The organism is Rhizobium sp. BK312 (assembly GCF_014193605.1).
GTDB lineage: Bacteria > Pseudomonadota > Alphaproteobacteria > Rhizobiales > Rhizobiaceae > Rhizobium.
The window spans coordinates 793,503-906,366 of record NZ_JACHZP010000001.1 but is presented as its reverse complement, the minus strand read 5'-3'; the positions used below and the strand labels follow the sequence as shown (position 1 = coordinate 906,366).

Annotated in this window: 111 protein-coding genes and 1 riboswitch (2 of these 112 only partly in view); of the genes, 71 read left to right on the top strand and 40 right to left on the bottom strand. The window is 59.8% G+C overall.

The features are described 5' to 3' along the window. Positions 1 to 179, top strand: partial view of a carboxymuconolactone decarboxylase family protein gene (locus tag FHT85_RS04370; RefSeq protein WP_112411473.1) — the end only. Its footprint begins 280 nt before the window's first position; 179 of the gene's 459 nt are visible here — the last part of the coding sequence; its start codon lies off the left edge, out of view; the stop codon is at positions 177 to 179. Positions 180 to 240: 61 nt separating this feature from the next. On the opposite strand, the gene FHT85_RS04365 is transcribed toward FHT85_RS04370, so the two are convergent. After that, positions 241 to 1,152, bottom strand: a complete 912-nt coding sequence (locus FHT85_RS04365; protein WP_112399208.1) for a LysR family transcriptional regulator — start codon at positions 1,150 to 1,152, stop codon at positions 241 to 243. Positions 1,153 to 1,385: 233 nt separating this feature from the next. Here FHT85_RS04365 and FHT85_RS04360 point away from each other — a divergent pair, with 233 nt between their 5' ends. The 6 genes from FHT85_RS04360 (at position 1,386) to FHT85_RS04335 (ending at position 11,795) form a co-directional block, all read left to right on the top strand. Next, entirely contained in the window at positions 1,386 to 2,198 is an 813-nt protein-coding gene (locus tag FHT85_RS04360; RefSeq protein WP_112399207.1) for an alpha/beta hydrolase fold domain-containing protein, read from the top strand. 170 nt (positions 2,199 to 2,368) lie between these two features. After that, positions 2,369 to 3,559 carry an efflux RND transporter periplasmic adaptor subunit gene (locus tag FHT85_RS04355; RefSeq protein ID WP_112411474.1) on the top strand — a complete coding sequence of 397 codons (1,191 nt, stop codon included), beginning with the start codon at positions 2,369 to 2,371 and terminating at the stop codon, positions 3,557 to 3,559. Between the two features lie 120 nt (positions 3,560 to 3,679). After that, positions 3,680 to 6,877: an efflux RND transporter permease subunit gene (locus tag FHT85_RS04350; protein ID WP_112399206.1), complete on the top strand. Its 3,198-nt coding sequence runs from the start codon at positions 3,680 to 3,682 to the stop codon at positions 6,875 to 6,877. A 326-nt stretch (positions 6,878 to 7,203) separates the two neighbouring features. Next, the gene (locus FHT85_RS04345) at positions 7,204 to 8,088 is read left to right on the top strand and encodes an NAD(P)-dependent oxidoreductase (RefSeq protein ID WP_112411475.1); all 885 of its coding nucleotides are present in this window, start codon (positions 7,204 to 7,206) and stop codon (positions 8,086 to 8,088) included. Between the two features lie 7 nt (positions 8,089 to 8,095). After that, on the top strand, positions 8,096 to 9,880 hold the full coding sequence (locus FHT85_RS04340; protein ID WP_112411729.1) for an IlvD/Edd family dehydratase: 1,785 nt from the start codon (positions 8,096 to 8,098) through the stop codon (positions 9,878 to 9,880). A 145-nt stretch (positions 9,881 to 10,025) separates the two neighbouring features. Then, on the top strand, positions 10,026 to 11,795 hold the full coding sequence (locus FHT85_RS04335) for a GGDEF domain-containing phosphodiesterase (protein ID WP_112411476.1): 1,770 nt from the start codon (positions 10,026 to 10,028) through the stop codon (positions 11,793 to 11,795). Positions 11,796 to 11,820: 25 nt separating this feature from the next. Here the strand turns inward: FHT85_RS04335 and FHT85_RS04330 are convergent, their stop codons facing one another. Beyond that, positions 11,821 to 12,840: a YeiH family protein gene (locus tag FHT85_RS04330; protein ID WP_112411477.1), complete on the bottom strand. Its 1,020-nt coding sequence runs from the start codon at positions 12,838 to 12,840 to the stop codon at positions 11,821 to 11,823. Between the two features lie 115 nt (positions 12,841 to 12,955). On the opposite strand from FHT85_RS04330, the gene FHT85_RS04325 reads away from it, so the two are divergent. Beyond that, positions 12,956 to 13,837: a LysR substrate-binding domain-containing protein gene (locus FHT85_RS04325; protein ID WP_112411478.1), complete on the top strand. Its 882-nt coding sequence runs from the start codon at positions 12,956 to 12,958 to the stop codon at positions 13,835 to 13,837. A 15-nt stretch (positions 13,838 to 13,852) separates the two neighbouring features. Here FHT85_RS04325 and FHT85_RS04320 read toward each other — a convergent pair whose 3' ends face one another. Continuing rightward, positions 13,853 to 14,662, bottom strand: coding sequence for a DeoR/GlpR family DNA-binding transcription regulator (locus FHT85_RS04320; protein WP_112411479.1), 810 nt, complete (start codon positions 14,660 to 14,662; stop codon positions 13,853 to 13,855). Positions 14,663 to 14,972: 310 nt separating this feature from the next. Here FHT85_RS04320 and FHT85_RS04315 point away from each other — a divergent pair, with 310 nt between their 5' ends. Continuing rightward, positions 14,973 to 15,851 carry a choline/ethanolamine kinase family protein gene (locus FHT85_RS04315; RefSeq protein WP_112334950.1) on the top strand — a complete coding sequence of 293 codons (879 nt, stop codon included), beginning with the start codon at positions 14,973 to 14,975 and terminating at the stop codon, positions 15,849 to 15,851. A gap of 9 nt (positions 15,852 to 15,860) precedes the next feature. Continuing rightward, on the top strand, positions 15,861 to 18,308 hold the full coding sequence (locus FHT85_RS04310) for an FAD-dependent oxidoreductase (RefSeq protein WP_112411480.1): 2,448 nt from the start codon (positions 15,861 to 15,863) through the stop codon (positions 18,306 to 18,308). Between the two features lie 47 nt (positions 18,309 to 18,355). Here FHT85_RS04310 and FHT85_RS04305 read toward each other — a convergent pair whose 3' ends face one another. Beyond that, a complete protein-coding gene (locus FHT85_RS04305) occupies positions 18,356 to 19,069 on the bottom strand; it encodes an AAA family ATPase (protein WP_246779870.1) in 714 nt (237 codons plus the stop codon). 54 nt (positions 19,070 to 19,123) lie between these two features. Between FHT85_RS04305 and ung the strand changes: the two genes are divergently transcribed. The 3 genes from ung (at position 19,124) to FHT85_RS04290 (ending at position 21,552) form a co-directional block, all read left to right on the top strand. Continuing rightward, positions 19,124 to 19,825, top strand: coding sequence for a uracil-DNA glycosylase (gene ung, locus FHT85_RS04300; RefSeq protein WP_112411482.1), 702 nt, complete (start codon positions 19,124 to 19,126; stop codon positions 19,823 to 19,825). A gap of 167 nt (positions 19,826 to 19,992) precedes the next feature. Further along, positions 19,993 to 20,925 carry a VOC family protein gene (locus FHT85_RS04295; RefSeq protein ID WP_112411483.1) on the top strand — a complete coding sequence of 311 codons (933 nt, stop codon included), beginning with the start codon at positions 19,993 to 19,995 and terminating at the stop codon, positions 20,923 to 20,925. Between the two features lie 15 nt (positions 20,926 to 20,940). Continuing rightward, positions 20,941 to 21,552 (top strand): alpha/beta hydrolase, encoded by a 612-nt coding sequence (locus tag FHT85_RS04290; protein WP_112334945.1) that lies wholly within the window; start codon positions 20,941 to 20,943, stop codon positions 21,550 to 21,552. Between the two features lie 51 nt (positions 21,553 to 21,603). Here the strand turns inward: FHT85_RS04290 and FHT85_RS04285 are convergent, their stop codons facing one another. After that, complete coding sequence (locus tag FHT85_RS04285) at positions 21,604 to 22,029, bottom strand: hypothetical protein (protein ID WP_112334944.1); 426 nt, start codon at positions 22,027 to 22,029, stop codon at positions 21,604 to 21,606. A gap of 248 nt (positions 22,030 to 22,277) precedes the next feature. Between FHT85_RS04285 and FHT85_RS04280 the strand changes: the two genes are divergently transcribed. From FHT85_RS04280 to rutF, 5 genes are all read left to right on the top strand, one after another. Continuing rightward, positions 22,278 to 23,174 carry a DMT family transporter gene (locus FHT85_RS04280; protein WP_112411484.1) on the top strand — a complete coding sequence of 299 codons (897 nt, stop codon included), beginning with the start codon at positions 22,278 to 22,280 and terminating at the stop codon, positions 23,172 to 23,174. 61 nt (positions 23,175 to 23,235) lie between these two features. Then, on the top strand, positions 23,236 to 23,625 hold the full coding sequence (locus tag FHT85_RS04275) for a RidA family protein (protein ID WP_112411485.1): 390 nt from the start codon (positions 23,236 to 23,238) through the stop codon (positions 23,623 to 23,625). After that, the gene (locus tag FHT85_RS04270; RefSeq protein ID WP_183773978.1) at positions 23,625 to 24,131 is read left to right on the top strand and encodes a VOC family protein; all 507 of its coding nucleotides are present in this window, start codon (positions 23,625 to 23,627) and stop codon (positions 24,129 to 24,131) included. Before FHT85_RS04275 ends, FHT85_RS04270 begins: the two co-directional genes overlap by 1 nt. A gap of 126 nt (positions 24,132 to 24,257) precedes the next feature. Next, positions 24,258 to 24,986, top strand: coding sequence for a class I SAM-dependent methyltransferase (locus tag FHT85_RS04265; protein WP_112411486.1), 729 nt, complete (start codon positions 24,258 to 24,260; stop codon positions 24,984 to 24,986). A gap of 180 nt (positions 24,987 to 25,166) precedes the next feature. After that, the gene (rutF, locus tag FHT85_RS04260; protein WP_112334940.1) at positions 25,167 to 25,706 is read left to right on the top strand and encodes an NADH-dependent FMN reductase RutF; all 540 of its coding nucleotides are present in this window, start codon (positions 25,167 to 25,169) and stop codon (positions 25,704 to 25,706) included. An 18-nt stretch (positions 25,707 to 25,724) separates the two neighbouring features. Here the strand turns inward: rutF and FHT85_RS04255 are convergent, their stop codons facing one another. The 3 genes from FHT85_RS04255 to FHT85_RS04245 all read right to left on the bottom strand — a co-directional run bounded on the left by FHT85_RS04255 (position 25,725) and on the right by FHT85_RS04245 (position 28,902). Next, the gene (locus FHT85_RS04255) at positions 25,725 to 26,498 is read right to left on the bottom strand and encodes an alpha/beta fold hydrolase (protein WP_183773996.1); all 774 of its coding nucleotides are present in this window, start codon (positions 26,496 to 26,498) and stop codon (positions 25,725 to 25,727) included. A gap of 5 nt (positions 26,499 to 26,503) precedes the next feature. Then, positions 26,504 to 27,508: an NAD-dependent epimerase gene (locus FHT85_RS04250; protein WP_112334938.1), complete on the bottom strand. Its 1,005-nt coding sequence runs from the start codon at positions 27,506 to 27,508 to the stop codon at positions 26,504 to 26,506. A gap of 71 nt (positions 27,509 to 27,579) precedes the next feature. Beyond that, positions 27,580 to 28,902 carry a UDP-glucose dehydrogenase family protein gene (locus FHT85_RS04245; RefSeq protein ID WP_112334937.1) on the bottom strand — a complete coding sequence of 441 codons (1,323 nt, stop codon included), beginning with the start codon at positions 28,900 to 28,902 and terminating at the stop codon, positions 27,580 to 27,582. A 321-nt stretch (positions 28,903 to 29,223) separates the two neighbouring features. On the opposite strand from FHT85_RS04245, the gene FHT85_RS04240 reads away from it, so the two are divergent. From FHT85_RS04240 to FHT85_RS04230, 3 genes are all read left to right on the top strand, one after another. Beyond that, a complete protein-coding gene (locus FHT85_RS04240; RefSeq protein ID WP_112335283.1) occupies positions 29,224 to 30,081 on the top strand; it encodes a GNAT family N-acetyltransferase in 858 nt (285 codons plus the stop codon). 271 nt (positions 30,082 to 30,352) lie between these two features. After that, positions 30,353 to 31,648 carry an adenylosuccinate synthase gene (locus FHT85_RS04235; protein WP_112334936.1) on the top strand — a complete coding sequence of 432 codons (1,296 nt, stop codon included), beginning with the start codon at positions 30,353 to 30,355 and terminating at the stop codon, positions 31,646 to 31,648. A 61-nt stretch (positions 31,649 to 31,709) separates the two neighbouring features. Further along, positions 31,710 to 34,109, top strand: a complete 2,400-nt coding sequence (locus FHT85_RS04230) for a hypothetical protein (RefSeq protein WP_112411487.1) — start codon at positions 31,710 to 31,712, stop codon at positions 34,107 to 34,109. 84 nt (positions 34,110 to 34,193) lie between these two features. Here FHT85_RS04230 and rpoH read toward each other — a convergent pair whose 3' ends face one another. Both rpoH and FHT85_RS04220 read right to left on the bottom strand, forming a co-directional pair. Further along, the gene (rpoH, locus tag FHT85_RS04225) at positions 34,194 to 35,102 is read right to left on the bottom strand and encodes an RNA polymerase sigma factor RpoH (RefSeq protein WP_015340865.1); all 909 of its coding nucleotides are present in this window, start codon (positions 35,100 to 35,102) and stop codon (positions 34,194 to 34,196) included. 366 nt (positions 35,103 to 35,468) lie between these two features. Beyond that, entirely contained in the window at positions 35,469 to 36,494 is a 1,026-nt protein-coding gene (locus tag FHT85_RS04220) for an RluA family pseudouridine synthase (protein ID WP_112411488.1), read from the bottom strand. A 49-nt stretch (positions 36,495 to 36,543) separates the two neighbouring features. Here FHT85_RS04220 and FHT85_RS04215 point away from each other — a divergent pair, with 49 nt between their 5' ends. Both FHT85_RS04215 and FHT85_RS04210 read left to right on the top strand, forming a co-directional pair. Then, the gene (locus FHT85_RS04215; protein ID WP_112334933.1) at positions 36,544 to 36,921 is read left to right on the top strand and encodes a hypothetical protein; all 378 of its coding nucleotides are present in this window, start codon (positions 36,544 to 36,546) and stop codon (positions 36,919 to 36,921) included. A gap of 10 nt (positions 36,922 to 36,931) precedes the next feature. Next, positions 36,932 to 37,762, top strand: a complete 831-nt coding sequence (locus tag FHT85_RS04210; RefSeq protein ID WP_112411731.1) for a TrmH family RNA methyltransferase — start codon at positions 36,932 to 36,934, stop codon at positions 37,760 to 37,762. 19 nt (positions 37,763 to 37,781) lie between these two features. Here FHT85_RS04210 and FHT85_RS04205 read toward each other — a convergent pair whose 3' ends face one another. Both FHT85_RS04205 and FHT85_RS04200 read right to left on the bottom strand, forming a co-directional pair. Next, positions 37,782 to 38,993 (bottom strand): hypothetical protein, encoded by a 1,212-nt coding sequence (locus FHT85_RS04205; RefSeq protein WP_112334932.1) that lies wholly within the window; start codon positions 38,991 to 38,993, stop codon positions 37,782 to 37,784. 186 nt (positions 38,994 to 39,179) lie between these two features. After that, positions 39,180 to 39,791 carry a DUF1134 domain-containing protein gene (locus FHT85_RS04200; RefSeq protein ID WP_112334931.1) on the bottom strand — a complete coding sequence of 204 codons (612 nt, stop codon included), beginning with the start codon at positions 39,789 to 39,791 and terminating at the stop codon, positions 39,180 to 39,182. 300 nt (positions 39,792 to 40,091) lie between these two features. Here FHT85_RS04200 and chpT point away from each other — a divergent pair, with 300 nt between their 5' ends. Further along, a complete protein-coding gene (gene chpT, locus FHT85_RS04195; RefSeq protein WP_015340859.1) occupies positions 40,092 to 40,748 on the top strand; it encodes a histidine phosphotransferase ChpT in 657 nt (218 codons plus the stop codon). Positions 40,749 to 40,949: 201 nt separating this feature from the next. After that, a complete protein-coding gene (locus FHT85_RS04190; RefSeq protein ID WP_112334930.1) occupies positions 40,950 to 41,312 on the top strand; it encodes a PleD family two-component system response regulator in 363 nt (120 codons plus the stop codon). Positions 41,313 to 41,447: 135 nt separating this feature from the next. Here the strand turns inward: FHT85_RS04190 and ctrA are convergent, their stop codons facing one another. Beyond that, complete coding sequence (gene ctrA / locus FHT85_RS04185) at positions 41,448 to 42,149, bottom strand: response regulator transcription factor CtrA (protein ID WP_069611718.1); 702 nt, start codon at positions 42,147 to 42,149, stop codon at positions 41,448 to 41,450. Between the two features lie 441 nt (positions 42,150 to 42,590). On the opposite strand from ctrA, the gene FHT85_RS04180 reads away from it, so the two are divergent. After that, positions 42,591 to 42,947: a flagellar export protein FliJ gene (locus FHT85_RS04180; RefSeq protein ID WP_075851407.1), complete on the top strand. Its 357-nt coding sequence runs from the start codon at positions 42,591 to 42,593 to the stop codon at positions 42,945 to 42,947. Positions 42,948 to 43,135: 188 nt separating this feature from the next. On the opposite strand, the gene FHT85_RS04175 is transcribed toward FHT85_RS04180, so the two are convergent. The 3 genes from FHT85_RS04175 to cysQ form a co-directional block, all read right to left on the bottom strand. Continuing rightward, positions 43,136 to 43,417, bottom strand: coding sequence for a GNAT family N-acetyltransferase (locus tag FHT85_RS04175; RefSeq protein WP_112334929.1), 282 nt, complete (start codon positions 43,415 to 43,417; stop codon positions 43,136 to 43,138). 240 nt (positions 43,418 to 43,657) lie between these two features. Then, the gene (locus FHT85_RS04170; RefSeq protein ID WP_004107124.1) at positions 43,658 to 43,933 is read right to left on the bottom strand and encodes a DUF1153 domain-containing protein; all 276 of its coding nucleotides are present in this window, start codon (positions 43,931 to 43,933) and stop codon (positions 43,658 to 43,660) included. Between the two features lie 301 nt (positions 43,934 to 44,234). Then, positions 44,235 to 45,029 (bottom strand): 3'(2'),5'-bisphosphate nucleotidase CysQ, encoded by a 795-nt coding sequence (gene cysQ, locus FHT85_RS04165; RefSeq protein WP_112334928.1) that lies wholly within the window; start codon positions 45,027 to 45,029, stop codon positions 44,235 to 44,237. Between the two features lie 327 nt (positions 45,030 to 45,356). Between cysQ and FHT85_RS04160 the strand changes: the two genes are divergently transcribed. The 23 genes from FHT85_RS04160 (at position 45,357) to ureG (ending at position 68,171) form a co-directional block, all read left to right on the top strand. Then, on the top strand, positions 45,357 to 46,607 hold the full coding sequence (locus tag FHT85_RS04160) for a sarcosine oxidase subunit beta family protein (protein WP_015340853.1): 1,251 nt from the start codon (positions 45,357 to 45,359) through the stop codon (positions 46,605 to 46,607). A 13-nt stretch (positions 46,608 to 46,620) separates the two neighbouring features. Next, entirely contained in the window at positions 46,621 to 46,896 is a 276-nt protein-coding gene (locus tag FHT85_RS04155; RefSeq protein ID WP_112334927.1) for a sarcosine oxidase subunit delta, read from the top strand. Continuing rightward, on the top strand, positions 46,893 to 49,850 hold the full coding sequence (locus FHT85_RS04150; protein ID WP_112411489.1) for a sarcosine oxidase subunit alpha family protein: 2,958 nt from the start codon (positions 46,893 to 46,895) through the stop codon (positions 49,848 to 49,850). Before FHT85_RS04155 ends, FHT85_RS04150 begins: the two co-directional genes overlap by 4 nt. Before the next feature lie 7 nt (positions 49,851 to 49,857). Continuing rightward, a complete protein-coding gene (locus FHT85_RS04145) occupies positions 49,858 to 50,412 on the top strand; it encodes a sarcosine oxidase subunit gamma (RefSeq protein WP_112411490.1) in 555 nt (184 codons plus the stop codon). A gap of 216 nt (positions 50,413 to 50,628) precedes the next feature. Further along, positions 50,629 to 53,055, top strand: a complete 2,427-nt coding sequence (locus FHT85_RS04140) for an FAD-dependent oxidoreductase (RefSeq protein WP_112411491.1) — start codon at positions 50,629 to 50,631, stop codon at positions 53,053 to 53,055. A gap of 304 nt (positions 53,056 to 53,359) precedes the next feature. Further along, on the top strand, positions 53,360 to 54,262 hold the full coding sequence (locus FHT85_RS04135) for a branched-chain amino acid ABC transporter permease (protein ID WP_112334922.1): 903 nt from the start codon (positions 53,360 to 53,362) through the stop codon (positions 54,260 to 54,262). Between the two features lie 4 nt (positions 54,263 to 54,266). Next, positions 54,267 to 55,691, top strand: a complete 1,425-nt coding sequence (gene livM, locus FHT85_RS04130) for a high-affinity branched-chain amino acid ABC transporter permease LivM (RefSeq protein ID WP_112399200.1) — start codon at positions 54,267 to 54,269, stop codon at positions 55,689 to 55,691. Then, positions 55,691 to 56,563, top strand: coding sequence for an ABC transporter ATP-binding protein (locus tag FHT85_RS04125; RefSeq protein WP_112334920.1), 873 nt, complete (start codon positions 55,691 to 55,693; stop codon positions 56,561 to 56,563). Before livM ends, FHT85_RS04125 begins: the two co-directional genes overlap by 1 nt. Further along, entirely contained in the window at positions 56,563 to 57,291 is a 729-nt protein-coding gene (locus FHT85_RS04120) for an ABC transporter ATP-binding protein (protein ID WP_112334919.1), read from the top strand. Before FHT85_RS04125 ends, FHT85_RS04120 begins: the two co-directional genes overlap by 1 nt. 24 nt (positions 57,292 to 57,315) lie before the next feature. Next, complete coding sequence (locus FHT85_RS04115) at positions 57,316 to 57,669, top strand: DUF6867 family protein (protein WP_112334918.1); 354 nt, start codon at positions 57,316 to 57,318, stop codon at positions 57,667 to 57,669. Between the two features lie 185 nt (positions 57,670 to 57,854). Then, positions 57,855 to 58,976 (top strand): branched-chain amino acid ABC transporter substrate-binding protein, encoded by a 1,122-nt coding sequence (locus FHT85_RS04110; protein ID WP_015340842.1) that lies wholly within the window; start codon positions 57,855 to 57,857, stop codon positions 58,974 to 58,976. A 147-nt stretch (positions 58,977 to 59,123) separates the two neighbouring features. After that, on the top strand, positions 59,124 to 60,095 hold the full coding sequence (locus FHT85_RS04105; RefSeq protein ID WP_112411492.1) for a 2-hydroxyacid dehydrogenase: 972 nt from the start codon (positions 59,124 to 59,126) through the stop codon (positions 60,093 to 60,095). Positions 60,096 to 60,405: 310 nt separating this feature from the next. Then, positions 60,406 to 61,227 (top strand): urease accessory protein UreD, encoded by an 822-nt coding sequence (locus FHT85_RS04100; RefSeq protein ID WP_112411493.1) that lies wholly within the window; start codon positions 60,406 to 60,408, stop codon positions 61,225 to 61,227. A gap of 31 nt (positions 61,228 to 61,258) precedes the next feature. Next, complete coding sequence (locus FHT85_RS04095; protein WP_015340839.1) at positions 61,259 to 61,561, top strand: urease subunit gamma; 303 nt, start codon at positions 61,259 to 61,261, stop codon at positions 61,559 to 61,561. A gap of 7 nt (positions 61,562 to 61,568) precedes the next feature. Next, complete coding sequence (locus tag FHT85_RS04090) at positions 61,569 to 61,823, top strand: DUF1272 domain-containing protein (protein WP_112334915.1); 255 nt, start codon at positions 61,569 to 61,571, stop codon at positions 61,821 to 61,823. A gap of 10 nt (positions 61,824 to 61,833) precedes the next feature. Then, positions 61,834 to 62,139, top strand: a complete 306-nt coding sequence (locus tag FHT85_RS04085) for an urease subunit beta (RefSeq protein WP_112334914.1) — start codon at positions 61,834 to 61,836, stop codon at positions 62,137 to 62,139. Positions 62,140 to 62,154: 15 nt separating this feature from the next. After that, entirely contained in the window at positions 62,155 to 62,589 is a 435-nt protein-coding gene (locus tag FHT85_RS04080; protein WP_112411494.1) for a lysozyme inhibitor LprI family protein, read from the top strand. 17 nt (positions 62,590 to 62,606) lie between these two features. After that, the gene (locus tag FHT85_RS04075; RefSeq protein WP_112335281.1) at positions 62,607 to 63,230 is read left to right on the top strand and encodes a Urease operon accessory protein; all 624 of its coding nucleotides are present in this window, start codon (positions 62,607 to 62,609) and stop codon (positions 63,228 to 63,230) included. A gap of 3 nt (positions 63,231 to 63,233) precedes the next feature. Next, positions 63,234 to 64,946 (top strand): urease subunit alpha, encoded by a 1,713-nt coding sequence (gene ureC / locus FHT85_RS04070; RefSeq protein WP_112411495.1) that lies wholly within the window; start codon positions 63,234 to 63,236, stop codon positions 64,944 to 64,946. Positions 64,947 to 65,219: 273 nt separating this feature from the next. Then, positions 65,220 to 66,080 (top strand): GGDEF domain-containing protein, encoded by an 861-nt coding sequence (locus tag FHT85_RS04065; RefSeq protein WP_112399198.1) that lies wholly within the window; start codon positions 65,220 to 65,222, stop codon positions 66,078 to 66,080. Positions 66,081 to 66,157: 77 nt separating this feature from the next. Next, the gene (ureE, locus tag FHT85_RS04060; protein WP_112411496.1) at positions 66,158 to 66,658 is read left to right on the top strand and encodes an urease accessory protein UreE; all 501 of its coding nucleotides are present in this window, start codon (positions 66,158 to 66,160) and stop codon (positions 66,656 to 66,658) included. A gap of 6 nt (positions 66,659 to 66,664) precedes the next feature. Next, entirely contained in the window at positions 66,665 to 67,351 is a 687-nt protein-coding gene (locus FHT85_RS04055; protein ID WP_210293591.1) for an urease accessory protein UreF, read from the top strand. A 208-nt stretch (positions 67,352 to 67,559) separates the two neighbouring features. Beyond that, positions 67,560 to 68,171, top strand: coding sequence for an urease accessory protein UreG (ureG, locus tag FHT85_RS04050; RefSeq protein ID WP_112411497.1), 612 nt, complete (start codon positions 67,560 to 67,562; stop codon positions 68,169 to 68,171). 38 nt (positions 68,172 to 68,209) lie between these two features. Here ureG and FHT85_RS04045 read toward each other — a convergent pair whose 3' ends face one another. From FHT85_RS04045 to FHT85_RS04020, 6 genes are all read right to left on the bottom strand, one after another. Further along, positions 68,210 to 71,530 (bottom strand): efflux RND transporter permease subunit, encoded by a 3,321-nt coding sequence (locus FHT85_RS04045; RefSeq protein ID WP_112399195.1) that lies wholly within the window; start codon positions 71,528 to 71,530, stop codon positions 68,210 to 68,212. A 14-nt stretch (positions 71,531 to 71,544) separates the two neighbouring features. Next, on the bottom strand, positions 71,545 to 72,735 hold the full coding sequence (locus tag FHT85_RS04040) for an efflux RND transporter periplasmic adaptor subunit (protein WP_112411498.1): 1,191 nt from the start codon (positions 72,733 to 72,735) through the stop codon (positions 71,545 to 71,547). 493 nt (positions 72,736 to 73,228) lie between these two features. Continuing rightward, a complete protein-coding gene (locus FHT85_RS04035) occupies positions 73,229 to 74,197 on the bottom strand; it encodes an ABC transporter substrate-binding protein (RefSeq protein ID WP_041677634.1) in 969 nt (322 codons plus the stop codon). A 55-nt stretch (positions 74,198 to 74,252) separates the two neighbouring features. Beyond that, positions 74,253 to 75,386 carry an ABC transporter permease gene (locus FHT85_RS04030; protein WP_112411499.1) on the bottom strand — a complete coding sequence of 378 codons (1,134 nt, stop codon included), beginning with the start codon at positions 75,384 to 75,386 and terminating at the stop codon, positions 74,253 to 74,255. Further along, positions 75,383 to 76,270 (bottom strand): ABC transporter permease, encoded by an 888-nt coding sequence (locus tag FHT85_RS04025; protein WP_112411500.1) that lies wholly within the window; start codon positions 76,268 to 76,270, stop codon positions 75,383 to 75,385. Before FHT85_RS04025 ends, FHT85_RS04030 begins: the two co-directional genes overlap by 4 nt. 72 nt (positions 76,271 to 76,342) lie before the next feature. Beyond that, positions 76,343 to 77,134, bottom strand: coding sequence for an ABC transporter ATP-binding protein (locus FHT85_RS04020; RefSeq protein WP_112411501.1), 792 nt, complete (start codon positions 77,132 to 77,134; stop codon positions 76,343 to 76,345). 124 nt (positions 77,135 to 77,258) lie between these two features. Between FHT85_RS04020 and FHT85_RS04015 the strand changes: the two genes are divergently transcribed. After that, a complete protein-coding gene (locus tag FHT85_RS04015; protein WP_112334900.1) occupies positions 77,259 to 77,672 on the top strand; it encodes a cupin domain-containing protein in 414 nt (137 codons plus the stop codon). Between the two features lie 135 nt (positions 77,673 to 77,807). Here FHT85_RS04015 and hydA read toward each other — a convergent pair whose 3' ends face one another. The 3 genes from hydA to FHT85_RS04000 form a co-directional block, all read right to left on the bottom strand. Beyond that, positions 77,808 to 79,262, bottom strand: coding sequence for a dihydropyrimidinase (gene hydA / locus FHT85_RS04010; protein ID WP_112411502.1), 1,455 nt, complete (start codon positions 79,260 to 79,262; stop codon positions 77,808 to 77,810). Positions 79,263 to 79,377: 115 nt separating this feature from the next. Then, the gene (locus FHT85_RS04005; protein WP_246779869.1) at positions 79,378 to 80,019 is read right to left on the bottom strand and encodes an endonuclease domain-containing protein; all 642 of its coding nucleotides are present in this window, start codon (positions 80,017 to 80,019) and stop codon (positions 79,378 to 79,380) included. Further along, positions 80,016 to 81,269, bottom strand: a complete 1,254-nt coding sequence (locus FHT85_RS04000) for a Zn-dependent hydrolase (protein WP_112334898.1) — start codon at positions 81,267 to 81,269, stop codon at positions 80,016 to 80,018. The genes FHT85_RS04005 and FHT85_RS04000 overlap by 4 nt, the downstream gene beginning before the upstream one ends. Before the next feature lie 308 nt (positions 81,270 to 81,577). On the opposite strand from FHT85_RS04000, the gene FHT85_RS03995 reads away from it, so the two are divergent. Further along, positions 81,578 to 82,222: a TetR family transcriptional regulator C-terminal domain-containing protein gene (locus tag FHT85_RS03995; protein ID WP_112411504.1), complete on the top strand. Its 645-nt coding sequence runs from the start codon at positions 81,578 to 81,580 to the stop codon at positions 82,220 to 82,222. Positions 82,223 to 82,370: 148 nt separating this feature from the next. Here FHT85_RS03995 and preA read toward each other — a convergent pair whose 3' ends face one another. From preA to FHT85_RS03975, 4 genes are all read right to left on the bottom strand, one after another. Next, positions 82,371 to 83,684, bottom strand: coding sequence for an NAD-dependent dihydropyrimidine dehydrogenase subunit PreA (gene preA / locus FHT85_RS03990; RefSeq protein ID WP_112411505.1), 1,314 nt, complete (start codon positions 83,682 to 83,684; stop codon positions 82,371 to 82,373). A gap of 13 nt (positions 83,685 to 83,697) precedes the next feature. Further along, entirely contained in the window at positions 83,698 to 85,056 is a 1,359-nt protein-coding gene (locus FHT85_RS03985; protein ID WP_112411506.1) for an NAD(P)-dependent oxidoreductase, read from the bottom strand. 481 nt (positions 85,057 to 85,537) lie between these two features. Beyond that, on the bottom strand, positions 85,538 to 86,569 hold the full coding sequence (locus FHT85_RS03980; protein ID WP_112411507.1) for a sensor histidine kinase: 1,032 nt from the start codon (positions 86,567 to 86,569) through the stop codon (positions 85,538 to 85,540). A 147-nt stretch (positions 86,570 to 86,716) separates the two neighbouring features. Beyond that, positions 86,717 to 87,511: a response regulator gene (locus FHT85_RS03975; RefSeq protein WP_183773975.1), complete on the bottom strand. Its 795-nt coding sequence runs from the start codon at positions 87,509 to 87,511 to the stop codon at positions 86,717 to 86,719. Between the two features lie 259 nt (positions 87,512 to 87,770). On the opposite strand from FHT85_RS03975, the gene FHT85_RS03970 reads away from it, so the two are divergent. Then, entirely contained in the window at positions 87,771 to 87,977 is a 207-nt protein-coding gene (locus FHT85_RS03970) for a NepR family anti-sigma factor (protein WP_112334893.1), read from the top strand. An 11-nt stretch (positions 87,978 to 87,988) separates the two neighbouring features. Then, complete coding sequence (locus FHT85_RS03965; protein ID WP_112334892.1) at positions 87,989 to 88,540, top strand: RNA polymerase sigma factor; 552 nt, start codon at positions 87,989 to 87,991, stop codon at positions 88,538 to 88,540. A 199-nt stretch (positions 88,541 to 88,739) separates the two neighbouring features. Here the strand turns inward: FHT85_RS03965 and FHT85_RS03960 are convergent, their stop codons facing one another. The 7 genes from FHT85_RS03960 to hemP form a co-directional block, all read right to left on the bottom strand. After that, positions 88,740 to 89,144: a hypothetical protein gene (locus tag FHT85_RS03960; protein WP_112411509.1), complete on the bottom strand. Its 405-nt coding sequence runs from the start codon at positions 89,142 to 89,144 to the stop codon at positions 88,740 to 88,742. Positions 89,145 to 89,153: 9 nt separating this feature from the next. Continuing rightward, the gene (locus FHT85_RS03955) at positions 89,154 to 89,504 is read right to left on the bottom strand and encodes a glycine zipper domain-containing protein (RefSeq protein ID WP_015340813.1); all 351 of its coding nucleotides are present in this window, start codon (positions 89,502 to 89,504) and stop codon (positions 89,154 to 89,156) included. Between the two features lie 164 nt (positions 89,505 to 89,668). After that, positions 89,669 to 90,460 (bottom strand): heme ABC transporter ATP-binding protein, encoded by a 792-nt coding sequence (locus FHT85_RS03950; RefSeq protein ID WP_112411510.1) that lies wholly within the window; start codon positions 90,458 to 90,460, stop codon positions 89,669 to 89,671. A 7-nt stretch (positions 90,461 to 90,467) separates the two neighbouring features. After that, positions 90,468 to 91,559 (bottom strand): FecCD family ABC transporter permease, encoded by a 1,092-nt coding sequence (locus FHT85_RS03945; protein WP_409527320.1) that lies wholly within the window; start codon positions 91,557 to 91,559, stop codon positions 90,468 to 90,470. 19 nt (positions 91,560 to 91,578) lie between these two features. Continuing rightward, entirely contained in the window at positions 91,579 to 92,514 is a 936-nt protein-coding gene (locus FHT85_RS03940) for a hemin ABC transporter substrate-binding protein (RefSeq protein ID WP_112411512.1), read from the bottom strand. A gap of 10 nt (positions 92,515 to 92,524) precedes the next feature. Next, entirely contained in the window at positions 92,525 to 93,580 is a 1,056-nt protein-coding gene (locus FHT85_RS03935; RefSeq protein ID WP_112411513.1) for a hemin-degrading factor, read from the bottom strand. Positions 93,581 to 93,589: 9 nt separating this feature from the next. Continuing rightward, positions 93,590 to 93,763 carry a hemin uptake protein HemP gene (hemP, locus tag FHT85_RS03930; protein ID WP_047629363.1) on the bottom strand — a complete coding sequence of 58 codons (174 nt, stop codon included), beginning with the start codon at positions 93,761 to 93,763 and terminating at the stop codon, positions 93,590 to 93,592. 191 nt (positions 93,764 to 93,954) lie between these two features. Here hemP and FHT85_RS03925 point away from each other — a divergent pair, with 191 nt between their 5' ends. The 5 genes from FHT85_RS03925 to FHT85_RS03905 all read left to right on the top strand — a co-directional run bounded on the left by FHT85_RS03925 (position 93,955) and on the right by FHT85_RS03905 (position 96,786). Next, complete coding sequence (locus tag FHT85_RS03925; RefSeq protein WP_112411514.1) at positions 93,955 to 94,407, top strand: hypothetical protein; 453 nt, start codon at positions 93,955 to 93,957, stop codon at positions 94,405 to 94,407. Positions 94,408 to 94,411: 4 nt separating this feature from the next. Beyond that, the gene (locus FHT85_RS03920) at positions 94,412 to 95,647 is read left to right on the top strand and encodes an energy transducer TonB (RefSeq protein WP_183773972.1); all 1,236 of its coding nucleotides are present in this window, start codon (positions 94,412 to 94,414) and stop codon (positions 95,645 to 95,647) included. 132 nt (positions 95,648 to 95,779) lie between these two features. Beyond that, positions 95,780 to 96,172, top strand: coding sequence for a DUF2325 domain-containing protein (locus FHT85_RS03915; RefSeq protein ID WP_112334885.1), 393 nt, complete (start codon positions 95,780 to 95,782; stop codon positions 96,170 to 96,172). 2 nt (positions 96,173 to 96,174) lie between these two features. Further along, entirely contained in the window at positions 96,175 to 96,453 is a 279-nt protein-coding gene (locus FHT85_RS03910) for a hypothetical protein (protein WP_112411515.1), read from the top strand. Between the two features lie 18 nt (positions 96,454 to 96,471). Further along, a complete protein-coding gene (locus FHT85_RS03905) occupies positions 96,472 to 96,786 on the top strand; it encodes an antibiotic biosynthesis monooxygenase family protein (RefSeq protein ID WP_112411516.1) in 315 nt (104 codons plus the stop codon). Between the two features lie 35 nt (positions 96,787 to 96,821). Here FHT85_RS03905 and FHT85_RS03900 read toward each other — a convergent pair whose 3' ends face one another. The 3 genes from FHT85_RS03900 to FHT85_RS03890 form a co-directional block, all read right to left on the bottom strand. Next, positions 96,822 to 97,199, bottom strand: coding sequence for a DUF423 domain-containing protein (locus FHT85_RS03900; RefSeq protein ID WP_112411517.1), 378 nt, complete (start codon positions 97,197 to 97,199; stop codon positions 96,822 to 96,824). A 7-nt stretch (positions 97,200 to 97,206) separates the two neighbouring features. Beyond that, positions 97,207 to 97,596: a group II truncated hemoglobin gene (locus tag FHT85_RS03895; protein WP_112411518.1), complete on the bottom strand. Its 390-nt coding sequence runs from the start codon at positions 97,594 to 97,596 to the stop codon at positions 97,207 to 97,209. 88 nt (positions 97,597 to 97,684) lie between these two features. Beyond that, positions 97,685 to 98,728 carry a substrate-binding domain-containing protein gene (locus FHT85_RS03890; protein ID WP_112411519.1) on the bottom strand — a complete coding sequence of 348 codons (1,044 nt, stop codon included), beginning with the start codon at positions 98,726 to 98,728 and terminating at the stop codon, positions 97,685 to 97,687. A gap of 135 nt (positions 98,729 to 98,863) precedes the next feature. Between FHT85_RS03890 and FHT85_RS03885 the strand changes: the two genes are divergently transcribed. From FHT85_RS03885 to FHT85_RS03825, 13 genes are all read left to right on the top strand, one after another. Then, positions 98,864 to 99,907, top strand: a complete 1,044-nt coding sequence (locus FHT85_RS03885) for a Gfo/Idh/MocA family protein (protein WP_112411734.1) — start codon at positions 98,864 to 98,866, stop codon at positions 99,905 to 99,907. A gap of 4 nt (positions 99,908 to 99,911) precedes the next feature. Next, complete coding sequence (locus FHT85_RS03880) at positions 99,912 to 100,805, top strand: sugar phosphate isomerase/epimerase family protein (protein WP_112334879.1); 894 nt, start codon at positions 99,912 to 99,914, stop codon at positions 100,803 to 100,805. 234 nt (positions 100,806 to 101,039) lie between these two features. Next, the gene (locus FHT85_RS03875) at positions 101,040 to 102,308 is read left to right on the top strand and encodes an ABC transporter substrate-binding protein (RefSeq protein ID WP_112334878.1); all 1,269 of its coding nucleotides are present in this window, start codon (positions 101,040 to 101,042) and stop codon (positions 102,306 to 102,308) included. Between the two features lie 71 nt (positions 102,309 to 102,379). After that, complete coding sequence (locus FHT85_RS03870) at positions 102,380 to 103,285, top strand: carbohydrate ABC transporter permease (RefSeq protein ID WP_015340796.1); 906 nt, start codon at positions 102,380 to 102,382, stop codon at positions 103,283 to 103,285. 1 nt (position 103,286) lies between these two features. Continuing rightward, positions 103,287 to 104,162 (top strand): carbohydrate ABC transporter permease, encoded by an 876-nt coding sequence (locus FHT85_RS03865; protein WP_112411520.1) that lies wholly within the window; start codon positions 103,287 to 103,289, stop codon positions 104,160 to 104,162. Between the two features lie 91 nt (positions 104,163 to 104,253). After that, entirely contained in the window at positions 104,254 to 105,342 is a 1,089-nt protein-coding gene (locus FHT85_RS03860; protein WP_112399191.1) for an ABC transporter ATP-binding protein, read from the top strand. Between the two features lie 95 nt (positions 105,343 to 105,437). Then, a complete protein-coding gene (locus FHT85_RS03855; protein WP_112411521.1) occupies positions 105,438 to 106,001 on the top strand; it encodes a TetR/AcrR family transcriptional regulator in 564 nt (187 codons plus the stop codon). Positions 106,002 to 106,020: 19 nt separating this feature from the next. Next, complete coding sequence (locus FHT85_RS03850) at positions 106,021 to 106,362, top strand: SMR family transporter (RefSeq protein ID WP_112334874.1); 342 nt, start codon at positions 106,021 to 106,023, stop codon at positions 106,360 to 106,362. Between the two features lie 164 nt (positions 106,363 to 106,526). Further along, complete coding sequence (locus FHT85_RS03845) at positions 106,527 to 107,312, top strand: ThuA domain-containing protein (RefSeq protein WP_112399189.1); 786 nt, start codon at positions 106,527 to 106,529, stop codon at positions 107,310 to 107,312. 8 nt (positions 107,313 to 107,320) lie between these two features. Next, complete coding sequence (locus FHT85_RS03840) at positions 107,321 to 108,364, top strand: Gfo/Idh/MocA family protein (protein WP_112334872.1); 1,044 nt, start codon at positions 107,321 to 107,323, stop codon at positions 108,362 to 108,364. A 41-nt stretch (positions 108,365 to 108,405) separates the two neighbouring features. Next, the gene (locus FHT85_RS03835) at positions 108,406 to 109,236 is read left to right on the top strand and encodes a class I SAM-dependent methyltransferase (RefSeq protein ID WP_112411522.1); all 831 of its coding nucleotides are present in this window, start codon (positions 108,406 to 108,408) and stop codon (positions 109,234 to 109,236) included. A gap of 43 nt (positions 109,237 to 109,279) precedes the next feature. Further along, a riboswitch (Fluoride riboswitch) is annotated at positions 109,280 to 109,368 on the top strand. A 112-nt stretch (positions 109,369 to 109,480) separates the two neighbouring features. After that, complete coding sequence (locus FHT85_RS03830; protein ID WP_112411523.1) at positions 109,481 to 110,848, top strand: voltage-gated chloride channel family protein; 1,368 nt, start codon at positions 109,481 to 109,483, stop codon at positions 110,846 to 110,848. Positions 110,849 to 111,302: 454 nt separating this feature from the next. After that, entirely contained in the window at positions 111,303 to 112,148 is an 846-nt protein-coding gene (locus FHT85_RS03825) for an aspartyl/asparaginyl beta-hydroxylase domain-containing protein (protein ID WP_112334869.1), read from the top strand. Between the two features lie 111 nt (positions 112,149 to 112,259). Here the strand turns inward: FHT85_RS03825 and FHT85_RS03820 are convergent, their stop codons facing one another. Next, positions 112,260 to 112,864, bottom strand: the end of a protein-coding gene (locus tag FHT85_RS03820) for a thiamine pyrophosphate-dependent enzyme (RefSeq protein WP_112411524.1). The gene runs 2,719 nt beyond the window's last position; only the last 605 of its 3,324 coding nucleotides appear in the window; the start codon falls outside the window, past its right edge; the stop codon is at positions 112,260 to 112,262.

The following is a 112,864-nucleotide window of genomic DNA, read 5'->3' as shown; positions in this document are numbered from 1 at the left end:
AAGCGGCAACCCGGCTTGCCGACCGGTCCGATGCCGTCAGCGACGAGATCTGGAACGAAGCAGCAAAGCATTTCGACGAAAAGGCTCTGTCGGCTCTGATCGTTTCGATCGCGATCGACAATGTCTGGAACCGGCTGAACGCCACGGTCCGGCAGCAGGCAGGCGCATCCTGGAACTGATCGTCCGCAATGAGCGCCACCGTCTTCCCACTGCATGGTCAGAAGACGGTGGTCCGCATTTTCAAGCCTCGCCCACTCGCGAGGTCACCAGCAATTTGGCCATCCAGTCCACGAAGACACGCACCTTGTTGCTCAGGTGCCGGTTGGGCGGATAGACGATATGCAAGGGCAGCGATGGCCGGGTCCAGCCGGAAAGAATGGGGACGAGCTCGCCGCGTGCAAGCGCATCGCGAGCCATGAAGCTCGGAACTTGCGCGATGCCGAGCCCCATCAAGGCCGCCTGGAGATAGCTGCGGCTGTCATTTACCGAAAGAATATAGCGCGGGCTGATTTCCAATGCCTCGTTGCCGTGTTCGAACAGAAACGGAATCGTACGGCCGGTTTGCGCGCGGAAATAGCTGACCGCATAGTGGTTGGTCTCAAGATCTTCCGGCCGTTCCGGCGTCCCATGCTTCTCAATATAAAGAGGGGCTGCGCAGGTGATGAGGTGGATCTCGCCGACGCGGCGGGCGATCAGCGACTGGTCGCTCGGCATGCCGGCGCGCAGCGCACAATCGACATTTTCGGCGAGATAATCGACAAGCCGGTCGCCGACACCGAGATCGATATGGATGTCGGGATAGCGCTGATGGAAATCGCAAAGCGCTGGCATGACGATTTTTTCGGCAAAGGCGCCGGCCATTTCCACGCGCAGGCGGCCGCTTGGCAGGCTCTGCGAATTGCTGATGCTGCCGTCCAGCTCCTCGATCTCCGAGAGGATCTGAATGGCGCGCTCGTAATAGAGCGCGCCATCGGTCGTCACCATGACGCGCCGTGTGGTACGATTGAGAAGCTTGGCGTGCAGATGCGCCTCAAGCGACTGGATGAGCGTCGTCACCGTCGCTTTCGGCATGGAAAGGGCTGCCGCGGCGCGGGTAAAGTTACCCGTCTCCACCACACGCGCGAATGCCCGCATTGCTGACAACTGGTCCATTCCATGATGCCCCTCGGCCGAAAATGAAGAGGCCGATTGTTTGTTATTCTGAATAGTCTGATCGAATGTAGGCTACTTATTCTCAGAGCGGAATAACAATATGTTGTTTCGTAAGTTGTTGCAATGCGGCATGGGGGCGCCAAAGACCGCATTTCGAGAATATGGTCACAAAGCGTGGTAAACCGCTTTTTGGATTGGGACATATTCGCTCGAGCAGACAGGGATTTGGGTTGATGAGTGCGCCGTGGAAAGATGTTGTGCTGGAAAACGTGCCTACGGGCCCGGTGGCAGCTCGGATCTACAACGGTGATGGTTTGAAGAAGGCGGCGCCGCTGGTGCTTTACCTGCACGGGGGAGCCTTTCTCGATACCGACCACGCGACCAACAGACCGGTGGCGGCAAGCCTCGCTGAGGCAGGCGCCATCGTGGTTGCAGCGGATTATACGAGCTGCAATCAGAATGCTTTTCCGAAGGTGCTGGAATGCGCTTACGGACTTCTCGCCTACCTCAGCAACAAGCGGAACATGCTTGCGCTGGGCGGGGCGAAAAAATCGCTGCTGTTTGTCGCCGGTGAGGAATCGGGTGGCAATGTCGCAGCGGGCGTCGCTTTAAAGGCGCGCGATCAGATGCCCGGTTCGTTGGACGGACAGGTTTTGATATCGCCTTTGCTTGATCCCTTCATGGGATCGAAATCTTTCCTCCAGGCGGAGGAAAGCGGCATGCGCGAGCGCTGGACGGAGGGTTGGAACCGTTACCTGGGTTTCCTGGGCGGTGTCTGTCACCCCTATGCAGCGCCTCGATACTGTTCGCGGCTTTCGGGCCTCGCGCCGGCATTGGTGCTCACGGCCGAGGACGACCCGCTCCGCGACGAGAGCATGGAATACGGCAGTCGGCTGAAAGCGGCTGGCGTCCGTGTTCGCCAGCAAGTCCTTCCCGCCGGGACAGGCTGGCCCACCCTCTATGGCGGGCAGTCGAAGGACAAGCCTTCGTGGCAGCAGGATATCTGCTGTTGTTTCAAGGGTTTTGTCGAAGACGTGCAGGCTTGATCGACTAGGAGATCCCGTTCGCGAGGGATGAGCGCGGACTAGATCTATGTCGAAGGCATGAGACCGGAGCGATGGTCACGCGGATGCGCGGTGCTTCGGCCCCTGATTTTATTGAGACGATAGGAATTTGCGGTCCCGTATCCCAAGACGGGGCCAAAGGAGAGACTGACATGAAGTCCAACGATAAGCGCTGGGCCCTGTGGGGTGCTGGCATGGGTGTTGCTGCGGCTGTTGCAGGCGCGGCCTTCTATCTGGATCTGCCGCGCGGCGCCCAGGCAACCGAGGCGGCAAGCCAGGCTGCGAAGCCGGCGATCCCCGTTACGGTTGCCGCTGTCGAGCAGCGCGACGTAACCTCCTGGCAGGAATTTTCCGGCCGTCTGGAGGCTATCGACCGTGTCGAGATCCGTCCGCGTGTCGCCGGGGCGATTCAATCAGTGCATTTCCGCGAAGGCGCGCTGGTCAAGCAAGGCGATCTGCTTGTGACGATCGATCCGGCGCCCTATGAAGCGGTGGTTGCCCAAGCTCAGGCGCAGGTCGGGGCGGCAAAAGCCAAGCTCGATCTCGCCAAAGTCGAAATCGATCGCGGCCGGAAGCTCTTCGACAACAAGACGATTTCGCAGAGCGACATGGATACCCGCACCAGCAACTCTGCCGAGGCAGAAGCCAATCTGAAGGCAGCGCAAGCGGCCCTTCAGACTGCGCAGCTGAACCTCGACTATACGCAGGTCCGTGCCCCGATCGCCGGTCGGGTCGGCAAGATCGCCGTTACCGTCGGCAATCTCGTGGCGGCCGGCTCGACGTCGCCGGCATTGACGACGCTGGTTTCGGTCGATCCGATCTATGCGAGCTTCAGCGCCAACGAGCAGACCGTCACCCAGGCTCTGGCCGAACTGCCGACAACCGGAGGCGCTTTTCCGCCGGTCGAGCAGATCCCGGTTCAGATCGGTACGGCAAGCGACAATGGCACGCCGATCAAGGGCAAGTTGCAGTTGATCGACAACGAGGTCGATGCGGCGAGCGGCACCGTCAGCGTTCGCGCCGTCTTTGATAATCCGGGCGGCCGTCTTATCCCCGGTCAGTTCGTGCGGGTCCGTATGGGTCAGCCGAAGGCCGAGAATAAGATCGTCATTGACGATCGTGCAGTCGGCACCGACCAGGATAAGAAGTTCGTCTTCGTCGTGGATGGCGAGAACAAGGTCAATTACCGGCAGGTCCAGCTCGGATCGCTGGTCGACGGCCAGAGGGTGATCGAGAACGGCCTGAAAGCCGGCGAAAAGATCGTCGTCAACGGGTTGCAGCGAATCCGTCCCGGCGCAGTCGTCGTACCGCAGTTGGCCGAGAAGGTTGCGACCGCTCAGTAAGACTTCGCCTTCTGCCCGTGGGCAGAAGGCCGATATTCCGAAATCACATGATCCGCCGGCGGCTCTCAAATCGTCGGATAGGGATTTTGCATCCGTTCTCACCCCAGAGGGGGCTTTGATATGAACATCTCCAGATTCTTTGTCGACCGTCCGGTCTTTGCCGGTGTTCTTTCGGTCCTCATCGTGGTCGCCGGCCTGATCGGCCTCAGAGCGCTGCCGATCTCCGAATATCCAGAGGTCGTGCCTCCCTCGATTGTCGTGCACGCCACCTATCCCGGCGCCAATCCCACCGTCATCGCCGAAACGGTGGCGACGCCGCTCGAAGAGCAGATCAACGGCGTCGAGGGCATGCTCTATATGTCCAGCCAGGCGACATCGGACGGCGCTCTCAACGTGACGGTCACCTTCAAGCTCGGCACCGATCCGGACAAGGCGCAGCAGCTCGTGCAGAACCGCGTTTCGCAGGCCGAGCCGCGCCTGCCCGCGGAAGTCCGTGCTCTGGGCATCACGACCATCAAAAGCTCGCCCAACTTCATCGTGGTCGTCAACCTCGTCTCGGACGGAGCCGACCACGACATCACCTATCTGCGAAACTATGCGACCCTGAACATCAAGGATCGACTTGCCCGGATCGAAGGCGTCGGGCAGGTGCAGGTCTTCGGCGCCGGCGACTATTCCATGCGCGTGTGGATCGATCCGCAGAAGGCGGCCGAGCATAATCTTGCCGCCAGCGACATCAGCAATGCGATCAGCTCCCAGAACGTCCAGGCCGCGGCCGGCATCATCGGTGCCTCACCCAGCCGGCCGGGCGTGGACCTGCAGCTCAACGTCAATGCCCAGGGCCGCCTGCGCACGCCCGAGGAGTTCGGCAACATCATCGTCAAGACGGGCGCCAATGGCGAAATCACCCGCCTTCGCGACGTTGCCCGCGTCGAGCTCGGCGCGGAAGACTATACGCTGCGTTCGCTGCTCGACGGCAAGCCGGCCGTCGCCGTCGCCGTTCTCCAGGCGCCTGGTTCGAACGCGATCGAGATCGCGAACAACGTGCGCTCGACCATGGACATGCTGCAGCAGGCCATGCCTGCGGGCGTTAAGTACGAGATCGTTTACGACACGACGAAATTCGTCCGCGCCTCGATCGAGAAGGTGATCGACACACTGCTCGAAGCCATCGCGCTCGTCGTCCTCGTCGTCATCCTGTTCCTGCAGACATGGCGTGCCTCGATCATCCCGCTGATCGCCGTTCCGGTGTCGATCATCGGCACCTTTGCGGTGATGTATGTCTTCGGCTTCTCGATCAACGCGCTTAGTCTGTTCGGCCTGGTGCTGGCGATCGGCATCGTCGTGGACGACGCGATCGTGGTGGTCGAGAACGTCGAACGCAATATCGAGAACGGGCTCAGTCCGCGAGACGCCACCTACAAGGCCATGAAGGAAGTCTCCGGTCCGATCATCGCGATCGCGCTGGTCCTCGTCGCGGTATTTGTGCCGCTCGCCTTCATCTCCGGCCTGTCCGGCCAGTTCTACCGCCAGTTCGCGCTGACGATCGCCATCTCGACCGTCATCTCGGCGTTCAACTCGCTCACTCTGTCTCCGGCACTGGCATCCCTGCTCCTGAAGGGTCATCATGCGCCGAAGGATCGGTTGACGCGGATCATGGACGCGGTCTTCGGCTGGTTCTTCCGCGGCTTCAACCGGGCGTTCGGAGCCGGTTCGAAATACTACGGTAAGGGCGTCGGCGGCCTGCTGTCGCGCAAGAGCATCGTCATGGTGGTCTATCTCGCGCTGGTAGGAGCGACCTATAGCCTGTTCACAACGGTTCCAGGCGGTTTCGTGCCGTCGCAGGACAAGCAGTATCTGATCGGCTTCGCACAGTTGCCGGATGCCGCAAGCCTCGACCGTACGGAAGACGTGATTAAGCGCATGACGGACATTGCGCTGAAGCAGCCAGGCGTCGCCAATGCGATCGCCTTTCCGGGCCTATCGATCAACGGCTTCACCAATTCCTCGAATGCCGGCATTGTTTTCGTGACGCTGAAGGACTTCGAAGAGCGCAAGACGCCCGACCTTTCGGGCGGGGCGATCGCCATGGCACTGAACCAGAAGTTCGGCGCCATCCAGGATGCCTTCATCGCCATGTTCCCGCCGCCGCCGGTCAACGGTCTCGGTACGACAGGCGGCTTCAAGCTGCAGATCGAGGATCGCGCCGGCCTCGGCAACCATGCGCTCGACCAGGCGGCCAAGGCGGTGATCGGCAAGGCCTACCAGACACCGGAACTCACCGGCATCTTCTCGAGCTTCCAGATCAACGTGCCGCAGCTCTTTGCTGATCTCGACCGCGCCAAGGCCGAGCAGCTCGGAGTCTCCGTCACCGACGTCTTCCAGACGCTGCAGATCTATCTCGGTTCGCTCTATGTGAACGACTTCAACGCCTTCGGCCGCACCTACAGCGTCCGCGTGCAGGCCGATGCCAAGTTCCGCGCTCAGCCGGAAGATATCGGCCAGTTGAAGGTTCGTTCGGCATCGGGTCAGATGATCCCGCTTTCAGCCCTGCTGAAGGTGGATGCCACGACCGGTCCGGAACGCACGAACCGCTATAACGGCTTCCTGGCGGCTGACATCAATGGCGGCCCGGCGCCCGGTTTCTCGTCCGGCCAGGCACAGGCGGCGATCGAGAAGATTCTGCATGAGACGTTGCCCCCCGGTATAGACTTCGAATGGACTGATTTGACCTATCAGCAGATCCTGGCCGGCAATTCCAGCGTCGTCGTCTTCCCGCTGGCGCTACTCCTGGTCTTCCTTGTGCTGGCCGCCCAATACGAGAGCCTGACCTTGCCGCTCGCCATTGTCATGATCGTGCCGATGGGTGTCTTGGCGGCGCTGACCGGCGTCTGGCTCACGGGTGGAGACAACAACATCTTCACTCAGATCGGTCTAGTGGTGCTCGTCGGTCTATCAGCCAAGAACGCGATCCTGATCGTGGAATTCGCCCGCGAGCTGGAATTCGAGGGTCGCACGCCGGTTCAGGCTGCGATCGAAGCCAGCCGCCTGCGTCTGCGCCCGATCCTGATGACCTCCATGGCCTTCATCATGGGTGTCGTGCCGCTGGTCACCTCGACCGGTGCCGGTTCCGAAATGCGTGCTGCCATGGGTGTTGCGGTGTTCTCTGGCATGATTGGTGTCACCTTCTTCGGCATCTTCATGACGCCGGTCTTCTACGTGCTGATTCGCAGGCTGACAGGCAACCGCCCGCTCAAGCAGCATCACCACAACGACAACGAACATTCGGCGGAGGTACTCCCGATCGCCGCCGAATAGGGGCCGTGCCGAGACTTAACTCCAGTACTCGACATGCCAGGGCGGGGCCGAAAGGTCCCGCCTTTTCTATGTTCATATTTTCGTTTTAGCTAATTTACCCTTATTTCGAAGAATTTGCTGGTGGTCGCTGATTTCCTTTGCATGATGGCACCAGAGGTTTATCAAGCTTTGGGAAGAGTTGATTGACGTACATCGGGCGTGGAGGCGCCCGTGGAATTTGGGAGTTGAGGCCACCGCAGCCGGAAGACCGTCGCCGCATTCGCACGGCGAAAAGGCTCCCGTTATTCTGTTTCGGTGTCCGATGCGTTCCATTCGGAGGATAGTTTATGCACGGCAGGAAGATCGCTTTTCTCGGAACGGGATTGATGGGCGCACCGATGGCACGGCGGCTGCTTGCTGCTGGTTTTGCGGTTACGGTCTGGAATCGCGACCGGAGCAAGGCCGAGCCTCTGGCTGCCGATGGTGCGACGGTCGCCGATACTGCCGTAGAGGCTGCTCGAGGAGCGTCCGTTCTTTTCACCATGCTGACCAACGGCGGCGCCGTTGGTGAAGTCCTGTTCGGCAGCGGTGTCGCCGATGTGCTGGAGGCCGGTACGATCGTAATCGACCATAGCTCGATATCGCCGGCCGTTGCCCGCGAACACGCCTTCAAACTCGCCGAGCGCGGCGTCAGGCACATCGATGCGCCGGTCTCCGGCGGTGTGGTCGGGGCGGCTGCCGGGACGCTTGCGATCATGGCCGGCGGCGATGCTGCGGTCATCGACAGCGTCCGCGATATAATGGCGCCCCTCGGGCGTGTAACCCGCGTTGGTCCGAGCGGAACAGGCCAGCTCGCAAAGCTCGGCAATCAGCAGATCGTTGCAGTCACCATCGGGGCCGTTGCGGAAGCGATGCTGCTGGTCGAGGCCGGCGGCGGTTCGCGTGAGGCGTTTCGGGATGCCATTCGCGGCGGCTTTGCGGAAAGCCGGATTCTGGAGTTGCATGGGCAGCGCATGATCGAACGCAACTTCGAGCCAGGCGGCACTGCTCGCAACCAATTGAAAGATCTCGATACGGTCCTGGCGGCGGCACAGAACCTGTCGCTTCATCTGCCGCTGACCGAAGCCGTCCGTGCCGAGTTTGCCGAATTCGTCGAGAATGGCGGCGGCGAGCAGGATCACAGCGGTTTGCTGCAGCATCTGGAAGACAAGAATGCCCGAGGAAAGGCTTGAGGAAGAGATGAGCGATAAGGGTGCATCCAAGCGTTGTCTGCGTTCGCAGGACTGGTTCAACAATCCCGATCATATCGATATGACGGCGCTTTATCTCGAACGCTTCATGAATTACGGGATTACGCCGGAGGAGCTGCGGTCGGGCAAGCCGATCATCGGCATTGCCCAGAGCGGTAGCGATCTTACGCCCTGTAACCGTCATCACCTCGATCTTGCCAAGCGCGTGCGCGACGGCATCCGCGATGCGGGCGGCATTCCGATTGAATTTCCAACCCATCCGATCTTCGAGAACTGCAAGCGACCGACGGCGGCACTCGACCGCAACCTCGCCTATCTCGGCCTGGTGGAGGTGCTCTATGGCTATCCGCTCGATGGCGTCGTGCTGACGACCGGCTGCGACAAGACCACTCCCTCGGCGCTGATGGCGGCTTCGACCGTCAATATTCCGGCGATCGTTCTGTCCGGCGGCCCGATGCTCGATGGCTGGCATGAGGGCGAGCTTGCCGGCTCCGGCACGGTGATCTGGCGTTCGCGCCGTAAGCTGGCGGCAGGCGAGATCGATGAGGAAGAGTTCATGGAGGCTTCGCTTGCCTCTGCGCCCTCCATCGGCCATTGCAACACGATGGGAACAGCCTCGACCATGAACGCCATGGCCGAGGCGCTCGGCATGTCGCTCACCGGCTGTGCCGCCATTCCCGGCGCCTATCGTGAGCGCGGCCAGATGGCCTACCGCACCGGACGGCGGGCCGTGGAACTGGTGCTGGAGGATATCAAGCCTTCGGATGTGCTGACGCGCGAGGCCTTCCTCAATGCCATCAGAGTCAATTCCGCCATCGGCGGCTCGACCAATGCACAGCCGCATCTGGCCGCCATGGCCAAGCATGCCGGCGTCGAGCTTTATCCCGACGACTGGCAGGTGCACGGCTTCGACATTCCGCTGCTCGCCAATGTGCAGCCGGCAGGCGCCTATCTCGGCGAGCGTTTCCATCGCGCCGGCGGCGTTCCGGCTATCATGTGGGAGCTGCTGCAGGCCGGCAAGCTCGCTGGCAGTTGTCCGACGGTTACGGGTCGGACGATGGCGGAGAACCTGAAGGGCCGGGAGGCGACAGATCGCGAGGTCATCCGTCCCTTCGCCGAGCCGCTGAAGGAGCGCGCCGGTTTCCTGGTTCTTAAGGGCAATCTCTTTGACTTCGCCATCATGAAGATGAGCGTCGTCTCGGAAGAGTTCCGCGGCCGCTACCTGCAGGAGCCGGGGCACGAGGGCGTGTTCGAGGGCAGGGCGGTCGTCTTCGATGGCTCTGAGGATTATCACAAGCGCATCAACGATCCCGATCTCGATATCGACGAAAGGACTATTCTCGTCATTCGTGGTGCGGGGCCGATCGGCTGGCCGGGATCGGCGGAAGTCGTGAACATGCAGCCACCCGATGCGCTTCTGAAGCGCGGCATCCGTAGCCTGCCGACGATCGGCGACGGACGTCAATCGGGCACGGCCGACAGCCCTTCGATCCTCAACGCCTCGCCGGAAAGTGCGGCCGGTGGCGGCCTTGCCTGGCTCAGGACCGGCGACATCATCCGCATCGATTTCAATCAAGGGCGCTGCGACATGCTGGTGGAAGAGGCAGAGATTGCGCGTCGCAAGGGCGATGGAATTCCGCCGGTGCCGCCGGATGCGACGCCGTGGCAGCGCCTCTATCGTCGTTCGGTCACGCAGCTTTCCGATGGAGCGGTGCTCGATGGGGCCGCCGATTTCCGCGACATCGCCGCCAATCCGCCGCGGCATAATCATTGACGGGGCATGGCCGGCGGCAGGGATTGCGGCGTTGCTGTTAATTTGGGTAGCTTGCGCAGCCATTAAAGTTCGCGAAAGGGAGTAGTGCAACTATCATTGGCTGCGGTTAGCTAGTCTCTTCAGTTTCCGAAGGGGGTGGAGCTCTTTGGCAGAGACGATATCAGGGCGAAGCGAAGAAGAGTTCCAGGACCTTTTGAGGAGGCTGGAGCTGGCGCTGGAGGCGTCTCAAATCGGCGTATGGCAGCATAACGTCAATGAGCAGCAACTGCTCTGGGACCAGCAGATGCATAAGCTCTACGAAACCGGGCTCCAAGAGCGCAAGGTTTCCTCCGACGTCTGGATGAATGCGTTGCATCCGGAGGATGTCGAAAGGGCCATCCAAGACTTCGATGCCGCGCTGGCCACGAAGGGTTTCTATAACTCCCAATTCCGCATCATTCTGCCAGGAGGCGAGGTGCGCCATCTGCGTTCGCGCGCGCATTACTATGAGGACGCCGAGGGGGCGCCTTCCTTCATCGGCGCGGAATGGGACGTCACTGCCGACGTCCTGCTCAATCGCGAATTGTCCGGCCAAAAGGCTATCGCCGAAGCACGCGCCGTCGCCTTGGAGCACAGCCGTGCGCGAATAGAGCATGCCGCCGATCACGATTATCTTACGGGTCTTCCGAACCGCCGCTATTTCGACCGGCGTCTGGCCGAGCTGCGCAAAGACGCCTCTATCGAAACTTTGGCGATACTCCATATCGATCTCGATGGATTCAAGGAGATCAACGACAAATGGGGCCATGCGGCCGGTGATGCTACGCTGCAAAGCGCTGCCGCCCGCATTTCCGGAGCGATCACCGCTAACGATGTCGTTGCCCGCATCGGGGGCGACGAGTTCGTCGCCGTGCTGGGCAATATCGGCAGTATCGAACGGATCCAGGTGATCGCTGACGATATTTTATCGCGCTTACGCCGGGAAGTGCGTTTCGGCAATGAGATGCTGCGAATTCGTGCATCCATTGGCGTGGCGGTAGGCAAGACGAGCGGCACCGGCAATCTTTTGGCAGAATCCGATGTCGCTCTTTTCCAGGCCAAGAAACTCGGCCGCAACCGGGTGGAGTTTTTCACGCCGCAGCTCCAGTCCGATCTGCATGCGGAACGCCGTCTGGCCGACGAGCTGCGATTGGCACCTATGCTGCGGCAGATCGAACCTTTCTATCAGATCCAAGTGAATGCGCAGACTCGGCACATCGTCGGGCTGGAGGCGCTGGCACGCTGGCGCCACCCGGTGAGGGGATTGCTCAGTCCCGTCGCCTTCCTCAAGGTCGCAGACGAATATGGGATTACAGCAGAAATCGATGCGGCCGTGTTGAAACGGGCGCTGGCGGATCGGGCAGCTTGGGTTTCGCGGGGGCTTTCGCCGCCGCGCATTGCCGTCAATATCTCCGGCCGTCGCCTTGCCGATCCCGATCTGATCGATGGATTGCGTGCGCTCAGAATACCGCGCGGCGCCATAGCCTTCGAGCTGGTGGAGACCATCTTCCTGGATGAGCCGGACGAGGTTGTGCTTGCCAATATCGCTGGTATCAAGGCGATGGGGATCGATATCGAGATCGACGACTTCGGCTCGGGTCACGCGTCGTTGATCGGGCTCGTCAAGCTGAAGCCGAAGCGGTTGAAGATAGACCGGCAACTGGTGACCGCCGTAACGGTATCCGAAGAGCAGCGGCGTCTTGTCGGCTCCATCGTTGAAATTGCACGCGCATTGAATGTCGAGGTGGTTGCCGAGGGGGTCGAGACCGAGGACCACGCCCGCGTTCTGGCCGAGGTCGGATGCGATGAACTTCAGGGCTATGCCATCGGCTATCCTTCTTGCGAAAGCGAGACCGCTACTTTGCTGAAATCAGCCGAAGCATTGAGCCCGAGCTGATCCTCTGCCAGTAATGCGTCCTATGCTACTGGATCTGCAGGGCGGCGATCAGACCGTAGCCGATGGCGCCGAGAGCCAAAAGCGATAGCGTCGCCGCACCGATCACCTTGCCACCGGCATGGGCGACCGAGCGAATGTTCACCGACAGGCCTAGAGCCGCCATCGCAACGACAGTGAGAATGCCGGAAGCCGTTTGCATCGGGGCCACCAGCGCATCGGGAATAAGCCCGAAGGAGCGAAATGCCATCAGCCCGAGAAAGCCGCAGATGAACCAGGGAACCAGCGAATGATGGCCGCTGCGTCCATCCGGCACTGTCATCTCGGTCTTGGTGAGGATGCCGAGCAGAAAGATGACCGGGCCTAGCATCAGAACGCGGACGAGTTTGACGAGCGTGCCGGTCTGGACGGCGAGCATCCCGACAGGGGCTGTCGCCGCTAGCACCTGCGGCACGGCATAGACCGTCAGTCCGGCGAGGGTCCCATATTGCGGTACGCTCATGCCGAAGTGGAAATAGAAAAGCGGCAGGAGAAATACGGCGGCAATGCCAAGCACGGCGGTGAAGGCCAGTGCGGCGGCGATCTCCTGCGAGTCTGCCTCGATCACCGGCGCAACGGCGACGATGGCGGAATTGCCACAGATCGAGTTACCGCAGGCGATCAAGGTCGCGAGCTTCGGCGGCAGGCCGAGTGCCCGGCCGATGAGATAGGTGGCGGCGATCGACAGCACGACGACAATGGCAATGCCGGCGATCAGCCAGACGCCGGCGCCGCGGATGGCCGAAAGGCTGATGGAGGCGCCGAGAAGGACGATAGCGATTTCCAGAAGGAACTTGGCGCTGAAATCGATGCCCGGCTTCATGGCCGGTTTTAGCGGCTTGATCGTGCAAACCGCAATGCCGAGGGCGATGGCAAGCACCAAGCTTTCGATCCACCGCCCACCGAGAAGACCGGTTTCCACATGCTCTGCAACAAAGGCCAGAAGAGCAACGGCCGAGCTAAGCGCGAGGCCGGGGAGAATTCTATTTGCGCGTTGAGCGAGAGACATCGCGTGCCGTCATTCTTTTCTGATGATTGCTGACGGCTGGAAAGTCTCATCTGTCGATATCGACATCCATCGAATATTATCCTATGTTTCGTTCGATAAATTAGAATGATTTCCCATGACTTTCGAACAGCTCGCAATCTTCGTCGCCGTCGCCGAGCGAGAGCATCTGACCAATGCTGCCGAAGCCATCAACCTGACGCCTTCCGCCGTCAGCTCGGCGATCAAGAACCTGGAAGCCTATTATGGCGTGGAGCTGTTTCATCGCGTCGGCCGGCGGATCGAGCTGACGGAGACGGGACGATCCTTCCTCGGAGAAGCCAGGGCGACCCTCGCACGCGTACGTGCGGCGGAACTCATACTTTCGGAATTGGGCGGGCTGCAGCGCGGCCGCCTTGGCCTCTATGCCAGCCAGACCATCGCCAGCTACTGGCTACCGCCCTTGCTGATGCGGTTTCGTCGCGAATATCCCGGCATCGAGCTGGACCTTACGATCGGCAATACCAGAACCGTCACCGAGGCGGTTATCGACGGTGCGGCCGAGCTGGGTTTCATCGAGGGCGAGGTGGATGCGCCGGCATTGTCGATGAAGATCGTTGCGGAGGATGCGCTTGTCATCGTCGTGCCGCCACACCATCCCTGGGCGGACGGGCGACAGCTCACCGCCGCCGACCTCGTAAGCAGGACATCCTGGGTAATGCGGGAAGAGGGTTCGGGTACGCGTTCCGAATTCGAAAATGCCGTCGCAAGGCTTGGTGCTTCACCGCGTGACCTCGACGTGACGCTGGTCCTTCCCTCGAATGAGGCAGTGCTCTCCGCAGTCTGCGCGGGGCAAAGTGCTGCGGCCATTTCGAGTGCTGCGGCCAAAGCCTATCTCGGGCAGGGTCTGCTGGTTCAGACAAACTTCGATCTGCCCGCCCGGAGCTTCTGGCTGCTTCGCCACAAGGAGCGCCATGCCAGCAAGGCCGCGCAGACGCTTGAGACGATGTGCAAGGGCTGAGTATCGGCGAACCCGCTATCGCCGTTCGTCCCGTTGCCGGTTGGCGATGATGAGCTCGATCTCGTTGCGCTCCAGCATGGCGCGAATGTCTGCCGGCGGTTGTTCGTCCGTAACCAGAACGTTGAAGTTTTCCGGCTCGTTCAAAACGATCGGCGCGCTGCGGCCGAACTTGGCGCTATCGGCGACGATGATGCAGTTTTCGGCGCGGCTGGCCGCTTCCCGCGAATATTCCGCTTCTTCGAGATCGTGCAGCATGAAGCCCGACGCGGCGTTGATGGCGCCGACCGAAAGGATCGCGTGGCGTACATTGAATCGGCGCAGGAAATTGGCCGCTTCCATGCCGAAGGTGCCGCCATCATGACCCCGCAGTTCGCCGCCCGCAAAGAAGACGCGATTGCCGTTGCGGGTGGCAAGCGCATGGGCGACCGCGACGGCGTTGGTGACGACGAAGAGGTTCTGATGCTTCTGCAGCGCGACGGCGATGAAGGCAGTCGTCGAGCCGACATCGAGGAACAGTGCATCGCCATCCTCGATCATGGCGGCGACCGAGGCGGCTATCATCCGCTTGGCCTCTGCATTTTCGTTCATCCGCAGATGCAGCGGCGGCTCGATCATCGAGCCCTTGATATGGACCCCGCCATGCACCTTGGTCACGAGGCCGTTGGCCTCAAGGCTGCGGATGTTGCGGCGGATGGTTTCTTCGGAAACGCCGAGCCGTTCGGCCAGGAATTGTATGCGGCTCGCGCCGCCGGCTAACCGCAATTCCTCGAGAATCTCGCGCTCGCGATGGTTGGAGTGCTGCGGTGGCTGGGATGTGCCCGGCATGGTTCCTGATCCTGTTGTGGGTATTGATCCCAAACTTCTGTGGCTCCAACTGGCTGTCCTACCGCCGCCGGGGCCATAATGCGCGCAGCCTTTATCCGGCTGCTTCGCGCCTGAGTTTTTAAGACAAATCTCACCTACGGTGAAGCGCAGTCTTCAGAATATCCATAGCTCATCCTATTGGGGATGGCTGACCAATTCCAACAAAAAACCAAATATTCGTTTCATTTTGTGGATCGATTCTTGACAGCCTTGCGTTTGTGGGGAAACTTTCACATCCGAAGGATGCTCAGCAGCAGGACCGGAGGGGGGAATGACTGCGACAGCGGAAGACAGGATACATTCTCTCAGCCTCTGGCGCGGACCGATCGATATCGAACCGCTTGTCGGCGGCATTACCAATCGCAATTATCTGGTCGGCAATGACGGTCGCCGCTTCGTCGTGCGGCTTGGATCGGACATTCCCGTTCATCACATCAGCCGCGCAAACGAGGTGGCTGCGAGCAGGGCTGCGCATGCCGCCGGTCTTTCGCCTGCCGTCATATATCACGAGCCCGGCATATTGGTGCTCGACTATATCGATGCAAAACCGCTATCGGCCGATGATATAAGAAAGCCGGCAATGATGAGCCGCGTCGTGCCGCTCGTCCGGTCCTGTCATCGGGACGTCGCCCGGCATTTTCGCGGACCGGCAGCCATCTTCTGGGTCTTCCATGTGGTCAGGGATTATGCGGCCGTTCTCGAGGCTGGTGGTAGCCGGCACAAGTCGCGGCTGATTTCCTTCCTGGAAATTGCCGAGCGGCTCGAGCGTGAAGCCGGTCCTTTCGAGATTGCCTTCGGTCACAACGATCTGCTGGCGGCGAATTTCCTCGACGACGGCAAGCGGCTCTGGCTGATCGATTGGGATTATGCCGGGTTCAACACGCCGCTCTTCGATCTCGGCGGCCTTGCCTCCAACAATGAATTCTCCGAGGCGCAGGAAGAGGCGATGCTGGAGACCTATTTCGAAGCTTCCATCAGCGACGATCTGCGCCGGCGCTATCAGGCGATGAAATGTGCTTCGCTCCTGCGCGAGACGATGTGGAGCATGGTTTCGGAAATCCATTCCGACATCGATTTCGATTATTCTTCCTATACCGCTGAAAATCTGCGGCGCTTCGAAAGCGCTTGGCAGGATTTTCGCAATTCTTGAGGTGACACAATGAAAGAACTGCCTGCTACCGCAAAGACCGTCGTCATCGGCGGCGGCATCATCGGTTGCTCGACGGCCTACCATCTCGGCAAGCTCGGCTTCACCGACACCGTGCTGCTGGAACGTAAGAAGCTGACCTCAGGCACGACGTTTCATGCCGCCGGCCTCGTCGGCCAGCTGCGCACCAGCGCCAACATCACGCAGATGCTCGGCTATTCCGTCGATCTCTACAAGAAGCTCGAGGCGGAGACGGGGCTTGCTACCGGCTGGAAGATGAATGGCGGTTTGCGTCTCGCCTGCAATGAGGAGCGCTGGACGGAGGTGAAGCGCCAGGCGACGACGGCACAATCCTTCGGCCTGCAGATGCATCTCTTGACGCCCAAGGAGGCTTTCGATCTCTGGCCGCTGATGGATATCGACGACCTCGTGGGCGCCGCCTTCTTACCGACCGATGGCCAGGCCAATCCTTCCGACATCACGCAGGCGTTGGCAAAGGGCGCCCGCATGAGCGGTGTGTCGATCTTCGAGGATACGGAAGTTCTCGATCTGGAGATCGACAAGGGGCGAATCCGCGCCGTCATCACCGAGAAGGGACGCATCGAATGCGAGCGCGTCGTCGTCTGCGCCGGGCAATGGACGCGGACCTTTGCCGGCCGCTTCGGCGTCAACGTGCCGCTTGTCTCCGTCGAGCATCAATATCTCATCACCGAATCCTTCGGCGTACCCTCCAACCTGCCGACGCTGCGCGATCCCGACCGGCTGACCTATTACAAGGAGGAGGTCGGCGGGCTTGTCATGGGCGGCTATGAGCCCAATCCCATTCCCTGGGCGCTCGATGGTATTCCGAAAGATTTTCATTACACGCTGCTCGACAGTAATTTCGATCATTTCGAGCAGATCATGGAACAGGCGCTGGTGCGCGTGCCGGCGTTGCAAACGGCCGGTGTCAAGCAGCTGCTGTGCGGCCCGGAGAGTTTCACGCCGGACGGCAATTTCATTCTCGGCGAAGCGCCGGAACTGCGGAATTTCTTCGTCGGCGCCGGCTTCAACGCCTTCGGCATCGCGTCGGCCGGCGGGGCGGGCATGGCGCTTGCCGAATGGGTCGCCAAGGGCGAGCCGCCTTACGATCTCTGGCCCGTCGATATCAGGCGCTTCGGCCGTCCGCATTTCGACACCGACTGGGTGCGCACCCGGACGCTGGAAGCCTATGGCAAGCACTACACCATGGCATGGCCTTTCGAAGAACATTCCAGTGGCAGGCCCTGCCGCAAGTCGCCGCTTTACGACCGGCTGAAGGCGCAGGGTGCCTGCTTCGGTGAAAAGCTCGGGTGGGAGCGGCCGAACTGGTTTGCCGATCTCTTTGCCGGCGAGGAGCCGAAGGACGAGTACACTTATGGGCGGCAGAACTGGTTCGACGCTGTCGGCCGGGAGCATAAGGCTGTGCGCGAAGCGGCCGTCATCTTCGACCAGACCTCCTTTGCCAAATTCGTGCTGAAAGGCAGGGACGCGGAGGCGGCGATCTCCTGGATCGCTGCCAACGACGTCGCCAAGCCTGTCGGTTCTTTGACCTATACCCAGATGCTGAACGACCGCGGCGGCATCGAATGCGATGCCACCGTTGCCCGCATCACCGAGAACGAGTTCTACATCACCACGGGCACCGGTTTCGCCACACATGATTTCGACTGGATTGCCCGCAACATTCCGCCCGAAATGCATGCGGAGCTGGTGGATGTCACCTCGGCCTATTCCGTGCTGTCGCTGATGGGGCCGAAGTCGCGCGAGATATTGCAGGCCGTGACCTCGGCCGACGTTTCGAACGCCGCATTCCCCTTCGGCAAGGTGAGGACCGTCGGCATCGCCGGTTGCCCTGTACGGGCGCTACGCATCACCTATGTCGGCGAACTCGGCTATGAGCTGCATGTGCCGGTGGAATATGCCGCTACCGTCTATGACGTGCTGATGGCGGCCGGGCGCGAGCACGGCCTCATCAATGCCGGCTATCGCGCCATCGAGAGCTGCCGGCTGGAAAAGGGCTATCGCGCCTGGGGCTCCGATATCGGGCCGGATCATACGCCGGTCGAGGCAGGGCTTGCCTGGGCGGTGAAGACGAGGAAGGATGTCGCGTTCCGCGGCAGGGAGGCGATCGAGCGGCAGCTGGCTTCCGGTGTGAAGAAGGTGCTCGCCTGCTTCGTGCCGGACGATCCTGAAACCGTGCTTCTCGGCCGCGAGACGATCTATCGCGACGGGCGACGCGTCGGCTGGCTGTCGAGCGGCGGCTACGGCTACACGATCGGCAAGGCCATCGGCTACGGTTATGTCCGCAATCCCGACGGCGTCACGGAGGATTTCGTGCTATCCGGACGCTATGAGCTCGATGTCGCGCAGAGCCGCGTGCCATGCCAGGTGTCGCTGAAGCCGCTTTATGACCCGCAGATGGTGCGGATCAAGGGGTGATCGGGAGCCGCGTGCGTTAACTCAACGCGAGCATTTCGGTATGAAACCTATCGTCTGCTTGGCAAATCCCAGGCCCGATAAAGGTTATTGAGAGCCTCGGCTGTGCGGCACTCCACCATCGGCAACTCGGAGTCCTGAAGAATCTTCGCGTATTTGACGCCGCTTTTGCGGGTCTTCACGAGGATCCAGTGAATCATCTCCCATTTGATGCTGTCCTTGGCGCCTTCGAGATGGCCCGCTCGATCTGAGCGGTTGATCAGGGTCCGCTTGAGATAGCGGGAAAAGCGCAGCCAATGATTGGAGGTGATGAGGATGGCGCCGGTAGCGCGAGCCAAACGTTGCGGCATCAGGCGCGTATAATTGCCTTCCATGATCCACTGGTCGCGAAGAATGGCCGCGTCGTGAAGGGCAGCGAATTCCGCTTCAGGGCGCTGTTGCCAATCGGTATGGGGCAGATGATGAAGCTGATCGAGATGGATTGTTGGAAAGCCAAGTTTTTTGGAAAGTGCAACCGCCAGGGTTGACTTACCGGCATTGGAAGGGCCGAGCACGACAATGCGCTCGCCAAGGGAATGCAAGGGAAGCATGGGGCACCGGTCGAAAAATTGGGATGGTTTCCAATGGCCGAAGCGAACCACCTTGTCAACGCTTGCGTGTCGTATTTTCATCATTGCGCCATTTACGTGAAGATTGAAACCAAGCCGCGCCATCTGCCGAAAACTGTGATCTGTCCCCTGTTGTCCCAGCCATTTTCTTGACACGCCGACGCTTTCATCCTCAATCGACAGGCTGACAACTGACGGAGGCGAAGGGCGATGGCTGAGGCGAACATCAAGCTGGAGGAGAGCTGGAAAGAGGCGCTGTCTTCGGAGTTCGAAAGCCCCTACATGCAGCAGCTCAAGGCTTTTCTCGTCGAGGAAAAGCAGCGCGGCAAGGTGATATTTCCCCGTGGCAGCGAGTATTTCCGGGCTCTGGATCTGACGCCGCTTGATGAAGTGCAGGTGGTCATCCTTGGACAGGATCCCTATCACGGCTTCGGCCAGGCGCATGGGCTCTGCTTCAGCGTACGCCCCGGCGTGCGCATTCCCCCGTCGCTGGTCAATATCTACAAGGAACTGGAAACCGATCTCGGCATTCCGCCGGCGCGCCACGGCTTTCTGGAAAGCTGGGCGAAGCAGGGCGTGCTCCTGCTTAACAGCGTGCTGACGGTGGAGGAATCGCAGGCAGCGTCGCATCAGGGCAAGGGCTGGGAGCGCTTTACTGATGCGGTGATCCGAAGGGTCAACGACGAATGCGATGGCGTCGTCTTCATGCTCTGGGGCTCCTATGCGCAGAAGAAGGCCGCCTTTGTCGATACCGAGCGCCATCTGGTGCTCAAGGCAGCGCATCCTTCGCCACTATCGGCCCATAACGGCTTTCTTGGCTGCCGGCATTTTTCCAAGGCCAATGCCTATCTGGCCGAGCATGGAAGGGAGCCGATTGACTGGGCGCTGCCGAGCAATCCGGAGGCGCAATGAGGCACAGTCTTCTGGATTGCGCTTTACAGCAGTGAACGATTGGAATTTATCGTTCACTCTTTGAAGACAATCCGTTTGGCGCTTGAGGGCTATCGAAAAGCGACCGACAAGACCATCTTCTGCCCATGAGAAACGCCTGCCGGTGCAGGCGAAACAAGGGGTTTAAGATGCTCAACCAGATCAAAGGTCTTCACCACGTCACCTCGATGGCCGAAGACGCCCGGACCAACAATAAGTTCTTCACCGATACGCTCGGCCTGCGCCGCGTCAAGAAGACGGTGAATTTCGACGCTCCCGATGTCTATCACCTGTACTATGGTGACGAGATCGGCACGCCCGGCACGATCATGACCTACTTCCCGTTCCCGAAGATGGCGCGCGGCCGCCCGGGGACCGGTGAAGTCGGCAATACGGTCTATTCCGTTCCGGAAGGCGCCATCGGCTACTGGACCGAACGGCTCGGCCAGCACGGTGTCGAGGGCTTGAAGGCCGACGAATCTTTTGGCCAGAAGCGCCTGCATTTTGCCGGTCCGGATGGCGACGGTTTCGCGCTCGTCGAGGTCAAGGATGACAAGCGTCAGCCCTGGACGCATAACGGGGTCGATGCCGAGCATGCCATCAGGGGCTTCCATTCCGTTGCTATGCGGCTCAGGGACGAAGGCGCTACTGCCGAGCTTTTGAAGTACATGGGCTACGAGGTGGTCGATACGCATGATGGCATCAAGCGGCTTGCCATTCCCGGCGGCAACGGTGCCGATTATGTCGACCTTGAGACGATGCCAAACATCAATCGCGCGCTTCCGGGTGCGGGCTCCGTCCACCATGTCGCCTTTGCCGTCGAGAATCGTGCAAAGCAGCTCGAAGTGCGCAAGGCGCTGATGGATACCGGCTATCAGGTCACCCCGGTCATCGACCGCGATTACTTCTGGGCGATCTACTTCCGCACGCCTGGCGGCGTGTTGTTCGAAGTCGCCACCAATGAACCCGGCTTCGACCGCGACGAGGATACGGCCCATCTCGGCGAGGCGCTGAAACTGCCGGAACAGCATGCGCATCTGCGTGGCCTGATCGAGCAGCATCTCGAACCGCTGGAAGGCTAATCCAGGAGAAAGATCATGATGGATACGACTTATGTGCACCGGCTGAAGGCCGGTGCACCCGGAAAGCCTGTTTTCTTCACCTTCCATGGCACCGGCGGCGACGAGAACCAGTTCTTCGATTTCGCCACCCGCCTGTTGCCGGGCGCCACCATCATCTCGCCGCGCGGCGATGTCTCGGAATATGGCGCGGCGCGTTTCTTCCGTCGGACGGGTGAGGGCGTCTATGACATGGCCGATCTTGCCAGGGCGACGGAAAAGATGGCGAAGTATGTCTCGGAACTAGCGGCCGAATATGGCGCATCGCAGGTGCTGGGCCTCGGCTTTTCCAATGGCGCCAACATCCTTGCCAACGTGCTTATCGAGCATGGCGATCTGTTCGATGCGGCCGTGTTGATGCATCCGCTGATCCCCTTCCAGCCGAAGGACAATGCCAGGTTGGCTGGCAAGCGCGTGCTGATCACCGCGGGTGAGCGCGATCCGATCGCGCCGGCGCCGGTCACCAAGGCGCTCGCCGATTATTTTGCGCGACAGGATGCTGAGGTCACGCTCGAATGGCATCCGGGCGGTCACGATATTCGCCCCAACGAGATCGAGGCTATCGGCAAATTCCTTGTGCCCTACGCGTAAGCTCCAAAAATGACCAAACGACGCGGCAGACAGCTCCCGCCGCGTGACCTGCTATTTGCCGATGAGGCGCAGCATCGCCTTCGCTTGCGAGGCGGCTGCGAGTTTTCCGTTCTCGTCGAGATAGCCAGTTCCACAGAAGCGGTTGAGATTGGCGAAATCCATACTGTCCGGCAGCGCATGCCTTGTTTCAGCAATGACCATACGCCAGGCGCAGCCGAGCATCTTGTCGGGTTGTATCGCCTCGTCGCAGCCGGTGCTGAGGCATAGGGCGACATGCTTCTGCGCGCGATACCCGCCTGCGATGGCTTCCTCATAATCAGCCTTCCAGCTATCCCTTGTATGTTCGCAGCGAGCCGGATTGCTGCTCTGACTGCATTGCACCGTCTTGTCGACATAGGTTTGCGCCGGCGGCCATAGCGGACCGTCGACCAGGCTGACGCAGCCGCACGCAAACAAGGTGGCTGACAGCAAGCGCAATTGATTCTCCTTCGACAAAGCCGCCGAAACCGTAGAGCGATCGCAAATATGTGCAAGATCAATGTGATCTTGCCAACAGCAACGGGGAGAAGGCGCTCCCTCGACCACCCGCGGCAACGTGTGGCGTGACCTTCCTGCAACCCTTTCCATCTTCCGGCATCCGCGAGCTCCAGCGGCGCAAGCTTTGCTTGTGGGTATCATGCCCGCCCGCTAATGCTCTGCCACTATAGGGCGGGGGGGATTCCATCGTGACGCTGGCGGAACAGCAACAATACAGGCTCGGTGTGATTTATGTGGCCCTTTCGGCGCTCGCCTGGTCGACATCGGGCCTTTTCGTTCGGGCGATCCATGCCGATCTCATGACCATTCTGTTCTGCCGCGGCATCGTCTCCGGCCTCGGCGTTTTCGCGTTGTTCTTCTATATCGAGCGCCGCAACGCCTTTCGCATCCTGCGCTCCATGGGTGGTCCTTCGCTGGCGGCGACGATCTTTTCCACCGCGTCGATGATCAGCGGCATCGGCTCGATCTATTATACGTCGGTCGCCGATGCCATGGTCATCTATGCGACTGTGCCCTTTGTCACCGCGGGGGTCGCTTTTCTCTTCATCCGCGAACGTCCCAACATGAGGACGCTGATTGCCAGTGGCGTTGCCTTCATCGGCGTGCTCGTCATGCTTTCCGGCCATGCAAGTGATGGCGGCAGCTGGCTCGGCAAGGGGCTTGCCGCCGTCATGACGCTGACCGTCGCCTGTCTTGCCGTCGTCATGCGCCAGCATCGCAATGTGCCGATGCTGCCTGCCATGGCGCTTTCCGCCTGGTTGTGTTCCTCCATCACCTTCTGGTTCGCCTCGCCGCTTTCGATCTCCGGACAGGATCTCGGACTGATCATCGCCTTCGGCATTATCCAGAACGCCATGGGCCTCAGCCTCTATACCTTCGGCTCGCGGCTGGTTCCGGCGTCGGATGCCGCCCTGCTGACAGCGCTCGAAGTGCCGCTGACGCCCCTCTGGGTCTGGATGATTTTTGCCGAGCGCCCTTCGACGGCGACGCTCATCGGCGGGCCGATCGTGCTTGCAGCGCTTTTCGGACATATCCTGTTGGAAGTGCGGCGGAATCGAGCAGTGACATCGGCTCAGGCCCACTGACCGACTTGCCCCTTTCATCATAAAATGCTGGTATCGGCACGGTCATCAGGAGTCGGAATCGATGAAAAAGGTCTTCAATCCCGCGTCTGTCCGCCGCCCTTTCGGCAATTACAATCACGGCCTACTGGTGCCGCCCGGCGCCAGCATGCTGGTCACCTCCGGCCAGCTTGGCATCGGTATCGACGATCGCATTCCGGCTGACGTTACCGGCCAGGCCGAAGTATGTTTCAAGGCGATCGGGGCTATCCTTGAGGAGGCTGGCATGGGTTTTGCCGACGTCATCCGCATCGGCGGTTTCGTGACTACGCGCGAGGATTTTCCCGCCTATATGGCCGTGCGGGACCGCTATATCCAAAATCCTGCACCGGTCTCCACCTTGCTGATCGTCGGCGGGTTTACGCGGTCCGAGTTTCTGGTCGAGGTCGAGGTTACGGCGGCGAAGGTGATGTGATGACGGCCGGTCATCCTGAGCGTCCGGCCGATCCGTCGATGCCGCGCATTCAGGGGCTTTACGAGACGCATCTGACGGTTGCCGATCTCCAGCGCTCGATCGCCTTCTATCGCGATGTCCTGAAGCTCGAAGTCGGGAAGGTCATCGAGAGCAGAAATGTTGCTTTCCTCTGGATCGACGATAAACGGATGGGCATGCTCGGCCTTTGGGAAACAGGCAGCTCCCCTCTCAAGATGCGTCTCCATATCGCGTTCAGAACGTCTCTCGCCGATGTAATCGGCTCCGCCGCCGCATTGAAGGCTCATGGTGTTCAGCCGAAGGGTTTCAATGGCGAGCCGCTCGATGAGCCGGTCGTTGTCGGTTGGATGCCGGCCGTCTCGCAATATTTTTCGGATCCCGACGGACATTCGATCGAATTCATCCATGTGCTTGAAGAGGCGGCCGATCCGGATTTCGGCGTAAAGCCCTATTCACAGTGGCTATCGCGGCCAAAGCCGGCGGCTTGACCGGTACAGGCGGGACCTCCCTTTAACTGGCTTTTCGTCGGCTTGCTAATGGTCTAAGCGAAGAGGATACGAGCTATACCTGCGATACTGCCAGTTCCAGGGCGCGCAGAAGCGTGGAAGGCCAACATGACGCAGAATATCTACGACAATCCGGGCTTTTTCGAAGGCTATAGCCGCCTACAGCGATCCATCGACGGGCTGGCGGGCGCGGCCGAATGGCCGGCCATCCGTGCCTTGATGCCGGACATGAAGGGTCTCGATGTCGTGGATCTCGGCTGCGGTTTCGGCTGGTTCTGCCGTTGGGCGGTCGAGCAGGGGGCGGCCAGTGTATTGGGGTTCGATGTCTCGGAAAAAATGTTGGAACGTGCGCGGGCGGAAACGGAGGATACGCGGGTTCGCTACGATCGCGTTGACCTGGAGCAACTTCAGCTTCCGAAAGCGAGCTTCGATCTCGTCTACAGTTCACTCGCCTTCCATTATATCGAAGGCTTTGCCGGACTGCTGACGACGATCCGTCAGGCGCTGAAGCCGGGCGGTCGGATGATCTTTTCAATCGAGCATCCGATCTATATGGCGCCCCGACGGTCGGAATGGCTTGATGACGCCGACGGCGGCAAAATCTGGCCGCTCAGTGCCTATCAAATCGAGGGGCCACGCGTGACGAACTGGCTCGCCGAGGGCGTCGTCAAGCAGCATCGCACCATGGGTACGACGCTCAACCTGTTGATCGAGTCCGGCTTCATCATTGCCCATGTCGAAGAATGGTCGCCGAGCGATGAGGATCTTGCAGCCCATCCGGAATGGGCAATCGAGCGCGAGCGGCCGATGTTTCTCCTGATTTCCACTCGGACCTGAGGCATCCCCAGCATGCCGCCGCAGCGTAGAAGCCCGAGGCGATCAGTTTTTCTTTTTGTTGATAGATTTTATAGAAAATTAATTGCTCGCGAAGGGCTACTTCCGCAAAATGTCGTTTCTTGAGGCGCATGCTCCCCATCGATAATGTGAGGCTATCTGCGCAAGTTAAGGAAGAGTGCGATGAACATGAAAACTTCCGTGGCAATCGAGAAGGCGGTGCCTGTCGCCGATCCCGACATTGCGCGCACCGAGTTTCGCAATGCCATGGCGCGGATGGCGGCGGCAGTGAACATCGTCACGACCAATGGCCCTGCGGGGATCGCCGGCTTTGCGGCGACCGCCGTCTGCAGCGTTACCGATAACCCGCCGACCCTGCTCGTCTGCCTCAATCGTGGCGCTTCCGTTCATCCCGCCGTCATGCAAAACGGCGTGCTCTGCGTCAACGTGCTGTCGGAAGCGCATCAGGACCTGTCGCGGCTTTTCGGCGGCAAGACCCCGGTTGCCGAACGCTTCGCCGGTGCCTCCTGGTCGGAACTATCGACAGGCGCGCCGGTGCTTGAGGATGCTCTTGTCTCCTTCGATTGCCGCATCGTCCGCCAGGCCGACGGCGGAACGCATGATATCCTGCTCTGTGAAGTCGATGCTATCCGTCAACGTGATGAGGGGCAGGGGCTTATCTACTTCGACCGGACCTATCATTCTGCGGGTCGTGCCGAGTAAGCCGGTTTTCTTGTCGTTTCACGCCAGAAAGTTTTCGATCGCCTGCAGGACCTGGGCAGGGTGTTCACGATGCGGCGAATGTCCGGTATTCGGCAGGATATAAGCCGATCCGCGTCCGGCCGCGATCCGGTGGGGATGAGCCTCGGAGCCATACTCGTCACGCTCGCCGTGAATGGCAAGCACCGCGCAACGGAGTTTTTCAAGGGCCGGATCGAGCGACCAGCCGGCACGTTCGGGAGTAAGCCACGTATCGATCCATGCATGCAGCACCCAATCGGTCTTACCGCCGTGATACTTTTCAAGCCGGGCGAAGGTCTCGGTCGATCTGAAATCCTGCTGTGCGATCCTGATGCCTTGCAGGGTTCTCTCTTCCACGAAAGCCTGCGCTGCGATGGTGATAACGGCCTGGCAGCGGTCGCTAAAACGTGCTCCTGCTTCCACCGCCATGCCGCCGCCGACGCTATGCCCGCAGGCAACGAACTCTTGAACGGAAAACTGCTCGCATAGCAACGGAACGGCCTGCTCGGCCTCCAGGGCCACGAAATTCTGCTGCAGAACGTCGATGCGAGCATCGGAGCGACCGAAGCCTAAGCGATCATAGGCGATCACCTGACGGTTGAGGGAAAGAGCGAGCTGTTGTGGAAAATCCCTCCAGAGCGCGATGCATCCGAGGGAATCATGAAACAGGATGATCGGCGGCAGGAAGGTCTCGGCATGCGGTGTCCATGATTTGGCATAGAGGCGCCTGCCGGGGATTTCGATCCAGTGTTCCGTTTCGACGATGCCTGCCATTTCGCTCAATAGTTTTCCTGATACCACTCGACGAAGCGCTTCACGCCTTCATCGACTTCGATCTGCGGCCTGAAGCCGGTCAGCGCCACCAGCAGATCCGGGACGGCATAGGTATTGTGTACGTCGCCGGGTTGCATGGGCAGCATCTTGCGGATCGCCTTCTTGCCGAGCATCGTCTCGATGGTTTCGACGAAGCTCATCAGCCCGACGGGCTGGCCGCCGCCGATATTGACTACCCGGAAAGGGGCATTCTTCGAGAGAGTGTCGATGACCGTCTCCGACACGATCCGGTTTTCCTCCGACGGCACGACGCCGATGAGGCGCACGATGCCTTCAACGAGATCGTCGATATAGGTGAAATCGCGGCTCATCTTGCCTTCGCCGTAGATTTCGATCGGCCTGTCGTTGCGGATGGCATCGACGAATTTGAACAGCGCCATGTCCGGACGGCCCCAGGGGCCATAGACCGTGAAGAAACGGAAAGCGGTCGTTGGTATGTTGAAGAGATGGGCGTAGCTGTGCGCCATCAGCTCCATGCTCTTCTTGGTCGCCGCATAGATCGTCATCTGCTCGTCGGCCTTGTCGCTTTCGGCAAAGGGGATCTTTTCGTTGGCGCCATAGACCGACGAGGTGGAGGCAAGCAGCAGGTGCTTCGGCTGCAGGTTTTTCGCCAATTCCAGGATGTTGAACGAACCGACAAGATTGGAATCGACGTAGGAACGCGGATTTTCGAGGCTATAGCGGACGCCGGCCTGTGCGGCGAGATGGACGATCACATCAGGTTCGGCGAGTTCGGCGGCGCGATCCAGCGCTGCCTTGTCTTCCAGCATGCCAGTGACGGCCTTGAAGCCGTTGGAGCGGGCGAGAATGGCTGTACGCTTTTCCTTGAGCTTGACGTCGTAGTAGGGCGTCATGCCGTCGAAACCGACGACGAAATGTCCCTCGTCAAGCAGGCGCCTGGCAAGGTGGAATCCGATAAAGCCGGCGGTGCCGGTGATGAGATAGCGCATTGATCGGCCTTTGCTTAAAGCATTTCGAGGAAAGGTGCGTAGGGGTTTTCCGTTCGGAATGCGTAGACGCTCTAAAGTGTGTCGTCGCTCGAGGGTCTGCCGACGCTTGTATAGGCAAAGCCGTGCTTTGCGACCTCGTCATGGCGATAGATATTTCTGAGGTCGACGAGGACCGGAGCCTTCATGATGGATTTGAGCCGGACAAAATCCAGCGCGCGGAACTGGTTCCATTCCGTCACGATGACGAGCGCATCGGCACCGCGTGCGGCGCTATAGGCATCCTCGGCATAGGCGATGTTGTCGATCACCTGGCGGGCATTCTCCATGCCTTCGGGATCGTAGCCAGTCACCGTGGCGCCGGCATCCTGCAGCGTCTGGATGATCGAGATGGCCGGGCTGTCACGCATGTCGTCGGTATTCGGCTTGAACGTCAGACCGAGGACAGCTACCGACTTGCCCCTTATATCGCCGCCCATGGCCGTGACGACCTTGCGCCCCATGGCGCGCTTGCGGTTGTCGTTGATCGATACGGTCGTTTCGATCAGGCGCACAGGGCTGTCGTAATCCTGAGCCGTCTTGGCGAGTGCCAGCGTATCTTTCGGGAAGCAGGAGCCGCCGTAGCCCGGGCCGGCATGCAGGAATTTTGAGCCGATGCGGCCGTCTAGGCCGATGCCGCGCGAGACTTCCTGCACATTGGCGCCGACCTTCTCGCAGAGATCGGCCATCTCGTTGATGAAGGTGATCTTCATGGCGAGGAAGGCGTTGGCGGCGTATTTGATCAGCTCCGACGTGCGGCGGGAGGTAAAGAGCAGCGGCGCCTGGTTGAGGTATAGCGGCCGGTAGACTTCGGTCATGACGCCGCGGGCGCGTTCGTCGTTGAGGCCGATGACGATGCGGTCGGGACGCTTGAAATCCTCGATGGCCGCACCTTCACGCAGGAATTCCGGATTGGAGACGACAGCGACATCGGCTTGCGGATTGGTTTCGCGGACGATGCGCTCCACTTCGTCGCCGGTGCCGACCGGTACGGTCGACTTGGTGACGATGACGGTGAAGTCCTTGACGTGCTCGGCAATTTCGCGAGCAGCGGCATAGACATAGGAGAGGTCGGCATGGCCGTCGCCGCGCCGGGAAGGGGTGCCGACCGCAATGAAGACGACATCGCTTGCGGCAACGCTCGTCTCTACATCAGTAGTGAAGGAGAGGCGGCCGGCTCGCACATTGTCGGCAACGAGCTGTTCGAGGCCCGGCTCGAAGATCGGTATTTCGCCGCGCTTGAGAGCCTCAATCTTGCTCGTATCCTTATCGACGCAGATGACCTCATGGCCGAAATCGGCAAAGCAGACACCCGATACAAGCCCTACATAACCTGAGCCGATCATCGTGATGCGCATGAAACTTCAATCCTTTTGCTGGCGCCGGGCGTCGCGTTGAAATGCAACGGCGGCATAGGCGATCATCTGCGTATATACACAGGATCGCGAGCGGCGCCTATATGCGATGCCGGCTTTAAGAGGATTGCAGCAGAAGTGTCACGGAAGCTTCGTCGACCTCCGGCATGCGCGATCATCTTGTTTTTCAAGTGAAACGAAGCCTTTGCACTTTAAATCTATGATAGCCTATTGCTTGTGATTGGCAGCATGTTGCCACATGATGAATTGGGTGCGGTCGTGCGGCAGGGCGGCGGCGATATATGGGCGGTTCGGGACTTTTGCATGAAATCGACTTTTGCCGTGCGGACAATGCGGGCTGGCGAGCTAGAGCTTGCTCTGGAATGGGCTCGGCAAGAAGGCTGGAATCCGGGCATTGACGACGCACAGGCCTTCTGGGAGGCGGACCCGGCCGGCTTTCTGATCGGCGCCATCGGCGAGGTTCCCGTCGGTTGCATATCCGTCGTCCGCTATGGCGAGGCTTTCGCTTTCCTCGGTCTTTATATGCTTCATCCCGAGTTTCGCGGGCGGGGATATGGCAAGCAGCTCTGGAACAAGGGCATGACGCTTGCCGGCAATCGCGTCGTCGGGCTGGATGGGGTCGTCGCACAACAGGAAAATTACCGGCGGCACGGTTTCGAGATGGCCTATCGGACGCTCCGCTATGGCGGTATCCCCAAAGTACCTGAGGTGGATGAAGTGCAGGCAAGGCAGGTGACGCCCGTCGCGGACGGCAAGCTCGAGGCGCTGGTGCACTATGATGCTGAAATTTTCCCCGGCTTGCGTCACTCCTTTATCCGGGCCTGGTGCGGCGCTCCTCAAAGACGGGCATCATTCATCGTCGGTGGTGGTAGCAGGGTTCGCGGTTACGGCACGATCCGCCGCTGTTTCGAGGGTTACAAGATCGGTCCGCTGTTTGCCAACAAGCCGGAGGTCGCGCTTGCATTGATGAGCAAACTGCTTGCCAAGACCAATGGGCAGTCGGTCTCTCTTGATGTGCCGGTCGATAATGTGCAGGCGATCAGGCTTGCGGAAGATTGCGGTCTGTCTCCGGTATTTGAGACGGCGCGCATGTATCGCGGCAAAGCACCGGAAATCCCGCTCGATCGCGTCTTCGGCGTCACCACGCTCGAGCTTGGTTAGCTGCTCTTGATCCAGCGCCGTGCGAGGCCTTAACGATGGCGTTGCCCTAGCGGTCAAGCCGAGTTTTGATGAGCAGGGATCGCCTTCGGAGAGGGCCGTTGAAAGGCCATCGGAACTGCGACAGGGGAAAAATCCTGTTGGAGGCGCTGATTCGTCATGCAAAAAGCCGAATCTCCTGAGACAACAGGGTCGCTTTCCCAAAAACAAAGCTTTATAGATGCGCGGGTTTGAGCAAGGCGCGCCGCCGCGCGCAGGAAGCGGGATTGGATAAATGGCGAATGTTGTAGTGATCGGCTCGCAATGGGGTGACGAAGGCAAGGGCAAGATTGTCGACTGGCTTTCGGAACGCGCCGATGTGATTGTACGCTTTCAGGGCGGTCATAATGCCGGTCATACGCTTGTTGTCGACGGTGTCAGCTACAAGCTTGCGTTGCTGCCCTCCGGGCTCGTGCGCGGCAAGCTCAGCGTCATCGGCAACGGCGTGGTCGTCGATCCCCATCACTTCGTCGCCGAAGTGGAAAAGCTGCGCGCCCAGGGAGTTGCCGTTACCCCTGACGTGCTGCGTATTGCCGAAAACGCGCCGCTGATCCTGTCGCTGCACCGCGATCTCGATGCCATGCGCGAAGACGCTGCTTCCAATAGCGGTACGAAGATCGGCACGACGCGCCGCGGCATTGGCCCGGCCTATGAGGACAAGGTCGGCCGCCGCGCCATTCGCGTCATCGACCTTGCCGAACCGGAAACGCTGCCCGCCAAGATCGACCGACTGCTGACGCATCACAACGCGCTGCGCCGCGGCATGGGCGTCGACGAAATCTCCTTTGACGCCCTGCACGAGGAACTGAGCTCCGTTACGGAGCATATTCTTCCCTATATCGATCAGGTCTGGCGCCTGCTCGACGAGCAGCGCAAGGCTGGTGCCCGCATCCTTTTCGAAGGAGCGCAGGGCGCTCTCCTGGACAATGATCACGGCACCTATCCGTTCGTGACCTCGTCCAACACGGTCGCCGGTCAGGCCGCTGCCGGCTCGGGTCTCGGCCCGACGGCGCTCGGCTATGTGCTTGGCATCACCAAGGCCTATACGACCCGCGTCGGCGAGGGACCTTTCCCCTGCGAATTGCATGACGAGATCGGCAAGCATCTGTCGACCGTCGGCCGCGAAGTGGGCGTCAATACCGGCCGTCCGCGCCGCTGCGGTTGGTTCGATGCCGTACTGGTGCGCCAGACCGTCAAGACTTCCGGTATTACCGGCATTGCGCTTACCAAACTCGACGTGCTCGACGGCCTGGACGAGCTGAAGATCTGCGTCGGTTACAAGCTGGACGGCAAGGAAATCGATTATCTGCCGGCAAGCCAGGCAGCGCAGGCCCGCGTCGAGCCGGTCTACATCACGCTCGAGGGCTGGAAGGAATCGACTGTCGGCGCCCGCAAGTGGGCCGATCTGCCGGCGCAGGCGATCAAATATGTGCGTCAGGTGGAAGAGCTGATCGGCGCGCCTGTGGCGCTGCTTTCAACCAGTCCGGAGCGCGAGGACACCATACTTGTGACCGACCCCTTTGAGGGCTAGAGTTGCGTATCTATGACGAATCCCGGCCCGGCTGCACACCGGGCATCATGAGAAAGTACTGATGGCGGATTTTGTAGCAGTTATTCGACGGGCCGTTGACGGCCTGACGGACAATACTCCCGAAATGCGGGTCAAGGTTTACGATCGAGCTCGCGGTGCCGTGCAACGGCAGCTCGAGAGCATGAAGCCGCGCCCGCCCGAGGAAATGCTGCGTCGCCAGCTCGACAAGCTTGAGGCAGCGATCGTCGAGGTCGAGGCCGAACATGCCGAGGCTTTGCCGGGCGGCGAGGAGCCGCCGGTTGCGGAAGCGCCCGCGCCGCATGAAGAGGTCGCTTCCGAGCCCGCTCACGACCATCATGAGCCTGAGGAAGCCCATGCCGAGCCGCATGAGGAAGAGCCTGCGCCGGCACCGGCCGAGGTTCATGCCCATGAGGAGCCGGACGCTGTTGCTCCGGTCGAGGAAGAGCCGGCTTATGAGGCGCCGGCCGCGCACGTCGAAGAGCGGCATGCGCAGGAACACGAGTCCATTGAGGAATGGAGCGAGCCGCAGCCGTCAGACGAGCCTTTTGCTCCGGCTGCCGAGCATGTCGGCGCTGAACATCATGCCAAGGCTCACGAGGAACCGGCCCCTGAGCCAGTTTACCATGAGGAGCCGCAGAGACATTGGGAAGGGCCGCAACAGCATGCGGAGCCGCACCATGTGGAAGAAGCGCCGGCAGTCGCTGCAGCAACCGCGCCGCATGTGCCGCCAAGGCCGGTTGACGATGTCATAAGCCAGGTCGAGCAGATCTGGGCCGAAGTGGATGCGCCTGCCTCCAACACTACGCCCGAACCGGAGACGGCCCGTCATACCGACCCGGTCATGCCGGCCGCAGCTTTCACGGAAGCGCCCTTTGGCCAACCGGTCGAAGGACCGGTCAATTCCAAGGCACCCGCCGTCAACACGGGCTTTACCTGGGACGCGGATGTTTTCGAGGAAATGCAGCCGGCATCGGCGGTTTCCAAGCCCGCGCAGCAGCCAGCTCGGCAAATGCCCGAAAATGCCTTCGATGATGTCGATCTCTTTGCGGATGTGCATCCGTCCAGGAAAGCGGCGTCCGAAGCCGATGCAACCAATGACGGCTGGCGCGAACTCAAGGAGCTTGCTGGCTTCGACAAACGCGCTGAAGACGACCGTGGCGATGGCCCCGCCGTTCCGCCCGATCTCGATCAGGCGATGGCGGCGAAGCTGCAGGGCCGCAGCTTCCGCATGGAGCCGAAGCGTCGCCGGATCAATGTTACCGGTATCATCGTCACGCTCGTCGGTCTTGCCGTTGTTGGAGGCGGTGGCTACGCAGCTTGGCTGAACCGCGACGCACTCAACAATATGGTGACGAAGCTCGTCAGTTCCGCACCGAAGAATGCGACGGCACCCTCGACGTCGGATACGGCCAGCAGCAATACGCCGAACAACGGCAATGCTGCAGCCCCTGCCCAGCCGACGACCGCGCCCCAGCAGACCAATACGGCCGCTCAGCAGCCGGGTGCCGCTGCCGGCAAAACGGATACCGCAGCATTGGCCAGCGATCCGAATACGGTCAATACGAAGTTCACGCAGCGTCTCCTGGCGAATGGTACCGAAGAGGATAAAGGCCCCGCTCCAACCGGGCAGCCCGGCGTCGTTGAAGGCAAGTCCGTAGCTGAACAGAATGTTGCCTCTGCGGCACCTGCCGCGACGGCAACGCCGCCGGCCGCCAACAATGCCGGCGCGGCTGCTCCACAGACCCAAGCGCCCGCAACCGCTGCACCGAATACGCCATCCGCCTCGACGGATCAGCAGGCACCTGCCGCCAACCAGCAGCAACAGGCGGCCGCCAACCAGCCGCCGCCCGTGACGCAGCAGACGGCTCCGGCAACAGACGGACAGAAGGTTTTCCTCTATGAGGAGCGCCTCGGCCAGACGTCGCCCACGGCCTTCCAGGGCACGGTCAGCTGGTCGCTGCAGGAAGGCAAGGGGGCCGACGGCCGACCGGAGCCTTCGGTGCAGGGTCTCATTACCGTTCCGGATCGCGGCCTGACTGCGACGATCACAGTTTCGCGGAACTCGGATTCCTCGCTGCCGGCCAGCCATCTGATCGAGCTTGCCTTCCAGGTACCGCCGAATTTCGAAGGCGGCGCGATCGACAACGTTCAGCGCGTCGCACTGAAGGCGACCGAGCAGGATCGCGGCGATGCGTTGATCGCGGTTCCGGCCAAGGTTACCGACGATGTCTATATGGTGGCGCTCAACGATTTCCCGGATGCGCGCAAGACCAATCTCGATCTGTTGAAGAGCCGCAACTGGATCGATATTCCGGTGGTCTATCGTAACGGTCGCCGGGCGCTGTTGACCATGGAAAAAGGCCCGACCGGAACGGATGCCTTCAACAAGGCGATTTCGGAGTGGCAGGCGCTTGGCGGCGTCGCCTCTAGCGGCCAGTAAGCCAGCGGACATCTATGGATATGGAAAAGGCGGGCTTTTGGCCCGCCTTTCTTTTATCGGTCAAAATCTTCTGTGAAGTAAACGTTACGCAGTTGCTTCAACAACGCGCAGAGCTTTGGCACGTTCCAGCGCATCCTTCTGGACGGCTTCCTGCACCTTTTCGAAGGCGCGAACCTCGATCTGACGCACGCGTTCGCGGCTGATGTCGAACTCGGACGACAGATCCTCCAGCGTTACCGGTTCCTCGGCGAGGCGGCGTGCCTCGAAGATTCGGCGTTCACGGTCGTTCAGCACGCCCATGGCGCGCGCTAGCATGCGGCGGCGGGTATCGAGCTCGTCCTGTTCGATCAGCACGTCTTCCTGGCTGTCGTGATCATCGACGAGCCAATCCTGCCACTGGCCGGAATCACCTTCGGAAGCCTTTATCGGTGCGTTCAGCGAAGCGTCGCCGGACAGGCGGCGGTTCATCGAAACGACCTCTTCCTCCGAGACGTTCAGCTTGGTGGCGATCTCGGTGACATGCTCCGGCTTCAAATCGCCGTCATCGATGGCCTGGATGCGGCCCTTCAGGCGGCGCAAGTTGAAGAACAGGCGCTTCTGGTTGGCCGTCGTGCCCATCTTCACCAGCGACCACGAGCGCAGGATATACTCCTGGATCGAGGCCTTGATCCACCACATGGCATAGGTTGCCAAACGGAAACCGCGTTCCGGGTCGAACTTCTTGACGGCCTGCATCAGGCCGACATTGCCTTCAGACACGACTTCGCCGATCGGCAGGCCATAGCCGCGATAGCCCATAGCAATCTTCGCCACAAGGCGCAGATGGCTGGTGACGAGCTTATGCGCAGCCTGACGGTCGGCATGTTCCGCGTAGCGCTTGGCGAGCATATACTCTTCCTGCGGCTCCAGCATCGGGAACTTGCGGATTTCGTCGAGATAACGATTGAGGCCGGCTTCTCCGGCAGCGATGGACGGTAAGGTATTACGGGCCATGATCTTGCACCCTCCTATTCGAAATTTGGTTCCTTCTGGGGGCGTATTTTGAGCGCCTTCTGCGAAGCGGACCAAGGCGTACGGGTCCTGGGACCCCGCACTTAACCAATGTAAAGATAAGTACGGCGAAACGGTGATTCAAGGATGTGGTCACGCAAGTGTTATCTCGGCGTGACCGCAGGTCTCGCCGGAACATCGCCCTTGGGATTATCCTCCCGAACAATCCAGCGCCATGCGGCATGACCATTTCGACCTCCCAAACGCAGTCGCGTTTTCGGTCAGCACAGGCGCTCGGACATCGGTCCTTCATACGCGATATTATAGGGCGGAAGGGGACGGACGTCCAGTCATTGTGATGTTCGGCGCCTATCCTCTGAGCGCCGCCGCCAGTTCTTCCATATCCTCAGGCAAAGGTGCCTCGAAATGCATGACTTCGCCAGTACGTGGATGTTCGAATTGCAGCATATAGGCATGCAGTGCCTGGCGCGTGAAGCGATGGACGGCCTGTTTTGCGGCTTCCGGCAGGAGATTGGCCTTAGTCTTGAAGCCACCGCCGTAAACGGCATCGCCGAGCAGCGGGTGGCCGATATGCGCCATATGCACGCGGATCTGGTGCGTTCGGCCGGTTTCCAGATGGCACTCGATCAGTGAGGCAAGCGCGGTCGCGTCCGGTGTCTCGTGAAAGCGCTCCAGCACCTCGTAATGCGTGATCGCCTCGTCGGCATCCTGCGAATCCGGGCGCTTGACGGCGCGGCGCGTGCGGTCGCTGCTTGACCGGCCGAGAGGGGCATCGATGGTGCCGACGAGTTGGCGAGGGCGTCCCCAGACGATTGCCTGATAGGCACGCTCGAGCGAAGTCGTGCGGCCGTGATCGGCAAATTGTAAAGAGAGATGTCGGTGAGCCACGTCATTCTTGGCGACGACCATGACACCGGTCGTATCCTTGTCCAGCCTATGAACGATGCCCGGGCGGCGGACGCCGCCGATGCCGGAAAGGCTGTTGCCGCAATGATGGATCAGCGCGTTGACCAATGTTCCGGTCCAATTGCCTGCGCCGGGATGAACAACCAGCCCTGCCGGCTTGGAGATGACGATGACATCGTCGTCCTCGTAGAGCACGTCGAGCGGGATATCTTCGCCCTGCGGCGTCGGATCTTCCGGCTCGGGTAGGGTGATCTCATAGACGTCGCCGGGGCGCACCTTGCGTTTGGCGTCTGTCACCGCAGCGCCCTTGAGCGTAACGGCGCCCTCCTTGATGAGCCCTTGCACGCGGCTGCGGGAAAATTCCTCGCCGATCTCGGCCGTCAGCCAGGAATCGAGCCGTCCTTCAGCATTTTCATCGGCGGTTAGGACTTTTCTATTGTCCGCGGCTTCTTTAAAGGGGTCGCTCAAACATATTCTCCGGCGCACAAAGCGCTCTACTGGAAGCAAGGACGCATCGATGACGAATCTCGAGCCAGACGATCAAGAGGAAAAGCCCCTCGATCCGGCCCTGGAGAAAGTCCGACGCAAGATGATCCGCCTGCAGATCGTCTCTGCGGCCGTCATGGTGGTGAGCCTTATGGCTGTCTTCGGCGCCGTTGTCTACAAGACGATGAAACCGGCGGCCAAGCCTGCGGGCCAGGCGGCGACGGGCATCCCGTCCGACGCCCCGCTTGCCGTGACGGCTCTATTGCCGGCGGGCTTTACGGTGCAGTCCACGGCGCTGTCGGGCAATCAGGTGCTGTTCTACGGCACGCTTGCCAGCGGCCAGCGCCAGGCCATAGTCTTCGATTACGGTATCGGCCGCATCGTGGCGACCATATCGCTGCCGAACTGACGGCTTCATGATGACGGGCGCGCGGCTGATCGAGATTACGCATCCCGACGATCCGCGTATCGCCGAATTCCGTAATATCCGCGAACGCGATCTGACGGGTCGAGAGAACCGCTTCATAGCGGAAGGGACTGTCGTGCTGCGGCTTCTCGCCGGCGTGCATGCGGCGGCCGGAGATTTCCTCGCTGAGAAAGTGCTGTTGCTCAAAAACCGTGTAGCTGGCCTCAGCGATATCATCGACACCTTCCCATCGGACGTCCCGATCTATGTCGCCGAAGCTGAGGTACTCGACGGTATTGTCGGCTTCCATCTCCATCGCGGTGTTCTGGCGCTGGGGCGTAGAACAGCGGAAGATGAGACGAGCGGTCTATTCGATCGCCTTCCAAAGCAATCGCTCGTGCTCGTCGGCTGTGGCATTTCCAATCATGACAATATGGGCTCGATGTTCCGCAATGCCGCAGCCTTCGGCGCCGCTGCCGTGCTGCTGGACGAAAGCTGTTGCGATCCGCTCTATCGCAAGGCTTTGCGGGTTTCGGTCGGCTCGATCCTGACCGTGCCCTATCGGCGGCAATCAGGCAGCGTTCAGCTGCTTGCGGGGCTTGCCGAGCGCGGATTTGCGATCTGGAGCCTGTCGCCGAGAGGTGCGGTCGATATTCGCAATGTCCCGGCTTCGGAGCGCATGGCGCTCGTGGTCGGCACGGAAGGGGATGGCTTGCCCGAAAGCATTCTCTCCGCTTTCGGCAGCGTGCGGATTCCGCAGGCGCCGGGATTGGATAGCCTCAATGTCGCAACGGCGAGTGGTATCGCCCTTTTCGAGATGGCCGCGAAGAACGGGCGCATCTAAGCAGATTGCACCTTAGAGCTCAGGGGTGCTTCGGCAGTATGGCGGCGACGCGGTCGGCGAGGCTGATGCGGGCGCCGGGTTCGGCGGGCTCCCGATCCTTGGGCAGCAGATTGAAGATCGGCGAGCCATCTCCTTCCTTGAGTGCCGTCAGGGCGACCATGTTGGCGGCGATCTTGGCGATTTCCTCGCGCATGGCATCGTCATGGGCCGGCGTGCGGGCTTTCAGCAGGCGGTCCGACAAGGCGGCGGCTCGGTTGCGAACCTCTTCTGTCATCAGAGCGATTTCATCTTCCACTGTTCGTTCCGGTTCCATTGCCTGCGGCGGCTCGGTTATGGCAGGCTGTTCATCTGCTTTGCTCTCGACTATCGATGCGGCAGCGAGTTTCGGTGTTTTTGCCGTCTTCCTCGGCGGCGTGAGGCCGGCGGAACGCAGCGCCTTGCCGGCTTCCTTCGATTCCTTGATGGCTGCTTCCAGCCGCTCCCTTAGGCGGACGACGTCCTGCGCGTGGCGCTCGATCGCGGTTTCCTTGTCGGCATTGCCGGCGATCTCGCGGTTGAGCCGTTCTTCGAGACGCTTGTTCTTGTCACTTTCCTGACGCAGCGATTGTTCGGCATCCGTTGCGCGCAGGTTTGCCGCATTCAGATCCTGACGCAACGTATCGCGCTCGTCGCGCAATGTGTTGATGCGCAGCTTCAGGCTCTCGATTTCGGTTTCGCGGGCTGCCAGATCGATCCTGAGATTATCGGCATCGGCACCCATTTTCGTCATCCGTTTGCGCAAGCTGTCGATATCCGCTTCTTTCTCCGCGTTGGCCTGTTCGGCGGCGTGGATGCTCGATTTCAGCTGACTGATATAGCTCTCTTCATGGCGCAGGCGCGAGCGCAGTTCGCCTGCCTCCACCTCCAGATCGTCGATGCGTGTCTGTAGTTCCGAGCTTGCGGCGGAAAGACGGCTTGCTTCCTGCTGAAGCTTGCCGTTCTGAATCTGCAGCGCAACGGTCTTATCGCGTTCCTGCGTCAGAGCATGTTCTGTCCGCGCGTTTTCGGCCGCGAAAAGCGCGCGTGCCATGTCCTTTTGCGCACGCACTTCCTGCGGGCTCAAGGGCATGGTCGCCTTCAGACGTTTCTCTGTGAACCAGACGATGCGACGATGGATTGCCGGCGCTATGAGAAAGACCAGTAAAGCGGCCGTCAGAAAGCCCAATCCGAACAAGAGAGCAAATTGAATCACGACGCAGCCAGTATCCTGGAGTTATGTTCGATCTTGGTAAAATGATTAATCATGGGTTAGCCATGCGGGCAAGCATTTAACGCGGATATGGTTTATCGGCGCGGGGACGAATTTACGGAAAGAAAAGGCCCGCAACTGAAGCGGGCCAAGGCGTGCGCTGCTTGGGAGATCGTATCAGAGATCGGTTCAGAAAGGATTCCAGGTCGGGTTCGGCGTGACCTTCAGATAACCCATGTTGATGCCGAGGCGTGCGCCAAGGCCGGTGCGGATCGGAACGAGCACGATATTGTTGTTCTTGAGGACCGTCATGCCAAAGCCGGCAACCACGAAGGCCTGGCCGCTGACGCCGCCGAAGCGCGTATAAACGCTGTTGATGCTCGGCAGATCGTAGACCAGCATCATGACGCGGGTGCCCTGGCCGCCATAGTCGAAGCCGAGCGAAGGTCCCTGCCAGTAGAGCGGATGCTCGCCGGCATTTTTCGTGTTCAACTGGCCTTCGCCATAGGTGAGGCCTGCCAGGAACGCGCCTGAGCCTTCCTGGCCAAGGATGTAGCCGTTTGGCAGGCCATATTGCTGGAAGGCCCGCTCGACCACCTTTGCAAGGCCGCCGCTGGTGGAGCCGAAGAAGGAGTGGCCGGCATCGACGATTTCCTGGGCCGAATACTGATTGGTGGGCGCGGCCGCAGCCTGACGGACCGGCAACGCGAAACTCACGAATGCGACAATAGCCAGAATCAGGCCGAGGCCGAGCGTTCTGGTGCCGGGGCTTGGCATTCTCTTCAGGATTTCATAGCGCATGGAAGTCTTCCGTTCATCATGGTCGGTAGTCGGGGCAGGTAAGCACGACGCATTCGAAAAATTGCGCCAAGCACTGCGCACCCTTTATCTCAGACTTTCCACCCCTCCATCGCCGGACGATTCGCGTGCGAAAAAGTCTGATGGTGATGAATGCATTTTGCGTCGATGGTCTTAACAATCGGTTTACCAAATATGGTGTCATTATGGCGCGCGGTACACTGGCTGCGAAACCCTCGAGCAACCTTACCGTGGCAAGGTGGACCTATTCGCTTTGCCCTGTCAGCATTCAGGAGACAATGAATGTCGAAAAATCCCAATCTCGCTCTGACCGGACCGGATCTGGCCGCGCTGCTTTGCAGCCGCGTCTGCCATGATGTGATCTCGCCGGTCGGGGCGATCAACAATGGCCTGGAGCTGCTCGACGAGGGTGGTGCCGACGCCGATGCGATGGATCTGATCCGCACCAGTGCGCTCAACGCATCCGTCCGCCTCAAATTCGCCCGCCTTGCCTTCGGTGCATCCGGTTCGGTCGGCGCCTCGATCGACACCGGCGAAGCGGAACGGGCCGCCAAGGATTTCGCCGCGGCCGAGAAGAAGACCGAGGTCACCTGGATCGGCCCGCGTGCAATCATCGCCAAGAACCGCGTGAAGCTGCTGCTCAATCTCTTCCTGGTTGCCTATGGCGCCATTCCGCGCGGCGGCAATATCGAGGTGACACTCGAAAATCCTGAGTTCGATGCTAAGTTCACGATCGCCGTTAAGGGCCGGCTGATGCGCGTGCCGCCGAAATTCGCCGAGATTTGCTCCGGCACGCTGGAGGAGGCGGTCGACGCACATTCGATCCAGCCCTACTACACGGTGCTTCTTGCCGAGGAGAGCGGCATGGAACTTTCCTACAATGCGACGCCGGAGGAACTGACCTTCGTTGCGACCATGGCTGCTCAAGCCGCGCAATAAGCGGGTCGATCCATCGACGTTTTTGCCCGCAGTCGGTCATCGGCTGCGGGTTTATTATTTCGTGTATCGAAAATTCTGTGCAATCTTGAGGTTGTTCGTGCAATTGATAATGTAACGGTAACGAATCCTTAGCTTGCTGCTCCTATCGTTTCAATTTGAAGCCGACATCGATGATGGCGGCTGGTGCCAGGGAGCTCACACATGCAGCGGTTCATGATAACGGACACGTCGGATGTCGTACGCAAGGTCGGCAAACGAATTTTGTCCGAGCTGGATTTTCTCGTGAGCGAAGCCGGAGACGCGCGCGAAGCGCTGATGCGCTGCCAGGCCGAAATGCCTGACTATCTGATCGTCGATGCCGGCATGGAAGGGGCGCTTGAGCTCATCGCCAGCATCCGCGCCATGCCTGATGGCAAGGATGTGAAGATCTATTACTGCGTAATTGAGGCCGATCTTCGCAAGCTGATGGCCGGGAAGCGCGCGGGTGCGACGGATTTTCTGCTGAAGCCCTTCGATCGCAAGATTCTCACGGCCATCTTCGGCAATCGCGCCGCTGCCGCCTGATTTCAACGAGACACATCGAAACAAGGATAGTCGCCCTTCGAGGCGGCTATTATTTTGCGCTCCATTGAAGCCAATAAAAATCCCGCCTGAAGAGGCGGGATTTCTGTGTGTCGGCAGTAAAGGCGGGGAGGCGGCTCAGGCGCTTTCGGCGAAATCGCTACTGTCGGGCTCGCGCAGCACATAGCCGCGGCCCCAAACAGTTTCGATGTAGTTGGCGCCGCCGGCGGCGTTTGCGAGCTTCTTGCGGAGCTTGCAGATGAAGACGTCGATGATCTTCAGTTCCGGCTCGTCCATACCGCCATAAAGGTGGTTGAGGAACATTTCCTTGGTGAGCGTCGTGCCCTTGCGCAGCGAGAGCAGCTCCAGCATCTGATATTCCTTGCCGGTCAGATGCACGCGCTGGCCGCCGACTTCGACGGTCTTGGCGTCGAGGTTGACGATGAGTTCGCCAGTCATGATCACCGACTGGGCATGGCCCTTGGAGCGGCGGACGATGGCGTGAATACGGGCGACCAGTTCATCCTTGTGGAATGGCTTGGTCATGTAATCGTCGGCGCCGAAGCCGAGGCCGCGAACCTTGTCCTCGATGCCGGCCATGCCGGAGAGGATGAGGATCGGCGTCTTGACCTTCGAGAGGCGCAGCGTGCGCAGCACTTCGTAGCCAGACATATCGGGAAGATTGAGATCGAGAAGAATAATGTCGTAGTCGTAGAGCTTTCCGAGATCCACGCCTTCCTCACCGAGATCGGTGGTATAGACGTTGAAACTTTCGGATTTGAGCATCAGCTCGATGCTCTGCGCTGTCGCGCTATCGTCTTCAATGAGTAGAACCCGCATAATTGTCCCCTTTACCGCCGCCGAAAGGTCGTCAGCCCCTTAACGCGATACCGATCAAATCACTGCTTGATTTGGAAGCTGCCATGTAATGGTTAACAAATTCTGATTCACTCTGGCAAGTCGTATCGAATTTATTAAATAATTTTTCCATTGCACTGTTTTCCAACGACAATCAGTAAAATCGACTCCTAAAGTATCGCATTAACAACCAACGCCAAGTGATTCATCTGACTCACCAATGCCGACATGTCGAATTCCGACCACACCATTTACCGAGCCTTAAATCATTACGCCTATCATTAACGATGCCCGTAAACGAAAGGTTACCAGCGGTAGGCTTTTATTAAGATCGCTGGAAATTTTTTTAACCAAGCCGTCTCAAAGCGGTTCGGCGGACGGGAATATCGAGAGCCGGGGTCTCGCATCACGGGAGTAATGCGTATGAAGTCACGTGAGAGCCTTGTTCGCCTGAAAGAGTTTCAGGTGAACGAAAAACGCCGTCAGCTGCAGCAGCTGCAGATGATGATGGCGGAATTTGACCGTATGACGAAGGAGCTGGAAAGCCAGATCGTCGTCGAGGAGAAGAAGTCCGGCATTTCCGATCCGAGCCATTTTGCCTACCCGACCTTTGCCAAGGCTGCCCGCCAGCGTGCGGACAATCTGCAGGTATCGATCCGGGAACTGCAGGTTCAGGAAGAGGCGCTGGAAAATTCGCTCGAGGAAATGCAGGCCGAATATGCCAAGGCCGCAGCGCTCGAAGAGCGTGATGGTTCGGGTCCGGCGCGGGCACGCGCCTGAGATAGCAATTCCGTCGCTCCTTCGGATCAGGCATCAAGGTGTTGGGGTGCAGGGTCCATCTTCGGAATGTGAAAGGTATAGCGGCGGTACTGAAAGCTGCGCATGACTGGCCGTGACGGGGCCGGCCATGCGCAGCTTTTGCATTTTGAGGAGTAATACGGCCGATTGGACGGATTATTGCCCGTGCCTCAGAGATTGACGACGTCGCGCCAATCTTCATGGCGTTGTGCCTGAGCCTTGAAGAAGGGGCAGAGCGGGATGATCTTCCAGCCGCCGCTCCGCGCTTCCTCAACGGCGTGAAGCGCGAGCGCCTGGCCGACGCCCTTGCCACGCAGAGCATCCGGTACGCCGGTATGGTCGATAATGATCAGCTTCGCAGATGTGCGGGAAAACGTCATCTCCGCCTCATGGCCTTCGACGGTTGCGACATAACGGCCGCCGGATGCGTTGTTTTCGTTGCGGATATCCATGATTTTCTCCCTTGTTGCGTCTTATGCAATAAGGATTGCATGTGCTCCGACATCTGCCAACCTTCGAGATTGTTAACGGATCGTCTTCGTTTAAGTCGATGTCGGAAATACGGATCCGGCGAGCCCTTAGCGCTCCGCGGCCTGGACGCTAGGGGCGGCACTTCAACAAATAATTCGGGCCTCTTTCTCAGAAAAGAGGCCCGAACACAAAGTAAAATAAAGGTGGTGCTGTCGCTGCTGTCAGTGGCGATACTGCTGTATGCGGGTCGTCCGGAGGCCAGCCAGGCCATGGGTATTGATGGACGACTGCCAGGAGAGGAACTCTTCGACGGTCAACGTATAACGTTCGCAGGCTTCTTCCAAGCTCAGCAGACCACCACGCACAGCGGCGACAACCTCTGCCTTACGACGAATGACCCAGCGGCGCGTATTCGGCGGCGGAAGGTCTGCTATCGTCAGCGGGCTGCCATCGGGGCCGATGACATACTTCACTCGGGGACGTATCATTTCGGTCATTGGACTCTCTACACACACTCAAGACCACGTGTGGCACTCTAGCTTGCCACATTTAAAAATTGCCTAAGCACATGGTAAGACTTTGCTAATAATTTTAATCAATGTGGCGAAGTGCTGATTTGCGTATGTTTCGCCTGAGCAAAACGGTCAGAAGCCCCTGTTATTTCAGGGGAAATTGCATTTATTCTATGATTTTTCGTCAGTGAAAACTTACGCTTTTAGGCCGAAATCTCGGCAAGCGCTCTACTGTTCTCCGGCTCGGAAACGGCCCTCAGAACTGTTTTTACTTGCAAAAATAAACTTACGCCGAGACGCTGTGCTTCTGTCCGCCCCAGCAGATGAAGTGCGGATTGGCGAAATCGGCATCTTCGCTCTGGTCAGTCTTACCGTAGGTCAAAAGGCGGCCTTCGATCGTGACCGTCTTGCCGCCCGCCGCCCGCAGCACGGCATCGCCGGCTGCCGTATCCCATTCCATGGTCCGGCCGAAGCGCGGATAGACATCGGCCTTGCCCTCAGCCAGGAGGCAGAATTTCAGCGATGAACCGATCGATGTGCAGCCAGAAACCGCATTGTCCGTGAGGAAGCCTTCGGTCTTGGCGTTGCTGTTGCAGCGGCTGGCGAGCGCGGTCAGCTTGGCCGGAGGTTCGCGCACGGCGATGGTCAGGCGGTCGGCAATGGAAAATTGCTCGTCGACGATCAGTTTGCGGGCACGGCCGGGCTCGCCGGTAAAAGCGACACCGAGCGCCGGCGCATAGACGATGCCGATGATGGGGATGCCATCCTCGACATAGGCGATGTTGACGGTGAACTCGTCACGATGTTCGATGAATTCCCTAGTGCCGTCGAGCGGGTCCACCAGAAAGAAGGCGCGGCCGCGTACGTCCGGAATCTTGCCGGCGGCAACCTGCTCCTCGGCAATGGCGGGGATATGGGGGAAATCGCGTTCGAGGTGCCTGAGGATGATGTTTTCGGCGCGTTCGTCGGCCAGAGTGACGGGGCTCATGTCCTGCTTCAAGGCAACAGCATAGCCGGCACGATAGACCTCCAGAATGGCCTTTCCTGCTTCGAGCGCTGCCTTTTCAAATGTTGCAAGCATGTGCTTCTTCGTCTTCCGCGCGCGATCCGCGCCTGAATTCTCCGGACATTATATATAGGAAGTTGCGATTGCGAAGTTTAGATTTCCGATGTGCCGGCTTGTTTGCCTTAGCGCTTGCGCCAGGGCTTAGCAACAGCGCTCCATGTGGCGGGTTTCACATGCAGGCTTTTTCGCGGGTTGGCAGTGCATTCCTCTCAGAGCAGACACCGTCCATCACTGCGCATTCGGAAAAGAACATGTTCTGTTTGCGAAGCTTTTTCGTACTTTCGGGTCTTGTCGTTTTTATTGCATATGCGAATGTGCCGCCGGTAGTATCGGGATGAATGCATGCGTTATTCGGCTTATCAGCTTCTAAAACAGGCGTTTTCAGGCAATCGCCATTGGCAGCCGGTGTGGCGGACGCCGGAGCCGAAACCACATTATGACGTGATCATCGTCGGCGGCGGCGGGCATGGGCTGGCAACGGCCTATTACCTCGCCAAGGAATTCGGCATTACCAATGTCGCCGTGCTGGAAAAGAGCTACATCGGCTCCGGCAATGTCGGCCGCAACACGACGATCATCCGCTCCAACTATCTGCTACCCGGCAACGAACCCTTCTACGAGTTTTCGATGAAGCTCTGGGAAGGGCTGGAGCAGGATTTCAATTACAATGCCATGGTGTCCCAGCGCGGTATCGTCAACCTGTTCCATTCCGATGGCCAGCGCGATGCCTATGCCCGGCGCGGCAATGCCATGCGCATGCACGGCGTCGATGCGGAACTGCTCAACCGCGAGCAGGTCCGCCGGATGATGCCTTACCTCAACTTCGACCATGCGCGCTTCCCGATCCTCGGAGGCCTCCTGCAGCGGCGCGGCGGTACGGCGCGGCACGATGCGGTCGCCTGGGGTTATGCACGCGGCGCCGACAGCCGCGGCGTCGATCTCATCCAGCAATGCGAGGTGATCGGCATCCGCCGCGAAAACGGCATCGTCACCGGCGTCGAGACCAATCGCGGCTTCATCGGCTGCAACAAGCTGGCGCTTGCGGCTGCCGGCCACACGTCGATCCTCGGCAATATGGCCGATCTGGAACTGCCGATCGAAACGCATGTGCTGCAGGCCTTCGTTTCCGAAGGGTTGAAGCCTGTCATCGACAACGTCATCACCTACGGTGCCGGCCACTTCTATATCTCGCAATCCGACAAGGGCGGCTTGGTCTTCGGCGCCGATATCGACTATTACAGCTCCTACGCCCAGCGTGGAAACCTCGCCACCGTCGAGCACACGATGGAGGAGGGGGTGGCGCTCATTCCCGGCCTGTCGCGCGTGCGCGTGCTGCGTACCTGGGGCGGCGTCATGGATATGAGCATGGACGGTTCGCCGATCATCGATCGCACGCCCATCGAAAATCTTTATCTGAACTGCGGCTGGAACTATGGCGGCTTCAAAGCGACGCCGGCCTCGGGCTTCTGCTTCGCGCATCTGATTGCCAAGGGCGAAAGCCACGATGTCAGCCGCCTTCTGCGTCTTGACCGCTTCGAGCGCGGCTTTGCGATCGACGAAGGCGGCAAGGGTCCGCAGCCGAACCTGCATTGAGGGCACAATACCAATGGCAAGCTTGATCAACTGCCCGCATTGCGGCGTGCGACCCAAGGAAGAATTCTCCATTCGCGGCGCCTCCGTCGTTCGTCCTGCGCCGACGGCGCCGGATGAGGACTGGAATCGTTATGTCTTCATCCGCGACAACGAGCGCGGCCGGATTGAGGAATATTGGCACCATAGCGCCGGATGTCGCCGTTGGCTGGTCGTCAAGCGCAGCAACGTCACCCATGAGGTCTTTTCCGTTACCGATGCCGAGGACAAGGCGAAGGAGGCGGCACGATGACCTCCTATCGTCTGTCGACCGGCGGTCTCGTCAATCGCAGCCGTCCGCTTTCCTTCCAGTTCGACGGCAAGGAGATGAAGGGGCTGGAGGGCGACACACTCGCCGCCGCTCTGCTCGCCAATGACCAGATGCTCGTCGGGCGCAGTTTCAAATATCACAGGCCGCGCGGCATTTTGACGGCGGGCTCGGCCGAGCCGAACGCGCTCGTCACCATCGGCAAGGATGGGCGCACCGAGCCCAATACGCGCGCCACTGTCGCCGAGCTTTATCAGGGCATGAGTGCGGTGAGTCAGAACCGCTGGCCGTCGCTGAAGTATGATTTTGGCTCGGTCAACAGTTTGCTCTCGCCCTTTCTGGGGGCCGGCTTCTACTACAAGACTTTCATGTGGCCGGCTGCCTTCTGGGAGAAGGTCTATGAGCCGATTATCCGTCGCGCTGCCGGCCTCGGCAAGGCGGTCATGGAGGCGGATCCGGATCGTTATGAAAAGGCCTGGGCTCATTGCGATTTGCTTGTGATCGGCTCCGGTCCGGCGGGGTTAATGGCGGCTCTGACCGCTGCCCGCGCAGGCCTGCGTGTCGTATTGGCCGACGAAGGTTTTCGACTTGGCGGTTCGCTATTGTCGGAAAAGCTGACGATTGGCGGTGCTTCTGCCGACGTTTTCGTGCAGGCGACCCTTGAGGAACTACAGACCTTCGAGAACGTCACCTTGATGCCGCGTACCACCGTGTTCGGCTGGTATGACGACAATGTCTTCGGCGCCGTCGAGAAGGTGCAGAAACATGTGGCGATGCCATCGATCGACTTGCCGGCCGAGCGTCTGTGGCGCATTGCCGCCAAGCGCGCCATTCTCGCCTCGGGTGCCGAAGAGCGGCCGCTGGTGTTCGGCGGAAATGATCGTCCGGGCGTGATGATGGCGGGCGCCATGCGCAGTTATCTCAACCGCTATGGCGTGGTTGCCGGACAGAAGGTAGCGGTCTTTACCAATGGTGGCTCCGGCTATCGGACTGCGGCCGATCTCGCCGCGGCAGGCGTCGAGATTTCGGCAATCCTCGATACGCGCGCCGCTTCTGCCGATGCTGTCCCCCAGGGCGTGCGCTTGGTTCATGCGGCAAGCGTCCACGCGACCAAAGGCAAATATCGCATCAGCGGTGTCATTGCAGACCGCGGCGGCCTGGATGAGTTGATCACCTGCGACGCGCTGGCCATATCGGGCGGCTGGTCGCCGATCATCCATCTTGCCTGCCAGCGAGGCGCCAAGCCGGTCTGGTCGGACGAGAAGCAGGCCTTCATGGCGCCGATCGTCTCCGGCGAGCTGGAGATTGCCGGCTCGGCTGCGGGCATCGAGAGCGTTTCCGGTTGTCTTGCCGACGGGGCGGAAAAAGCGCGAAAAATCGTTGAAGGTTTCGGCCGCAAGGCTCATGGGGCCGAACTGCCCGAAGTGGAGGGCGAATATGACCCGTCTTTCGCGGCGATCTGGCATGTGCCGGGCGCGAAGGACAAGGCATTCGTCGACTTCCAGAACGACGTTCACGCCAAGGATCTTGGTCTCGCTTTGCGCGAAGGCTTCGGCCATGTGGAACATGCCAAGCGCTACACGACGAGCGGGATGGCGACGGATCAGGGCAAGCTCGGCAATGTCAATGCCGCGGGCATTATCGCCGGCATGCGCGGTGTCAGCCCGGCGGCCGTCGGCACGACGACATTCAGACCGTTCTATACGCCGGTGTCCTTTGGTGCACTGGCGGGAACCGCGCGCGACAAGCATGCGCAGCCGGTTCGGGAATCGCCGCTGCATGGATGGGCGAAGAAGAACGGCGCAAGTTTTGTCGAAGCTGGCCTCTGGTATCGATCGTCCTGGTTTGCCCGGCAGGGCGAAAAGGGCTGGCGCGACAGCGTGGACCGTGAGGTTCTGACCGTGCGCAACAATGTCGGGATCTGCGACGTGTCGACGCTCGGCAAGATCGAGATTTTCGGCAAGGATGCGGCGGAGTTTCTCAATCGCCTCTATTCCAACGCCTTCCTGAAACTGCCGATCGGCAAGGCGCGCTACGGCTTGATGCTGCGCGAAGACGGCATGGTCTTCGACGACGGCACGACGAGCCGGCTGACGCCTGATCATTTCTTCATGACGACCACGACGGCGATGGCCGGCGAGGTGATGACGCATATGGAATTCGCAGCCCAGACGCTTTGGCCGGAGCTGGACGTTCGCTTCGTGTCCTCGTCCGATCAATGGGCGCAGATGGCGATTGCCGGCCCGAAGGCGCGGCTGGTGCTGGAGCAGATCGTGGAAGACGATATTTCCGACGCGTTCTTTCCGTTCCTTGCCGCTGCCGAGGTCATGCTGAAGGGTGGCCTTAGGGCACGTCTGTTCCGCATCTCCTTCTCTGGCGAGCTGGCCTACGAACTTGCCGTCCCGGCCGGTTATGGCGAGGCGGTCGCCGATGCCATCATAGAGGCAGGCAAGGCGCATGGCATCTGTCCTTATGGCGTCGAAGCTCTGAACGTGCTGCGTATCGAGAAGGGCCACGTCACCCATAACGAGCTCGATGGACGCACGACCCCTGACGATGTCGGGCTTGGCCGCATGATGTCGACGCAGAAGCCGGATTTCATCGGCAGGCGGCTGTCGACCCGCTTCGGTCTGACCGCTGCCGACCGCGGCCAGCTTGTCGGCCTGAAGCCCATCGATACGGCTAAGGAAATTCTCGCCGGTGCACATATTTTGAAGGAGGGCGCGAGACCTTCGACCGTGAACGATCAGGGGTATGTCTCCTCGGCGTGCTTCTCGCCGACGCTCGGTCATTCCATCGCACTCGCTTTCCTGAAGTCGGGTCGGGAACGCATCGGCGAGCGCGTGGTCGTCTGGGACGGATTGCGCGGTGAAGAAGTGGCGGCAGAGGTCTGCAGTCCGGTCTTTGTCGATCCCGACAACAAGAAGCTTTTGGGGTGATGGATTGATGAGCGTCGCGTTTCAGAACAGGCATGTGCTGGAAGATCATATTTCCGGCTTCGAAGCTGCCGCAAATCCGAATCACCTTGCCGTCGTGCGTCGTCCGGCGATCTTCTCCGTGCTCGCAAGGGCCGGGGACCAGGATGGCGTTCTGGCAAGCCTGAAGGTGCTGAAGGGCGTATCGGTTCGCGATGTCGGGCCGAGGGAATGGTTCGTTGTGTCGGACACGCTCGGCGCCAACAGCCTTGCGCGGGATCTTTTCACCCTCGATCCAGTCCGGGCTTCCTTCTTCGAGCAGAGCGACGGCCGCGTACTGCTGCGCATTTCCGGGCCCAGCGTCCGCCGCATCCTCGCCAAATGCGTGGCCGTCGACCTGCATCCGCAGGTCTTTGCCGAGGGGCAGTCTGCCAACATGCTGTGCTGCCATGTCAGCGCCAACGTTGCCCGCATCGGTCCGGATCGCTTCGAAATCATCGTGCCGCGCTCCTATGCCGGCAGTGTCTTCGAGGAGATCATGGAGATGGGACGGGAGTTCGCGCTCACGGCCGGTTTCGCTGACTGAAAAGCCTTATGTTGCGGACATGGAATGGCTTGCAGCCGGCTTGCGCTGCCCATAGCCGATGGCGCGATCCGAACAATTGCGATGGCGCAAACAGACATATCGGTTTCGCAGTTCGGGCTATTTGGGCTATCGGATAGCCTTTAGGGTTCCTCTCAAATACGGTCGGTCGCGCGGGAAGACACCCGGCGGCTTCGTGCCGAAAACAGGGGATCCCCAATGAAAAGCCATGCCAAGGTCGTCGTCATCGGTGGCGGTGTCGTCGGATGTTCGGTGCTCTATCACCTGACGAAATTCGGCTGGACCGATGTGGTGCTGCTCGAGCGCTCCGAGCTGACATCCGGCTCGACCTGGCATGCAGCCGGCGGCATGCACACGATCAATGGCGATCCGAATGTCGCCAAGCTGCAGAAATATACGGTCGAGCTCTATAAGGAGATCGAGGAATATTCGGGCCAGGACATCGGCCTGCACCTCACCTCCGGCCTGATGCTGGCGGCAACCCCGCAGCGCTTCGACTGGCTGAAATCCATTCTCGCCAAGGGGCGCTACAACGGCCTGGAAGCGACGCTGCTGACGCCGAAGGAAGCGCACGAGATGATGCCGCTCCTCGATCCCGATCAGTTCGTCGGCGCGCTTTACGATCCCGTCGAAGGCCATCTCGATCCCTATGGCACGACGCATGCCTATGCCCGCTCCGCCAAGAAGAATGGTGCGGAAATCTACCTTCACACCAAGGTGGAAGAGCTGGTGCAGCGCGAAGACGGCTCGTGGCGCGTCATCACCAATCAGGGCGAGATCATCGCCGAGCATGTGGTCAACGCCGCCGGTCTCTGGGCGCGCGAAGTCGGCCGTATGGTGGGGCTGGAGCTGCCGGTGCTCGCCATGGAGCACATGTATCTGATCACTGAGGACATGCCCGAGGTCATCGACTTCAACAAGACGACGGGCAAGGAACTGATGCACTGCGTCGATTTCGATGGCGAGATCTATCTGCGCCAGGAGCGGCAGGGCATGTTGATGGGCACCTACGAAAAGGCCTGCCGTCCATGGTCGCCGCTAACGACGCCTTGGGATTTCGGTCACGAACTGCTCGCCGAGGATATCGAGCGCATCACGCCGGAACTGGAAGTCGGCTTCCGCCATTTCCCGGCATTCAACAATGCGGGCATCAAGAAGATCATCAACGGTCCGTTTACCTTCTCGCCCGACGGCAACCCGCTTGTCGGCCCTGTCCGTGGCTTGAGGAACTATTGGTCGGCCTGTGCCGTCATGGCCGGCTTCAGCCAGGGCGGCGGCGTCGGATTGGCGCTGGCCAACTGGATGATCTACGGCGATCCGGGCTTCGACGTCTTCGCCATGGACGTTTCCCGCTATGGCGACTACGCGACGCTTGCCTATACCAATGCCAAGGTGCGCGAGAACTACACCCGCCGCTTCTCGATCCGCTATCCGAACGAGGAGCTGCCGGCGGCACGTCCGCTGCTGACGACGCCGATCTACGACAAGCTGAAGCAAGCCGGGGGCGTCTTCGGCGCTTACTATGGCCTTGAGCAGGCGCTGTGGTTTGCTCCGCAGGGCGAAGTGGATCAATTCTCGTGGCGGCGTTCCAACGATTTCGACGTCGTCGGCGCAGAAGCGAAGGCGGTGCGCGAGAGCGTCGGCCTGATGGAAACGTCGGGTTTTGCCAAATATTCGGTCAAGGGGCCGGGAGCGGAAGCTTTCCTCGACACGCTGCTGACCTGCCGCATTCCGGCCGTGGGCCGAATGACACTGGCGCCGATGTTGAAACATGATGGTAAGCTGATCGGCGATTTCACGCTTGCCAAGCTCGGCGAGGAAGATTTCCTTCTCATCGGCTCCGGCATTGCCGAAGCCTATCACATGCGCTGGTTCGAAAGCCTCCTGCCCAAGGACGGTTCGGTCGAACTGAATGCACTCGGTCTTTCGCTTCTCGGTCTTTCGATCGCCGGCCCGAATGCTCGTAAACTGCTGCAGAAGCTGACCCATCAGGATCTTTCCACTGCCGCCTTCCCCTTCATGTCGATCCGCCGCATGGATATCGGCATGGCGCCTGCCATCGTCGGCCGCGTCTCCTATACGGGCGATCTCGGCTATGAGATCTGGATGAAACCGGAGTACCAGCGCTACATTTTCGACCTACTGATGCAGGAGGGCGCCGAGTTCGACATCCGGCTCTTTGGGTTGAGAGCGCTCAATGCACTGCGTCTCGACAAATCCTACGGCAGTTGGGCGCGCGAATACAGGCCGCTCTACGGGCCGTTCGAGGCCGGCCTCAATCGATTCGTGGCTCTGTCCAAGGAGGCCGATTTTATCGGCAAGGCGGCTGCCGCCAAGGAGAAGGCGGAAGGCGGAACCTTGCGGCTGTGCACGTTCATTCTGAGCCCAAAGGATGCCGACGTCATCGGCGACGAGCCCATTTATCACAAGGGCGCGGTTTGCGGCTGGGTGACCTCGGGCGGATACGCGCACGCTTCCGGCCTTTCCGTTGCAATCGGCTATGTGCCGAAGGAGATCGCCGACGAGACGCAGGGCTGGGCGATCGAATTGCTCGGCGAGCTTCTGCCGGCAAGGCTTCAAGTCGAACCGCTGTTCGATGCAGACGGCGCCCGCATGCGCGCCTGAAGAGCGCCTTCACAAGGCAGCGGTAGATCACGCACGACCTGCCGCTGACGAGAGCTTTTCAATTTGGGAGCGGCAAGAGGCGGCTTTGGCTAATTTTGAGCCACGGACTGCCGCTTTCGTGTCATTTTTGGTCGAATTCGCATCAGTGCACCGCGATTTGAAAAGAATTTGTCAATTTCTCGCCTTTTTGGCTTCACATTTCTTTCGAAACCAGTATGGAATCGCGGCCATAGGCCTCCAGAAGGAACCTAAAAAAGTAATAAGAGATGCGATCGTATGACGCCGCATCCAGGGGAAATGACATATGGATTATTTTATCCAGCAGCTCTTAAACGGGCTGACTCTCGGGTCGATCTACGGCCTGATCGCCATTGGTTACACCATGGTCTACGGCATCATCGGCATGATCAATTTTGCCCACGGTGATGTTTTCATGCTTGGCGGCTTTGCCGCTCTTATCACCTATCTCGTTCTGATTTCGCTGTTTGCCGGCCTGCCGGTTGCCATCCTGCTTTTGGTGATGTTGATCGTCGCCATGCTGATGACGAGCCTTTGGAACTGGGTGATCGAGCGCGTTGCCTATCGGCCGCTACGCGGCTCGTTCCGCCTCGCGCCGCTGATCACGGCAATCGGTATGTCGATCGTTCTGTCGAACTTCATCCAGGTTGCACAGGGCCCGCGCAACAAGCCGATCCCGACGCTCGTGGGCGATGTCTACAATTTCGGCGGGATCTCGCTGTCCCTGAAGCAGATCATCATCTTCATCATCACCGTCGTGCTGCTCGCCGCATTCTGGTACATCGTCAACAAGACGGCGCTCGGGCGTGCTCAGCGCGCGACCGAGCAGGACCGCAAGATGGCGGCGCTGCTCGGTATCAATGTCGACCGGACCATTTCCATCACCTTCATCATGGGTGCGGCGCTCGCTGCCGTCGCCGGTACGATGTATCTGATGTATTATGGCGTTGCGAACTTCACGGATGGTTTCGTGCCGGGTGTCAAAGCCTTCACGGCGGCGGTTCTGGGTGGCATCGGCTCGCTGCCGGGCGCTGTTCTCGGCGGTCTGATGATCGGCTTCATCGAGTCGTTCTGGTCGGGCAATTTTCCCATCGCGTATAAGGATGTCGCGACATACGGTATCCTGGCCTACGTGCTGATCTTCAAGCCGACGGGTATTCTCGGCCGGCCGGAAGTCGAAAAGGTATAACGCCATGGCAAATTCAAACTTCGTTGCAGGCAAGACCGCACCCGGCCTTGTCCAGAAGGGGATTACGGACGCCCTCTGGACCGCGGTCATATCCTTCGGCATGTTCGTCCTCTATATCGGTCTCAAGACCGATCAGAATATTGACAATAAGCTGGTCATCGTGCAGCGCTGGGGTCTTCTTGCGACTATCGTTGCGATCGCTACCGTCGGCCGTTTCATCATGACGGTTTTCGTCCAGCCTTATCTGGCGGCGAGAAAGGCCGCCAAGGCCAAGATCGTGAGGGTTGAGGGCGAACAAAGTTTCGCCGCCAGGCATTTCAACACGATCGGGCTCCTGCTGCTGCTCATCTATCCGCTGGCGGCCGTTGCGATACTCGGTCCGCAGGGATCGCTGACCTATGTCGACAATTTCGGCATCCAGATCCTCATCTACGTGATGCTTGCCTGGGGCCTGAATATCGTCGTTGGCCTCGCGGGCTTGCTTGACCTGGGATATGTCGCCTTCTATGCGGTCGGTGCTTACTCCTATGCACTGCTGTCGACGCATTTCGGCCTGTCTTTTTGGCTGCTGCTGCCGCTTTCGGGCATTTTTGCCGCACTTTGGGGGATGATCCTGGGCTTTCCGGTGCTGCGCCTCAGGGGTGACTACCTGGCGATCGTGACGCTCGCTTTCGGGGAAATCATCCGCATCGTACTGACCAACTGGACCGATGTGACGCAGGGAAGCTTCGGCATCTCCAATATCACCAAGGCATCGCTCTTTGGTCTTTATACCTTCGATACCAAGGATCCGCACAATTTCGTCCGTAGTTTCGGTCTGCCGATCTCGTCGGCATGGTACAAGATCTTCCTGTTCTACGTGATCCTGCTGCTCTGCATGCTGACAGCTTATGTCACCATCCGGCTGCGCCGCATGCCGATCGGGCGTGCATGGGAAGCGTTGCGCGAGGATGAAATCGCCTGCCGCTCGCTCGGAATCAATACGGTGACGACGAAGTTGACGGCTTTTGCCACCGGCGCCATGTTCGGCGGCTTTGCCGGCTCTTTCTTCGCGGCGCGTCAGGGCTTCGTCTCGCCGGAATCCTTCGTCTTCCTGGAATCCGCGATCATTCTGGCGATTGTGGTCCTTGGCGGCATGGGGTCCCTGAAGGGCATCGCTATTGCGGCGATCGCCATGATCGGCGGCACCGAAGCGCTGCGTAATATGGGCTTCCTGAAGACCGGCCTGGTTTGGGGCGACACGACAATTATTCCTGGCTTCGGCCCGGATTTCACCCCGGAACTCTACCGCATGCTCATCTTCGGCCTCGCCATGGTGGTCGTCATGATCTTCAAGCCGCGCGGCTTTGTCGGTACGCGTGAGCCGACCGCCTTCCTCAAGGAGCGAAAAGCGGTCTCCGGCAGCTTTACCAAGGAGGGCCACGGCTGATGAACGCTGTGACCGCAAACTCCAATGACGTTCTGCTGAAGGTCGATCATCTGTCGATGAAGTTCGGCGGCCTGATGGCGATCAACGACTTCTCCTTCGAGGCAAAGCGCGGTGACATCACCGCCCTGATCGGCCCGAACGGCGCCGGCAAGACAACGGTGTTCAATTGCATCACCGGCTTCTACAAGCCGACGATGGGTATGATCAGCCTGCATCAGAAGACCGGTAAGGAATATCTCCTGGAACGGCTTCCGGATTTCCGGATCACGCGTGAAGCCAAGGTGGCGCGCACCTTCCAGAATATCCGCCTGTTTTCGGGCCTCACCGTGCTGGAAAACCTGCTGGTGGCGCAGCACAACAAGCTGATGCGCGCCTCCGGCTATACGATCCTGGGTCTGCTCGGCATCGGTCCGTACCGTTCCGAGGCGAAGAATGCGATCGAACTTGCGCGCTTCTGGCTCGAGAAGGCCGATCTCATCGATCGTGCTGACGATCCGGCCGGCGATCTTCCCTATGGCGCGCAACGTCGCCTGGAAATCGCTCGCGCAATGTGCACGGGGCCGGAGCTGCTTTGCCTGGACGAGCCGGCTGCCGGTCTCAACCCTCGCGAATCCCTGGTTCTCAACGAATTCCTGCGCAGTATCCGCAAGGATACCGGTACGTCTATCCTGCTGATCGAGCACGATATGTCAGTGGTCATGGAAATTTCCGACCATGTCATCGTCCTCGAATATGGGCAGAAGATTGCCGACGGTACGCCGGATGAGGTGAAGAACGATCCTCGCGTGATCGCTGCCTATCTGGGCGTTGAGGATGAGGAAGTGGAAGAGGTGATTGCCGAAGTCGAACACCTCCAGGAAGGTGAACATTGATGACGGGGCAGCCACTTCTCAAAGTTGCGGGCGTGGAAACCTATTACGGCAATATCCGCGCCCTTGCCGGTGTCGACATCGAAGTCAACAGTGGCGAGATCGTCAGCCTGATCGGCGCCAACGGCGCCGGCAAGTCGACGCTGATGATGACGATCTGCGGCAGCCCTCAAGCTCGTACCGGATCGGTCACTTTCGACGGCCAGGATATTACGCGCATGCCGACGCACGAGATTGCGCGGCTTCGCATCGCGCAATCGCCGGAAGGGCGGCGCATCTTTCCGCGCATGACCGTCTACGAAAACCTGCAGATGGGCGCGAGCCTCGACAAGCTCAAATACTTCAACGAGGACGTCGAGAAGATCTTCACGCTTTTCCCGCGCCTGAAAGAGCGTCAGTCGCAGCGCGGCGGCACGCTTTCCGGCGGCGAGCAGCAGATGCTGTCGATCGGTCGTGCATTGATGGCGCGCCCAAAGCTGCTGCTCCTGGACGAGCCGTCGCTTGGCTTGGCACCGCTGATCGTGAAGGGCATCTTCGAAGCGATCAAGGTTCTGAACAAGAGCCAGGGGCTCACCGTATTCCTCGTCGAGCAGAATGCCTTTGCGGCGCTGAAGCTTTCCGACCGCGCTTATGTGATGGTCAACGGCCGGGTGACGATGAGCGGTTCGGGCAAGGAACTGCTCGCCAATCCGGAAGTGCGCGCCGCCTATCTCGAAGGCGGACATCATTGAGTTTCGTTTCGCGGAGAATTTGAGATGCAGGGACTTCTCTTCGACAGCGATACCGGCGGCCGCATGGTCATTCGTGCCGTTATCGTCATCCTGGGTTTTTGGACCGCGTGGCGCGCAGGACGCGCCGTCGCTTCCGGCTGGGAAACATATCCGATTGTCGTCGTCTACAGCTTTCTGATCGGCCTTGGGCTGCAGTTTCTGCACCATGCGCTGTTCAACGGCCCGGTATTCGACGTCACCATCTACATCATCGACGTCGTGCTTCTGCTCGTATTTGCGACCGCGGGATACCGGTATCGTCGTACCGATCAGATGGTGAATAACTACTACTGGCTTTATGAAAAGACCTCGGCCTTTTCTTGGAAGAAGAAGAATTGACACTGGGCCTAAACTAGGCACAGTCTGCGTACAACCAAGAGCGTCATCCAGCCCCATAAAAACAGACGGGAACGGGCAGGGTCATGCTTCCAGAGTTCGAAATGCAAGCGTTACCGGCGTGATGATTGGTGGGTATCGCGCAGGGCAGATTAAACGGAACCCGCTTAAAAATTGGGAGTAATAATATGAAGAAGTATCTTCTGTCGGCGGTGGCTTTGTCGGCGATGATCGCTTTCGGCGGCGCTGCGAAGGCCGATATCATTGTTGGCGTTGGCGGTCCGTTGACGGGCCCGAATGCTGCGTTCGGCGCGCAGCTTCAGAAGGGTGCGGAACAGGCAGCAGCCGACATCAATGCTGCAGGCGGCATCAACGGGGAAAAGATCAAGATCGAACTCGGCGACGACGTCTCCGACGCCAAGCAGGGCGTTTCGGTCGCCAACAAGTTTGTTGCTGACGGTGTGAAGTTCGTCGTCGGTCACTTCAACTCGGGCGTTTCCATTCCGGCTTCGGAAGTCTACGCTGAAAACGGCATCCTGCAGATCACTCCCGCTTCGACGAATCCGAAGTTCACCGAACGCGGCCTGTGGAACACGTTCCGTACTTGCGGCCGTGACGACCAGCAGGGCGAAGTTGCCGGCAAGTACATCGCCGACAATTTCAAGGGCGCCAAGGTTGCCGTCGTTCACGACAAGACCCCTTATGGTCAGGGTCTGGCCGATGAAACCAAGAAGAACCTCAACGCCGCCGGCGTGACGGAAGTTGTTTATGAAGGCATCACCCCCGGCGACAAGGACTACTCGGCCCTGATCGCCAAGATGAAGCAGGCTGGCGTCGATTTCGTCTACTACGGCGGTCTGCACACGGAAGCTGGCCTCATCATGCGCCAGATGGCCGACCAGGGTGTGAAGGCTCACTTCATGTCGGGTGACGGTATCGTTTCGAACGAGCTGGCATCGATCGCCGGCGACGCCGTCGACGGCACGTTGATGACCTTCGCACCGGATCCGCGCAAGAACCCGGCTTCCGCCGATCTCGTCGCCAAGTTCCGCGCTGCCGGCTACGAGCCGGAAGGCTACACGCTCTACTCCTACTCGGCTCTGCAGGTTATCGCTGCCGCCGCCAAGGCTGCTGGGTCCAACGATCCGATGGCTGTTGCCGATGCGCTGAAGGCAAAGGGTCCGTTCAAGACCGCTATCGGCGATCTGGGCTTCAACGCCAAGGGCGACATCACCCGTCCGGACTACGTCATGTACAAGTGGTCCAAGGGTTCCGACGGCAAGTACAACTACGACGAAATCTCGAAGTAAGCTTTGTGAAGCCGGTTTTCCGGCATAGGCAAGATCTGAGAAGCCCGGCCACTGGCCGGGCTTTTTCATATTCGCGATATCGGTTCGCCATTTTCTTCAAGCCAAGGCTGCTTTAAATCTGCCTGATATCGGCAGGAGGATGACCGCATGAGCAAACCCCGTATTCTTGTGACCCGACGCTGGCCGGCCGCGGTCGAATCCGTGCTTTCCGAGCGTTTCGACGCAACGTTGAACAAGGATGACATCGCGCTCGACGCGGGGCAGCTGCGCGAGGCGCTGCTCGCCTATGATGCAGTCCTGCCGACCGTTTCCGACAAGCTTCCTGCAGCACTTTTCGAAGGTCAGGCGATCAGGACGAAGATCCTCGGCAATTTCGGCGTCGGCTTCAATCATATCGATATTGCCGCGGCAAAACAGAAGGGCGTGGTCGTCACCAACACGCCCGGTGTGCTGACTGATTGCACGGCCGATATCGCCATGCTGCTCCTTCTTTCCGTTGCGCGCCGTGGCGGCGAAGGCGAGCGTGAAGTCAGGGCCGGCGCCTGGAGCGGCTGGCGGCCAACACATCTGGTCGGCACCAAAGTGACCGGCAAGACCGTCGGCATTATCGGCTTCGGCCGCATTGGCCGTGCCTTCGCGCAGCGCTGCCATTTTGGCTTCGGTATGGATGTCGTCTTCTACAATCGCTCCGCCATCGATCCCATGGAGGCGGCTCGCTATGGCGCCGTCCAGTTGCAGACCGTAGAAGATGTTCTGGAAGTCTCCGATTTCGTCTCCCTGCATTGTCCAGGCGGTGCCGAGAACCGGCACCTGATGAATGTGGCCCGTTTCGCGGCCATGAAACCGGAGGCCTTCCTGATCAATACCGCAAGAGGCGATGTCGTCGACGAGGCAGCGCTGATTTCGGCACTGGAGCGGGGGACGATCCGCGGCGCCGGCCTCGACGTTTATGAAGCTGAACCGCATGTTCCCGAGCGGTTGAGGGCGATGAACAACGTCGTGCTTCTGCCGCATCTCGGCAGCGCCACTGAAGAGACGCGCACCGCCATGGGGATGAAGGTGGTGGACAATGTCACAGCCTTCTTTGCCGGGCGCGAGCCACCGGATCGTGTGATCTAGAGCATTTTCGCTTTTCTTCGAATCGCGGAAACGCTCTATCCTCTTGCTTTATGTAGTTCCGAACGCAAAACCGCTTCGCACTTTTGCTGGAACTGCTCCAGACTGACGCGCCTCGTCTCCGCGCCAAGGATCAAACATATCCGTTGCAGAGGTTTGCCTTTCTTTTGAGCGTTTGACGAAAAATGCAGCTGATGCGGCTGATATAAGACCAATATTGCACGGCGTCGAATAAGGCACAGGAATTGCTTGCATTTATTGCTCGCCGGGCTTCAATGGCTGGACTTGGCATATGCGATGCGTGGAGAGGCTGATGGCAATGATGGTGGCAGGGACGAGACCGCAGAGGGCGCGGGGTCGCGGCCATCTTGCGGCGAAGTCGCTTGGCGGCCGCACGCGCCTTTCCGAGCTCTTTCAGGAGGGCGCGGCCAAGATCAGGCTGCCGGAAACTTTCGATCATTCCATGGAGGCCGTCATTATCAATACGGCCGGCGGCTTGACGGGCGGCGACCGTATGGATTGGAGCATTTCCGCCGCGTCGGGTACACGCATCGATGTGACCACGCAGGCCTGCGAGAAGATCTACAAGGCTTCGGCCGGTACGGCAGAGGTCGAAACGTCCATTAAGGTTGGCCGTGGCGCCCGGGTCGATTGGCTGCCGCAGGAGACCATCCTGTTCGACCGCGCCTCGCTTTCGCGGACGTTGAATGTCGAGCTTGACGATGCGGCCGAGTTCCTTGCCGTCGAGGCGATCCTGCTTGGCCGCAAAGCCATGGGCGAGACGATGGAGCAGGGACTGTTTCGCGATCGCTGGCGCATACGCCGCGGCGGACGGCTGGTTCATGCCGAGGAACTGTGTCTGGATGGCGATGTGGCTGCATTGACGGCGAAGATGGCTGTGCTGGACGGTCAGGTCGCTTTTGCGACCTTGCTTTATGTCGGGCCGCTGGCCGAGACTTATCTCGGCCGGATCAGGCCGCTCCTCGAAACCCATATGGGGGGTGCCAGCCATTGGGGTGAGAAGCTTGTCGTGCGGCTTGTTGCCGCCGATGGCTTCGCGCTCAGAAAAATCCTCATCCCGATCATTTCCGCCTTGCGCGACGGTGCGCCTGTGCCGAAAGTCTGGAATCTGTAAATTGAGCAAACAGCAATCACATAGGTAGGCGATGAACCTCACTCCGAGAGAAAAAGACAAGCTGCTGATTTCGATGGCGGCGATGGTGGCGAGGCGGCGGCTTGAGCGCGGCGTGAAGCTCAATCATCCCGAAGCCATTGCGCTGATTACCGATTTCGTGGTCGAAGGCGCACGCGATGGCCGCCCGGTCGCTGAGTTGATGGAGACCGGCGCCCATGTCATCACGCGCGATCAGGTGATGGAAGGCGTTGCCGAGATGATCCATGACGTTCAGGTCGAGGCGACTTTTCCCGACGGCACCAAGCTCGTCACGGTCCACGAACCCATCCGATGAGGTTGCCATGCTGGAGCTGAGGCCAAATTGCGAATGCTGCGACAGGGATCTGCCGCCGGAAAGCCAAGAGGCTATGATCTGCACCTTCGAGTGCACCTTCTGTGTTGAGTGCGTCGATACCGTATTAGGCGGCATCTGCCCGAACTGCGGCGGTGACTTCGCGCAGCGTCCAATCCGCCCGGCGGCCTTGCTCGCCAAATATCCCGCTTCGACAAAACGTGTTCTGAAAGCTGAGGGATGTGCGCCCGTCCAGGCCGCATGAGGAGAGAACCATGATTCCAGGTGAAATTATTGCCGCAAGCGGCGACATCGAACTCAACGTCGGAGCGCCGACCACAACGCTTGAGGTTTCCAATACGGGCGATCGGCCGGTTCAGGTCGGCAGCCACTATCATTTCGCCGAGACCAATGCCGGGCTGTCTTTCGACCGCGACAAGGCAAGGGGCATGCGGCTCGATATTCCCGCCGGTACCGCCGTGCGCTTCGAGCCGGGGCAGACACGTTCGGTCACCCTGATCCCGCTGTCGGGCAAACGCGAAGTCTATGGCTTCCGTCAGCAGGTCATGGGCAAGCTCTAGCTTCTGGGGGTGTCGATGAAATTGCTTGCGCCCGCTGCCGTCGCTCTTGCTGCAGCCCTGATCTGCGGCCCTACCTTTGCGCAGAACAATCCGGATGAGCCGAAGATCGATTGCGCCAAAGCCGAGGCGCAGACGGACCTCAACATTTGCGCCGCTCTTGAGTTCGACACGGCCGACAAGGCGTTGAACGCGCAATATAAGAAAACGCGCGCTGCGATGGTCGCCATCGATGCGGATCTCGATAACGACATGAAGGGCGCTGAAAAGGCGCTGGTTAAAGCCCAGCGCGCCTGGGTGGATTATCGCGACGGCGAGTGTGAGGCACAAGGGTTTGAGGCCCGCGGCGGCTCGATGGAGCCCATGCTCGTCTCCGGCTGCAAGGCGGAGCTGACCAAGATGCGGACCAAGGAATTGAAGGATCTCGCTGATGGGCCGGAGGGCGGTCAGTGAATTCCAGACACCAGGTGGTGATCGTCGGCAATGGTGAGGTTGCAGCCGGTGCAGCCGCTGTCATCGATGCCGCCGATCTCGTGATCCGTTTCAACGATTGCCGATCGATGGGAGGCGGTGGCAGGCGAACCGATGTCGTCGCTGTCTGCAACACAGGCCGGCCGGCCCGCGCCATGCTCGGCTCGGCGGAGTGGCGCAAGAGCCCTGCTGTCGCTGCCGCATCGGAAATCTGGAGCGTACGTGATCCAGACAAATTCTCTGAGCTGCGCGTATCTTTGGCGATCTCGCATCCCGAGCTAGACGATTTCTGCGACGATTATACCGATCAGTTCACCGCGTTCTGCCAGGCCACAGGTAAGCGGCATGTGGTGATCGATCGAGCCATTCACGAAGGCGTCGATACGGCGTTGGCGGATTACGATCCCGGCTCCTACATCGTGCCCAGCAGCGGCATGATCGTGATCGCCGATGTGATGTCACGCCATCCTGACGACGATATTGCCATTACCGGTTTCAGCCACACAGGCTGGGAGGAACATCCGTTTGCCGCCGAGAAACAGCTGGTGGATGCCTATGTTTCCCTCGGTCGCCTCAGGCGCCTTGCCGCCACGAACCTTATCTCTGCCTCCGAAGGAGACTGAATCATGCCCTACAAGATTTCTCGTGCCGCCTATGCCAATATGTTCGGACCGACTGTTGGCGACAAGGTTCGTCTGGCAGACACCGAACTGTTCATCGAAGTGGAGAAGGATTTCACCACCTATGGCGAGGAGGTGAAGTTCGGCGGCGGCAAGGTCATCCGTGACGGCATGGGACAGAGCCAGGTGACGCGCGCCGGCGGAGCCGTCGATACAGTCATTACGAATGCGCTCATCCTTGATCATTGGGGAATCGTCAAGGCGGATATCGGTCTGAAGGACGGCCGCATTGTTGCAATCGGCAAGGCCGGAAATCCGGATATGCAGCCCAATGTCAATATCATCGTCGGACCCGGCACGGAGGCGATTGCCGGTGAGGGGAAGATCGTCACCGCCGGCGGCATGGACAGCCATATTCATTTCATCTGCCCGCAGCAGATCGAGGAAGCCCTGATGTCGGGCGTCACCACCATGCTCGGTGGAGGCACGGGGCCGGCGCATGGAACGCTGGCAACGACCTGCACGCCGGGACCGTGGCATCTAGCGCGGATGATCGAGTCCTTCGATGCCTTTCCGATGAATATCGGTCTCTCCGCCAAGGGCAATGCCTCCGTTCCCGCCGCACTGGAGGAAATGGTGCTTGGCGGAGCCTGTGCGCTCAAGCTGCATGAGGATTGGGGCACGACGCCGGCGGCGATCGACTGCTGCCTCAGCGTTGCGGACGAATATGATGTGCAGGTGATGATCCACACGGATACATTGAATGAAAGCGGCTTCGTGGAGGATACGATCGGTGCCATCAAGGGTCGCACCATTCACGCCTTCCACACGGAAGGCGCGGGCGGCGGCCATGCGCCTGATATCATCAAGATCTGCGGGCAGTCGAACGTCATCCCGTCCTCGACCAACCCGACGCGGCCCTATACGGTTAATACGATCGCCGAGCATCTGGACATGCTGATGGTCTGCCATCACCTGTCGCCGTCGATCCCGGAGGATATCGCCTTTGCCGAAAGCCGCATCCGCAAGGAGACCATCGCCGCTGAGGATATTCTGCACGACATCGGCGCCTTTTCGATCATCTCCTCCGACAGCCAGGCCATGGGCCGCGTCGGCGAGGTGGCGATCCGTACCTGGCAGACCGCCGACAAAATGAAGCGCCAGCGCGGCCGCCTGGCACAGGAGGTAGGCGACAACGATAATTTCCGCGCGAAGCGCTACATCGCCAAATATACGATCAACCCGGCGATCGCGCATGGCGTCAGCCATGAGGTCGGTTCGATCGAAGTCGGCAAGCGTGCCGATCTGGTGCTCTGGAACCCGGCTTTCTTCGGCGTGAAGCCGGAGATGGTGTTGATCGGCGGCTCGATCGCCGCAGCACCCATGGGCGACCCGAATGCCTCCATTCCGACGCCGCAGCCGATGCACTACCGGCCGATGTTCGGCGCTTATGGCAAGAATCGCACGAATTCGTCGGTGACCTTTGTTTCCCAAGCAGCGTTCGATGCCGGGCTTGCCGGCAAGCTCGGTGTCGCCAAGACGCTGCTGCCGGTCCGGAACACGCGCGGTGGCATTTCCAAGGCATCGATGATCCACAACAGCCTGACGCCGCATATCGAGGTGGATCCGGAAACTTATGAAGTGCGCGTCGATGGCGAACTTCTGACCTGCGAGCCGGCGACGGTGCTGCCGATGGCGCAGCGCTATTTCCTTTTCTGAGGATATTTCGGACGCCGATCTTTGGCGGATATGAAAGCCCCGGTTTCCCGGGGTTTTCATATGCTGCGTACTGGGCGCAGCAATATCAATGACATGACGTGGTGGCGCGGCTATTGCGCATTTCTATCGGCAGGCTGGATTTTCTGGATGTAGCTTCCCGGCTGTTCACAACTTGGGAAATACACCGCTTTTTAATCATTCCATTAAAGACCTGGAAGCGTCTTCACCCCTATCTCACATGATTGAAATAGTGGGCTGAGGAAGGTGAATCGCATGAAGCAATGGATTTCGCTGCAGGCCGAACTCGGTAACTTTCAGCAGCGACGTGCGATTTTTATTTTCGCGCTTAAGATGAGTTTTGTCGCGGTCATCATGTCGCTTGCCATCATCCTGGTGCTGATTTTTGTGATGCAATGGCTTGATCTTTTGCCATTGCCGATCTTCGAGGCGATGCGCTTTGGCGTTTTGTTGGCATGGATCATCGGCGGCACCGTGTCCGGCGCGCTTGCGGTGCTGGTAGGCTTTTCCATTCACAGGCTCGCGGTCTCCCGTGCCGAATTCGAGCGGTTGAGCCGCACCGACACGCTGTCCGGCCTGCTCAATCGCCGTGCCTTTACCGAGGTGTTGAATACGGCCAAGGACGGCGCGTCATTGGTGATCTTCGATCTCGATCGGTTCAAGACGATCAATGATCGCTTTGGGCACGCATCCGGTGATGCGGTGATCGTTGCGGTGTCGCGGCTATTTTCTGATGCCTTCACTGGAGAAAACGTGATTGCGCGACTTGGCGGTGAGGAGTTCGGCGTCATCATCCATGGCGGCGATACGGCCGAGCGTATCGCGCGCGTTGAGGAGATCAAGGAGCAGATCGCCGAACAGTCGATCGCCATTGAAGGCGGGTCGGTGAAGATCACCATTTCCGCTGGGATTGCCGACATCGGCGGCGATCGTAAGACGGAGGCCGTCTACGCTGCCGCCGATAAGGCGCTTTATCTTGCCAAGACGCTTGGCCGCAACCGTGTCATGCACGAGCGCGAGCGTCTGTCGCAGGTCTGGAATCGTTGCGCCTCCGAGCAGGAGCAGGAGGCAACGACGGATGTCAGGGAACTGCAACGCTATGTGCAGCAGATGTGAGGCTTCCACACGTCATTGATGCTTGCGCGGGCGGCGACAATTTTGCATGGTCTGCCAAAGTATAAATTGGAACAGCCATGCTACGCGTCACTTCCTATCTGCCGGCCGGCACCCCTTCCTCCAATCCGATCGATCGTGTCGTCCTGCCGCATGATCTCAGGCATCTGCGCCGCAAGCTCCTGCATCTTGAAAATGGCGAGATGGTCATGCTCGACCTCAAGGAGCCGGTGCTGTTTGCGAGCGGCGATCTGCTGGTGCGCGAGGATGGCGAGTTGATCGAGATCGTCGCCGCGGACGAAAAGCTTTTCGAAATCCGCCCACGCGACCGCCTGCATCTGATCGAACTTGCCTGGCATCTCGGCAACCGGCATCTTTCCGCTCAGATCGAGGAAGAGCGTATCCTGATCCTGCGCGATCATGTGATCCGCGCTATGCTCGAAGGGTTGGGTGCGACTGTGACGGAAGTCAGCGAGCCTTTCCAGCCGGCACGCGGCGCCTACCACTCCCACGGCAACCATTCGCATGGCCACGACCACCATCATCCTGGCCAGGATCATCACCACCATTCGCACGATTGAACCGTGATGACCAACAATGCGATTTCGGACGACGGCGACCTGCGGGCGCTGTTGCGGCTGATGGCGTGGCTGTCGCCGGCGTTTCCCGTAGGATCGTTCGCCTATTCCGGCGGCCTGGAGCGTGCGGTACATGACGGCCTGGTGCGCGACAGCTCCGGCCTCAGCCATTGGATTTCTGCACTCATTGAGCATGGTTCCGCGTGGAACGATGCGGTGCTGCTGGTCGAGGCGCATCGGGCTGACGCGGATGGGCCGCGGCTTGCGGCCGTTGCGGAGCTTGCCGAGGCACTGGCCGGTTCGAAGGAGCGCCATAACGAGACCATGCTGCTGGGAGATGCCTTTCTTTCGGCCGCCGCTGCCTGGCCGCATGCGATCTTTTCCATGCTCCCGGCAAAGACGGCCTATCCGGTTGCTGTTGGCGCCGTCGCAGGTGCGCATGGCATCGTCGCCGAGAAGGCGTCTGCCGCCTTCCTGCATGCGCTGGCCTCGCAGATGGTATCCGCCGGCATTCGCCTCGGCGTCAGCGGCCAGAAAGACGGCGTTGCCATTCTGGCGCGACTTGAAGGTCTCTTTGCGGATGTCGCGCGACGGGCCGCCCAATCCAGCCTTGACGATCTCGGAGCTGCGACCGTGCAAGGGGATATTGCGAGCCTACGGCACGAAACCCAGAGCACGCGGCTCTTCCGGTCATGAGGGGCGTCTTCAGGAAAATATTGAGATCGAAACATCGCCTACGTCATTCGCCGCTGTGCGACGGCGGCACGCTTGGCTATGCTAGCGCCATTCCGCCCTTCTTCAAAGGGCGAAAACGCGCTATCCCTTTGTTTTCACGCAATTCCAAACGGAAAACCGCTACGCACTTTTCCTGGAATTGCTCTCTTGCTTTATCGGAGTTGCGAGCATGAAATCGAGACATGGACCCTTGCGCGTTGGGATCGGCGGCCCCGTCGGTTCCGGCAAGACGGCGTTGACGGAGAAGCTGTGCAAGGCGATGCGCGACGACTATTCCGTCGCCGTCGTCACCAATGACATCTACACGACCGAAGATGCGGAAGCACTGGTGCGCATGCAGGCGCTGCCTTCGGATCGCATCGTCGGCGTCGAAACGGGCGGCTGCCCGCACACCGCGATCCGCGAGGATGCGACGATTAATCTGCAAGCTATCGCCAGCCTCAACGAGCGTCTCCCCGACCTTGACGTCGTCTTCATCGAATCCGGCGGCGACAATCTGGCTGCAACCTTTTCACCTGATCTTGCCGATATAACCATCTACGTAATCTCGGTGTGTCAGGGAGAGGAGATTCCGCGCAAGGGCGGCCCCGGCATCACCAAATCCGACCTTCTGGTCATCAACAAGAAGGATCTGGCGCCCTTCGTCGATGTCGACCTCGAGGTGATGGATCGCGATGCCACCCGCATGCGCCAGGCACGCCCCTTCGTCTTTTCCGACATGAAGCGGGGCGAGGGCGTCAGCAGGATCGTCGATTTCCTAAAGGAACAGGGCGGCCTTTGAGCCGCCCCGCGCTTATCTCCATATCCGCCGAGGCTGTTTCATTCTGCCGCGAAGGGCGGCAGCTTTAGGACATTCGTACCCACGGATCTGCTTCTGCCGTCTTTGTTCTCTATGGTTTCAAGCCGCTCTTCCAGATTGGCAAGCGACTGGCGGTTTTCATTGACGGCGACGGCTAAGCCTTCCTTGGTGATGACCTCGTCATCCACATCTTTCCTGCCGACAAGTCTGCCGAAGAGATAGCCTAGCAGACGGGACAAGTCGTCCATGATGAGGAAGAAGGACGGCACGACCACCAGGCTGAGCACCGTGGAAACGATGATGCCGCCGATGACGGCAATCGCCATCGGCGCGCGGAAGGAGCCGCCTTCGCCCACTCCGAGAGCCGAAGGCAGCATGCCGGCTGACATGGCGATCGAGGTCATGATAATCGGACGGGCGCGCTTGCGGCCGGCTTCGATCACCGCTTCCAGCCGCGGCATGCCCTGATGCATCATCTCTATGGCGAAATCGACGAGCAGGATGGCGTTCTTCGTCACGATACCCATCAGCATCAGAATGCCGATCATGACGGGCATGGACAGCGCGTTGCCGGTCATGATCAAGGCCAGCGCCACGCCGCCGATTGCTAGTGGCAGCGAGAGCAGAATAGTGAAGGGCTGGATCACATCCTTGAACAGCAGGATCAGCACGGTCAGAACAAGCATGAGGCCGAGCAGCATGGCGTTGCCGAAGCTCTGCTGCATTTCCTTCTGGACCTTGGTATCGCCGCTTTCCGCCAGATGCACGGTTGCGGGAATCTTGGCGTTGTTGACGATTTCGAGGAAATGCTCGGATGCCGTATCCAATGCCACACCTTGCGGCAGGTCGGCGCCGATGGCGACCACGCGGAAGCGATTGTTGCGCTTGATGGACGACAGGCCTTCGGAATAGTCGATGTCGGCCACGCTCGACAGAGGTACGGTGTTGCCAGTGGCAGTCTTGATACGCAAGGCGCGGATCGCCGCCAGGTCTCGGCGCATCCCGAGCGAGGCCTGAACGCGGATCGGAATCTGGCGGTCGTCGAGCGAGATCTTCGCGAGCGAAGCGTCGATGTCGCCGATGGTGGCAACGCGGATCGTGTCGGAAATCATCTGCGGCGTGATGCCGAGGCGCGCGGCCTCGTCTTTGCGCGGATAGATCTGCAGTTCCGGCCGCGGCAGGGCGCCGTCGGCGCTGACATTGGCGAGCGCCGGATCGGTACGCAGCTTGGCTTCCAGGATGCCGACGGCCTGGTTGAGATCCTTCTCGCTGCGCGAGAGGAAGTTATAGGTCAGGTCGCGATCGCCGCGGTCGTTCAGCTTGGTGATGCGGACGTCGGGAATGGAGCTCAGCTTTGCAAAGACTTCCTTCTCGATGTCCCATTGCGGGCGTACGCGCCCGTGGACGGTGACCTTCGGCAGGTGAGGGCCGATGACAGGGAGCGAGCCGAGGACGTCGTTCACCAGCTTCTTCGCCAGCGACTGATCGAGCTTGCCGAGCGTCAGCGTTACGGTGGCGCGGCGCAGTTCCAGATCGCCCTTCGGCGAGGCGCCGCCGAGCACGAAGACGCTTTCGACACCATCTATGCTTTTCACGCGCCGATAGATTTCGTTGGTTGCCTGTTCGGTATCATCGAGCCGGGCGTTCGGCGGCAGTTCCGCTGACAGAACGATACGCGAGGCGTCTTCCGGCGGGATGAAGCTGCCGGGAACGAACATGATGAGAGCGAAGACCGATGCGATCGAGAACGCGAAGGCGGCGAGCAGCGTCGGATAACGCGTGTACCACTTCTTCGTCGTCAGTCGCACCAGCCAGCTATAGCCACGCATGAAGCGGCCGTCATTGTCGTGATGATCGTCGACGCCATCTTCGGCGCGCATCAGATAGGCGGCCATCATCGGCGTGATCAGACGCGCCACCAGCAGCGAGAAGAACACCGAGAAGGCGACCGTCAGACCGAACTGAATGAAATACTGGCCCGGAATGCCCGGCATGAAGGAGACCGGCACAAAGACCGCGATGATGGTGAAGGTCGTCGCGATAACGGCAAGACCGATTTCGTCTGCAGCATCGATGGCAGCGCGATAGGGCGTCTTGCCCATCTTGATGTGGCGGGCGATGTTCTCGATTTCGACGATGGCGTCATCGACGAGAATACCGGTCGCCAGCGTCAATGCCAGAAAGCTGACGAGGTTCAGCGAGAAGCCGATCTGGTTCATGATCCAGAATGTCGGGATCGCGGAGAGCGGCAGGGCAACCGCCGATATCAGCGTTGCGCGCCAGTTCCGCAGGAACAGGAAGACGACGATGACGGCCAGTATGGCGCCTTCGATCAGCGTGTGCATCGCCGATTCGTAGTTGCCATAGGTGTAGTAGACGGAGTCGTCGATCATCTCGATCGAGACGTTCGGGTTCTCGGCACGCACCTTGTCGAGCGTGTCGGCTACTGTCTTTGCGACCGTCACCTCGCTGGCGCCCTTGGCGCGGAATACGCCGAAGGTGACAACGGGGGCGCTGTTGAAGCGCGAAAAGGACTTCGGTTCCTGATAGGTGTCCTTAATGGCGCCGAGATCGGAGAGCTTGACGAAGCGGCCGTTAGTCAGAGCGATCGTCGTATCGGCGAGCTGGGCGACGTTGCGGGCGTCGCCGAGCACGCGGATTGCCTGTTCGCTGCCGGCAACCTGGCCGCGGCCGGAGCCGAGATCGATATTGGTGCTGCGAAGCTGCTGGCTCACCGAAAGCGCTGTTATGCCATAGGCGTTCAGCTTGTTCGGATCGAGCTCGATGCGCACTTCACGATCGGCGCCGCCATAGCGGTCGACGCGGCCGATGCCTGCTTTGCCCTGCAGCGCGCGCTTGACCGTATCGTCCACGTACCAGGACAGCTCCTCGAGCGTCATGTTCGGCGAGGACACGGCAAAGCTCTGGATCGCCTGGCCGACGACATCGACCTTGGAGACGATCGGCTCGTCGATGGTCGACGGCAGATTGCCGCGGATGCGGTCGATCGCATCCTTGGTATCCTGAACGGCCTGCTCGGTCGGCACTTCCAGGCGGAAGACGACGACGGTCTGCGATTGGCCATCCGTGACGGTGGATTGGATTTCGTCGATGCCGTTGATGCTGGCGACGGCGTCTTCGATCTCCTTCGTCACCTGCATTTCGAGCTCGGCCGGCGAGGCGCCGCTCTGCGTCACGGTGACATTGACGATCGGCACGTCGATGTTCGGGAAGCGGGTGATGGGCAGATTGAAGAAGGCGTGCGCGCCCACCACCATCAGCAGGAAGAAGCCGAGGAGCGGGGCGACCGGATTTCGAATGGACCAGGCGGAGAAGTTCATCTTGCCGTTCTCGCTCAGTTGGAGGCTTGCGACGCGTCGCGCACAGGCGTGATATGGTCGCCGTCGCGAACATAGGCACCGGCCTTGGCGACGACGTCATCGCCCGCTTTCAGGCCTTTGAGGATCTCGACATAGCCAGCGTCCTGAATGCCTGTCTCGACAGTCAGGAATTTGACCACGCCATTCTCGACCTTGCGGACGGACGAGCCGTTTTCCTCGCTATTGACGGCCGTCAGTGGCAGGGCGACGCCATCTTCCTGGCGAATGATGATCTCGGCGCTGCCATACATGCCGGCGCGCGCCTTCTCGCCATCGTCGATCGTGATATGCACCGCGCCGAGGCGGGTGACGGGGTCAACGATCGGAGCGACGAGACGGACAGTCCCGGCAAGCTTCTCGCGGCTGCCGGAGAGCGCGATGGACGCTTTCTGACCGATCGTGATCTTGGTGATATCAGTCTCGGAGACATCGACCACCAGCTCGAGTTGGCTGTCGCGGATGATGGTGAAGAGCGGATCGCCGTTACCGTTCGCGATAGCCCCGACACGGGCATCGCGCGATGCGACGGTGCCTGCCACCGGGGTTTTGATGCCGGTGCGGGCAAGTTTCAGATCCGTATCGGCGATCTGGCTATCCGTGACCTTGAGATCGGCCTCCGCAACGGCGATTGCCTGTTCGGCGGAAACCACGCGGGCCTTGTTGGCGGCAGCCGAAGCATTGGCCTGCTCCACCGAGGAGGTCGACATGGTGCCCTTGGCACCCATGGCAACGGCGCGCACGCGCTGCAATTCGGCTTCTTCGGCATTGGCGCGGGCTTCGGCGAGCTGTGCGTGCAATTGCGCCAGGCTTGCCTCGCCCTTGGCCCGCGTCGCCTGCATCTGGCTCTTCTGCAGGATCAGCGCGTCGTCGTTCAGCGTGGCAAGCGTGCTGTTCGCGCTGACCTTGTCACCGACATCTGCATTGAGCGAACGGATGGAGAGACCGTCCACCTGCGGCTGGATGTAGACCTCTTCGACGGCCTTCACCGTGCCGTTCGCGACGACCTTGTCGGTCAGGTGGCGCATTGCGGCTGTGGTGATGACGATTGCGGGCAGATTTTGCTTCGGCGTGGTGACGGCAGCCTGCTCTGCCATGGCAGCGGGAGCGGCCAGCAGGGAAAGCAGAATGGCAGTCGTGCTCAGAAGTCTAAACGGCGTGAAGGCCATGCGTCCGGTTCCAGTTCGGCATTGGTCAAAGGGATTTCGCGGTTTTCCGTCGCGAGCACGGGAGATCACTGCATGCGAGCCGGCTTCCCCGGCGGATGACTGCATAATTCCTTAAATCGAATCGATTCAAGGGTAAAATTATGCAGCAGATTTAAAGTGTTACAGCGACCTTTGCGCGTCATATTTGACGCGCGGCGCTGTAATATCCGTCTGTCATGCCTTGCAGGTCCTCATCCTAAAATCGCCCTTGTAGATGGGAGCGGTTTTCAATTCTCGCAAGATCACGAGAAAATGATTTCGCGGGCATTTCTATCGTCTACAACCATGCGAAGCAATCACGGCATTGTGATGTCAGCATTCGAATAATTGATAGGCGAAGGCTTTTCAGGCAATTCCTGCAAGAAAGCCAGCCTTTTGTGGCTGCTGTTACAAAATGAAAAAAACGCGCGAGGCCGCAAACCTCGCGCGTTTTAGTCTCTGTGATTGCTTCAGCCTACTTCAGAGCAGCGTCCGTGATCTCATGCGTGTAGGCGCCGGATGGCTTCTTGTTGATGATCTTCTGGTCGAGCAAGGCTTCGGCCGTACGGTCATAGGTCTTCATGTCGAGCTTGCCGTTGCCGATAAGTTTGGCGACTTCGCCGGCCATGCGCTTCTGGTGGTTTTCATCCTGGCCGCCATTGTCCATGACGATTTCGGCGGCTTCGTCCGGATGCTCGACGGCATACTTCCAGCCCTTCATCGACGCACGGACGAATTTCACCATATCAGCCTTGAACTTCGCATCCTTCAGCTTGTCTTCCTTGACGTAGAGGCCATCTTCCAGAAGGTCGTTGCCGAGCTTGGTATAGTTGAAGACGGTCAGGTCCTCGGCCTTGAAGCCGGCATCGATCGCCTGCCAGTACTCGTTATAGGTCATGACGGAGATGCAGTCGGCCTGCTTCTGGACGAGCGGCTGCACATCGAAGCTCTGCTTCAGAACGTTGACGCCATCCTTGCCGCCGTCGGTCTTCAGGCCGAGCTTGTGCATCCAGGCGAAGAAGGGATATTCGTTGCCATAGAACCAGACGCCGAGGGTGTGACCCTTGAAATCCTTCTCCGTCTTGACCGGGCCATCCTTCGGGCAGATCAGCTCCAGACCGGATTTTTCGAAGGGCTGCGCGATGTTGATGAGCGGCACGCCTTTTTCGCGGGCAACCAGCGCACCGCCCATCCAGTCGACGATGACATCGGCGCCGCCACCGGCGATCACCTGTTCCGGAGCGATATCAGGGCCGCCCGCCTTGATATCCACATCGAGACCTTCTTCCTTGTAGAAGCCCTTGTCCTTGGCGACGAAATAGCCGCCGAACTGAGCCTGGGCTACCCATTTCAGCTGCAGCGTCAATTTATCCGCCGCCATCGCGCCCTGGGTGGCGGCAAGCGTCATGGCACTTGCCATCAATGCAAACATTATTTTTTTCATGTCTTCACCCTTTCCCTCTGAAGTTATGCCTCGATCCCTTTGAAGAGATCCTGGATTACGCCTGCCCACCACGGATAGACGGATGCCAGAACGTCACCATTCGTTCGATGATGGCGACGATACCGTAAAAGACCGAGCCGGCGATCGCGGCAACCGCGATCTCGGCCCAGACCATATCGAGGTTCAACCGGCCATTTTCGGTTGAAATGCGAAAGCCCATGCCCGACATGGGTGTGCCGAAGAACTCCGCCACGATGGCACCAATCAGAGCCAGGGTCGAGTTGATCTTCAGCGCGTTGAAAATAAAGGGCGCAGCAGCCGGAAGCCGCAGCTTGAAGAGTGTCTGCCAGTAGCCTGATGCGTAGGTGCGCATCAGGTCGCGTTCCATGTTGCCGGCGGCAGCAAGGCCAGTCACCGTATTCACCAGCATCGGGAAGAAGGTCATGATGACGACGACGGCTGCCTTGGACTGCCAGTCGAAGCCGAACCACATGACCATAATCGGTGCGACGCCGATAATTGGCAGGGCAGAGACCAGGTTGCCGATCGGCAGCAGACCGCGGCGCAGGAAGGCAAAGCGGTCCGCCAGAATGGCGACGACGAAGCCGCTGGCGCAGCCGATGATGTAGCCGATCAGGACAGCGGTGAGGATCGTCTGGCGGACATCGATCCATAATGTTGGAATCGAATTGACGATCCTGGCGCCGATGGCACTCGGCGGCGGCAAAAGGACCAGAGAAACGCCGGCGCCGCGAGTGACGGCTTCCCAGATGATCAGTATCCATATGCCGAAGATCGCCGGGATCAGCAGCCGCAGCGTATAATTGCCGGCGGTCGAATGCGATCGCATCGACGATAGGACGGAAACGCAGCGCCAGGCCAGCAACCAGGCGGCGGCAATCAGAATGAAGAAGGACGCTTGCGCCTTGCCTTCATTGCCGGAAATTCCGGCAAGGAGCAGCCATCCCGCCGCATGCGCGCCGAAGAAGAGTGTCGCCGCGCTCAGATCTGCGGATAGGCGCATGAAGGAGAGGGCGGCCGCTGCGGCAATCAGAATGAAGATGACGAAGGTCGTTCCGCTGCTGACGGGTGCCGCGGCATCCGTCGCAAGCATCGGCAACGCGGGGATCGCCAACAGACAGAGAAGAATGGCAAGCATGCCTTGCCAGGAGAAATGAAAGGATCTCATGCCGTTCTGCCTCCCATCGAACGGTCGACAATGCGGGCAGCGATGCTGACGATACCGACGAGGACCGCCGCGAGGACGGAGCCTGCGACGAGAGCTGCCCATATATCGATCGTCTGGCTGTAATAGGAGCCGGCGAGCAGCTTTGCGCCGATGCCGGCGACCGCGCCCGTCGGCAGCTCGCCGACGATCGTTCCAACCAGGCTTGCGGCAATCGCAACCTTCATGGAGGTGAAGAGGAAGGGGACCGAAGCCGGCACGCGCAACTTCCAGAAGGTCTGCCAGCTGCTGGCATTATAGGTGCGCATCAGGTCGAGATGCATGATTTCCGGCGAACGAAGACCCTTTGTCATGCCGACGGTGACCGGGAAGAACGATAGATAGGTGGAAATCAGCGCTTTCGGGATCAATCCGTCTATGCCAAGGGCACTGAAGACGACGATGATCGTCGGCGCAATGGCGAGGATCGGGATGGTCTGCGACGCGATGATCCAGGGCATGAGACTGCGGTCGAGTGCGACGAGGTGAACGATGCCAACTGCAAAGAGGACGCCGAGGATTGTGCCAAATGCGAAGCCGACCGCTGTCGGCGCCAGCGTTATCCATGCATTGTAGACGAGGCTGCGATTGCTCGTAGGAACCCGCAGGAAAGTGTTTTCGAAGACATTCTGCGCTACCTGATGCGGCGCAGGCAGAGTCGGTTTCGGCTGTGCCAGCGTCTTGCCGATGAATTCCACCGTCGTCGGGGTGACACCAGCGCGCCGGTCGAGATCGCGCTGGAACGGTGCGTTGAGGATGACGGCGAAGACATACCAGAGCAGGATGATCGCCAGGACGATCGTCGTGACCGGCAGGAACTTGTGCTTGAAGAACTGTTCCTTTTCCATGCTCATGCCGTCCCCGTGCGCGGGGGGAGAGCTAGGGCGAAGGGCTGTCGCGCGACGGAGCTATCCATCGTCCTATTCCTCATAGCTGTGCCCCGCTCTCAGTCCTTCCCGGACGCGGTGAGCGATTTCCAGGAATTCCGGCGTTTCGCGAATGTCGAGCGGTCGCTCTGCCGGAAGCGTCGATTCGATGACGTCGGTGACGCGGCCCGGCCGCGGGGACATGACCACGATCTTGGTGGAGAGATAGACAGCTTCCGGGATGGAGTGGGTGACGAAGCAGATGGTCTTGTTCGTCTGCTTCCATAGCTTCAGAAGTTGTTCGTTCAGGTGGTCGCGGACGATTTCGTCCAGCGCGCCGAAGGGCTCGTCCATCAGCAGCAGATCGGCATCGAAGGCCAGCGCGCGGGCGATCGAGGCTCGCTGTTGCATGCCGCCTGAAAGCTGCCAGGGGAACTTGTGCTCGAAGCCGTTGAGATTGACGAGGTCGAGGGTCCGTGCGATGCGCTTGGCCTGTTCTTGCCTGTCGTAGCCCATGATTTCGAGCGGCAAAGCGATGTTCTTTTCGATCGTTCGCCAGGGATAGAGGGCTGCGGCCTGAAAGACGTAGCCGTAGGCGCGGGCCTTGCGGGCATCTTCCGGCGACATGCCGTTGACGGAGATGTCGCCTGATGTCTTTCGCTCAAGATCTGCAATCACCCGCAGAAAGGTGGTCTTGCCGCAGCCGGAGGGGCCGATGAAGGAGACGAAATCGCCCTTGCGAACATCGAGATCCACATTGCTCAGCGCATTCACCGGCCCGTCGTTCGTATCGTAGGTGAGACAGAGATTCCGCGCGGAGACGACGGAGGAAGCGGATGACGTCATTAACACCTACCAGTCCTGTTTTCGCCGCATGGTTGGGGCGGATTGCATGTTATCTTGTTTGGCATTGCCGCAGTCAGGAGAGGCGAGGGCGCCTTGTGGCTGCTGGACCGAGGGGAGCAACGCCATGAATGTCTCATCGAAGCCCACCTGCCGTGTTGTGCGGCCCGGCAGCGCCTATGCCGGAAAACAGGGCCTCAGCTATTTCGAAGGGATTGCCGCCGAGACAGTGGGCTCGACGGGGATCTGCATGCATCTTTTGACGATCCCGCCCGGCGCCCGCGCCAAGGCGCATCTCCACGCCTCGCATGAGACGGCGATCTACGCGATTTCCGGCGAGACGCATTGCTGGTTCGGCGACGGGCTGGAAGAACACGTCATCGTCCGCGAAGGCGAGATGTTCTATATTCCGGCCGGCGTCCCGCATCTTCCAGCCAATCTCAGCGACCGGCCGGCGACAGCGGTCATCGCCCGAACCGACCCGAACGAGCAGGAAAGCGTCGTACTGCTGCCGGATCTGGAGCGGTATGTGCCGCGCTAGAGCTGTTTCGCTTTTCTTCGAATCGCGAAAATGCTCTATCTCTTTGTTTTTACGCAATTTCGGACGGAAAACCGCTATGCACTTTTCCTGGAATTGCTCTAGGCGGCCGATGAGCCGAAGCGCCGTGCCCAAGCGTCACACCCCGCTGGCGGGGATGCCGCTGCGCTGAACCTTGCGCGGCGCTGTGACTTCTTTCCAGGTCGAAAGCGCGCGGTTGACGGCGGTGAAGGGATCGCGCCTGACGAACTCGCCATGGCCCTCCTTCGTCTTCACCGTGCCTTCCTCGATGGCGACCACGCCCCGCGTCAGCGTATAGCGTGGCAGGCCGGTGACTTCCTTGCCCTCGAAGACATTGTAGTCGATCGCCGACTGCTGCGTCTTGGCGGCGATGGTCTTAGAGCGCTTCGGATCCCATACGACGATATCGGCATCGGCGCCGACAAGGATCGCGCCCTTCTTCGGATAGACGTTGAGGATCTTGGCGATGTTGGTCGATGTGACGGCGACGAATTCGTTCATCGTCAGGCGGCCGGTGTTGACGCCGTAGGTCCAGAGCATCGGCAGGCGATCCTCAAGGCCGCCGGTGCCGTTCGGGATCTTGGTAAAGTCGTTGAGACCGAAGCGCTTCTGCTCGGTGGTAAACGCACAATGGTCCGTCGCGACCACCTGCAGCGAGCCGGAGGCAAGACCGGCCCAGAGGCTGTCCTGATGCTGCTTGTTACGGAAGGGCGGCGACATGACGCGGCGGGCGGCATGGTCCCAATCCGCGTTGGCATACTCGCTTTCGTCGAGCGTCAGGTGCTGGATCAGCGGCTCGCCGTAAACGCGCATGCCTTTCTGACGGGCGCGGCGGATGGCTTCGTGCGCCTGTTCGCAAGAGGTATGGACGATGTAGACGGGCGAACCGGCCATGTCGGCGATCATGATAGCCCGGTTCGTTGCCTCGCCTTCGACCTCGGCCGGGCGGGAGTAGGCATGCGCCTCCGGACCGTTATTGCCTTCCGCCAGCAGCTTTGCCTGCATCTGTGCGACCACATCGCCGTTTTCGGCGTGGACGAGCGGCAACGCGCCAAGCTCGGCGCAGCGCTGGAAGGAAGAGAACATCTCGTCGTCATCCACCATCAGTGCGCCCTTATAGGCCATGAAATGCTTGAAGGTGTTGATGCCCTTGTCGCGGACGATGGCTTCCATCTCGTTGAAGACCTGCTCGCCCCACCAGGTGATCGCCATGTGAAAGGAATAGTCGCAGGTGGCGCGAGTGGACTTGTTGTCCCACATGGTCAGCGCCTCGAGCAGCGACTGGCCGGGTGAGGGAAGTGCAAAATCCACCACCATGGTCGTGCCACCGGCAAGGGCAGCGCGGGTGCCGCTCTCGAAATCGTCGGAGGAATAGGTTCCCATGAACGGCATTTCGAGATGCGTGTGCGGATCGATGCCGCCGGGCATGACGTAACAGCCGGAGGCATCGAGCACTTCGTTGCCTGAGAGATTCTGCCCGATTTCGACGATCTTGCCGCCTTCGATCTTCACGTCCGCCTTATAGGTCAGGTCGGCCGTGACGATGGTTCCACCCTTGATAACTGTGCTCATGGCGCATGCTCCAGATGTGTGAAATTTTCGAAATTGGGAAACGCGACGCATTTCCCCTTCTCCCCTCGGGGAGAAGGCGCCCGAAGGGCGGATGAGGGGGTGTGGTTCGGACGCTTCATTTGCTTATTTCCGCTTGCGGTTGGCTCGCAGGATAGAAGCGTAGCACGTCGTCTCGCTGGAATATTTGTCCCTCAAGAGCCGCTAGAACCGTCTCCAAAACTGCTCGACGCTCTTTCAGCACCTCATGATTCCAGAACCGCAACACTGAATAACCCTGTGTATTGAGCCAATGCGTGCGGATGATATCGGCAGGAGATGCTGCATGCTGAAAACCGTCGATCTCAACGATCAGCAATTTGTCACGGCAAAGAAAGTCAACGACGTAAGGACCGAGAGGAATCTGCCTGGTGAATTTGTGTCCGTTCAAGCGACGACCGCGCAGATCGCTCCAGAGGCGGTATTCTTCTTCCGTGTCGTTCTTGCGAAGGTGGCGTGCTTGCGTCGTCTTGCCGGGGCGGCGTTTGGTGATGTCGTTGTTGTCCGCCATCCGCGGTGCCCCCTCATCCGACCCTTCGGGCCACCTTCTCCCCGCGGGGGAGAAGGGGATCTCCGCCGCACCTTTGATGCCGAACAATACCTTTTCAGCCAAGGTTGCGCATGTGACGTCGACAATCGCAGCAAACCCTCTCTTCTCCCCTCGGGGAGAAAGTGCCCGCAGGGAGGATAAGTGGGTCTGCTGCGCGCGAGCCATCGTCAAGCCACGATCTCCGCCGTCTCGACGACTGCGTGGAACAGCACATCCGCGCCGGCGGTCGCCCATTCCTTGGAGATTTCTTCCGCCTCATTGTGGGAGAGGCCGCCGACGCAGGGGCACATGACCATGGTGGCGGGGGCGACCTTGGCAGCCCAGCAGGCATCGTGGCCGGCACCGGAGATGATGTTCATGTGGCTGTAGCCGAGTTTCTCGGCCGCGTTGCGCACGGAAGTGACGAGCTTCGGATCGAAAGTCACCGGCTCGAAATGGCCGATGGCTTCGACCGTGCAGCCGACGCCGAGGGCATCGGCGATCTTCTTGCCTTCGGCTTCGATTTTGGCACGCATGCGATCGAGCTTTTCCTTGTCGGGCGTGCGGATGTCGACAGTGAAGACCACCTTGCCCGGCAACACGTTGCGCGAATTCGGCGAGAAGAAAACCTGGCCGACGCCGCCGACGGCCCCCGGCTGGTTTTCCATCGCGACGCTCTGCACCATCTCGATGATACGCGACATGGCAAGGCCGGCGTTGACGCGGAGATTCATTGGCGTCGAACCGGTATGGGCCTCCTTGCCGGTCAGCGTGAATTCCAGCCACCAAAGACCCTGACAGTGCGTGACGACGCCGATGGTCTTGTCCTCGGCTTCGAGGATCGGGCCCTGCTCGATGTGATATTCGAAATAGGCATGCATCTTGCGAGCGCCGACCTCCTCGTCGCCAAGCCAGCCGATGCGCTTCAGCTCTTCGCCGTAGGTCTTGCCGTCCGGATCCTTGCGGCCATAGGCATAGTCCAGTGTGTGCACGCCGGCAAAGACGCCGGAAGCAAGCATCGCGGGTGCGAAGCGCGCGCCTTCCTCGTTGGCCCAGTTGGTGACGACAATCGGGTGCTTGGTCTTGATGCCGAGGTCGTTCATCGTGCGGACGACTTCGAGCGCTGCGAGCACGCCGAGCACGCCGTCATACTTGCCGCCGGTCGGCTGGGTATCGAGATGCGAACCGACATAGACGGGGAGCGCAGCCGGGTCGGTGCCGGCGCGGGTGGCAAACATGGTGCCCATCTTGTCGACGCCGACAGTCAGGCCGGCCTTGTCGCACCAGGTCTTGAAAAGGCTGCGTCCTTCGGCATCGGCATCGGTCAGCGTTTGGCGATTGTTGCCGCCGGCAATGCCGGGGCCGACCTTCGCCATGTCCATCAGCGTATCCCAAAGGCGATCGCCATTGATACGCATGTTTTCTCCTGGCGCTGCCACCATGATGCAATCCTCACCTGTTTGTCCGGGGGCACGCAAGGCGCATGCCCGAAATTGTTCCCGTTGGTCTTATTTCAAATTCCGGAGCGTCGTCTTGTTTTTCTTGTCCGGAAATCGCCAGTTGCCTTTAGGAGACATCTGACGGATAATTTGACCGATTGGTAAACATTACAACTTCCGTGGCGCGGCTCAAGACGAAAAGCACGAAAAATTCCGATAAAATTTCAGGCGATTGCCGAAATCCGATGCATCGACAGGGTGAATGAGGGAACGGCCGAAAGGCTTGGATTTCAAGGAGAAACAGAGCAGATATGGCCATCCCCAGAGCCGCCAGGACGCAGCGCCGCACCCGAATTCAGGAAGAGAAAGAGGAAATCATACTGGAAGCCGCGCTGGACGTGTTTTCTGTCAGCGGCTTTCGTGGCTCGACCATCGACCAGATCGCCGAAGTCGCCGGCATGTCGAAGCCCAATCTGCTTTACTATTTCCGCACCAAGGAGGCGATGCATCGGGCCTTGATCGACAGGGTGCTGTTTACCTGGTTGGAACCGCTACGCGCCTTCGATGCCAACGGTGATCCGGAAAGCGAGATCCGGTCCTATATCCGCCGCAAGCTCGAAATGGCCCGCGATTTTCCACGCGAAAGCCGTCTGTTTGCCAATGAGATGCTGCAGGGTGCGCCGCATGTGGAGGATGAGCTGCGCGGGCCGTTGAAAGCCCTTGTCGATGAGAAGGCGGAAGTCATCCGCACCTGGGCTCGGAACGGTAAGATCGCCAAATGCGACCCCTATCACCTGATCTTTTCGATCTGGTCGACCACGCAGCATTACGCGGATTTCGACGTACAGGTGCGCGCCGTGCTCGGCGACGAGCATTCGGGTGAGGGGCGCTTCGAGGATGCCGCCCGCTATCTGGAACAGCTTTTCGTTGACGGGCTTCGGATTCGCCATAGCTGAGCGGCGGTGCGATCCCGGAAGCATAGCGCTGCATATCGCAGGTGAACGAGTTAAAGTTTCCTAATTCGATCGTGCGGATCTCGGTTACGAAGAAGGCGGCCGCAGCAGGCTGCGACCGCCTTTTGAATGCTTGCCGATATTGCCGCAGTTATTCTGCCGCCTGCCGAGCCATCGGATTGTTCGGATGGGTCGTCCAGTTGGCGTAGTTCGGGTCGACGACCTTGCCGGTGCGCTTGTCGAGGGCGCCGGCCGGCAGTTCTTCCATGGTGATGCAGTTCTCGACGGGGCAGACGTTGACGCAGAGATTGCAGCCGACGCATTCCTCTTCCATCACCTCGAAGCGCCTGACGCCATCAACGAAGTTGGTGATCGCCTGGTGCGAGGTGTCCTCGCAGGCGATGTGACAGCGGCCGCACTTGATGCAGGCGTCCTGATCGATCTTCGCCTTGGCGATGTAGTTGAGGTTCAGATATTGCCAGTCGGAGACATTCGGCACGGCGCGGGCGATGACGTCGTCCAGGCTGCGGTGACCCTTTTCGTCCATCCAGTCGGAAAGGCCCGTGATCATCTCCTCGACGATCTTGAAGCCATAGGTCATGGCCGCCGTGCACACCTGCACGTTGCCGGCACCGAGCACCAGGAATTCCGCCGCATCGCGCCAGGTGGTGATGCCGCCGATTCCCGATATCGGCAGGCCGTAGGTTTCCGGATCGCGGGCGATTTCTGCCACCATGTTGAGCGCGATCGGCTTGACGGCCGGGCCGCAATAGCCGCCATGGCTGCCCTTGCCGCCGACAGTCGGGTTCGGAGCGAAATTATCGAGGTCGACCGAGACGATCGAGTTGATCGTGTTGATCAGCGAGACCGCATCCGTGCCGCCGGCCTTGGCGGCGCGAGCGGGCTTGCGGATATCGGTGATATTCGGCGTCAGCTTGGTGATGACCGGCATGCGCGTGTATTGCTTGCACCAGCGCACGACCATTTCGATATATTCCGGCACCTGTCCGACCGCGGAGCCCATGCCGCGTTCGGACATGCCGTGGGGACAGCCGAAGTTGAGCTCGATGCCGTCGGCTTCCGTTTCCTCAACCAACGGCAGGATCGCCTTCCAAGCCTGCTCCTCGCAAGGCACCATGATCGAGGCAATCAGCGCGCGATCCGGCCAGTTCTTCTTCACCTGCTTCATTTCCCGCAGGTTGGTGTAGAGATCGCGGTCCGTGATCAGCTCGATGTTATTGAGGCCGAGCAGACGGCGGTCGGCGCCCCAGATCGCGCCGTAGCGTGGGCCGTTGACGTTGACAACAGGCGGGCCTTCTTCGCCGAGCGTCTTCCAGACTACACCGCCCCAGCCTGCCTTGAAAGCGCGCTCGACGTTGTAGGCCTTGTCGGTCGGCGGCGCGGAGGCGAGCCAGAACGGGTTCGGAGACTTGATGCCAACGAAATTATTGCGGAGATCAGCCATGTCGGTTCCCCTTTCAGGCGACTGCAGCGGCCGCCTTGGCGGCAGCGAGCGCACGGTTGATGGATTCGGCCGCGTCGCGACCCTGTGCCACGGCCGAGACCGTCAGGTCATCGCCGCCAAGCACGCAGTCGCCGCCTGCCCATACGCCTTCGATCGAGGTTCGGCCTTCGCCATCGATGGCGATGCGGCCGGATTCCATGCGCAGCGCGCCGAGGCCCGATGCCTCGAACGTCTGGCCGATCGCCTTGAAGATCTGGTCGGCGGCGATGACGCCGACATCGCCGGTACCAACGAGCTTGCCGTCACGCAGCTCGGTATATTCGACCTCGATACCGGCGACTTTGCCGTCCTTGTCGAGGATGCGCTTTGGGGCGAGCCAATGACGGATGATGACGCCCTTGGAGGTGGCCAGATCCTGCTCGAATTCCGAGGCGTTCATGTGCTCCTTGCCGCGGCGATAGCAGATCGTCACTTCTTCGGCGCCAAGCAGTTTTGCCTGCACAGCCGCATCGATCGCGGTCATGCCACCGCCGAGAACGACGACGCGGCGGCCGATGGCGATATCGGCTTTGTTGCCGGCCTGGCGAAGGCCGGCGATATAGGCGACGGCATCGGCGACACCATCGAGATCCTCGCCTTCGGCGCGCAGCGCGTTGACGCCGGCAAGGCCGAGGCCGAGGAAGACGGCGTCATATTGCTGGGAGAGGTCGGAAAGGCTGAAATCGCGGCCGAGCGCCTGGCCGTTCTTGACCTCGATGCCGCCGATCGCAAGCACGTAATCGACTTCCTTCTGAGCGAAGTCGTCGACTGCCTTGTAGGTGGCGATGCCGTATTCGTTCAGGCCGCCGGCCTTCTCGCGGGCGTCGAAGATGGTGACGTCATGGCCGTTGACCGCGAGGCGATGGGCGCAGGCGAGGCCTGCTGGGCCGGCGCCGATGACGGCGATCTTCTTGCCGGTTGACGCGGCGCGCGAATAGAACTGCTTGTTCTCAGCCATCGCCGCGTCGGTCGCGTAGCGCTGCAGCCGGCCGATCTCGACGGGGCGCTCTTCGGCAGTGTTGCGTACGCAAGCCTGCTCGCAGAGCTGTTCGGTGGGACAGACGCGGGCGCACATGCCGCCGAGGATGTTCTGATCGAAGATCGTCTTGGCCGAGCCGATCGGATTACCCGTCGAGATCTGGCGGATGAACATCGGAATGTCGATGGAGGTGGGACAGGCCGTCATGCACGGCGCGTCGTAGCAGAAATAACAGCGGTCGGATGCGACCAGCGCCTCATGCTTGGTGAGGCGCGGGTGAAGATCGGAAAAGTTTGCATCATATTCGGCGGGCGTGAGCCTGCCTTTATGAATCCCAGTTTCCAGTCGTCCCATTGAAGTTCCCTCTTATAGTAAACGGCTAGTGCCGGAACGGTAACTCAGCTTAAAAAATTTATCAAACGGTAAAATTTTGGAGGCAAAGCGTGCCGCTGGGCGTTCTTCAACCATGGAAGAACTAATTCAGGAGGGTGCCCGATCATTGCTTTAAGCATATGATTTAAATAGATTTTTACTTTCTTGGAGCAAGGCCCCAAAGAGATCGGGGTGCGATGAGGATGACGAGCACCCGCCTATGGGCCGATAAGCATCATCTCTGCGGTCGCGCTGAAATGTGAAAAACTGATGAATTTTTTGGGGTCTGCATGGAACCAAGGCCGTGCAGCATCGTTATGTCGATGTCCTGACGATGATCGCATCTCCCGATGCACGCCCAATACGTCTCAGGACTTTTACTCACGGTCCCCTCCCGATGAGTGCAAAGCAGCCAGTGCGCCGCCCTCGCACTGGCTGTTTTATTTTGTCGCCGTTATCAGCCTCAGCGGCGTCTCAGGATTTCATATTCAGTTTCGGGAATGGTGATCCGATAGCCGATGCTTCCGTCGTCAATGGCGAAGTCGGCGCGGCCGTTCATGGATGTCGGTACGACGCGCTCAAGCACCGTTCGGCTGAAGCTGTTGTCTTCGAACTCGTGATCGGAGGATGTGTAGAATCGTTCCGACCATGCCACTTCGATCGCCTTCTTGCCGTCGAGTTCGGCTTCCCTGCAGTTCAGCGTGATGCTGGTTGCGCCGGTCGAGATGGCGCCATGAGATGCGGAATTGACGATGAGTTCATGCAGAGCAAGGCCCAGATGCACAGCCGCATTGGGCGTCAGATGGGCGTTGATGCCATAGATCGGCATGGGCACGCCGGCATCGGGCCAATAGGGTGCGAACTGCTTTTCCGCCAGTTCGAAGAGATAGGCGCCCCGCCAGCTGGAATCGGTGATGAGATCCTGCGAATTCGACAGGGATTGCAGGCGACCGCGGAACTTGATGAGGAAATTGTCGACGGAAAGCGTGTGGCGGGCCGTCTGCGTGGCGATGCCCTGAATGATGGCGAGCAGGTTCTTGGAGCGGTGCGACAATTCGCGCAGCAGCGACTTCAGCACTTTTTCGCGGTGGCGGCTTTCGGTGATTTCCGAGATGACCGACAGCACGCCTTGCGGCTTGCGCCCGCCGACTCGCTCTATTTTTAGTTCATAGATGCGTATGCCGTCGCCGCTGGCGATTTCGACCTCGGCGGTTGCCGGCCTGCCGCTGTCGAGCACGCCGCGCTTCAATCGGGAAAGATGCTCGCCGTCCTTTTCGCCGAAGAGATGTGAATCATTCCCGCCTATGACGACATACGGCTGCAGATGATCCGGCAGATTGTCGGCATAACGGATCGAGAGATTTACATCCTGAAACAGAACGGACACACTGGCGCTCGCGAGCGCCCGCTCCATCAGAGCGGCCTTGCCTTCCAAACTCAAAGGCGCGCCGGGTAATGGTTCAGACGTATTCACCGGCTTGCCTTTCACACGCATTTTGGGAACCCCGCCGATAGGGCGTTCCCATTCGTAACAACTTGAACCGACCTATAGAATCGTCCCGGATAACAGTCGGTAAACCGGCCGTTTCGCACACAAACGCCCGGTCATGGTCTTTGTTCCGCCGCAGGGTTTTCACTTGAATCAGGCAGCCACCTTTGTGGTTTCGTTAAAGAAGAGTGCCTGGCTGATGAGGGCCTTCACCATGTCTGGATTGAAAGGCTTGGTCACAAGGAAGGTCGGCTCTGGCCGTTCGCCCGTCAGCAGCCGCTCCGGGAAGGCAGTGATGAAAATCACCGGGATGCTGGCAGTCTTGAGGATGTCGTTGACGGCATCGATGCCGGAGCTGCCGTCGGCAAGCTGGATATCGGCAAGCACCATGCTCGGTTTCGTCGCATTGTAGAGCGCGACCGCTTCCGCGTGTGTACGGGCAATGCCGGTAACGCGATGGCCGAGGCTTTCCGCCATCTGCTCGATATCCATCGCGATCAGCGGTTCGTCCTCGATGATCATGATATCAGTCGCCACCTGGCGGGAGATTTCCTGGGAGGCAGTGTCAAGCAGGTGCATCGCGTCGCTTTCCGAAACGTCAAGGATATCGGCGATCTCGCCGAGGCGGAAACTTTCAACGGAGGCAAGCAGGAATGCCTGTCGAGCAAGCGGCGAAACCTTGGAAAGGTTCACGGTGGCGCGCTGTTCCCAGGCAAAGGGAGATGCCGGTTCAGTAATCTGAAGTGTTACGGAACCGAACAGCTTGGTGAACAGTTTATAGAGCGCGACACGGTCGCTGTCCGTGTCCGGAAAGATGGATATGTCGGCGATGATGGCTTCCAAAACCGCAGCAACATAGGCGTCCCCCGATGTTTGCGTTCCGGTCAAGGCACGTGAATAGCGCCGCAAGTAAGGAAGATACGGCGCAATGCGTGTGGAAAGTGTCATCAATGGCTCCCGCCTTTTATAACATTCTAATTAAATACAGCCCAAAGGCCGCAACAACTAAGAAAACGTCAGTTGAGTAAAAAAGTTCCTCTTTGTCGGAACTTTTTTTAGGCAGTCGCATTACAATGCTTACAATCAGTGGACCTCAACCTTTACGATTCGTTAGGCATTGTTTTGAATGGGGTCGATCGGTCTTCCGGACGGGAGATTAGGGCGTCTTATCCATGAACGCGAGAAAAGTGAAAAGCGAGCAGGTTAAATGACTATCCAGAATCACGAGGACGCAGACAAGAAGACATCGGACCTGCGCGCGGTGGATATCCTCGATCCCAATAATCAGATCGGCAACCGATTGCGCTCGTTTTATGCCGCCGTGCAGGATGAGGCTATTCCCGATCGCTTTCTCGACCTCTTAGAGAAGCTTGATCGGGCGGAAAGCATGGCCTCGGCAAAGGTCTCCGAATAGGAGGGCGCGCCATGGAAACGCAAACGAGCTTCAAGCGCGAACTTCTCGCAGCCCTTCCGAGCCTCCGGGCCTTCGCCATTTCGCTGACCGGCCGTCACGACCGGGCGGATGATCTCGTCCAGGATACGATCATGAAGGCGTGGGCCAAGCAGGATCATTTCGAAATGGGCACCAACATGAAGGCCTGGCTCTTCACCATCCTGCGCAACGAGCTTTACAGCCAAATGCGCAAGAGCGGCCGTGAGGTGCAGGACAGCGACGGCGTGTTCACGGAATCGATGGCGACGCACCCGCCGCAATATGGCGCTGTCGACCTGCAGGACTTCCGCAAGGCCCTGGATCAGCTGCCGCCGGATCAGCGCGAAGCCATCATCCTTGTGGGGGCGTCGGGATTTTCCTATGAGGAAGCTGCCGAGATCTGCGGCTGCGCGGTCGGCACCATCAAGAGCCGCGTCAATCGCGCGCGCCAGCGCCTGCAGGAATTGCTGGATATTTCCGGCGAGGCAGATTTTGGTCCGGACGCCACCTCGGCACCGCTGACATCAAAGGCATTCGCTTTCTAGAGCAGTTCCAGCAAAAGTGCGAAGCGGTTTTGCGTCCGGAACGGCGTAAAAACAAGAAAATGCTCTAAGAAAAGGCCCGGCGCTATCGACCGGGCCTTCTATCGTTACAACTTATTTATGGCTTCACGAGCTTCGCGCCAAGTTGTCGGCAAGGCGACGATTTTGCTTTGCGGGCGTTTGTCGATTTGGAAATGCCGGATCAATCGTCTTCGTCGCGCGCGCCGAACAGATTTCCGAAGAGAAGAGCGGCGGCGATGGCCGCAGTCATTAGCGGTTGCTTGCGCACGAGGCCGAGCGCTGCTGCTGCCATCGATTCCATCGCCAGCAAACGTTCTCGGGCCTGCCGTTTCTCCTGCTGATTGATGATGGCCATAATGACGAGGACGATCAGCCCTAGCAACAGGGCACCTGCGGCAATCAGCAGGGCAGAAACCGCCCCGCCATAGATCGTTGCCAGCCAGATGGCTGCCGCTATAAGCGCGAAGGCATAGGCCGTCAGCAGGAGGAGAGCCGCGATCGCGATGAAAATACCGTTGCGCTTGGTTCGCGCAACGGTACGGTTGAATGTGCCTGACAGGAGCAGGCCGAGAATCGGGGCGATCATCCCGCCACCCTAGCGGCGAGACAGAAGCAGAGCGACGGCAAGGCCGAATGCAGCCGCCGCGCCGATCGTGGCGACGGGATGCTGGCGCACGGTCCTGCGCACTTCGCGCGAACCTCTCGTATAGCCGCGCTGCAGATCGCGCAGCAGCTCCTCACCGCGAACCGTCAGATCGTCCAAATTGGATTCGGCGGTCGCACGCAATTTCTTACCATGCCTCGCGCCGCTCTCACCGATCAGCTTGGCAAAGGCTGCAACTTCTTCGCGCAGCGACTCGATTTGATCTTCGATGCTTGCCTCGACATCGTGCAGGCTGCTGCCGTTACGCTTGCCGCGCGCCGAATGAAGGATGGATGTAGCCATGTTCAGCTCCCTTTCGCTTTGCTTCGGCGCCCGAAGGCACCTCTTATTCGCGATAATCGGAGGTCTTTTGACACACCGATAATGTTCGGAACATCGTTTCCGACCACTCGCTCTCAACGCGCGGATGCAACAAAAGGTTCCAGAAGCCGCCGGATCGGGAGTTCTCAGCCGTCGAGGGCGCTATGTGCGAGGACGAATGGAGCACCATCGGCGGGAACGCGATTGACCTGCAAGTTGCAGCCGAATACGTCCTGAAGATGCTGATCGGTCAGCACCTCCTTGACTGAACCCTTCGCCTGCAGCCGGCCGTTCTTCAGCAGAACCATCCGGTCGGCAAAAAGTGCAGTGAGATTGAGGTCATGCATGACGGCAACGACCCCGCCGCCACGCCGGCAGAATTGCCGGGCAAGCGTCATAATGGTGAGCTGATGGCTGATGTCGAGGCTGGAGACCGGCTCATCGAGAAGCAGCCAGCACGGCCTGCCGTCTATGATGGGCTCGGAAATCTGACAGAGCACCCGGGCGAGCTGCACGCGTTGCTGTTCGCCGCCGGAAAGCTCTTGATAGAAGCGCCCTTCGAAGCCGTCGAGATCGACGGCGGCGAGAGCCTCTGTCGCGGTGCGGTCAGCCTGCTCCGGATGACGGTTGCGCCCGCTTGTCAGGCCCATGCGGACAATCTCGCGGACCGTAAAGGGGAAGGAGATCGAGCTTGCCTGCGGCAGCACGCCCCGCATTTCGGCAAGTTGCCAGGCCTTGAGGCCGGCAATCTCAGTGCCGTTCATTCGGGCGCTGCCGCGATAGGCGAGTTCGCCGGAAATGGCTTTCATGGTCGTGGTCTTGCCGGAACCGTTCGGCCCGCAGATTGCCGTCAGCGTTCCGGCCTCGGCCGTGAAGGATATGTCCTCAACGACCGGTTTGCCGGCAAGCCGGACGCTCAGATTGGAAACGTCGATCATCGCAGGCTCATAGGCTGAGGCGCGAGCGCTGCCTGAGCAGCATCCACAGGAAGAACGGACCGCCGACGCCGGCCGTCAGAATGCCGATCGGCAGCTCGGCCGGAGAAACGAGGATGCGGGCAACCACATCGGCAACGACCAGCAACGAGCCGCCGAGCAGTGCCGAGGCAGGTAGCAGGAAACGATGGTCGGGGCCGATCACCATGCGCAGAATGTGCGGCACTACAATGCCGACAAAACCGATGCCGCCGCTGACGGCGACCGATGCACCGACCGCCGCGGCCACGCTGACGACCGCTATATTCTTCAGCCGTTGCACCGATATACCCATGTGGAAGGCAGTGGCTTCGCCGAGCGTCAGCGCGTTCAGTCCGCGTGCCATGAAGGGAAGGGGCAGAAGCGAAAGGACGATGATCGGGCCGGCACCTGCGACCTTGCTCCAGGTCGAGCCCGCCAGTGATCCCATGCTCCAGAAGGTCAAGTCGCGCAACTGCCGGTCGTCGGCCATGTAAACGAGGATTCCGGTTGCCGCCAGCGCGAGTGAACCGAGCGCGATGCCGGCCAGCAGCATGGTTGCGATCGATGTCTGTCCGTACTGGGTCGCAACCTTATAAAGCAATATCGTCGTTGCCAGACCGCCGATGAAGGCGGCGATCGGCAGGGAAAAGATCCCGAAGAGATGTGCGAGAGGGGCGAGCACGCCGCCACCGAGGACGATCATGGCGACCGCACCGAGGCTGGAGCCAGCAGATACGCCGATCAGGCCGGGATCGGCGAGCGGATTGCGGAAGAGGCCCTGCATGACCGCACCCGAAACCGCCAGCCCGCCGCCGATCAGGAAGCCGAGGACGGCGCGGGGCAGGCGGATATCGAAAATGACGATGCGGTCGCGGATGCTGAGGGTGCTTTCCGCGCTGCCGCTCAGCATGCCCATTATCACGTCGATGACCGAAGCATTCGACGCGCCTGTCGTGATCGAAAAGAGAAAGGCAACGGCCGAAACCATGACCAAGCCGGCGATGACGAGGATCGCAAGTGCGGTGCGATCCCCTTGGCGGCGGTGTGCCGTGGCTTGCGACATCTGCTTCAGCCCTGCCATGGCATCGTTGAATGCCACGTCAGCCTCCGTAGATCGCCGCGTTCAGCTCGCGGATGGCGCTGGCCGTGCGTGGTCCGAAACCGAGCAAATGCAGGCCGTCCATGCGCACGACTGCCTTGTGGCTCGCGGCCGGCGTCAGCGAAATGGCCGGCTGCTTCAGCAGGTCTTCGTTCGACATCGACAGAGGTCCCTCGCGATCCATGATCAGGATGACATCGGGCTTGGCTTCGATGATCGCTTCGTCCGTCACCGACTTGTAGCCGGAGAAGCCGCTGATCGCATTGGTCGCGCCGGTCAGCTTGATGATGCCGTCGGCGGCCGTATTGGTGCCCGAAGCCAGGATCTTGCCGTTCTGGTTGCTGAGTACGAAAAGTACGCGCTTGCGCTCGGCCTCCGGGCGCTTGGTGGAATCAGTTATGGCCGCGTCGAGATCGGCGGCGACCTTGCCTTCCAGGGTCTTGGCCTTGTCCGGCACGCCAAGCAGCGCGCCGACGACTTCGATCTTTTTCAGAATGCCGTCGCGATCGTAGGTCTGGGGCACGGTCTCGAAAGGGAGGCTGGCATTGCGCAGCACGGCCAAGGCTTCCGGCGGGCCGGAACCTTCCACCGCGATGATGGCTGTGGGATTGACGGCCAGGATACCTTCCGGCGATAGCGCGCGCATATAGCCGATATCGGGAAGCTTGGTCGCTTCCTTCGGATAAAGGCTGGTGGAATCGCGGGCGATGAGCCGCTTCTCTTCGCCGAGCGCATAGACGATTTCGGTGACATCGCCGCCGATGGAGACGAGGCGAGAGGTATCCGGCGTCTTGGCCGTTTCGGCGGCGTGCGCGTGACGCACGAAGCTCCCGAGCCCGGCGATCGGATTGGCCGGCACGAGCGGCAGGACCATCACCACCATGGTGAGCGCGATTTCCCATGGCCGAATGTGCTTGAGGTTCTTAAACATCATCATGCACCATCTCTTATGCGGCGACACTGGCGCCTGATCTCGTCAGGTTTTCCAGGATAGCGCGCCAATCACGGCGCTCATCGAAGCCTTCCTTCCGCTTGCCGAAGAACTGGATGATCATCTCGCCCTTGGCATTATAGGCCTCGAGCGAGGTGACGTGGCCGTCCTTGGTCGGCTTGCGCACGACCCATGCCTCGGCGATGTGGTCCTGACGCAGATGCAGATGGAAGGTCGGGTCCATGACGTTGATCCAGGGACCCATGGTCTGCACGTTGTGGATCGGGCCGGAATGAATCTGCACGGTGCCTTCGTTGGCGACGAAGCACATGATCGGCAGGCCCTCGCGCACGCAGGCATGCATCATTTCAGCGACGGCACCGGCATCCAGTTTCCATGCGTAATCATCGCCAACGGTGCGGATCGCGTTCTGGCGGCCGATCTTCAGTTTTTTCAGCATGCCGAAGAATTCGTGCGTATCGGTCATGCGGCTCCAATGGTCGCGCAGCTCGTCGCGGCTGACGTCGCCGTCCGTCGCACCATTGTCGTAACCGGAGCGATCCTCCGCGAATTCCTGCGACTGGTCTTCGACGCGCAGTTCGGCGACCATGGCGTGATAGGCTTCGACATTCGAATCGCGGCGCAGATGCACCTTGTGGACGGCATCGCCGGCCTTGTCGAAGAACTGCAGGCTGAGCCTCTTCTGATCGCCGTCGGTCTTGGTGACGGCAAAGCCATGCACCCAGCGCTTCGGAAAGATGCGCAGGTCGATATTCTCGCCAAGCACGATCGCCGCCTGCGCGCCGAATTTCATGTTCTCATAGACGCCAATTTTCTCATGCATGGCGCTTTCGTTGCGCGATAGCGCCATGATCTCGCCGAGCGAGGCGATCCGCTCCAGGAAGCGATCGACGCTGGCATCGATGCGGGTGGCCGAAATGCCAACTTCGGCTGCGACGAGGGCCGCTTCGGAAATCTCGAGGCGGGTAGCGATGTCGCGCTCGCGCATCTTCGGGTTCTCGGCGCGGAAAGCGCGAATTTCGGCGGGGGTCGGGCGGGTCGTCTCAGTCATCTGTCATGCCTATTTGTTGAGTATGAGTTTGCCTTGGCGCGTAATCTTCATGCGGTAGATGACGCCCTCGTGCTTGATCATGATTTCGGTCTGGCCTCGGAAAATATCCGTGCTCTCGACAATTCTTACCTGCGGTGCGGCCGTGCATTGCACCGGCGGCGTAGGGGTCTTCTCAGCAATCATCCTGTTTAGTTTTGCCTGAAATTCATCTGGGGCCGAACCGTTGTGCGGCCAAATTTATCTTGACTCTCTTACTCATGGTTTCATAAACACACAATAGGATACCTATAGAGTCAAGTTTAAAATTTCGCCGATACACGCCAAGGCCGCGCTGGTCGGGCGAGCGGTGTCAAGCACATACAGGAGACATGCCGATGCTGACGAAAACGATCTTGGCGCTCGCCGCCTCGGGGCTGTTTGCAGCGGCGTCTTCTGTTTCTGCTTTCGCTCAGGATGCGAATTCCGCGGCACCCGCATCGGCTGCGCACAAGCTCACCGTCGAGCTCAATGCATTGGCTCCCTCGCAGAAGGGATGCATGATGACCTTCGTTGCCGAAAACGATATGGCGACACCGATCAACAAGATCTCTTTCGAGCTTGCCTTCTTCAACGACAAGAATGCCGTCGACCGCGTTACCGTGCTTGATTTCCGCGACCTGCCGCTCGGCAAGAAGCGGGTGCGGCAATTCGACATGCCAGGCGTCAAATGCGAAACGGTCTCCCGCATCATCATCAATGATACGCCGGTCTGCGATGGTCCGGCCGCAGGTGAGTGCAAGGCCGCATTAACGACCCGCTCGCAGACCTCAGTTCTTTTCGAGGGCTGAAGCCATGGCAATGCGCTCGGCGAAAGTTTCCATCGCGCGCCGCGCGGATGGCGGCATGAATGACAACTATCCGAGCGTGCTGCCCGGCCATGAGTTGGCGGGTCTCGAGGGCGTGCCGCGACCGCCGGCCGGCGAGGCTGTGGTGCATTACAGCCGCTTTACGCAGATCAGCTCCTATCCGGATCATCCGAGCGAGGCTGCACCGATTGAGGTAGCGGAGCATCTACCGATGGACGCGCTGCCTGAAAGGGCGCGAGAAACGGTTGCCGGGCGCAGGACGTCGCTGCTTTTCTCCGGCGTGGGATCCTGCCTGTTTCATGCCGCTATCGTTATTGCGCTGCTGTTTACCTTCGTCGCCACGCCTGAGGAAGCGCAGGAAGAGGCGGGCGATACCGTCAGCGTCATCATGATCGGCAATTCCGATGCCGATCAGATGGCTACGGGCGAGGAAAACCCGCAGACGGAGCCGGAGCAAGTGACCGCCGAGGCCGTGCAGCCGCAGCCGACCGAAGTCACGCCCGAACAGGCACAATCGCCCCAACCGGATGTCGTTCAACCGCAGACGGTAGAGACGCAGCAGCTTCAAACGGTTGAGCCCGTGGAGCAGACCCAGCCCACCGCAGTCGCGCCTGAGCAGCCGCAGATTTTGGCGACGCAGGTGCCGGCCGAGACGACGGTCATCCAGTCCGCCGAACCGGTGCAGCCTGTCGATAGTCAGGTTGCCGAAGTTCAGCCGACAGAGCCTCCGCCTGAGGTTGTGACGCCGGTGGAGAAGCCGAAGCCGGTTGAACGGCCGAAGGAAGTGAAGAAGCCTGTTGCAAAGGTCGCTAAGGCAAAGTCAGGTTCACGCGGTGAGAGCGAGCAGGATTCCAAGCGGGGGTCCGCCGATGGCACCGAGGCAGCGCAATCCGATCAAAATTCTCAGTTGAATGCGCGTAAGGCAGGCTCTGGCGATGCGGCAATTGCGAATTATACCGGCAAAGTGCAGGCCCGCATTAAACGCTACGTGCAACGCGTACCGTCGAAGTATGAAAAGGGCCTGACACTCGTCGTGCGTTTGACGATTGGTTCGAACGGCGAACTTCGGTCTCTTTCCGTGGCGCGCAGTTCCGGAGATTCCGGCTTGGATCAGGCTGTGATCGAGCAAGTGCGGAAGGCCGCCCCATTTCCCTCGCTGCCTTCCGAATGGGGTAAGCCGACTTGGCCGTTCACGCAGGCGGTTCAGGTCGGAGGGCGATAATAGCCGCTTCTCTCGCCTAAAATATGATGAAAACTCTCAACTTTATTCTTTACTACAAAACTCATGTTTATTAAGGTCGCCTCTCGCTCGATGGAATCGAGCGTGGAAGAGCAACCAGCAAACGGGTGATGTATGGCGCGTAAGGGGAAGAGGGGTTCTGGTCGCGAGAGCCGCGAAGTGCAGACAACGGCGCAGGCTTCCGGGAAATCCACTCTCGATGGACGCAGCTTCCTCTATGTCGGCGGCCGCGATTGCCAGGTGGCGCATCTGCGCCAGATCGCCAGCAATTTTGGTGCCGAACTGATCCATCACGATGGCGGCCTGCGCGAGGCGGTTTCGCGCATCGACACCGTGCTGCCATCGGTCGACTGTGTGTTCTGCCCGATCGATTGCATCAGCCATGATGCCTGCCTGCGGGTCAAGACAGGCTGCAAGAAATTCGGCAAGGCCTTCATCCCCTTGCGCAATGGCAGCAAGTCCAGCCTCGAGCGGGCGCTGCAGACCATGAACGAACGAGACGCTTGAAGATGATCGATAATGGCCCTGACGGGTTTGCGCTGATCGGCCTGCACAAGCTGGCCGCACAGAATGGTGATGGGCTTGTGCCCGAACTCTATGAATTGCTGATGCGCCGCGCCAATGACCAACGGCGGGCAGCAAATGTCGCGACATTTCCCGCCTGGAAGACGCGGCAGCCGGGAGAGGTGCCGGAGCAACCGCTCGATGCAGCGAGCCGCAATGGCGCAAATGTCGTTGCCTTTGCGCCCGAGGCGGATAAGACTGTCGCCCGTCGCAAGAAGGTCTGATCGTCGAACGAGGTTGCCATGTACGTCGCCATGAACCGCTTCAAGGTCGTCATCGGTTTGGAGGGCGAATTCGAAGAGGTCTGGAGAGGCCGCGATTCCCGGCTATCGGAAGTGCCCGGTTTTCTCGAGTTCCGTCTCCTGCGCGGAAAATCAAGCGTGGAGGAGGGCTATACGCTGTTTTCCTCGCACACGACCTGGCACAGCGAAGATGATTTCATCAACTGGACGAAATCCGAGCATTTTCGCATGGCGCATCGCAATGCGGCCGATAACAAACGGCTCTATTGGGGGCCGCCGCAATTCGAAGGTTTTGCTGTCGTTCCGGGGATTTGAAGCAGCGTCACCTACCTCGGCAAGATAGCTTCGTCTCAGGCCTTGGCCACACCGGTTCTGAAAAAGGCGCCGAGCGCTATCGCCACCCAGCCGGCAATCATGCCCATTCCACCCGTCGGAGCAGCCATTGGAAAGAGCGAGCCGCCGCCGAAATGCCTGTTGATGAGATCGCCGGCGAAGATCAGCGTTCCCAATCCGAGCAAGATTGCAGCAATAGGCGCTGTGCGGATACGGTCATAGCCGGCATAAAGCGCCAGTAGGGCAGGGGCGTGGGCGAGGCTCATAGTGGAGGCTGCGCCGAGGAAATGCGTGTCGCCGCCATGAGTTGCGGCTGCGGCCAGCGCGACACCGCCGCCCCCGAGAATGCCGGCGATAAACAGGGTGACCGGACGGATTATGGCGCCGATGCTCATGTTTTCCTCATTCCCTGTTCTGCATGTGGAAAGCCAGACGCTCGACCGGCTCCCAGATGACGGCCCGCAGCTTTTCGTTTTCGATGGTCTCGTCCATGGCGCGGCGGAAGCAGAGCAGCCATTCGTCGCGCTCCTTTGGACCAATGGCGGCGACGAAATGCCGGCTGCGCAGGCGCGGGTGGCCGCGCTTTTCGATGTAGAGCTGCGGCCCGCCGAGATAACCGGTCAGATATTCGTGGAATTTCTCCTGCGAGCCTTCGAGACTCGGCGGGTGCACGGCGCGGCAATTTGCGGCCTCCGGCAGCGTATCCATCAATTCGTAAAAGCGTGATGTCAGCGCCCGCACAGTTCGGTCGCCGCCGATCGCTTCGTAGAGTGTGATGGTTTCTTCGCTCAAGCCCAGGCCCCTGTTTGCGATGTCCTAGATGGCAACTCAGGAGCGCTGTCGCAACTGTCCAAGCGGCCGGTGCGGCGTTTCGGCGCTACTATTTTTTGACAGTCAGCTGGAAAGCATCGCTTTCCCCAGGGATGAGCTCGAGCGGCCAAACGGTCTGGCGCGCCTTTCTTGGATACTCGTGGCTGTAGGCGGGCATGCTGGAAAGCAGGATTTCCGCCAACTCGACACCAAGATCGTGCACGGACGTGCGAAAGCAGGTCAGCGCCGGCTGCAGGAATTTGGCGCGCGGCGCCTCGCGGAAGCTGACGACCGCTATATCGCGCCCAGGGATGATGCCGGCTTCCATCACGCGCCGATAGAAGCCGATCGCCATCAATTCATAGATCAGGATCACAGCCGTCGGCCCGTTTTCGAGGCGCAGCAACTCGTCGGCAACCTGATAGCCGCCTTGTTCGCTCGATTTGGCACGAATGACGAGCGCGGGATCATAGTCGATGCCATGCCGCTCCAGCGCCCGGCGATAGCCATCGACGAAGATGAAGCCGAGATTGATGTCGCTTGAGGGTGCGCTGACCGCGATGCGGCGATGTCCATGCGCGACGAGCCGGTCTACGGCGGCATTGGCGACGCCGTCAAAATCGAGGTCGGCCCAGGGGTGCTGCGTGCCTGACAGGCTGCGACCAAGCGCTGCGAAGGGGATTTTCGCCTTGGCAAGCAGGTCGAAGCGCTTGTCGACGCGCTGCGTCTCCGAGATGATCAGCGCATCCACGATCCGTCTCGCCACCATGCGCTTCAGATATTCATAAGGGTCCTCGTCATGCGGGCAGGGGAGCATGATGAGATCGAGCTTGTGCCGTGAAAACACGCTCTGCAGGCCGCCCGTCACGGTCAGAAAGAAATTGTCGCTGTTTTCAACCGTTTCCCGGCTGGACTGGATCATCAGGCCGATGACATTGGTCGTGCCCTGCCGCAGGCTGCGCCCGGACTGGTTGGCGACATAGCCGAGCTGCTCGGCAGCGGCGAGAACGCGCTTGCGGGTCTCCTCGTTGACATCAGGCTTGCCGTTCAATGCGCGTGATACTGTGCCGATCGAGATATCGAGATGCTCGGCAAGCTGACGAATTCCCTTCATCGGCCGCGGTTTTCCTCCATGCGCCATTTTCCGTAGTCCTCCTCTATTGACACAGGAAAATCTTTTCGCATAGTATCGTAAACGTTTACGGAGCGCGTGTCATGAGGGGTAATGCACGGCCCGCAGGAGGATATCGTGAAATTTAATGCCATTTTGTGCGGGTGCGGAGCTATGTCAAAAGGCTGGCTCAGGGCTGTCGCCTCGACGCCGGCGCTTGCCGAATCCATTCAGATTGTCGGCCTGGTCGATCTCAATCGGGCGACCGCTGAAAGCCTTGCGAAAGAATTCTCTCTCGACGGTGCCGTCATCGGCTCCGACCTCGCCGAGGTCATTGCTGCGACCAAGGCGGATCTGGTCTTCGATATCGTCATTCCGGCTGCGCGCTTCGGCGTGGTGTCGACGGCACTGAAGGCCGGCTGCCATGTGCTGAGCGAAAAGCCGATGGCGACGTCGTTGGCCGAAGGTACCGCTCTGATCAAGCTTGCGGCAGAGACGGGTAAAGTTCATGCCATCATCCAGAATCGCCGCTTCATCTCCGGCATCCGTCGTCTGCGACGTTTCGTGGAGGAGGGGGCGATTGGCGAGCTGACGGGCGTCCATTGTGATTTCTTCCTCGGTCCGCATTTCGGCGGCTTCCGCGAGGAGATGGACAATGTGCTGTTGCTCGACATGGCGATCCACACCTTCGATGCCGCTCGCTTCGTGTCCGGCAAGGTGCCGCTCTCGGTCTATTGCCTTGAAAAGAACCCGGTAGGCTCCTGGTACAAGCATGGCGCATCGGCGCATGCGCTCTTCGACTTTTCCGATGATGTCGTCTTCAGCTATCGCGGTTCCTGGTGCGCCGAGGGTCGTCGCACGAGCTGGGAAAGTGAGTGGCGGCTCACCGGCAGCGAGGGCATGCTGACCTGGGACGGCGAAGAGAATTTCGAGGCTGCCGTTGCCGGCAACGAGCCCGGCCTGCTGCACGGCTTTACGCCGATCGAGGTCCCCGGGCCGAAACATGAAGAGGAGACGCACGGCCACGCCAGCGTCATCGCATCCTTCATCGAAGCAATCAAGACGGGCAAGTCGCCGGAAACCGCGAGCTCTGACAACATTCGCAGCCTTGCCATGGTTCTAGGCGCCATTGAGAGCGCCAAGACCGGCCGGCGTGTCGACATTTCAGCACAAGGACAATGACATCATGACAAATCCGGCAAAGGCCATCCGCATCGGCACGATGATCAGGGCGACGAACGAGGATGCTGCCCAGAACATCGCCAAGATCGCCGATCTTGGCTTCGAGAGCTTCGAGCCCTTCTTCTGGCAGAGCACCAACGGTCAGAATCTTGCGGAACTCGGCAAGCGCTGCCGCGAGGCCATCGGCGACCGCGACATCACGATCTCGACGCTCGGCATGTTCGGCAATCCGCTCGAAGAGCGTGAGATGGACCTGCAGACGTTGCAGGGCTGGAAGGATTGCATCGACAACGCCCATCATTTCGGCGCGACCTGCGTTGCCGGCTTCACCGGCCGTATCCGCAACCAGCCGCTCACAGACAGCCTGCCGCGTTACAAGCAGATCTGGAGCGAGCTTGCCAAGCGTGCGGCCGACAAGGGCATCAAGATCGCCTTCGAAAATTGTGCCATGGACGGCAACTGGGCGACCGGCGATTGGAACATCGCGCATAACCCGGATGCGTGGGAGCTGATGTTCAACGAGACCCCGGACGACAATCTCGGCCTGGAATGGGAGCCGTGCCATCAGATGGTTTATCTGATCGAGCCGCTGCCGCAGATTCGCAAATGGGCGAAAAAGATTTTCCACGTCCACGGCAAGGATGCGACGATCCGCTGGGATGTCATCAAGGAGCACGGCATCTTCGGCAAGGAGAAGTTCGTCTTCATGCGCACGCCGGGCTTCGGCGACAGCAACTGGACCGACATCATCTCCGAACTGCGCTTGGCCGGCTGGTCCGGCTCCATCGACATCGAAGGCTGGCATGACCCGGTCTATCGCGATGCACTCGAAATGACTGGCCAGGTTCACGGCCTGAACTATCTCAAGGCAAGCCGGGGCGGGGACTTCGTCGAGTAAAGCATGCATTTGCAGAACTGCATCGATTTAGAAGGCAAGTTGTGCGTTAATGAAATGCCCTGAGTGATCGACACTTAGGGCATGACGGAAACCCGAACGGAGGAACCCGAGCGTCCGCACCTTGCCCCATGGGACAGGCGGGCGCTTGGCGCAGGTAAGAGGAAAACGCCGATGGCAGCGCGGGCCATGTCATCGGACAGATACCGTCACGGTTCGCATGGTGGAGGAGAATGTATGAATATTTTTTCGAAGCTGGCGATCTCCGCCGGCATGTCGCTTCTGCTTGCCGCCGGTGTGGCGCAAGCGCAGGGCAAGACATTTAACGTCTGGTGGTTCGAACTGCCGGATACTTCGCAGGCCAAGGCATGGACCAAGGCGCTCGAAGAGCTGAAAGCCAAGCATCCTGACGTTACCATCAATTTCGAGCAGAAGACCTTCGAGCAATTGCAGAAGGCAGGCAGTCTCATCCTCAATTCGGATCAGGCCCCGGATGTTCTGGAGTACAACAAGGGCAATGCCACGGCTGGCCTCGTTGCCTCGCAGGGTCTGCTGACACCGCTCGACGATCAATTCAAATCGCGCGGCTGGGATAAAATCCTAAACGAAACCAACAGCCAGCTCAGCAAATACGATGGCAACGGCATCTACGGTTCCGGTCCGATTATCGGTATTCCCGTCTATGGCGAATTCGTTTCGGTTTTCTACAATATCGACATGTTCCAGGCCAATGGCGTGAAAGTGCCGACTACGCTCGACGAGTTCGAAGCTGCGCTCGACACTTTCAAGAAGAAGGGCATTACGCCGCTCGCCTATGGTACGGTGGATTCCAACGCACAGCACCTGGTCTATACGCTTGCACTGACGCAGGCTGACGATACCTGGGTCAAGAACTATCAGGGGCTGAAGGCACCGCTTGATACCAAGCCCTTCCTGTTTGCCGCCCAGAAGATCGCCGACTGGGTGAGCAAGGGTTATATTTCGAAGGATTCGACCGGCCTGAAGGGTACCGGCGGCGCCGACAATCTCTTCTCGTCGGGCACAGCTCCGATGTTTGTCAGCGGCACCTGGAACAACGGCAACTTCGCGAGCTCGATCAAGACCTTCAAGTGGAGCCAGTTCATCTTCCCGACCACGAAATACAGCGTGGGTTCGACCGGCAACCTGTTCATGGTGCCGAAGAGCGCGAAGAATAAGGATCTCTCCTACGAGTTCATCGATCTTGTTCTGAGCAAGGAAAACCAGAACCAGCAGGCCAATCTTGGTGGTGTTGCCATCGCCGCCGATCCGGCTTCAGTCACTGACGAAGTCGGCAAGCGCAACGTCGAGCTCTTCAACCAGATCTCCAGCAAGGGCGGCCTCGGCTTCTACCCGGACTGGCCGGTGCCTGGTTACTACGAACTGCTGATCCAGGCGACCACGGGTCTTGTCAACGGCTCGACCACGCCTGATCAGTTCGCGGCGCGCCTGAAGAAGGCCTACGACGACGTGCAGGCAGCGCAGTAACACCATCGGCGACAATCACAACGGCAAGACGGCTTTGATGCCGCCTTGCCGTATCGGACTGGAGGATTTCGATGGATAAGTCGAAGAGCGCCGGCAGGGCGGGGTACTATTTCTACATGATCCCCGGCGTGCTCGGGTTTGTTCTCGTCGTGCTCGTTCCGCTGATTGCCAATTTCGTCATCAGCTTCACGACATGGAAGGGCGGCGTCATTCCGCCGCGATATGTTGGCTTTGAGAATTATCAGCGGCTGCTTCACGATGCGGCTTTCTGGGGTTCCATCCAGCATACGCTGCTGTTCATCATCTCGATGACGATCGTGCCCATCATATTGGGGCTGGTGCTGGCGGCGGTGCTATTCGACTATATCAGTGCGCAATTCAGCCAGACGTGGTCGAGCTTTTTTCGCGCAGGATTCTACTTGCCGCAGATCCTGCCGCTGACAGCCGCCGGCGTGCTGTGGGCGTGGATTCTCAACCCCATCGGCATCATCAATGCAGTGCTGAAGGCGATCGGCCTGGATTTCATGGCGAAGAATTGGCTGGGGGACGCCACCTATGCGCTGTGGGCGGTTTCGGCCGTCATCGTCTGGGTGCAGGTCGGCTATTGTCTGGTCGTGTTCATGTCCGGACTGGCGCGCGTCGATCCTTCGCTTTACGAGGCCGCGGAGCTCGATAATGCAAGCTGGTTCGCGCGTTTCCGCGCCATCACCATTCCGATGCTGATGCCTGAAATTTTCGTCGTCGCGCTGACGACGCTGATTGCGGCGCTCAAGGTCTTCGCGCCGATCTATGTTCTGACGTCGGGCGGACCGGACAATGCAACGACGGTCCCATCCTATCTGTCATACTATCATTTCTTCACGACGAACCGCGTCGGATACGCGGCAGCCATCGCGACGCTGCAGACGGTCATGACCATCATACTCGGCATCCTCTTCCTGCGTATGCAGTCGAAACAGGCCGAAGGAGGGCATTGAGATGGCAACGGCATCCTCGATTTCCACACACATCGTTTCAACGGAACATCACGCAAGAAGGGGGGTCGGCCGCTGGGTCGTTCTGGGCATCCTGCTGGTTTTCCTTGCAGGCACGCTCTTTCCGTTCTTTCTCGCGGCAGTCAACGCTATCAAGACGCCCTCCGACTATGCCGCCAATGGTCCGCTTGGTCTTCCGCACAGCTTTGATCTGACGGCGCTTAAGAACTTCTGGGCCACCGTCGATTTCCCCCGCAAGCTTTTCAACAGTGTCCTCATCAGCGGATGCACCGCCATTCTGGCCGTCGTTCTCAGCCTGCTGAATGCCTATGCCATCGGCATCGGCCGCGTGCGTGGCGGGCAAGGGCTTCTCGTCCTACTGTTGATATCCATCATGGCGCCGCAGGAGGCTTTGGTCTATCCGCTTTACTATATGTCGAAGCAGGTCGGACTGTTCGACTCGATGCTCTCGGTTATCCTCATTATCGGCGTGCTTCATACCGCGTTCGGGACCTATCTTCTATCTTCCGTGCTGGCGACCTTTCCGCGCGAGATCATCGAGGCGGCGCAGATCGACAATGCCAGCCGCTGGCAAATCCTCTGGATGGTGATCGTGCCGGTGCTCAGACCGACGCTTGCAGTGCTTGCGACCTTCTTCTTCATCTGGACCTGGAACGAGTTTCTGATCCCGCTGGTATTCCTCGTTTCCAACAACAATCAGACGGTATCGGTCGCAATGGGCGTGCTATCGGGTGCCAATACCCAGGACCCGACGGCAATTGCCGCGGCCTCTCTGCTTGGCATAACGCCGACGATCATCTTCTTCCTTATTTTCCAACGGACCCTGACGCGCGGTGTCGCGGTCGGTGCCGTCAAATAACCAATGCGGAAGCCCCGTTCGGCGAAAGCCGCCGGGCGGGGCGCGACGAATGGCAAGTTCGATAAATTCGATGTTCCGCAGGAGGCGTAAAGTGGCAGGTATCAACATCAAATCCCTCACCAAGCATTTCGGTGCCGTGCAGGTTCTGAACGACATCGATCTGACGATCGAGCGCGGCGAGTTCGTCGTCTTCCTCGGCGGCTCGGGCTGCGGCAAGTCGACCTTGCTGCGCATGATCGCTGGTCTGGAGACGATCACCAGCGGCGAAATCTGGATCGGCGGAAAGCGGGTCGACCAACTGCCGCCCGGCGAGCGCGGCGTGTCGATGGTCTTTCAGTCTTATGCGCTCTATCCGCACATGACGGTTCGCGACAACATGTCCTTCGGCCTGAAAAATATCAAAACGCCCAAGCACGAGATTGCCAGGCGCATCGAAGAAGCCGCGAAGATCCTGGAAATGCCGCACCTTCTCGATCGCAAACCCTCGGCACTCTCCGGCGGCCAGCGCCAGCGTGTCGCGATCGGCCGCGCCATCGTGCGAGAGCCGGATGTGTTCCTTTTCGACGAGCCGCTTTCCAACCTCGATGCCGGTCTGCGCACACGTACGCGCGTGGAATTGGCGCAGCTGCATGAGCGGCTCGGCGCGACGATGGTGTTCGTGACGCACGACCAGGTGGAGGCGATGACACTCGCCGACCGTATCGTGTTGCTCAACAACAAGAAGATCGAGCAGGTGGCGACCCCCGTCGAGATCTACACGCGCCCGGCGACGCGCTATGTCGCCCAATTCGTCGGCTCACCCGGCATGAACTTTATCAATATAGCCGGCCTGAATGAAGCGGGCGGGCTGGCGACGGCAACGCTGCCGGATGGCTCTGTCATCAAGACAGCGGTTGCGCTCAATGGCCTTGCGAATTCCGGACTGACGCTCGGCATCCGTCCGGAGCATCTGGTCGTTACGGCGGCGGAGAAGGGTGATATCGGTGGTCAGGTCGAGACCATCGAACGCTTGGGCGACCGTTCGCTTGTTCACGTCCGGCTTAAGGATGGCTCGAAGATCATCGGCACGGATCCCGGCATGACGACGATCACGACCGGCTCGCCGATTGCCTTTACCGTTGACGCAGCAAAGGTGAGCATCTTCGATGAGAACGATGCCGCCCATCATTCCGTAAACTAAGGAGGGAGGACACAAAGATCAGCCATTTTCGATAAGCTTCAGAGGCGATCAAGTAGGTCGTTGACGAAACCGTCCAACTGGTATGTTATGCCACCATGTCCACTGCGCACCATAGAAAGAAGCAGCCCTTGTTCGTCCGCCAGCAGTTGCTGGAGGTCGCGGCGCGGCTTGCTTCCGAAAAGGGGATGACGGCGGTGACGCTGGATGCCGTTTCCGGCGCCTCCGGTGTCAGCAAGGGTGGATTGCTGCATCACTTCCCCAGCAAGCACATGTTGCTGGAAGCGCTGTTCGACAGCCTGCTGGAACGGCTGGATGCTGCGATCGAGGAAGCGATGCGCGCCGATCCGCTGCCGCACGGCCGCTTTACCCGCGCTTATCTGCATGCCTGTCTGGCGCTGCGGGACCAGCCGCAGGGCGCCAAGGATTGGGCGCAGGTGACGATGGTGCTGCTCACCGAACCGCAATTGCGGCAGCGGTGGCATGAGTGGGTGCGCGAGCGCAGCGAGGAATATGTCGGTACGGACTCCTCGGTGGATGCGGCAATCGTCAGATTGGCGGCCGACGGGATATGGCTCGCCGACCTGCTCGGCAGCCACGAGTTGGACGAGAGCGCCCGCCAAAGGCTGATCGACCGGTTGATCGAGCTGACGCAGCTTTAACCTTATCGGAGACAATGGAATGGCGAACGCATCGGTCTATGCAATGCTGCTGGTCGCGATCGTGCTGGAAGTGATTGGCACGACGGCGTTGCAAATGTCTCAGCAATTCACCCGCCTCGGCCCGACAGTGGTTTTGGTGATCTGCTATACGGCCGCCTTCTATTGTCTTTCGGTGACGTTGCGGGTCATCCCGGTGGGCATCGCCTATGCTATCTGGAGCGCGCTCGGCATCGTGTTGATTTCGATGGTGGGGGTCGTGCTTTTCCGCCAGAAACTCGACCTTGCTGCCGTCATCGGCCTGGGGCTGATCATTGCCGGCGTGCTCGTCGTCAATCTCTTTTCAAAATCCGTGTCGCACTGAAAACACAGGTGTTGTCTATGGTCGTTTTTGTCTTTGTCAAATTCGCGGGGAGGCTTTATCTCTTGCCCCGAACGGGCTGATGGATGCTTGAAGTACGGCGCTTTCCCAAAGCGCTTTGGATCGCGTAACCCATTCAATTTCAATGGTATAAGAGGAGTGCCGTAATGACTATTCGTGCCGTCGTTTGGGGCGAGAACATTCATGAGCAGACAAACAAGGTCGTCGCCGAGATCTATCCGGAGGGCATGCACAACACCATCGCCAAGGCACTGAATGCCGATGCGGGTATCGAGGCGACCACGGCGACGCTACAGGAGCCGGAGCACGGTCTCAGCGAAGCCCGTCTGAAGGATACCGACGTCCTGTTGTGGTGGGGGCACAAGGACCATGGCGCCGTCAAGGACGAAATCGTCGAGCGCGTGGCAAAGCGCGTGTGGGAAGGCATGGGCCTCATCGTCCTGCATTCCGGCCATTTCTCCAAGGTCTTCAAGCGCCTGATGGGCACGCCCTGCGCGCTGAAGTGGCGCGAAGCCGGCGAGCGCGAGCGCCTCTGGGTCATCAATCCTCGCCATCCGATCGCAGCCGGCCTCGGCGAGCATTTCGAGCTTGAGAATGAGGAAATGTACGGTGAGCAGTTCTCCGTTCCGGAGCCGCTGGAAACCGTGTTCATCTCCTGGTTCCAGGGTGGCGAGGTCTTCCGCTCGGGCATGACCTGGCGCCGTGGCGCCGGCAACATCTTCTATTTCCGTCCAGGCCACGAGACCTATCCGACCTATCACAACGGCACCGTTCAGAAGGTTCTGATCAATTCCGTGAAGTGGGCCCATAACCCGCTCGGCACTCAGGTCAGCATCCATGATGCGCCGAATGTGCCGGTCGAAAAGGCACTGGAGCCGATCGTCGAACGTGGCCCGAAACTGCACCAGGCCGGCGAAGCCGGTTATCGCTGAGGTATCAGATGCGTCTCATAGTAGTTGGCACGGGCGGCATGGCGAAGAACCATGTGGAGCATTTCGCCCGCATTCCTGGCGTCGAAATCGTCGGCGCCGTCGATACGGATGCGACGAGGCTCACCGCCTTCTGCGACACGTTCGATATCAAGAAGCGCTTCTCGTCGCTCGACGAGGCGCTCACCTGGGGCGAGTTCGATGCGGCGACGAATGTCACGCCGGACAAGGCGCACCATCCGACGACCCTGCCGCTGCTTGCCGCCGGCAAGCATGTTCTCTGCGAAAAGCCGCTTGCGGAGAATTATGAAAAGGCGCTCGAGATGACGGAAGCTGCCGAAAGGGCGGGGGTCGTCAACATGGTCAACCTGACCTATCGCAATGTCGCGCAGCTGCAGAAGGCGCGCGAGATGGTGATTTCGGGCGAGATCGGTACCGTCAAGCATGTGGAGGCGTCCTACCTGCAGAGCTGGCTCGTCTCCAAGGCCTGGGGCGACTGGCGCAGCGAGTCCAAATGGCTTTGGCGCCTGTCGACCGGTCATGGCTCGAACGGCGTTCTCGGCGATATCGGCATCCATATCCTCGACTTCGCCGCCTATGGCGCCGCGACCGATATCGATCACGTCTTTGCCCGTCTCAAGACCTTCGCCAAGGCGCCGGGCGAGCGCATCGGCGAATATACGCTCGATGCGAATGACAGCTTCTCGATGTCGGTCGATTTCGCCAACGGCGCGCTTGGCGTCGTGCATGCGAGCCGCTGGGCGACGGGACATTTGAACGAGCTGAAGCTCCGCATCTATGGCGAGCGCGGCGGCCTGGAAGTGAACCATAGCCCGAACGGTTCCGAACTGCGGGGTTGCCTGGGCGATGATACGGAAACGGCGACCTGGCGTGTTCTTGAAGTGCCTCCGGTGCCGACCAACTACCAGCGCTTCGCTGAGGCCGTGATGACCGGCAGCAGCCAGGACCCGAGCTTCCGTCACGCAGCCAACTTGCAGCGCGTGCTGGATCTTGCCATGGTGACGGAAGTTGAACGGCGCGAACTGAAGGTCTGATATCACAGTCAGCCTTCAGGCAGGGCCTTGGGAGTGCACGCATGTCTACCGAGGAAAAAGTGGCCAGCCACTATACGCACGGATCGCTGGAAGCGGCGATCCTGCAAAGCCTTTCGGCCGACGGCAAGGATGTCGACAATCTTCGCATCCGCGATCTGGCTGATATCGATGAATTCCATCTGGGGCGACATGCGGCGACGGTGGATTTCGCGAGAGATCTGGATCTTTCCGCCGGCCTGCGCCTCGCCGATATCGGCTCCGGGCTCGGCGGGCCTGCCCGCCATTTTGCCGACTCGTACGGATGCATCGTATCGGGCATCGATCTCACCGAAGAATTCGTTCAGGTCGCCAATTCGCTGACGGTTCGCTGCGGTCTCGCGGACCAAGTCTCCTTCCGGCAAGGCAGCGCCTTGGCATTGCCCTTCGATAGCGGCAGTTTCGATCGGGCGACGCTCATTCATGTCGGCATGAATATCGAGGACAAGGCGAGACTGTTCTGGGAGATCAGGCGCATTCTCAAGCCGGGCGGCCGTTTCGGTCTCTATGAAATCATGCAGATGCGTGACGGCACACTCCCCTTTCCCATGCCCTGGGCTATGGAGCAGGAGACGAGCTTCGTCCGCAGCCCCGATATCTATCGCCATCTGCTCGCCGAAGCCGGCTTCACGGTTGAGCTTGAGCAGGACCGCAGTGCTCTCGTAATCCGGCTGGCGCATGAAGCGCGCGCCAGGGCCGCTGCGGCTGGCGAGGTGCGAGACCAAAGTGTCCGTACGCTGATGGGTCCACGGGCTGGCGAGCGCATGAGCAACGTCAACGTGTCGGTCGAGGGCGGCCTGCTTGCGCCGATCGAGATGATTGCCCGGGCGGTGTGAAGTCTGCCGCACGTTGACAGCGGCGGGCCTGTTTCTGTATGGAAAATACAACGGTAATGGATTTCTGCCGGGCCATGGTGGCCGAACCGCTGCTCTGATTTTTTCAGAGAAGCTGATGACTCCTACTCAACACGCCTGAAAGGCGAAAGAGTAGAGTCATGCCTGTTATCTTACCGTTATCCCACTGTTTCTTGTTCACTGTCCCCGGAAGACCGTATGCTGGCTTCGCGGGAGGGGCAAACTGATGTCCGCATCCGCCTATTTTCATCATCGTTTTCAGCAATTCCGTAGCCTGTTCAAATGGATCGTTCTCGTGGTGCCGATGGCTGTGGTCGTCGGTTCGCTCTGCGCGCTATTCCTCTGGAGCCTGGACAAGGCGACAGCCGCGCGCTTCGATCATCCCTGGCTGATCTTTCTTATGCCCGTTGCCGGTTTCCTGATGGTGCTGGTTTACCAGCGCTTCGGCCGAGGCTCGGAGGGCGGCAACAATCTGATCGTCGATCAGATCCATGAGCCCGGCGGCGGCGTGCCGCTGCGCATGGCGCCCTTCATCCTGGTTTCGACGGTTCTGACGCATCTGGTCGGTGGTTCTGCGGGACGCGAAGGGACGGCGGTGCAGCTTGGCGGTAGCATTGCCAGCGCCTTTGCGAGAGTTTTCCGGCTCAGTCACGCCGAGATCCGCATCCTCCTCATGGCGGGTATCGCCGCCGGCTTCGGTGCGGTCTTTGGCACACCGATCGCCGGCGCCGTCTTCGCTCTCGAAGTCCTGACGATCGGGCGGATGCAATATGAGGCGCTGATCCCGAGCCTCGCTGCGGCAATCGCGGCCGACTGGACCTGCCATGCCTGGGGCATCGAGCATATCCAGTACCACATCAGCTATCTCACCGGCACTCCGGCCAGCACCTTCCACCTCGATGCGCTGCTGCTCGCCAAGGTCGGACTTGCCGGCGTCATCTTCGGCTTGGCCGCACGTTGCTTCAGCGAGCTCTCTCATGCTGCGTCTGCGGCGTTCAAACGGTTCTGCGCCTACGCGCCGTTACGGCCCATCATCGCCAGTGCGATCTTGATCGGTCTCGTTTACCTGCTCGGCACGCGGCAATATCTTGGGCTTGGCGTCTGGTCGCCCAACCCAGACGATGCGACGATCCTCGGCTTCTTCGATCCGGCTCGCGTCGATTACTGGAGCTGGTTCTGGAAGGCAGTCTTCACCATCGTAACGCTGAGCGCCGGCTTCAAGGGCGGCGAGGTGACGCCCTTGTTCTTCATCGGTGCCGCGCTCGGCAATGCGCTTGCCGCCATTCTCGGTGCGCCGGCCGATCTTTTTGCCGCGTTGGGCTTTGTCGCCGTTTTTGCTGGTGCGACCAATACGCCGCTTGCCTGCATGATCATGGGCATCGAGCTCTTCGGCGCGACGCACACGGTCTACCTCGCGGTCGCGTGCTTCCTTGCCTATATCTGCAGCGGCCATACCAGCATCTATCTGTCCCAGCGTCTCGGCATCGCCAAAAGTGCTTCCGATAATATCCCAGCCGACATGCCGATTCGCCATATTCGCGAACACGGTGTGAAGAAGCGGCGGGGAAATGCCAACAAGACCGAAGAGGTTTGACGCAAGGGCGGTTGGAGGTTGTTGTGCTCTCTGGGAGCGCGGCCAATGGATGCCGGCCATCGCCTATGTCGGCCGTCCGTTTTCCTGTCGAACGAGGCTCTGATGGCAGGACTTGCAATTGTCCGGCTAATAATTCAGGCTCAAACAGCTTAGTGATTGGAGATCGGCAGATTTCGCCGCATTTTTGCCGATTCTGAGGTGAATCCCTCTCGAGAATCGCGGAGATTTATTCCACGACAAACCACCGCTCGTTGCGAACGGACTCTCTTGCGAAATTCGACTAATCAACTCATATAATCGCCTATTAAGATCACAGCATAACACAAGGAGTCGGGCGTCGATCAGGATAAGCACCGGCAAAGCATTCCCAATGACAAGCCTGTTCTCGCTCCGGGATTCGCATGCGGATTCCCCGGACAACTTCCTCCCGGACCGCACCGCCCAAAAGACAGACATGACGGAGAGTCCCTTGAGCGCACCTGCTCCCACTTCCAACCAATCTCCTGCTCCGGAACAGACCTTCGGCACCGCCGGCATTGCGCCGATGGACCGCCCGAGCGCCATGACCCGCTTTTTCATGGGCATCGTTGCCTGGGCCGAAAGCCTCAACCTGAAATATGCCAAGCTCGGCAATCCGCCGGTCTATGACACCGCGACTTTCCCCTGGGCGGCCGAGATCGAGAAGGATTATCCGGCCATCCGCGCCGAGCTCGAAAAGGTTCTGCTACGCCAGAGCGAGCTGCCGACCTTCCAGGACATCTCTACTGACGTGAAGACCATTTCCACCGATACGCGTTGGAAGACGTTCTTCCTTCTCGGTTTCGGCGTGAAATCCGAGCAGAACATCAAGGCGTGCCCGAATACCTGGGCGGCCGTGCAGAAGATTCCGGGGCTGACGACGGCGATGTTCTCGATCTTCGAGCCGGGCAAGCATCTCCCCGCGCATCGCGGCCCCTATAATGGCGTGCTGCGCCTGCATCTCGGCCTCATCGTGCCGGAGCCGAATGACAAGCTCGCCATCCGCGTCGACAAGCAGGTTTGCCACTGGCAGGAAGGCAAGGCGCTGATTTTCGACGACGCCTATGAGCACGAAGCCTGGAACCACACCGACAAGACCCGCGTGGTGCTTTTCGTCGATTTCGTCAAGCCGCTGAAATTCCCGGCCCGTTTCGTCAACTGGGCCTTGATGAACCTGGCGATCTTCACGCCCTTCATCAAGGAAGGTCTCGATAATCACAAGGAATGGGAAAAGAAGTTCTACGCCGAAGCCGAGGCGTTCAGAAACCGTCCGAAGCCCTGATCGCGTCGACTGTTTAGCTTCATAAACCCCGGTCTCTCTGAGGGAGGCCGGGGTTTTGTTTTATTCAGTCACGCGCAGCCGCAGGGAGGCGTTCAGAGAATGAAACCCTGCCTATTTCACCGTTCGCACGATTGCAGCGCCTGCCGTCATGCCGCCACCGAATGCCACGAGCCCAAGGTTCAATGGCTCGGAGCGCTCATTGGCGACATGCAGCATGGCAAGCGGAATGCTTGACGAGCTGGTGTTGCCATAGGTTTCAATGACGCTGAGGGCCGGGCGGCCGCTGCGCTTGGCGATCGTATCGATGATGCGCTGGTTGGCCTGGTGCGGCACCAGAAGATCGAGGTTGGCAAGCTCGATGCCTGCATCGACGCAGGCGTTTTCGATCGAGCGGGTCATCGAATGTACGGCTTCGGTGAAGACCGAGCGGCCGTTCATGGCAATGACGCCGTCGTCCGGCAGCGGAACATAGAGCAGGTCCCCCGGTTCCGGCCGGCCGCTGACGATCGGGCGGCTTGCGGTGAAGAGCGGGTTGCGTGCCATGTCGCGGCTGGTCACGAGGCTGGCGGTCGCGGCGTCGCCGAAGAGGATCGCGGTGGAGAAATCATTCATGTCGAGCAGCGGCGACAGGACTTCCGAAGTGATGATGAGCACCTTGGCGTCGTTCTGCTGGGCAATGAAATCATAGGCTTGCTGCAGGGCGTAGAGATAGCCGG

What these genes read in the sequence shown, in the direction of transcription:
- FHT85_RS04250 (WP_112334938.1), bottom strand. Translation starts at nt 27,508, where the DNA reads ATGCGCTATCTCATCACCGGCACCGCCGGCTTTATCGGATTCCACCTT.
- FHT85_RS04135 (WP_112334922.1), top strand. Translation starts at nt 53,360, where the DNA reads ATGGATTATTTTATCCAGCAGCTCTTAAACGGGCTGACTCTCGGGTCG.
- FHT85_RS04350 (WP_112399206.1), top strand. Translation starts at nt 3,680, where the DNA reads ATGAACATCTCCAGATTCTTTGTCGACCGTCCGGTCTTTGCCGGTGTT.
- FHT85_RS04125 (WP_112334920.1), top strand. Translation starts at nt 55,691, where the DNA reads ATGAACGCTGTGACCGCAAACTCCAATGACGTTCTGCTGAAGGTCGAT.
- ureC (WP_112411495.1), top strand. Translation starts at nt 63,234, where the DNA reads ATGCCCTACAAGATTTCTCGTGCCGCCTATGCCAATATGTTCGGACCG.
- FHT85_RS04310 (WP_112411480.1), top strand. Translation starts at nt 15,861, where the DNA reads ATGAAAGAACTGCCTGCTACCGCAAAGACCGTCGTCATCGGCGGCGGC.
- FHT85_RS04255 (WP_183773996.1), bottom strand. Translation starts at nt 26,498, where the DNA reads ATGGCAGGCATCGTCGAAACGGAACACTGGATCGAAATCCCCGGCAGG.
- FHT85_RS03845 (WP_112399189.1), top strand. Translation starts at nt 106,527, where the DNA reads ATGACTATTCGTGCCGTCGTTTGGGGCGAGAACATTCATGAGCAGACA.
- FHT85_RS03995 (WP_112411504.1), top strand. Translation starts at nt 81,578, where the DNA reads ATGGCCATCCCCAGAGCCGCCAGGACGCAGCGCCGCACCCGAATTCAG.
- FHT85_RS04065 (WP_112399198.1), top strand. Translation starts at nt 65,220, where the DNA reads ATGAAGCAATGGATTTCGCTGCAGGCCGAACTCGGTAACTTTCAGCAG.
- FHT85_RS04150 (WP_112411489.1), top strand. Translation starts at nt 46,893, where the DNA reads ATGACCTCCTATCGTCTGTCGACCGGCGGTCTCGTCAATCGCAGCCGT.
- FHT85_RS04215 (WP_112334933.1), top strand. Translation starts at nt 36,544, where the DNA reads ATGACGAATCTCGAGCCAGACGATCAAGAGGAAAAGCCCCTCGATCCG.
- FHT85_RS04030 (WP_112411499.1), bottom strand. Translation starts at nt 75,386, where the DNA reads ATGAGATCCTTTCATTTCTCCTGGCAAGGCATGCTTGCCATTCTTCTC.
- FHT85_RS03960 (WP_112411509.1), bottom strand. Translation starts at nt 89,144, where the DNA reads ATGATCGCCCCGATTCTCGGCCTGCTCCTGTCAGGCACATTCAACCGT.
- FHT85_RS04155 (WP_112334927.1), top strand. Translation starts at nt 46,621, where the DNA reads ATGGCAAGCTTGATCAACTGCCCGCATTGCGGCGTGCGACCCAAGGAA.
- FHT85_RS04120 (WP_112334919.1), top strand. Translation starts at nt 56,563, where the DNA reads ATGACGGGGCAGCCACTTCTCAAAGTTGCGGGCGTGGAAACCTATTAC.
- hemP (WP_047629363.1), bottom strand. Translation starts at nt 93,763, where the DNA reads ATGATTGCTGAGAAGACCCCTACGCCGCCGGTGCAATGCACGGCCGCA.
- FHT85_RS03915 (WP_112334885.1), top strand. Translation starts at nt 95,780, where the DNA reads ATGGCGCGTAAGGGGAAGAGGGGTTCTGGTCGCGAGAGCCGCGAAGTG.
- FHT85_RS04200 (WP_112334931.1), bottom strand. Translation starts at nt 39,791, where the DNA reads ATGCGCTATGAAATCCTGAAGAGAATGCCAAGCCCCGGCACCAGAACG.
- cysQ (WP_112334928.1), bottom strand. Translation starts at nt 45,029, where the DNA reads ATGCTTGCAACATTTGAAAAGGCAGCGCTCGAAGCAGGAAAGGCCATT.
- FHT85_RS03865 (WP_112411520.1), top strand. Translation starts at nt 103,287, where the DNA reads ATGGCAACGGCATCCTCGATTTCCACACACATCGTTTCAACGGAACAT.
- FHT85_RS04340 (WP_112411729.1), top strand. Translation starts at nt 8,096, where the DNA reads ATGAGCGATAAGGGTGCATCCAAGCGTTGTCTGCGTTCGCAGGACTGG.
- FHT85_RS03985 (WP_112411506.1), bottom strand. Translation starts at nt 85,056, where the DNA reads ATGGGACGACTGGAAACTGGGATTCATAAAGGCAGGCTCACGCCCGCC.
- hydA (WP_112411502.1), bottom strand. Translation starts at nt 79,262, where the DNA reads ATGAGCACAGTTATCAAGGGTGGAACCATCGTCACGGCCGACCTGACC.
- FHT85_RS03875 (WP_112334878.1), top strand. Translation starts at nt 101,040, where the DNA reads ATGAATATTTTTTCGAAGCTGGCGATCTCCGCCGGCATGTCGCTTCTG.
- FHT85_RS04000 (WP_112334898.1), bottom strand. Translation starts at nt 81,269, where the DNA reads ATGGTGGCAGCGCCAGGAGAAAACATGCGTATCAATGGCGATCGCCTT.
- FHT85_RS03965 (WP_112334892.1), top strand. Translation starts at nt 87,989, where the DNA reads ATGGAAACGCAAACGAGCTTCAAGCGCGAACTTCTCGCAGCCCTTCCG.
- FHT85_RS04355 (WP_112411474.1), top strand. Translation starts at nt 2,369, where the DNA reads ATGAAGTCCAACGATAAGCGCTGGGCCCTGTGGGGTGCTGGCATGGGT.
- FHT85_RS04230 (WP_112411487.1), top strand. Translation starts at nt 31,710, where the DNA reads ATGGCGGATTTTGTAGCAGTTATTCGACGGGCCGTTGACGGCCTGACG.
- FHT85_RS04140 (WP_112411491.1), top strand. Translation starts at nt 50,629, where the DNA reads ATGAAAAGCCATGCCAAGGTCGTCGTCATCGGTGGCGGTGTCGTCGGA.
- FHT85_RS03940 (WP_112411512.1), bottom strand. Translation starts at nt 92,514, where the DNA reads ATGATGATGTTTAAGAACCTCAAGCACATTCGGCCATGGGAAATCGCG.
- FHT85_RS04365 (WP_112399208.1), bottom strand. Translation starts at nt 1,152, where the DNA reads ATGGACCAGTTGTCAGCAATGCGGGCATTCGCGCGTGTGGTGGAGACG.
- FHT85_RS04040 (WP_112411498.1), bottom strand. Translation starts at nt 72,735, where the DNA reads ATGGCCTTCACGCCGTTTAGACTTCTGAGCACGACTGCCATTCTGCTT.
- FHT85_RS04360 (WP_112399207.1), top strand. Translation starts at nt 1,386, where the DNA reads ATGAGTGCGCCGTGGAAAGATGTTGTGCTGGAAAACGTGCCTACGGGC.
- ureE (WP_112411496.1), top strand. Translation starts at nt 66,158, where the DNA reads ATGCTACGCGTCACTTCCTATCTGCCGGCCGGCACCCCTTCCTCCAAT.
- FHT85_RS03900 (WP_112411517.1), bottom strand. Translation starts at nt 97,199, where the DNA reads ATGAGCATCGGCGCCATAATCCGTCCGGTCACCCTGTTTATCGCCGGC.
- FHT85_RS04245 (WP_112334937.1), bottom strand. Translation starts at nt 28,902, where the DNA reads ATGCGCATCACGATGATCGGCTCAGGTTATGTAGGGCTTGTATCGGGT.
- FHT85_RS04100 (WP_112411493.1), top strand. Translation starts at nt 60,406, where the DNA reads ATGGCAATGATGGTGGCAGGGACGAGACCGCAGAGGGCGCGGGGTCGC.
- FHT85_RS04265 (WP_112411486.1), top strand. Translation starts at nt 24,258, where the DNA reads ATGACGCAGAATATCTACGACAATCCGGGCTTTTTCGAAGGCTATAGC.
- FHT85_RS04020 (WP_112411501.1), bottom strand. Translation starts at nt 77,134, where the DNA reads ATGACGTCATCCGCTTCCTCCGTCGTCTCCGCGCGGAATCTCTGTCTC.
- FHT85_RS03835 (WP_112411522.1), top strand. Translation starts at nt 108,406, where the DNA reads ATGTCTACCGAGGAAAAAGTGGCCAGCCACTATACGCACGGATCGCTG.
- FHT85_RS03870 (WP_015340796.1), top strand. Translation starts at nt 102,380, where the DNA reads ATGGATAAGTCGAAGAGCGCCGGCAGGGCGGGGTACTATTTCTACATG.
- FHT85_RS04320 (WP_112411479.1), bottom strand. Translation starts at nt 14,662, where the DNA reads ATGCCGGGCACATCCCAGCCACCGCAGCACTCCAACCATCGCGAGCGC.
- FHT85_RS03945 (WP_409527320.1), bottom strand. Translation starts at nt 91,559, where the DNA reads ATGGCAGGGCTGAAGCAGATGTCGCAAGCCACGGCACACCGCCGCCAA.
- FHT85_RS04035 (WP_041677634.1), bottom strand. Translation starts at nt 74,197, where the DNA reads ATGAAAAAAATAATGTTTGCATTGATGGCAAGTGCCATGACGCTTGCC.
- FHT85_RS03950 (WP_112411510.1), bottom strand. Translation starts at nt 90,460, where the DNA reads ATGATCGACGTTTCCAATCTGAGCGTCCGGCTTGCCGGCAAACCGGTC.
- FHT85_RS03980 (WP_112411507.1), bottom strand. Translation starts at nt 86,569, where the DNA reads ATGCGTGTGAAAGGCAAGCCGGTGAATACGTCTGAACCATTACCCGGC.
- FHT85_RS04015 (WP_112334900.1), top strand. Translation starts at nt 77,259, where the DNA reads ATGAATGTCTCATCGAAGCCCACCTGCCGTGTTGTGCGGCCCGGCAGC.
- FHT85_RS03850 (WP_112334874.1), top strand. Translation starts at nt 106,021, where the DNA reads ATGGCGAACGCATCGGTCTATGCAATGCTGCTGGTCGCGATCGTGCTG.
- FHT85_RS03840 (WP_112334872.1), top strand. Translation starts at nt 107,321, where the DNA reads ATGCGTCTCATAGTAGTTGGCACGGGCGGCATGGCGAAGAACCATGTG.
- FHT85_RS03970 (WP_112334893.1), top strand. Translation starts at nt 87,771, where the DNA reads ATGACTATCCAGAATCACGAGGACGCAGACAAGAAGACATCGGACCTG.
- FHT85_RS04235 (WP_112334936.1), top strand. Translation starts at nt 30,353, where the DNA reads ATGGCGAATGTTGTAGTGATCGGCTCGCAATGGGGTGACGAAGGCAAG.
- FHT85_RS04270 (WP_183773978.1), top strand. Translation starts at nt 23,625, where the DNA reads ATGACGGCCGGTCATCCTGAGCGTCCGGCCGATCCGTCGATGCCGCGC.
- FHT85_RS03825 (WP_112334869.1), top strand. Translation starts at nt 111,303, where the DNA reads ATGACGGAGAGTCCCTTGAGCGCACCTGCTCCCACTTCCAACCAATCT.
- FHT85_RS04180 (WP_075851407.1), top strand. Translation starts at nt 42,591, where the DNA reads ATGAAGTCACGTGAGAGCCTTGTTCGCCTGAAAGAGTTTCAGGTGAAC.
- FHT85_RS03890 (WP_112411519.1), bottom strand. Translation starts at nt 98,728, where the DNA reads ATGAAGGGAATTCGTCAGCTTGCCGAGCATCTCGATATCTCGATCGGC.
- FHT85_RS04315 (WP_112334950.1), top strand. Translation starts at nt 14,973, where the DNA reads ATGACTGCGACAGCGGAAGACAGGATACATTCTCTCAGCCTCTGGCGC.
- FHT85_RS04160 (WP_015340853.1), top strand. Translation starts at nt 45,357, where the DNA reads ATGCGTTATTCGGCTTATCAGCTTCTAAAACAGGCGTTTTCAGGCAAT.
- FHT85_RS04105 (WP_112411492.1), top strand. Translation starts at nt 59,124, where the DNA reads ATGAGCAAACCCCGTATTCTTGTGACCCGACGCTGGCCGGCCGCGGTC.
- ctrA (WP_069611718.1), bottom strand. Translation starts at nt 42,149, where the DNA reads ATGCGGGTTCTACTCATTGAAGACGATAGCGCGACAGCGCAGAGCATC.
- livM (WP_112399200.1), top strand. Translation starts at nt 54,267, where the DNA reads ATGGCAAATTCAAACTTCGTTGCAGGCAAGACCGCACCCGGCCTTGTC.
- preA (WP_112411505.1), bottom strand. Translation starts at nt 83,684, where the DNA reads ATGGCTGATCTCCGCAATAATTTCGTTGGCATCAAGTCTCCGAACCCG.
- FHT85_RS04290 (WP_112334945.1), top strand. Translation starts at nt 20,941, where the DNA reads ATGATGGATACGACTTATGTGCACCGGCTGAAGGCCGGTGCACCCGGA.
- FHT85_RS04110 (WP_015340842.1), top strand. Translation starts at nt 57,855, where the DNA reads ATGAAGAAGTATCTTCTGTCGGCGGTGGCTTTGTCGGCGATGATCGCT.
- rpoH (WP_015340865.1), bottom strand. Translation starts at nt 35,102, where the DNA reads ATGGCCCGTAATACCTTACCGTCCATCGCTGCCGGAGAAGCCGGCCTC.
- FHT85_RS04295 (WP_112411483.1), top strand. Translation starts at nt 19,993, where the DNA reads ATGCTCAACCAGATCAAAGGTCTTCACCACGTCACCTCGATGGCCGAA.
- FHT85_RS03920 (WP_183773972.1), top strand. Translation starts at nt 94,412, where the DNA reads ATGGCAATGCGCTCGGCGAAAGTTTCCATCGCGCGCCGCGCGGATGGC.
- FHT85_RS04345 (WP_112411475.1), top strand. Translation starts at nt 7,204, where the DNA reads ATGCACGGCAGGAAGATCGCTTTTCTCGGAACGGGATTGATGGGCGCA.
- FHT85_RS04330 (WP_112411477.1), bottom strand. Translation starts at nt 12,840, where the DNA reads ATGTCTCTCGCTCAACGCGCAAATAGAATTCTCCCCGGCCTCGCGCTT.
- rutF (WP_112334940.1), top strand. Translation starts at nt 25,167, where the DNA reads ATGAACATGAAAACTTCCGTGGCAATCGAGAAGGCGGTGCCTGTCGCC.
- FHT85_RS03855 (WP_112411521.1), top strand. Translation starts at nt 105,438, where the DNA reads ATGTCCACTGCGCACCATAGAAAGAAGCAGCCCTTGTTCGTCCGCCAG.
- FHT85_RS03975 (WP_183773975.1), bottom strand. Translation starts at nt 87,511, where the DNA reads ATGACACTTTCCACACGCATTGCGCCGTATCTTCCTTACTTGCGGCGC.
- FHT85_RS03935 (WP_112411513.1), bottom strand. Translation starts at nt 93,580, where the DNA reads ATGACTGAGACGACCCGCCCGACCCCCGCCGAAATTCGCGCTTTCCGC.
- FHT85_RS03880 (WP_112334879.1), top strand. Translation starts at nt 99,912, where the DNA reads ATGACAAATCCGGCAAAGGCCATCCGCATCGGCACGATGATCAGGGCG.
- FHT85_RS04210 (WP_112411731.1), top strand. Translation starts at nt 36,932, where the DNA reads ATGACGGGCGCGCGGCTGATCGAGATTACGCATCCCGACGATCCGCGT.
- FHT85_RS04190 (WP_112334930.1), top strand. Translation starts at nt 40,950, where the DNA reads ATGCAGCGGTTCATGATAACGGACACGTCGGATGTCGTACGCAAGGTC.
- FHT85_RS04275 (WP_112411485.1), top strand. Translation starts at nt 23,236, where the DNA reads ATGAAAAAGGTCTTCAATCCCGCGTCTGTCCGCCGCCCTTTCGGCAAT.
- FHT85_RS04055 (WP_210293591.1), top strand. Translation starts at nt 66,665, where the DNA reads ATGACCAACAATGCGATTTCGGACGACGGCGACCTGCGGGCGCTGTTG.
- FHT85_RS04170 (WP_004107124.1), bottom strand. Translation starts at nt 43,933, where the DNA reads ATGACCGAAATGATACGTCCCCGAGTGAAGTATGTCATCGGCCCCGAT.
- FHT85_RS04095 (WP_015340839.1), top strand. Translation starts at nt 61,259, where the DNA reads ATGAACCTCACTCCGAGAGAAAAAGACAAGCTGCTGATTTCGATGGCG.
- FHT85_RS03910 (WP_112411515.1), top strand. Translation starts at nt 96,175, where the DNA reads ATGATCGATAATGGCCCTGACGGGTTTGCGCTGATCGGCCTGCACAAG.
- FHT85_RS04045 (WP_112399195.1), bottom strand. Translation starts at nt 71,530, where the DNA reads ATGAACTTCTCCGCCTGGTCCATTCGAAATCCGGTCGCCCCGCTCCTC.
- ung (WP_112411482.1), top strand. Translation starts at nt 19,124, where the DNA reads ATGGCTGAGGCGAACATCAAGCTGGAGGAGAGCTGGAAAGAGGCGCTG.
- FHT85_RS04145 (WP_112411490.1), top strand. Translation starts at nt 49,858, where the DNA reads ATGAGCGTCGCGTTTCAGAACAGGCATGTGCTGGAAGATCATATTTCC.
- FHT85_RS03955 (WP_015340813.1), bottom strand. Translation starts at nt 89,504, where the DNA reads ATGGCTACATCCATCCTTCATTCGGCGCGCGGCAAGCGTAACGGCAGC.
- FHT85_RS04115 (WP_112334918.1), top strand. Translation starts at nt 57,316, where the DNA reads ATGCAGGGACTTCTCTTCGACAGCGATACCGGCGGCCGCATGGTCATT.
- FHT85_RS04325 (WP_112411478.1), top strand. Translation starts at nt 12,956, where the DNA reads ATGACTTTCGAACAGCTCGCAATCTTCGTCGCCGTCGCCGAGCGAGAG.
- ureG (WP_112411497.1), top strand. Translation starts at nt 67,560, where the DNA reads ATGAAATCGAGACATGGACCCTTGCGCGTTGGGATCGGCGGCCCCGTC.
- FHT85_RS03905 (WP_112411516.1), top strand. Translation starts at nt 96,472, where the DNA reads ATGTACGTCGCCATGAACCGCTTCAAGGTCGTCATCGGTTTGGAGGGC.
- FHT85_RS03925 (WP_112411514.1), top strand. Translation starts at nt 93,955, where the DNA reads ATGCTGACGAAAACGATCTTGGCGCTCGCCGCCTCGGGGCTGTTTGCA.
- FHT85_RS04080 (WP_112411494.1), top strand. Translation starts at nt 62,155, where the DNA reads ATGAAATTGCTTGCGCCCGCTGCCGTCGCTCTTGCTGCAGCCCTGATC.
- FHT85_RS04085 (WP_112334914.1), top strand. Translation starts at nt 61,834, where the DNA reads ATGATTCCAGGTGAAATTATTGCCGCAAGCGGCGACATCGAACTCAAC.
- chpT (WP_015340859.1), top strand. Translation starts at nt 40,092, where the DNA reads ATGTCGAAAAATCCCAATCTCGCTCTGACCGGACCGGATCTGGCCGCG.
- FHT85_RS04175 (WP_112334929.1), bottom strand. Translation starts at nt 43,417, where the DNA reads ATGGATATCCGCAACGAAAACAACGCATCCGGCGGCCGTTATGTCGCA.
- FHT85_RS04025 (WP_112411500.1), bottom strand. Translation starts at nt 76,270, where the DNA reads ATGGAAAAGGAACAGTTCTTCAAGCACAAGTTCCTGCCGGTCACGACG.
- FHT85_RS04240 (WP_112335283.1), top strand. Translation starts at nt 29,224, where the DNA reads ATGAAATCGACTTTTGCCGTGCGGACAATGCGGGCTGGCGAGCTAGAG.
- FHT85_RS04090 (WP_112334915.1), top strand. Translation starts at nt 61,569, where the DNA reads ATGCTGGAGCTGAGGCCAAATTGCGAATGCTGCGACAGGGATCTGCCG.
- FHT85_RS03830 (WP_112411523.1), top strand. Translation starts at nt 109,481, where the DNA reads ATGTCCGCATCCGCCTATTTTCATCATCGTTTTCAGCAATTCCGTAGC.